General features: G+C 66.2%; 84 protein-coding genes (1 of these 84 running past the window's edge). 57 read left to right on the forward strand and 27 right to left on the reverse strand.

The features are described 5' to 3' along the window. From fabG to recO, 13 genes are all read left to right on the forward strand, one after another. Positions 1 to 100: the final stretch of a 3-oxoacyl-ACP reductase FabG gene (gene fabG / locus CEK29_RS06125; RefSeq protein ID WP_094798809.1), read on the forward strand. Its footprint begins 653 nt before the window's first position; only the last 100 of its 753 coding nucleotides appear in the window; its start codon lies off the left edge, out of view; the stop codon is at positions 98 to 100. Positions 101 to 372: 272 nt separating this feature from the next. Then, entirely contained in the window at positions 373 to 612 is a 240-nt protein-coding gene (gene acpP / locus CEK29_RS06130; protein WP_003813816.1) for an acyl carrier protein, read from the forward strand. A 194-nt stretch (positions 613 to 806) separates the two neighbouring features. Further along, positions 807 to 2,036 (forward strand): beta-ketoacyl-ACP synthase II, encoded by a 1,230-nt coding sequence (fabF, locus tag CEK29_RS06135; RefSeq protein WP_094798810.1) that lies wholly within the window; start codon positions 807 to 809, stop codon positions 2,034 to 2,036. Position 2,037: 1 nt separating this feature from the next. After that, positions 2,038 to 2,538, forward strand: a complete 501-nt coding sequence (locus CEK29_RS06140) for a hypothetical protein (RefSeq protein WP_094857612.1) — start codon at positions 2,038 to 2,040, stop codon at positions 2,536 to 2,538. Then, a complete protein-coding gene (rpoE, locus tag CEK29_RS06145; protein ID WP_094798812.1) occupies positions 2,535 to 3,134 on the forward strand; it encodes an RNA polymerase sigma factor RpoE in 600 nt (199 codons plus the stop codon). Before CEK29_RS06140 ends, rpoE begins: the two co-directional genes overlap by 4 nt. Positions 3,135 to 3,146: 12 nt before the next feature. Continuing rightward, complete coding sequence (locus CEK29_RS06150; RefSeq protein ID WP_094857613.1) at positions 3,147 to 3,683, forward strand: sigma-E factor negative regulatory protein; 537 nt, start codon at positions 3,147 to 3,149, stop codon at positions 3,681 to 3,683. Next, positions 3,683 to 4,729 carry a MucB/RseB C-terminal domain-containing protein gene (locus tag CEK29_RS06155; protein WP_094798814.1) on the forward strand — a complete coding sequence of 349 codons (1,047 nt, stop codon included), beginning with the start codon at positions 3,683 to 3,685 and terminating at the stop codon, positions 4,727 to 4,729. The genes CEK29_RS06150 and CEK29_RS06155 overlap by 1 nt, the downstream gene beginning before the upstream one ends. A 46-nt stretch (positions 4,730 to 4,775) precedes the next feature. Next, positions 4,776 to 6,269: a DegQ family serine endoprotease gene (locus CEK29_RS06160; protein ID WP_094798815.1), complete on the forward strand. Its 1,494-nt coding sequence runs from the start codon at positions 4,776 to 4,778 to the stop codon at positions 6,267 to 6,269. Positions 6,270 to 6,552: 283 nt separating this feature from the next. Beyond that, positions 6,553 to 8,346 carry a translation elongation factor 4 gene (gene lepA / locus CEK29_RS06165; protein ID WP_094798816.1) on the forward strand — a complete coding sequence of 598 codons (1,794 nt, stop codon included), beginning with the start codon at positions 6,553 to 6,555 and terminating at the stop codon, positions 8,344 to 8,346. 21 nt (positions 8,347 to 8,367) lie between these two features. Then, entirely contained in the window at positions 8,368 to 9,252 is an 885-nt protein-coding gene (gene lepB / locus CEK29_RS06170) for a signal peptidase I (RefSeq protein ID WP_094798817.1), read from the forward strand. A 6-nt stretch (positions 9,253 to 9,258) separates the two neighbouring features. Continuing rightward, positions 9,259 to 10,020, forward strand: coding sequence for a ribonuclease III (gene rnc / locus CEK29_RS06175; protein ID WP_094798818.1), 762 nt, complete (start codon positions 9,259 to 9,261; stop codon positions 10,018 to 10,020). Beyond that, complete coding sequence (era, locus tag CEK29_RS06180; RefSeq protein ID WP_094798819.1) at positions 10,017 to 10,907, forward strand: GTPase Era; 891 nt, start codon at positions 10,017 to 10,019, stop codon at positions 10,905 to 10,907. The genes rnc and era overlap by 4 nt, the downstream gene beginning before the upstream one ends. After that, the gene (gene recO / locus CEK29_RS06185; RefSeq protein WP_094798820.1) at positions 10,900 to 11,487 is read left to right on the forward strand and encodes a DNA repair protein RecO; all 588 of its coding nucleotides are present in this window, start codon (positions 10,900 to 10,902) and stop codon (positions 11,485 to 11,487) included. The genes era and recO overlap by 8 nt, the downstream gene beginning before the upstream one ends. Before the next feature lie 10 nt (positions 11,488 to 11,497). On the opposite strand, the gene CEK29_RS06190 is transcribed toward recO, so the two are convergent. Beyond that, positions 11,498 to 12,412, reverse strand: a complete 915-nt coding sequence (locus CEK29_RS06190) for a LysR family transcriptional regulator (RefSeq protein ID WP_094857614.1) — start codon at positions 12,410 to 12,412, stop codon at positions 11,498 to 11,500. A 136-nt stretch (positions 12,413 to 12,548) separates the two neighbouring features. On the opposite strand from CEK29_RS06190, the gene CEK29_RS06195 reads away from it, so the two are divergent. The 4 genes from CEK29_RS06195 (at position 12,549) to CEK29_RS06210 (ending at position 16,996) form a co-directional block, all read left to right on the forward strand. Further along, positions 12,549 to 14,117 (forward strand): ATP-dependent acyl-CoA ligase, encoded by a 1,569-nt coding sequence (locus tag CEK29_RS06195; RefSeq protein WP_094857615.1) that lies wholly within the window; start codon positions 12,549 to 12,551, stop codon positions 14,115 to 14,117. Between the two features lie 67 nt (positions 14,118 to 14,184). Further along, a complete protein-coding gene (locus CEK29_RS06200) occupies positions 14,185 to 15,510 on the forward strand; it encodes an MFS transporter (RefSeq protein ID WP_094798823.1) in 1,326 nt (441 codons plus the stop codon). Continuing rightward, positions 15,510 to 16,655, forward strand: a complete 1,146-nt coding sequence (locus CEK29_RS06205) for a thiolase family protein (RefSeq protein WP_094857616.1) — start codon at positions 15,510 to 15,512, stop codon at positions 16,653 to 16,655. Before CEK29_RS06200 ends, CEK29_RS06205 begins: the two co-directional genes overlap by 1 nt. Further along, positions 16,652 to 16,996 (forward strand): Zn-ribbon domain-containing OB-fold protein, encoded by a 345-nt coding sequence (locus CEK29_RS06210; protein ID WP_094857617.1) that lies wholly within the window; start codon positions 16,652 to 16,654, stop codon positions 16,994 to 16,996. Before CEK29_RS06205 ends, CEK29_RS06210 begins: the two co-directional genes overlap by 4 nt. A 51-nt stretch (positions 16,997 to 17,047) precedes the next feature. Here CEK29_RS06210 and CEK29_RS06215 read toward each other — a convergent pair whose 3' ends face one another. The 4 genes from CEK29_RS06215 to CEK29_RS06230 all read right to left on the reverse strand — a co-directional run bounded on the left by CEK29_RS06215 (position 17,048) and on the right by CEK29_RS06230 (position 20,562). Then, entirely contained in the window at positions 17,048 to 17,755 is a 708-nt protein-coding gene (locus CEK29_RS06215; RefSeq protein ID WP_094798826.1) for a Bax inhibitor-1/YccA family protein, read from the reverse strand. A 194-nt stretch (positions 17,756 to 17,949) separates the two neighbouring features. Further along, positions 17,950 to 18,561: a hypothetical protein gene (locus tag CEK29_RS06220; RefSeq protein WP_094798827.1), complete on the reverse strand. Its 612-nt coding sequence runs from the start codon at positions 18,559 to 18,561 to the stop codon at positions 17,950 to 17,952. A gap of 38 nt (positions 18,562 to 18,599) precedes the next feature. Then, entirely contained in the window at positions 18,600 to 19,040 is a 441-nt protein-coding gene (locus CEK29_RS06225; RefSeq protein WP_094857618.1) for a DNA polymerase III subunit chi, read from the reverse strand. A gap of 13 nt (positions 19,041 to 19,053) precedes the next feature. Next, the gene (locus CEK29_RS06230; protein ID WP_094798829.1) at positions 19,054 to 20,562 is read right to left on the reverse strand and encodes a leucyl aminopeptidase; all 1,509 of its coding nucleotides are present in this window, start codon (positions 20,560 to 20,562) and stop codon (positions 19,054 to 19,056) included. A 54-nt stretch (positions 20,563 to 20,616) separates the two neighbouring features. On the opposite strand from CEK29_RS06230, the gene lptF reads away from it, so the two are divergent. After that, on the forward strand, positions 20,617 to 21,735 hold the full coding sequence (lptF, locus tag CEK29_RS06235) for an LPS export ABC transporter permease LptF (RefSeq protein WP_094798830.1): 1,119 nt from the start codon (positions 20,617 to 20,619) through the stop codon (positions 21,733 to 21,735). A gap of 108 nt (positions 21,736 to 21,843) precedes the next feature. Here lptF and CEK29_RS06240 read toward each other — a convergent pair whose 3' ends face one another. After that, complete coding sequence (locus tag CEK29_RS06240; protein WP_094857619.1) at positions 21,844 to 22,764, reverse strand: LysR family transcriptional regulator; 921 nt, start codon at positions 22,762 to 22,764, stop codon at positions 21,844 to 21,846. A gap of 270 nt (positions 22,765 to 23,034) precedes the next feature. Between CEK29_RS06240 and CEK29_RS06245 the strand changes: the two genes are divergently transcribed. From CEK29_RS06245 to CEK29_RS06260, 4 genes are all read left to right on the forward strand, one after another. Then, positions 23,035 to 24,177, forward strand: coding sequence for an ABC transporter substrate-binding protein (locus CEK29_RS06245; protein WP_440588308.1), 1,143 nt, complete (start codon positions 23,035 to 23,037; stop codon positions 24,175 to 24,177). Between the two features lie 93 nt (positions 24,178 to 24,270). Further along, positions 24,271 to 25,764 carry a CoA-acylating methylmalonate-semialdehyde dehydrogenase gene (locus CEK29_RS06250; RefSeq protein ID WP_094798833.1) on the forward strand — a complete coding sequence of 498 codons (1,494 nt, stop codon included), beginning with the start codon at positions 24,271 to 24,273 and terminating at the stop codon, positions 25,762 to 25,764. Between the two features lie 247 nt (positions 25,765 to 26,011). Continuing rightward, the gene (locus CEK29_RS06255) at positions 26,012 to 26,956 is read left to right on the forward strand and encodes a CysB family HTH-type transcriptional regulator (protein ID WP_094798834.1); all 945 of its coding nucleotides are present in this window, start codon (positions 26,012 to 26,014) and stop codon (positions 26,954 to 26,956) included. Positions 26,957 to 27,160: 204 nt separating this feature from the next. Then, positions 27,161 to 27,502 (forward strand): DUF2325 domain-containing protein, encoded by a 342-nt coding sequence (locus CEK29_RS06260; RefSeq protein WP_094798835.1) that lies wholly within the window; start codon positions 27,161 to 27,163, stop codon positions 27,500 to 27,502. Between the two features lie 464 nt (positions 27,503 to 27,966). Here CEK29_RS06260 and CEK29_RS06265 read toward each other — a convergent pair whose 3' ends face one another. Continuing rightward, positions 27,967 to 28,641: a C40 family peptidase gene (locus CEK29_RS06265; RefSeq protein ID WP_094798836.1), complete on the reverse strand. Its 675-nt coding sequence runs from the start codon at positions 28,639 to 28,641 to the stop codon at positions 27,967 to 27,969. A 253-nt stretch (positions 28,642 to 28,894) separates the two neighbouring features. Here CEK29_RS06265 and CEK29_RS06270 point away from each other — a divergent pair, with 253 nt between their 5' ends. The 6 genes from CEK29_RS06270 to ltaE all read left to right on the forward strand — a co-directional run bounded on the left by CEK29_RS06270 (position 28,895) and on the right by ltaE (position 36,767). Further along, complete coding sequence (locus CEK29_RS06270; protein WP_094798837.1) at positions 28,895 to 30,784, forward strand: propionate--CoA ligase; 1,890 nt, start codon at positions 28,895 to 28,897, stop codon at positions 30,782 to 30,784. Further along, positions 30,781 to 31,188 (forward strand): GlcG/HbpS family heme-binding protein, encoded by a 408-nt coding sequence (locus CEK29_RS06275; RefSeq protein WP_094798838.1) that lies wholly within the window; start codon positions 30,781 to 30,783, stop codon positions 31,186 to 31,188. The genes CEK29_RS06270 and CEK29_RS06275 overlap by 4 nt, the downstream gene beginning before the upstream one ends. A gap of 89 nt (positions 31,189 to 31,277) precedes the next feature. Continuing rightward, complete coding sequence (locus CEK29_RS06280) at positions 31,278 to 32,510, forward strand: MFS transporter (protein WP_170948391.1); 1,233 nt, start codon at positions 31,278 to 31,280, stop codon at positions 32,508 to 32,510. Positions 32,511 to 32,727: 217 nt separating this feature from the next. Further along, entirely contained in the window at positions 32,728 to 34,707 is a 1,980-nt protein-coding gene (acs, locus tag CEK29_RS06285) for an acetate--CoA ligase (RefSeq protein WP_094857620.1), read from the forward strand. Between the two features lie 120 nt (positions 34,708 to 34,827). After that, positions 34,828 to 35,703, forward strand: a complete 876-nt coding sequence (locus CEK29_RS06290; protein ID WP_094798841.1) for a DMT family transporter — start codon at positions 34,828 to 34,830, stop codon at positions 35,701 to 35,703. Positions 35,704 to 35,744: 41 nt separating this feature from the next. Next, the gene (ltaE, locus tag CEK29_RS06295) at positions 35,745 to 36,767 is read left to right on the forward strand and encodes a low-specificity L-threonine aldolase (RefSeq protein WP_094857621.1); all 1,023 of its coding nucleotides are present in this window, start codon (positions 35,745 to 35,747) and stop codon (positions 36,765 to 36,767) included. A 15-nt stretch (positions 36,768 to 36,782) separates the two neighbouring features. On the opposite strand, the gene CEK29_RS06300 is transcribed toward ltaE, so the two are convergent. The 3 genes from CEK29_RS06300 to CEK29_RS06310 all read right to left on the reverse strand — a co-directional run bounded on the left by CEK29_RS06300 (position 36,783) and on the right by CEK29_RS06310 (position 39,909). Next, positions 36,783 to 37,127, reverse strand: a complete 345-nt coding sequence (locus CEK29_RS06300) for an antibiotic biosynthesis monooxygenase family protein (protein ID WP_094857622.1) — start codon at positions 37,125 to 37,127, stop codon at positions 36,783 to 36,785. Between the two features lie 178 nt (positions 37,128 to 37,305). After that, positions 37,306 to 38,145 (reverse strand): NAD-dependent epimerase/dehydratase family protein, encoded by an 840-nt coding sequence (locus CEK29_RS06305; protein ID WP_094857623.1) that lies wholly within the window; start codon positions 38,143 to 38,145, stop codon positions 37,306 to 37,308. Positions 38,146 to 38,262: 117 nt separating this feature from the next. Further along, positions 38,263 to 39,909: an electron transfer flavoprotein-ubiquinone oxidoreductase gene (locus CEK29_RS06310; RefSeq protein WP_170948387.1), complete on the reverse strand. Its 1,647-nt coding sequence runs from the start codon at positions 39,907 to 39,909 to the stop codon at positions 38,263 to 38,265. 138 nt (positions 39,910 to 40,047) lie between these two features. Between CEK29_RS06310 and CEK29_RS06315 the strand changes: the two genes are divergently transcribed. The 12 genes from CEK29_RS06315 (at position 40,048) to CEK29_RS06370 (ending at position 53,610) form a co-directional block, all read left to right on the forward strand. After that, positions 40,048 to 40,557: an acyl-CoA thioesterase gene (locus tag CEK29_RS06315; protein WP_094798846.1), complete on the forward strand. Its 510-nt coding sequence runs from the start codon at positions 40,048 to 40,050 to the stop codon at positions 40,555 to 40,557. Between the two features lie 105 nt (positions 40,558 to 40,662). Beyond that, a complete protein-coding gene (locus CEK29_RS06320) occupies positions 40,663 to 41,361 on the forward strand; it encodes a CoA transferase subunit A (protein WP_094798847.1) in 699 nt (232 codons plus the stop codon). Between the two features lie 12 nt (positions 41,362 to 41,373). After that, positions 41,374 to 42,027, forward strand: coding sequence for a CoA transferase subunit B (locus CEK29_RS06325; protein WP_094798848.1), 654 nt, complete (start codon positions 41,374 to 41,376; stop codon positions 42,025 to 42,027). A 382-nt stretch (positions 42,028 to 42,409) separates the two neighbouring features. Further along, positions 42,410 to 43,294 (forward strand): MurR/RpiR family transcriptional regulator, encoded by an 885-nt coding sequence (locus CEK29_RS06330; protein WP_094857624.1) that lies wholly within the window; start codon positions 42,410 to 42,412, stop codon positions 43,292 to 43,294. Further along, complete coding sequence (locus tag CEK29_RS06335; RefSeq protein WP_094798850.1) at positions 43,291 to 44,271, forward strand: isoaspartyl peptidase/L-asparaginase family protein; 981 nt, start codon at positions 43,291 to 43,293, stop codon at positions 44,269 to 44,271. The genes CEK29_RS06330 and CEK29_RS06335 overlap by 4 nt, the downstream gene beginning before the upstream one ends. A gap of 46 nt (positions 44,272 to 44,317) precedes the next feature. Further along, a complete protein-coding gene (locus CEK29_RS06340) occupies positions 44,318 to 46,204 on the forward strand; it encodes a dipeptide ABC transporter ATP-binding protein (protein WP_094798851.1) in 1,887 nt (628 codons plus the stop codon). A gap of 99 nt (positions 46,205 to 46,303) precedes the next feature. After that, a complete protein-coding gene (gene gsiB / locus CEK29_RS06345; protein WP_094798852.1) occupies positions 46,304 to 47,857 on the forward strand; it encodes a glutathione ABC transporter substrate-binding protein GsiB in 1,554 nt (517 codons plus the stop codon). A gap of 59 nt (positions 47,858 to 47,916) precedes the next feature. Beyond that, positions 47,917 to 48,837 (forward strand): glutathione ABC transporter permease GsiC, encoded by a 921-nt coding sequence (gsiC, locus tag CEK29_RS06350; protein ID WP_094798853.1) that lies wholly within the window; start codon positions 47,917 to 47,919, stop codon positions 48,835 to 48,837. A 7-nt stretch (positions 48,838 to 48,844) separates the two neighbouring features. Beyond that, positions 48,845 to 49,744, forward strand: a complete 900-nt coding sequence (gene gsiD, locus CEK29_RS06355; protein WP_094798854.1) for a glutathione ABC transporter permease GsiD — start codon at positions 48,845 to 48,847, stop codon at positions 49,742 to 49,744. Between the two features lie 105 nt (positions 49,745 to 49,849). Beyond that, positions 49,850 to 50,920 (forward strand): P1 family peptidase, encoded by a 1,071-nt coding sequence (locus CEK29_RS06360; protein WP_432759226.1) that lies wholly within the window; start codon positions 49,850 to 49,852, stop codon positions 50,918 to 50,920. A 47-nt stretch (positions 50,921 to 50,967) separates the two neighbouring features. After that, a complete protein-coding gene (locus tag CEK29_RS06365; protein ID WP_094857625.1) occupies positions 50,968 to 51,786 on the forward strand; it encodes a M55 family metallopeptidase in 819 nt (272 codons plus the stop codon). Positions 51,787 to 51,813: 27 nt separating this feature from the next. Beyond that, positions 51,814 to 53,610, forward strand: a complete 1,797-nt coding sequence (locus tag CEK29_RS06370) for an aminopeptidase P family protein (protein ID WP_094857626.1) — start codon at positions 51,814 to 51,816, stop codon at positions 53,608 to 53,610. Positions 53,611 to 53,629: 19 nt separating this feature from the next. Here the strand turns inward: CEK29_RS06370 and CEK29_RS06375 are convergent, their stop codons facing one another. Next, a complete protein-coding gene (locus tag CEK29_RS06375; protein ID WP_141218311.1) occupies positions 53,630 to 54,631 on the reverse strand; it encodes a hypothetical protein in 1,002 nt (333 codons plus the stop codon). Between the two features lie 196 nt (positions 54,632 to 54,827). On the opposite strand from CEK29_RS06375, the gene CEK29_RS06380 reads away from it, so the two are divergent. The 4 genes from CEK29_RS06380 (at position 54,828) to ftsB (ending at position 58,697) form a co-directional block, all read left to right on the forward strand. Further along, positions 54,828 to 56,480, forward strand: coding sequence for a CTP synthase (locus CEK29_RS06380; RefSeq protein ID WP_094798859.1), 1,653 nt, complete (start codon positions 54,828 to 54,830; stop codon positions 56,478 to 56,480). 162 nt (positions 56,481 to 56,642) lie between these two features. Then, entirely contained in the window at positions 56,643 to 56,927 is a 285-nt protein-coding gene (locus CEK29_RS06385) for a DUF1330 domain-containing protein (RefSeq protein ID WP_094798860.1), read from the forward strand. A 5-nt stretch (positions 56,928 to 56,932) separates the two neighbouring features. Beyond that, on the forward strand, positions 56,933 to 58,219 hold the full coding sequence (gene eno / locus CEK29_RS06390; protein WP_094798861.1) for a phosphopyruvate hydratase: 1,287 nt from the start codon (positions 56,933 to 56,935) through the stop codon (positions 58,217 to 58,219). A 70-nt stretch (positions 58,220 to 58,289) separates the two neighbouring features. Continuing rightward, positions 58,290 to 58,697, forward strand: coding sequence for a cell division protein FtsB (ftsB, locus tag CEK29_RS06395; protein ID WP_094857628.1), 408 nt, complete (start codon positions 58,290 to 58,292; stop codon positions 58,695 to 58,697). A 106-nt stretch (positions 58,698 to 58,803) separates the two neighbouring features. Here the strand turns inward: ftsB and CEK29_RS06400 are convergent, their stop codons facing one another. Both CEK29_RS06400 and hslO read right to left on the reverse strand, forming a co-directional pair. Continuing rightward, positions 58,804 to 59,472: a hypothetical protein gene (locus CEK29_RS06400; RefSeq protein WP_094857629.1), complete on the reverse strand. Its 669-nt coding sequence runs from the start codon at positions 59,470 to 59,472 to the stop codon at positions 58,804 to 58,806. Positions 59,473 to 59,599: 127 nt separating this feature from the next. Beyond that, positions 59,600 to 60,529 carry an Hsp33 family molecular chaperone HslO gene (hslO, locus tag CEK29_RS06405; protein ID WP_094798864.1) on the reverse strand — a complete coding sequence of 310 codons (930 nt, stop codon included), beginning with the start codon at positions 60,527 to 60,529 and terminating at the stop codon, positions 59,600 to 59,602. Positions 60,530 to 60,847: 318 nt separating this feature from the next. Between hslO and CEK29_RS06410 the strand changes: the two genes are divergently transcribed. Then, positions 60,848 to 61,747, forward strand: coding sequence for a PhzF family phenazine biosynthesis protein (locus CEK29_RS06410; RefSeq protein WP_094798865.1), 900 nt, complete (start codon positions 60,848 to 60,850; stop codon positions 61,745 to 61,747). 7 nt (positions 61,748 to 61,754) lie between these two features. Here the strand turns inward: CEK29_RS06410 and CEK29_RS06415 are convergent, their stop codons facing one another. The 3 genes from CEK29_RS06415 to CEK29_RS06425 all read right to left on the reverse strand — a co-directional run bounded on the left by CEK29_RS06415 (position 61,755) and on the right by CEK29_RS06425 (position 64,989). Then, positions 61,755 to 62,276 carry a gamma carbonic anhydrase family protein gene (locus tag CEK29_RS06415; protein WP_094798866.1) on the reverse strand — a complete coding sequence of 174 codons (522 nt, stop codon included), beginning with the start codon at positions 62,274 to 62,276 and terminating at the stop codon, positions 61,755 to 61,757. Positions 62,277 to 62,297: 21 nt separating this feature from the next. Further along, complete coding sequence (locus tag CEK29_RS06420; protein WP_094857630.1) at positions 62,298 to 63,971, reverse strand: acyl-CoA synthetase; 1,674 nt, start codon at positions 63,969 to 63,971, stop codon at positions 62,298 to 62,300. A gap of 139 nt (positions 63,972 to 64,110) precedes the next feature. Beyond that, positions 64,111 to 64,989 (reverse strand): UDP-2,3-diacylglucosamine diphosphatase, encoded by an 879-nt coding sequence (locus CEK29_RS06425; protein ID WP_094798868.1) that lies wholly within the window; start codon positions 64,987 to 64,989, stop codon positions 64,111 to 64,113. Between the two features lie 209 nt (positions 64,990 to 65,198). On the opposite strand from CEK29_RS06425, the gene CEK29_RS06430 reads away from it, so the two are divergent. Continuing rightward, positions 65,199 to 66,494, forward strand: a complete 1,296-nt coding sequence (locus tag CEK29_RS06430) for a TIGR03862 family flavoprotein (RefSeq protein ID WP_094857631.1) — start codon at positions 65,199 to 65,201, stop codon at positions 66,492 to 66,494. On the opposite strand, the gene CEK29_RS06435 is transcribed toward CEK29_RS06430, so the two are convergent. The 8 genes from CEK29_RS06435 to CEK29_RS06470 form a co-directional block, all read right to left on the reverse strand. Continuing rightward, positions 66,473 to 67,018 (reverse strand): RDD family protein, encoded by a 546-nt coding sequence (locus tag CEK29_RS06435; RefSeq protein WP_094857632.1) that lies wholly within the window; start codon positions 67,016 to 67,018, stop codon positions 66,473 to 66,475. The two genes, CEK29_RS06430 and CEK29_RS06435, sit on opposite strands and share 22 nt — an antisense overlap. Before the next feature lie 254 nt (positions 67,019 to 67,272). Then, positions 67,273 to 67,458 (reverse strand): hypothetical protein, encoded by a 186-nt coding sequence (locus CEK29_RS06440; protein ID WP_094798871.1) that lies wholly within the window; start codon positions 67,456 to 67,458, stop codon positions 67,273 to 67,275. Positions 67,459 to 67,701: 243 nt separating this feature from the next. After that, positions 67,702 to 69,345 carry a THUMP domain-containing class I SAM-dependent RNA methyltransferase gene (locus CEK29_RS06445; protein WP_094857633.1) on the reverse strand — a complete coding sequence of 548 codons (1,644 nt, stop codon included), beginning with the start codon at positions 69,343 to 69,345 and terminating at the stop codon, positions 67,702 to 67,704. A 42-nt stretch (positions 69,346 to 69,387) separates the two neighbouring features. Beyond that, a complete protein-coding gene (locus CEK29_RS06450) occupies positions 69,388 to 69,810 on the reverse strand; it encodes a CopD family protein (RefSeq protein ID WP_094798894.1) in 423 nt (140 codons plus the stop codon). Between the two features lie 69 nt (positions 69,811 to 69,879). After that, complete coding sequence (locus CEK29_RS06455) at positions 69,880 to 71,331, reverse strand: bifunctional 2-methylcitrate dehydratase/aconitate hydratase (RefSeq protein WP_094857634.1); 1,452 nt, start codon at positions 71,329 to 71,331, stop codon at positions 69,880 to 69,882. A gap of 73 nt (positions 71,332 to 71,404) precedes the next feature. Further along, positions 71,405 to 72,586, reverse strand: a complete 1,182-nt coding sequence (gene prpC, locus CEK29_RS06460) for a bifunctional 2-methylcitrate synthase/citrate synthase (protein WP_094798874.1) — start codon at positions 72,584 to 72,586, stop codon at positions 71,405 to 71,407. 81 nt (positions 72,587 to 72,667) lie between these two features. Further along, entirely contained in the window at positions 72,668 to 73,561 is an 894-nt protein-coding gene (gene prpB / locus CEK29_RS06465) for a methylisocitrate lyase (RefSeq protein WP_094798875.1), read from the reverse strand. A 299-nt stretch (positions 73,562 to 73,860) separates the two neighbouring features. After that, on the reverse strand, positions 73,861 to 74,850 hold the full coding sequence (locus CEK29_RS06470; RefSeq protein WP_094798876.1) for a malate dehydrogenase: 990 nt from the start codon (positions 74,848 to 74,850) through the stop codon (positions 73,861 to 73,863). Between the two features lie 302 nt (positions 74,851 to 75,152). Here CEK29_RS06470 and CEK29_RS06475 point away from each other — a divergent pair, with 302 nt between their 5' ends. From CEK29_RS06475 to CEK29_RS23825, 10 genes are all read left to right on the forward strand, one after another. Beyond that, positions 75,153 to 75,932 carry a GntR family transcriptional regulator gene (locus tag CEK29_RS06475; RefSeq protein ID WP_094798877.1) on the forward strand — a complete coding sequence of 260 codons (780 nt, stop codon included), beginning with the start codon at positions 75,153 to 75,155 and terminating at the stop codon, positions 75,930 to 75,932. Between the two features lie 121 nt (positions 75,933 to 76,053). Continuing rightward, a complete protein-coding gene (gene sdhC / locus CEK29_RS06480; RefSeq protein ID WP_094798878.1) occupies positions 76,054 to 76,467 on the forward strand; it encodes a succinate dehydrogenase, cytochrome b556 subunit in 414 nt (137 codons plus the stop codon). Beyond that, positions 76,467 to 76,850 carry a succinate dehydrogenase, hydrophobic membrane anchor protein gene (gene sdhD / locus CEK29_RS06485; RefSeq protein WP_094798879.1) on the forward strand — a complete coding sequence of 128 codons (384 nt, stop codon included), beginning with the start codon at positions 76,467 to 76,469 and terminating at the stop codon, positions 76,848 to 76,850. The genes sdhC and sdhD overlap by 1 nt, the downstream gene beginning before the upstream one ends. A 3-nt stretch (positions 76,851 to 76,853) precedes the next feature. Then, entirely contained in the window at positions 76,854 to 78,632 is a 1,779-nt protein-coding gene (gene sdhA / locus CEK29_RS06490) for a succinate dehydrogenase flavoprotein subunit (RefSeq protein WP_094798880.1), read from the forward strand. 12 nt (positions 78,633 to 78,644) lie between these two features. After that, on the forward strand, positions 78,645 to 79,361 hold the full coding sequence (locus tag CEK29_RS06495; protein WP_094798881.1) for a succinate dehydrogenase iron-sulfur subunit: 717 nt from the start codon (positions 78,645 to 78,647) through the stop codon (positions 79,359 to 79,361). Positions 79,362 to 79,386: 25 nt separating this feature from the next. Continuing rightward, entirely contained in the window at positions 79,387 to 79,647 is a 261-nt protein-coding gene (locus CEK29_RS06500; RefSeq protein ID WP_094798882.1) for an FAD assembly factor SdhE, read from the forward strand. Positions 79,648 to 79,667: 20 nt separating this feature from the next. Continuing rightward, positions 79,668 to 80,972 carry a citrate synthase gene (locus CEK29_RS06505; RefSeq protein WP_094798883.1) on the forward strand — a complete coding sequence of 435 codons (1,305 nt, stop codon included), beginning with the start codon at positions 79,668 to 79,670 and terminating at the stop codon, positions 80,970 to 80,972. Between the two features lie 275 nt (positions 80,973 to 81,247). Further along, positions 81,248 to 82,171 carry a LysR substrate-binding domain-containing protein gene (locus CEK29_RS06510; protein WP_094857635.1) on the forward strand — a complete coding sequence of 308 codons (924 nt, stop codon included), beginning with the start codon at positions 81,248 to 81,250 and terminating at the stop codon, positions 82,169 to 82,171. A gap of 84 nt (positions 82,172 to 82,255) precedes the next feature. Further along, a complete protein-coding gene (locus tag CEK29_RS23820; RefSeq protein ID WP_176456843.1) occupies positions 82,256 to 83,137 on the forward strand; it encodes an SDR family NAD(P)-dependent oxidoreductase in 882 nt (293 codons plus the stop codon). Next, a complete protein-coding gene (locus CEK29_RS23825) occupies positions 83,130 to 84,008 on the forward strand; it encodes an SMP-30/gluconolactonase/LRE family protein (RefSeq protein ID WP_176456844.1) in 879 nt (292 codons plus the stop codon). The genes CEK29_RS23820 and CEK29_RS23825 overlap by 8 nt, the downstream gene beginning before the upstream one ends. Positions 84,009 to 84,503: 495 nt before the next feature. Here the strand turns inward: CEK29_RS23825 and CEK29_RS06520 are convergent, their stop codons facing one another. The 3 genes from CEK29_RS06520 to CEK29_RS06530 all read right to left on the reverse strand — a co-directional run bounded on the left by CEK29_RS06520 (position 84,504) and on the right by CEK29_RS06530 (position 87,306). Beyond that, a complete protein-coding gene (locus CEK29_RS06520; protein ID WP_094798886.1) occupies positions 84,504 to 85,496 on the reverse strand; it encodes a Bug family tripartite tricarboxylate transporter substrate binding protein in 993 nt (330 codons plus the stop codon). Between the two features lie 494 nt (positions 85,497 to 85,990). Beyond that, complete coding sequence (locus CEK29_RS06525; RefSeq protein WP_094857636.1) at positions 85,991 to 86,854, reverse strand: EcsC family protein; 864 nt, start codon at positions 86,852 to 86,854, stop codon at positions 85,991 to 85,993. After that, entirely contained in the window at positions 86,854 to 87,306 is a 453-nt protein-coding gene (locus CEK29_RS06530; protein WP_094857637.1) for a DUF2214 family protein, read from the reverse strand. The genes CEK29_RS06525 and CEK29_RS06530 overlap by 1 nt, the downstream gene beginning before the upstream one ends. Positions 87,307 to 87,776: 470 nt before the next feature. Between CEK29_RS06530 and CEK29_RS06535 the strand changes: the two genes are divergently transcribed. Beyond that, a partial coding sequence (locus tag CEK29_RS06535; RefSeq protein WP_176456845.1) for an AIDA repeat-containing protein occupies positions 87,777 to 93,643 on the forward strand: 5,867 nt, incomplete at its 3' end.

The raw sequence follows: 93,643 nt of genomic DNA on the forward strand, positions 1-93,643 counted from the left end.
GGCCGATATCGCCCACGCGGTGGCCTTCCTGGCCGGTCCGCAGGCGGGTTACATTACGGGTACGACCCTCCACGTCAACGGCGGGATGTACATGCAATGAGTTCCGGTACGACGGCTCGGCCTTGGCCGCGCCGTCGTACCATCGCAGCACCCGCCCGGGTGCCCCAGCGAGCAAGCCCCGTCTTTATCGGGCGGCCGCAACGGGGCCTCGGCAAGGCATGTGAAGGGTATGTGTGGCGGCCTCCGTGGTCGTCATTCCCAGGGGCTGAAAACAGTCTTTCGCATGCTGGTGTTATTTTTGTCATGGCCTGGCGTTTGCATTCCTCTGCGCTTGGCTATAATTCGCGGGATTTTTCCCAATTGGAGATCTGCATGGAAAGCATCGAACAGCGCGTCAAGAAGATCGTCGCTGAACAACTTGGCGTGAACGAAGCCGAGATCAAGAACGAGTCCTCCTTCCTTGACGACCTCGGTGCCGATTCGCTCGACATGGTCGAGCTGGTCATGGCCCTCGAAGATGAATTCGAGACCGAGATCCCCGACGAAGAGGCCGAAAAGATCACGACCGTGCAACAAGCGATTGACTACATCAATTCGCACGGTAAGCAGTAAGCTGGCCTGTATCCTCCCGCGCGCGCCCTTTTCGGGTACAGCGCCGGGAACTGGGCGGTTTCTGGAAGCTGCCGCGCAATTGCCGCGACACATGATCCGGCCGGGCACGTCCCCGGCGGTCAGGTCGGCCGGCGAGGGCCGCGCGCAGTACCTCCCGAAAACCGCCTTTATTTTGTCTGTTTGAGGAGTCATCCGTGAAGCGACGAGTCGTCATCACCGGCCTGGGTATCGTGTCCCCCGTGGGCAATGACCTAGCCACCGCTTGGGACAATATCGTCAACGGACGTTCTGGCATTGGCCGCATCACCCGTTTCGATCCGTCCAGCCTGACCACGCACATCGCGGGTGAGGTCAAGGACTTCGACGTCACCCAGTTCGTGCCGGCAAAAGAAGCCCGCCAAATGGATACCTTCATCCATTACGGCCTGGCTGCCGGCATGCAAGCCTGGCGCGACTGTGGTCTGGAAGTGACCGAAGAGAATGCCGAGCGCATCGGCGTGATCATCGGCTCGGGCATCGGTGGCCTGCCGCGTATCGAAGAAACCCAGACCGACCTGCTGGCCAAGGGCCCGCGTCGGATCTCGCCGTTCTTCGTGCCGGGTTCGTTGATCAACCTCATCTCGGGTCAGCTCTCGATTGTCTATGGCATGAAGGGCCCGAGCTATGCCGTCGTGTCGGCGTGCACCACCGGTCTGCACAGCATCGGCGATGCCGCGCGTCTGATCGAGTACGGTGATGCCGACGTGATGGTCGCCGGCGGTGCCGAGTCGACCGTGTCGATGCTGGGCATCGGTGGCTTTGCCGCCATGCGCGCACTGTCCACGCGCAACGACGATCCGACCACCGCATCGCGTCCCTGGGACCGCGACCGCGACGGCTTCGTGCTGGGCGAGGGCGCTGGCGTGCTGGTGCTCGAAGAATACGAACACGCCAAGAAGCGCGGTGCGCGCATTTACGGCGAGTTCGTCGGCTACGGCATGAGCTCCGACGCGCATCACATCACGGCCCCCGACAAGGACGGTCCGCGTCGCGGCATCGTCAATGCGCTGCGCAACGGCTCGATCAATCTCGATGAGGTCGATTACGTCAACGCGCACGGCACCTCCACGCCGCTGGGTGACAAGAACGAAACCGAGGCACTGAAGCTCGCGTTCGGCGATCGCGCCCACAAGCTGGTGGTGAACTCCACCAAGTCGATGACCGGGCACTTGCTCGGCGCGGCCGGGGGTATCGAAGCCGTGTTCACGACGCTGGCCGTCTACAACCAGATCTCGCCGCCCACGATCAATATCTTCAACCAGGATCCCGAGTGCGACCTGGATTACTGCGCCAACCAGGCGCGTGATATGAAGATCGACGTGGCGCTGTCCAACTCCTTCGGGTTTGGCGGCACCAACGGCTCGATGGCTGTGCGTCGGGTCTGAGTTGAGCGTCGACGCCCGTCGCATCCCCGGCGTTCTGCGGATTCCGGTACACCAACCCGTCCTTGCCCGCGCGCTGCGCAGCCTTGCGGCTGCGTTGGGTGCGGGCATGGCGGCGGTGGCCGGAACGCTGGCGGCCGGGATGGCCGACGGGCTCGTCTGGCTTGCCGGCATCGCGCTGGCAGGGCTGGGCGGTGGCCTGGGTTGGGCGGGTGTGCCCAAGCGCAGCGCCTCGCCGCGCGCCCTGAGCGCCGGGCCAGCGGCCGACGGCTGGCGAGTGCGCCGCCAGCGGCACTGGCACCGCGCCACGCTGCGCCGGGCGCGTCTAGCGCCGGCTCACGTCCGGCTCGATCTCGAGCTTGACGCCACGGCCTTCTGTGTTACAAATAGCAAGATCACCTGCACCGTCTGGCGTTCAGGCCTGCCGCCTGAGCAATGGCGGCGTCTGCGCGTCCTGGCGCGGGCAGCCGACCGCAGCGCGGTGCCGCGCAGAGGGGCGTCATGAGCGAACGCGATGTCGACGCCGAACTTGTCGCGCGCGTGCAACGCGGCGACAAGAAAGCTTTCGACCTGCTGGTACTGAAGTATCAGCGCAAGATACTGCGCCTGCTGGCGCGGATGATCCGCGACCCATCCGAGATCGAGGATGTGGCGCAGGAGGCATTCATCAAGGCCTACCGGGCCCTGCCGCAGTTTCGCGGAGAAAGCGCCTTCTATACGTGGTTGTATCGTATTGCGATCAATACGGCACGAAATTGGCTGGCTTCCCAGGGGCGGCGCCCGAGCGCGCCCAATGCGATAGAAACGGAAGACGGTGAAACTTTTAACGAAACCGACAACCTAACCGATATAAGCACGCCAGAAGCGATGTTCGCCAGCCGCGAGATCGCCGAGACGGTCAACGCCGCGATCGAGGAATTGCCCGAGGAGCTGCGGACCGCTATCGTCCTGCGTGAAATCGAAGGTATGAGTTACGAAGACATCGCCCAAAGCATGGACTGTCCCATTGGTACGGTTCGCTCGCGCATTTTCCGCGCCCGCGAAGCCATTTCCAATCGGTTGCGGCCTCTGCTTGACACCGATGCCGAGCGTCGCTGGTAAGGAGTGGCAGTCATGCAAACAGTAGCCAAGTCCGAGATCGCCGATTCTTCATGGGAGGAATCGGTTTCCGCCTGGATGGATGGCGAAGGATCCGAGGACTTTTTCGAAAACCTGACGAGCCCGCAGGCCCGTCAGGCCTGGAGCACGTATCACCTCATCGGTGACGCGTTGCGCAACCCCGGGCCGGTGATCACGCCGAGCGCCGACTTCCAGGCGCGCCTGTCGCGCGCCCTCGAAGCCGAGCTGCCCATCGTGGCCGCCCCGCGCCGCAGCCGCCGGTCGCACCTGCGCATGGGCCTGTCCGGCCTGGCCGTGGCCGCCGCGGTCGCCACCGTGGCCTGGGTCGCTCAGCCCTACGTGGCGGGCGGCATCAACCCCGCGCCCACCCAGGTGCTGGCCGACGCGGCCGTGCCGGGCGCCGGTGCGCCGGGTGCCGCTGCGTCGGGCGCCGATGACGGCCCCCTGCGCGATTACCTCGAGGCCCATCGCCAGATGGCCGGCCCGAGTGCGGTACGCCAGGTCTCCTTCGAGGCCGGAGCGGGGCGTTGATGGCACAGTCGCAGGACGTGCGCGCAGTGACGTTCACGCGCATGGCAGTGCGGCAACGCCGTTTCGCGGCGCAGGCCGCGTGTGCGCTGATGGCGCTCATGGCGTTGCACGGCGCCGCGCTGGCCCAAAGCGCGCCGCCGTCCGCCGATCCGGTTCAGTTGCTCGCCGATATCCAGCAGGCCGCGCGCAAGCAGGACTACGCCGGCGTGTTCATGTATCAACAGGGCGAAGTCATCCAGTCGTCGCGTCTGGTGCACGTGGTCGATGGCACCGGTGAGCGCGAGCGCCTCGAGATCCTCGACGGCCAGCCGCGCGAGTACCTGCGTCACAACGACGACGTCCAATGCCTCGTGCCCGAGCACAAGACCGTGTTGCTGGAGCGCCGTCGTGGCGATCGCTTCCCGGGTCTGCTGCTGGGCGATCCCGCCGACCTCACCAAGCATTACACGATTCGTGCCGAAGAAAAGCTGCACCGCGTCGCTGACCGCGAGTGCCGGCTGATCACCGTCGAGCCGCGCGATGGGCTGCGCTACGGCTATCGTCTCTGTGCCGACGTGAAGACCAATCTCTTGCTGAAGGCGCAGACCTTCGACCCGGGCCGGGGCGTGATCGAGCAGGTCTCGTTCTCGTCGATCCGTCTGGGCAGCGATGTCGATCCCGCGCAGCTGTCCTCGCGCTGGAACATCCGCGACTGGAAGGTGGTCGAGATGACCATGAAACCGGTCGATCTCGTCGCGCAAGGCTGGCGCATTCCTGCGCCGCAAGGCTTTCTGGCCGTGATGCAGGTCGCGCGGCACATGGGCAAGGGAACCGTTAGCCAGGTCGTGCTGTCGGATGGATTGGCGGCGATTTCGGTCTTCATCGAACCCTACGATCCTGATCGCCACCAGCATCCTCCCGCTGGTCTGATCCAGCGCGGTGCCATCAACATTTACGGAACGCGTATTGCAGATTTCTGGTTGACGGCGTTGGGTGAGGTACCGGTGACGACGCTCGAACAACTCGCGCAAGGCACCGAATACGTGCCCACTCCAGCCGCCAAATAAGAACAAGCCTGCAAAAGGTGTTGGGGTCTTTACGGAGCTCAAGGTAATGAACGCAACTACAGTGTCGAACTCTTTTTTCCGGCGCTTTTTCCTGGCCATGATGGTCGGGACCATGCTGGTTTCCGCCCAGCCTCAACTGGCACATGCCCAGACGCCCGTCGCGGGCGGGGTGCTGCCCGATTTCACATCGATCGTCGAGAAGGCCGAGCCGGCCGTGGTCAACATCCGCACCACGGCCACCGTGCCCGTGCGCGGAGGCCCCGGTGGCCCTGGCGGCGGCAACGGCGATCCGTACGAGCTGTTCCGCTGGTTCTTCGGGCCGGACTTCCAGCCCCCCGGCCCGACGCCGGGTCCGCGTCGTCAGCCGCCGCAGGCGCAGCCTGAAGAGCGCACCGTGCCGCGCGGCGTGGGTTCCGGCTTCTTCATCTCCGAAGACGGCTACATCCTCACCAACAACCACGTCATCAGCGACGCGACGGATATCTACGTCACGCTGACCGACGGCCGTGAATTCAAGGCCAAGGTCATCGGCACCGACGAGCGCACCGACGTCGCGCTGATCAAGGTCGAAGCCAAGGGCATGACGCCGCTGCCGGTCGGCAACACCAAGCTGCTCAAGAAGGGCCAGTGGGTGCTCGCGATCGGTTCGCCGTTCGGCCTGGACTCCACCGTGACCTCCGGCATCGTCAGCGCGATCGGCCGCGACACCGGCGAGTATCTGCCGTTCATCCAGACCGACGTGGCCGTGAACCCCGGCAACTCGGGCGGCCCGCTGCTGAACATGCAGGGTGAGGTGGTCGGCATCAATTCGCAGATCATCTCGCGCAGCGGCGGCTTCATGGGCATCTCGCTCGCGATCCCGATCGACGAAGCCATGCGCGTGGTCGATCAGCTGCGCGCCACCGGCAAGGTCACGCGCGGCCGTATCGGCGTGCAGATCGGCGAAGTCAGCAAGGATGTCGCCGATGCCATCGGTCTGCCGCGTGCCGAGGGCGCGCTGGTGAACAGCGTCGAGCCGGACGGCCCCGCCGAGAAGGGCGGTGTGCAGCCGGGCGACGTGATCCTCAAGTTCAATGGCGAGACCATCAAGCGCTGGTCGGATCTGCCGCGCATCGTCGGCGAAACCAAGCCGGAGAGCGAAGGCAAGATCGAAGTCTGGCGCAAGGGTCGCAGCGTCACGCTGACCGTCAAGGTCGCCGAACTGCAGGCCGAGCAGACCGCTCAGGCCAAAGGCAAGGCCGAGCGTGAAGCCAAGCCCGAAGTGACCAACCATCTGGGTCTGGGCGTGGCCGATGTGCCCGCCGACATGCAGAAGAAGCTCAAGATCAAGGGTGGCGTGCAGGTGCGCCTGGCCCAGGGTCCGGCGGCTGCCGCGGGTCTTCAGGAAGGCGACATTCTGCTTGCCGTGAACGACACCGACGTCATCAACGCCGAGCAATTCAACAAGGTCGTGTCCAAGCTGGATAAGTCCAAGGTGGTGGGTCTGTTGTACCGCCGCGGCGGTCAGGCGCAGTGGGTTGCGGTGCAGCCGTCCAAATAAGCGCCAAGACCGGCTAAAATGGCTGGTTGCCACTAAACGAGGGGGCGCTGGGCGCCCCTTCGTTTTTGGTCTCCCCTGGTCCGATCCGCCGCCGGCACCCACGCCGGCACCTCGTGCGGACACTGTTTTGCGTCGCCTTGCCCTTGCCGGCCGCCCTTGCCGGCAGCTGGCGCCAGGCACCGGCGCCGCGCCCAGGGGCTCTGCCCCGTTTGACGCGCCCGGCGCCCTGCGCCTCGGGCTGACATCGGATTTCCCGGTTTGCTCTGTCCCTAAATAACTCTTTATGCAGCATATCCGCAACTTCTCCATCATTGCCCACATCGATCACGGTAAATCGACCCTGGCCGATCGCCTGATCCATCGCTGCGGCGGGTTGGCGGATCGCGAAATGTCGGCGCAAGTGCTGGACTCGATGGATATCGAGCGCGAGCGCGGCATCACCATCAAGGCCCAGACCGCGGCCCTGCACTACAAGGCGCAGGACGGCAAGGTCTACAACCTCAACCTCATCGACACCCCGGGGCACGTCGACTTCTCGTATGAAGTCAGCCGTTCGCTGTCCGCGTGCGAAGGGGCGCTGCTCGTGGTCGACGCCTCGCAGGGTGTCGAGGCCCAGACCGTCGCCAACTGCTACACCGCGATCGAGCTCGGCGTCGAAGTGCTGCCCGTGCTGAACAAGATGGATCTGCCGCAGGCCGATCCCGAGGGCGCGCGCCAGGAAGTCGAAGACGTGATCGGCATCGACGCCAGCGGCGCGGTCCTGGCGAGCGCCAAGACCGGCGTGGGCATCGACGAAATTCTCGAGATGATCGTCGCGCGCGTCCCGGCGCCCAAGGGCGACCCGACGGCGCCGCTGCAGGCGCTCATCATCGATTCGTGGTTCGACAACTACGTCGGCGTCGTCATGCTGGTGCGCATCGTCAATGGCACGCTGCGCCCGAAAGACAAGATCCTGTTCATGGCCAACGGTGCCACCCACCTGTGCGAGCAGACGGGTGTGTTCACGCCCAAGTCCGAGCAGCGCGCCCAGCTGTCGGCGGGCGAGGTCGGCTTCATCATCGCCGGCATCAAAGAGCTGGCGCACGCCAAGGTGGGCGACACCATCACGCTGGCCGGCAAGGCCGCGCCCGAACCGCTGCCCGGCTTCAAGGAAGTGAAGCCGCAGGTGTTCGCGGGCCTGTATCCGGTCGAGAGCTCCGAATACGATCAACTTCGCGACTCGCTCGAGAAGCTCAAGCTCAACGATGCGGCGCTGATGTTCGAGCCCGAAGTGTCCCAGGCACTGGGCTTCGGCTTCCGTTGCGGCTTCCTCGGCCTGCTCCACATGGAGATCGTGCAGGAACGTCTGGAGCGCGAGTTCGACATGGACATCATCACCACGGCGCCGTCCGTGGTGTACGAAGTCGAACAGCGCGACGGCACGGTGCTGACCATCGAGAGCCCGTCGCGCATGCCCGAAGTCGGCAAGATCAACGACATTCGCGAGCCCATCGTGACGGTCACGCTGTTCATGCCGCAGGAGTACGTGGGCCCTGTGATGACGCTGTGCAACAACAAGCGCGGCGTGCAGATCAACATGACCTACCACGGCCGCCAGGTCCATCTCACCTACGAGATCCCGCTGGCCGAGATCGTGCTCGACTTCTTCGACCGCCTTAAATCGGTGTCGCGCGGCTATGCCTCGATGGACTATGAGTTCCTCGAGTACCGCTCGGCCGACGTGGTCAAGGTCGACCTGCTCATCAACAGCGACCGCGTCGACGCGCTCGCCATGATCGTGCACCGTTCCAACGCGCGCTATCGGGCGCGTGACGTGGTGTCGCGCATGCGTGAGCTGATTCCGCGCCAGATGTACGACGTCGCGATCCAGGCCGCCATCGGCGCCGAAGTGATCGCGCGCGAAAACGTCAAGGCGTTGCGCAAGAACGTGCTGGCCAAGTGCTATGGCGGCGACATCAGCCGCAAGAAGAAGCTCCTCGAAAAGCAGAAGGCCGGCAAGAAGCGCATGAAGCAGGTGGGCAGCGTCGAAATCCCTCAAGAGGCATTCCTCGCCATCCTGCAGGTGGAAGACAAGTAAACCCCCAAGAGGCGGTAATAAATGAGCTGGAACTTTGCACTGATTCTTTTTGTGCTGCTGGTCGTGACCGGCGTCGTCTGGGCTTTGGATCTGTTGGTGCTGCGTCGCGGCCGGCAACGCCGTGCCAAGGCGGCGGCCGATCAGGTGGCCGCCGCGCAGATCGGCGACGCGCAGGAAGCCGAGCGCCAGCGCCGCGTCGCCGTCGACGACGCGATGCGCTCGCCGTGGTGGGTGGAGTACGCGGTCAGTTTCTTCCCGGTGATCCTGTTCGTGTTCGTGCTGCGTTCGTTCGTCGTCGAGCCGTTTCGCATTCCGTCGGGTTCGATGCTGCCCACGCTGCAATCGGGCGATCTCATCCTGGTGAACAAGTTCAGCTATGGCATTCGCCTGCCCGTGCTCGATCGCAAGGTGATCGAGGTCGGGCAACCGGCGCGTGGCGACGTCGTCGTGTTCCGCTACCCCGTGGATCCCGATGTCGACTACATCAAGCGCATCGTCGGCCTGCCGGGCGACGAGGTGGCCTATCTGGACAAGAAGCTCTACGTCAACGGTCAATTGGTGCCGCATACCCGTGACGGCGACTATTTCGAGCCCGATCGCGTCTCCTACATCGCGCAGTACCGAGAGAAATTGGGCGACGTTGAGCACAAAATCCTGCTCGATGAGCAACGATCGCAGGATTTTGGGCCGATCTGGAAGTTTCCCAGCGCCGACCAATGCCAGTACCTGCGCAATGGAGTACGCTGCAAAGTACCGCCGGGCAATTACTTCGCAATGGGTGACAACCGTGACAATAGTGCCGACAGTCGTTACTGGGGATTCGTTCCTGACAGTAATATCGTGGGCAAGGCCTTCTTTGTCTGGATGAACTTTGGCGATCTCAGCCGTATCGGCCGCTTTCACTGATAGATCATGTCTTTAGCCACGCTGGAAACCCGCCTCGGTCACCGCTTCGGTGATCAGGCCCTGCTCGAACAGGCGCTGACGCACCGTAGTCACGGTGCGCGTCATAACGAGCGGCTGGAGTTTCTGGGCGACTCTGTGCTGAACTTCGTCGTGGCGGCGATGCTCTATCAACGCTACCCCAAGCTCGACGAAGGCGATCTGTCGCGCGTGCGCGCCAATCTCGTCAAGCAGGCGTCGCTCGCCGATATCGCCCAGCGTCTCGACCTCTCCCAGTTTCTGCGCCTCGGCGAAGGCGAGCTCAAGAGCGGCGGTTTCCGTCGCCCGTCGATTCTGGCCGACACGGTCGAAGCGCTGTTCGGCGGCGTGTTCCTCGACGCCGGCTTCGAGGCCGCGCGCAAGGTGATCGAAGGCCAGTACGAGCCCGTGCTCGCGAGCGTCGATCTCCAGACCCTCGGCAAAGACGCCAAGACCCTGCTGCAGGAATTTTTGCAGGGCCGCAAGATGGCCCTGCCGGTGTACACCGTGGTTGCCACGCATGGCGCGGCCCACAGTCAACAGTTCGAAGTCGAGTGCGCTGTCGCCGGCTTCGACATCAAGGTGGTGGCCGCGGGCGCGAGCCGGCGTGCCGCCGAGCAATCCGCCGCCAAGCTGGCCCTGGAAGCGGCGCAGGCCGTCAGCCCGCCGCCCAAGGCCGCCAAGAAATCCGGCCGTGCGCGCAAGACCGCGCAATTGTCGCTGCCCGTGGCAGTGGCCCAAGAGGTTAAATGAACACCCCCGTTTCCCGTACCGGTTTTGTCGCCATCGTGGGTCGCCCCAACGTCGGCAAGTCCACCTTGACCAACGCCCTCATCGGCTCGAAGATCTCGATCGTCTCGCGCAAGGCGCAGACCACCCGGCATCGCATCCATGGCGTGCTCACGCGTGAGCACGAGCAGTTCGTGTTCGTCGACACGCCGGGCTTCCAGACCCGCCACGGCGGCGCGATGAACCGCATGATGAACCGCGTGGTCACGCAGGCCCTGAACGACGTGGATGTCGTCGTGCACGTGGTCGAGGCCGGCAAATGGACCGACGGCGACGCCAAGCTGCTGCCCTTGCTGCCCGCGCCCGAGCGCACCATTCTGGCCATCAGCAAGATCGACGCGCTCAAGAGCCGCGACGAGCTGTTTCCGTTCGTGGCCAAGCTGATGGCGCAGCATCCCTATGGCGCCGTGGTGCCCGTGAGCGCCACCAAGAATCACCAGCTCGACCAGCTCCTCGACGAGATCGCGACACGCCTGCCCGAAGGCGAGCCGATGTTCGAGGAAGACACGCTCACCGACCGCCCGATGCGCTTCATCGCCGCGGAGCTCGTGCGCGAAAAGATTTTCCGTCTGGTGGGCGATGAGCTGCCCTACGGCTGTACCGTCGTGATCGAGCAATGGGAAGAAAACGACGCCGGCGCGCGCATCGCCGCCTGCGTGGTGGTCGAACGCGACAGCCATAAGCCCATCCTGCTCGGCGCCGGCGGCCAGCACATGAAGCGCATCGCCACCGAAGCCCGCCAGGACATCGCGAAGCTGCTCGACAAGCCCGTGCACCTCGAGGTCTACATCAAGGTGCGCAAGGGCTGGTCGGATCGCGAGAGCGCGTTGCGCGATCTGGGCTATGAGTAAACGGGCGCATCGCGTCCACGATTGCCGTGCCTACATGCTCCACGCGACCGCGTGGCGCGAAACCTCCCTGATCGTCCAGACCTTCTCGCGTGACCATGGCTGTGTCGCCATGGTCGCGAAGGGGGCCAAGCGCCCCTATTCGGTGCTGCGGCCGGTCTTGAGCGCCTTCCAGCCCCTGATGCTGTCCTGGTCGGGCGCCAGCGAAGTCAAAACCCTCACCAAGGCCGAAGTCGATGGCATCCACCCGCTCGGGGGCGCCGCGCTGATGTCCGCCTGGTACATGAACGAGCTCCTGCTGCGCCTGCTGCCGCGCGAGGACGCCCATCCGGTGCTGTTCGATGCCTACGAAACCGCGTTGACCCAGCTCGCGCAGGGCAGCCGGGCCGCGGGGGCGCTGCGACGCTTCGAATGGATTCTGCTGCGCGAAATCGGCTACGGCGTCGACGAAGGGGAGCCCGATTTCAACGACGCGCAGCTCGAGCCCACCTTGCGCCGCGAGCTGCGCGAGCGGCTCGACATCAACCTCGCCGGGCGGCCGCTCTCGACGCGCCGCGTGTTGATGGAGCTGCAACGGGTGTAGCGGCGCGGCGCTACGCGCGCGCGGCGTCGGGCGCGTCGGCCAACGCGTCGATCACCAGGTCGCGCAGCCACACGGTGCCGGGATCGCGCTCGAAGCGCGGGTGCCAGTGCACCGTGACCGACAAGGGCGCCAGCGTGAAAGGCAGCGCGCAAACCTCGAATTCCTCCCCCTTGTTGAACCATTGCGCCGCGCGGTACGGCAGCGTGACGGTGAGGTCCGTGCGCTTCACGATCTCGGCGGCCGCCGAGAAGTGGGGCAGGGTGAGGTAGGGCCGCCGGTGCAGGCCGGCCTCGCCCAGCACCTCTTCGAGCTGTCGGTGCGCACTGGCGCGCGCGGCCACCATGATGTGATCGAGCCGGCGGAATTGCGCCCGGGTCAGGCCCTGTGCCAGCACGGGATGGCCGCGTCGGCCCATGCAGACATAGCGTTCGGCGAACAGGTCGGCATGACGGGTGCGGCGCCCCAGGCCGGCCAGATTGCCGATGGCCAGATCGACCTCGCCGCGCTTGAGCGCATCGTGCACCGACTCGAGCGGCACCTCCTGCACTTCGACCCGCAGCTTGGGCGCGCGCGCATGCACCCGCTCCATCAGGCTGGGCAGAAAAACCATCTCGCCGATATCCGACATCGATAGACGGAAGTGCCGTTCGCTGCGGGTGGGATCGAAGGTCTGGCGCAGGGCCAGGGCCTCGGCGAACTCGCTCATGCCGCGTTCGATGGGCTCGGCCAGCGCGTAGGCCACCGGCGTCGGCGCCATGCCGGCGGGCGTGCGGACGAACAGCGGGTCGTCGAACTGCTCGCGCAAACGGGTGAGGGCATAGCTCACCGCGGGCTGGGTCAGGTTGAGGCGGCGCGCGGCGCGCGTCACGCTGCGCTCTTCCAGCACGGTCAGGAAAACCCGCATCAAGTTCAGATCGAACGCCATGCATGCCCCTTATATCAGCCAGGTTTATAAGAAAAATAATACCTATAAATTTGACATATAAATAGTTGATTCCTAGACTGATTTCGCTCCCTGCAGGCTGGCCTCGGGGTGGCGCAAAACAAGGGGAATCACGGCTATGCGGCGTGTCACTTTGCCTTCGTTATTGATGCAGCAGGCCGAACGCTGGCCCGCACGCGCGTGGATGCATGCGCCGGGCGGCACGCTTAGTTACGCCGAAGCCCCAGCGGCGGCGGCACGGTGGGCGGCGCTGCTTGCGGCGCACGGCGTGCGGCGGGGCGACCGCGTCGCGCTGATGGCCGGCAACCGCATCGAGTTCCTGATGCTGGTGCTCGGCTGCGCCTGGCTGGGCGCGGTGGTCGTGCCGCTGAACACGGCCACGCGCGGCATGCAGCTGCGCCATATGCTGGCCAACAGCGCCTGTACGCTGCTCGTCGCGGACGAGGCCGCCTGCGACGCCTTGTCGGGGCTGGACGCGCAGGGCCTGCCGTTGCGCGAGGTGTGGCTGCTGGATGCGCCCGCGCATCCCCCCGCCATGCCGGTGCCCTGGCGGGTGCGCCCGGCGCTGCCCGACGAGGGCGCGCCCGCGGCCGATCTGGCGCCGGGCGATACGCTGGCCATCCTCTACACCTCGGGCACATCGGGCATGTCCAAGGGCGTGTGCTGTCCGCACGCGCAGTTCTATTGGTGGGGCGTGCTGACGGCGCGCAATCTGGAGATCGGCGCGGACGATCACCTCTACACCACTCTGCCGTTGTTCCACACGAACGCGCTCAACGCCTGTTTCCAAGCCTTGCTGGCGGGCGCGACGCTCACCTGCGATGCGCGCTTTTCGGTCAGCCGCTACTACCAGCGTCTGGCTCAGACCGGCGCGACCGTCACGTATCTGCTCGGCGCCATGGTGCCGATGCTGCTGTCGCGCGCGGCCGATGCCGGCGAGCGTGCGCATCGCTGCCGTATCGCGCTGGCGCCCGGCGTGCCCGAACGGTTTCACGCGCAGTTTCTGGCGCGCACCGGCATCGGCCTGCTCGAAGGCTATGGCTCGACCGAAACCAATTTCGCCATTGGCGGCACCCTGGCCGATCAGCGCGCCGGCACGATGGGCCGCGTGGCGCCGGAGTTCGACGCCTGCGTCGCGGATGACCATGACCAGCCGGCGGCCGACGGCGAGCCGGGCGAATTGCTGCTGCGGCCGCGCGTGCCCAACGCCATCGCCACCGGCTACTTCGCCATGGACGCGCAAACGGTCCAGGCCTGGCGCAATCTGTGGTTCCACACGGGCGATCGCGTCGTGCGCGATGGCGATGGCTACTTCCGATTTCTGGATCGCATGAAGGACGCGATCCGGCGCCGGGGCGAGAACATCTCTTCCTACGAGGTCGAGCAGGTACTGCTCGCCCATCCCGCGATCGCGGCGGCGGCGGTGTATGCGGTGCGTTCGGAGCTGGCCGAGGATGAAGTGATGGCCGCCGTGTGCTGCCGGCCCGGCGAGCCGATCGAGCCGGCGGAACTGCTGGATTTCTGCCAGCCCCGCATGCCGTACTTCGCGGTCCCGCGCTACGTGCGGCTGATGCCTGATCTGCCGCGCACCGAGAACGGCAAGGTGCGCAAGTTCACTTTGCGAGAAGAGGGCGTCACGGTCGACGCCTGGGACCGCGAGGCGGCGGGCTATCGCGTCATGCGCTGATCCGCCACGAGGGCGGTGGTCGCGCCCACATGCTGTAGACAAACAACCAACACGACAAGGGGCAGCAATGACGATCAGCCATATCGAGGCGGCACCCGCCCAGGAGGACGCGCAGCGGCAGCGCACGCGGCGGGTGGTGGTGGCGTCCATCGCGGGCAATGCGATGGAGTGGTACGACTTCTTTATCTACGGCACGGCGGCGGCGCTGGTGTTCGGGGAGCTGTTTTTCCCCAAGGGCACCGACCCCATGCTCGGCACGATGGGCGCGTTCGCGGGCTTCGCCGTCGGCTTCTTCGCGCGGCCCCTGGGCGGTGTGATTTTTGGCCACGTGGGCGACCGCTATGGCCGCAAGCTCGCGCTCGAATGGACGCTGGGCCTGATGGGCGTGGCGACCTTCCTGATCGGTCTGTTGCCGACCTATGAGCAGATCGGATTCTGGGCGCCCATCGCCATGGTCGTGCTGCGCCTGCTGCAGGGCGCGGCCGCGGGCGGTGAGTGGGGCGGCGGCGTGCTGCTCATCAGCGAAGCCGTCGATGGCCGCCGGCGGGGCTTCTTCTCGGCGTGGAGCCAGCTTGGCGTGGCGGGCGGTTTCGTGTTGTCGTCGGGCGTGTTCATGCTGGCGCAGCAACTGCCGCACGAAGACTTCATGAGCTGGGGCTGGCGTCTGCCGTTCCTGCTCAGCTTCATCATCTTTGGCGTCGGGCTGTATATCCGCAAGCGCATCCCCGAGAGCGAGGAGTTCGTGCGCGCGCGCAAAAAAAGCGACACGCGCATGCCCGCGCTCGAGGTGTTCCGCAAGTATCCGCGCCAGGTCTTCACGGCGATGGGCCTGCGCATCGCCGAAAACGGGGGTTCGTACATCTTCCTCGCGTTCGCGCTCGCCTACGGCAAGTTTCTCGGCATCTCGAACGACGTGATGCTCGGGGGCGTGCTGTTCTCGATGTTCATCGAGCTCGGCACGCTGGTGTGGTTCGGCCATCTGTCGGACCGCATCGGGCGTCGCACGGTCTACCTGATCGGCGCGGCCGGACTGATGCTGGTGGCGTTTCCGTTCTTCTGGCTGGTGCAGACGCAGCAGACCGTCTGGATTTTCCTGGCTTTCTTCCTCGGCAATACCGTGTGCCACGCCGCCATGATCGGCACGCAACCGGCGTACTTCGCGGAGCTGTTTCCGGCGGAGGTGCGTTATACCGGGCTGGCGCTGGGTCACGAGCTCGCTTCTGTTTTCGCAGGCGGCCTGTCGCCGTTGATCGCGATGGCGCTGTTGCGCCACTACGAGTCGGCCACGCCGGTGGCCTGGTTTCTGATGGGCATGGCGGCCATCACGGTGGTCACCTTGCTGCTCACGCGCGAGCCCGAGCGGGACACGGGCGGCCGCGGCGCGGGCGCCTGATGGCGACGGCCATCGGCATTACCGGCGTCGCGGAAACGCCGCTCATGCGGCATCCGCCGCAGGGCGTTTCCACGGCCGGCCTGCTGGCGCAGGCCCTGCGCGAGGCGCTGGACGATGCGGGCCTGCGGCTGCGCGACGTCGATGGCCTGGGGCTGGCATCCTTCACGCTCAAGCCGGACCGTGCCATCGACTTCGCCTGGCGCATGGGGCTGCGCCTGCGCTGGTGCCTGCAGGACGAGCTCGGCGGCGCGAGCGCGGTCAACCTCCTGCGGCAGGCCTGGCTGGCGCTGCAGGCCGGTCAGGCGCGCACCGTGGTCCTGCTGGCTGGCGACCACTTCGGCGGCGCCGATTTCACCGCGCTGGTCCGAGACTACAACGGCACCGCCCGGGATCTGCTCAGTCCGCTGGGCTGCGTCGGGCCGAATCCCTTGTTTGCGATGGTGACGCAGCGACAGATGAACGAGCGCGGCGTGGGCCGGGCCGACTACGGGGCGCTGTGCGTCGCGCAGCGTGCCCATGCGGCGGACTACGCGCAGGCCGCGTTTCGCACGCCCATCACGCTCGACGACTATCTCGCCGCGCCCATGGTGTGCGAACCCTTGTCGCGTCTGGATTGCGTGCCGGTGGTGAGCGGGGCGGCCGCCGTGGTGCTGCAGGCCGGGCCGGCCGGCGTGCACGTGACGCTGCGCGCCGCCACGGCCGACTACAACGGCGATCAGCAGGAAGGCGATGGCCTGCGGACGGGACTGCGTGCCTGCGCGCCGGCGCTGTGGGCCGACGCGGACGCGGGGCCCGCCGACATGGAGGTGGTCAGCGTGTACGACGACTATCCCGCCATCGCGCTGGCGCAGCTCGACGACCTGGGCTTCGCGGCCGACGGCGACCTGCCACGTCTCGTGCAGACCCGCATCGCCACCGGTTCGCTGGCGCTGAACACGGCGGGCGGGCAGCTGTCGGCCGGGCAGGCCGGAACCGCCGGTGGCATGCATGGTTTGGTCGAGGTGGCGCGGCAACTACTGGGGCGGGCTGGCACGCGTCAACGCCCCGGGGCCCGGCTCGGTCTGTGCACGGGTTACGGCATGGTTCAGTACCGCTATGGCATGTGCGCGAACGCAGCGGTACTCGAACGGCGGGAGGCGCGATGAGCGGTGCGGTACTGATCTGGCAATGCCGGGGCTGCGGCCACGTGATGTTCCCTGCGCGCCTAGGCTGTCCAGCGTGCGGCGCGGAGACCTTCGATCCCGTGCCGGTGCGCGAGGGCACGATCACGGCGCATACGCGGCAACGCGATGGGTCCCTCATCGTCAGCGTGGCGGTGGCGGGCGGCGTGACGCTGGTGGCGCGGCATGCCGGCGCCGACGCCGCGTCTGGGCAGCGCGTGCGGCTGGAAGACCGTGGCGGCGAGCATCCCGCGCCCTGGGCGCTGCCGCTGGGCGTCGCCGCAACGTCCGCGGCGCGAGACGAAAAAAAACCCGCAGGCCAGTAGGCTTGCGGGTGGGGGTAACGCGCAGGACAGTGCAGCTAGCCTGCCCGCGCCTTATTCGCGATTGCCGCCGAAGATGCCGAGCAGCATCAGCAGGTTCGAGAAGACGTTGTAGACGTCGAGGTAGATGGCCAGCGTGGCGGAAACGTAGTTGGTTTCGCCGCCGTTGACCACGCGCTGCAGGTCGACCAGCATGAAGGCCGAGAAGATCACGATGGCGAGCACCGAGACCGTCAGCATCAGCGCCGGGATCTGCAGGAAGATGTTGGCCAGTGCCGCGACCAGGATCACGACCGCGCCGACGAACAGCCACTTCTGCATCGACGAGAGGTCGCGCTTGATCGTGGTGGCCAGCGTGGCCATGGTGGCGAACACCGCAGCCGTGCCGCCGAAGGCGAGCATCACCAGCTGTGCGCCGTTGCCCATGCCGAGCACGAAGCCCAGCAGACGCGACAGCATCACGCCCATGAAGAACGTGAACGCGAGCAGCAGGGTCACGCCCAGCGAGTTGTTCTTGTTCTTCTCGATGGCGAACATCAGGCCGAATGCGCCGACCAGAAACACGATGGCCGACAGGCCCGGGCTACCGGCCATGACGCGGTTGATGCCGGTGTACATGCCCACGGCCGCGCCCAGCACCGTCGGGATCAGCGACAGCGCCAGCAGCCAGTAGGTGTTGCGCAGCACTTTGTTCCGGACGACTTCGCCCGGCGCGCCGGCATAACCGGAACGGTTAAAAGGGGACGGACGGTATTCGTTCATGACGACTCCTTGTGCGGCAAAGTGATCTTGCCTAGATAGCTTAGACGGGAAGTCTACCTGACAGTTCCCTTAATGATCCAGCATTTTGGAACATATGGGGCCAGTTGGCAGACAATCAAGACGGATAAGCCGCGCGTGCCTCCGCGCGTTCAAGCTACCCCTATCCGACCGCAACGCCGGCGTCGGGGTTCCTGTCAGCCCCGGCGCAGGCGGGCCAGCGCGCGATCGATCAGCGCCGGCAGGTCGGCCTCGAGGCGGGCGCGCATGTCGGCGGCGGCCTGCTCGGCGGCCTCTTGCACGGCGGTTTCGAGCTCGGCCTGCAGCAGCGCACGCAGGACGGGTTCGGCGCCGGGCGGCACGGGGTCGGCGGCGGCGGGTGCGGCAGCGGCAGCTGGCGCGACGGGCACGGCGGCGGCCACGGCGGGAGCCGGCGTGCGCGCGCCCGCATGCTCCGTCAGGCTGGCGGCCGCCAGCGAGGCGGCCTGCGAGCCGGTGAGCGCGTCGGCCGACCACGGCGTGGCGGCGGCGGGCTCAGGGGAGGTGGCGGCCGGCGGGGCGATCATCGGCTCCGCCAGCGGATCGGCGGGCGCCAGCGCCGCCGAGGGCTCCCAGACCTGATCCAGCACGGGCACATCGAACGGCAGCGACTCGTCGGCGGCGGGCGTCTCGGCCGGGTCCGCGGCGAGCGCGGGCGCGGCGTGCGACGAAGGCGCGCGCGCGTCGTCAGCCTCGCTGGCGGAGGGCAGCGTGGGCTCGACCCGCTGGGTCAGCGTGGGAATGCCGGGATCGGTATGGGGGCGGGGCATGGCAATGCGAAACAAAAGAGGGCTGGCGCGCGGCGCGCTCAGGCGCCGCGGCTCAGGTCGTGGCTGTGCAGGCTGTGGCCGGCGGCCTGGTAGTCGCGCCAGCGCAGGCGGGCCGACTGGCGGTCGGCCGCCTCGTCGGAGACGATCTCGAGCACGCGCTCGAAACCATCGTAGCGAGGCGGGCAGGCATCGTCCAGGTTGAGCAGCCAGGCGCCCGCATCCGGCATGCCGGGGGCATCCTGCGGATCCGCGGCCGTGAGCACGATCGGCGTGCGGTCGGCGAGCGGATCCTTGGCCAGCACGTGCGGTACGAACGCGGTGTCGTCGAAGGCCCACAACATGCGGTCGAAGGCCGACAGACGTGTGCCGTCACTGCAGTACACCACCAGGCGCTGGCCCGCCAGATAGCGCTTGCGCGCGGTCTGGCAGGCTGCGCGCAGGCGGTCGGGCGCGCCGAAGGCGAAGTCGACGCGGGTCATGCCGTGCGCCGCATCAGGCGGCCTGGTCGAGCAGGTACTGCATCAGCAGCGGAACCGGACGGCCGGTGGCGCCCTTGTCCTTGCCACCCTTCCAGGCGGTGCCGGCGATGTCCAGATGCGCCCAGGGATACGCCTTGGCGAAACGCGACAGGAAGCACGCCGCCGTGACGGCGCCGGCCTGCGGGCCTCCGATGTTGGCGATGTCGGCGAAGTTGGACTTCAGCTGATCCTGATAGGCGTCGTCCATCGGCATGCGCCATGCCGTGTCCATGGCTTCGCGGCCGGCGGTCAGAAGCGCGTCGGCCAGATCGTCGTTCTTCGAGAACAGGCCGGTGTTGACGCTGCCGAGCGCCACGACGCATGCGCCGGTCAGGGTGGCGATGTCGATCACGGCCGAAGGCTTGAAGCGTTCGGCGTAGGTGAGCGCGTCGCACAGCACCAGGCGGCCTTCGGCGTCGGTGTTGAGGATTTCGATGGTCTGGCCGGACATGCTGGTGACGACATCGCCCGGTTTGTTGGCCGTGCCGCTGGGCATGTTTTCGCAGGCGGCGATCAGGCCGACCACGTCGAGCGGCAGCTCGAGCTCGGCGAGGGCACGGAAGGTGCCCAGCACGCTCGCCGCGCCGCACATGTCGTACTTCATTTCGTCCATCGTGGCGGCGGGCTTGATCGAGATGCCGCCCGAGTCGAACGTGATGCCTTTGCCGACCAGCACCACCGGACCGGCCGCCGTCTTGCTCTTCTTGGCGGCCTTGCCGCTGTAGCGCAGCACGATGAAGCGCAGCGGTTCGGCCGAACCGCGGGCCACCGATGCGAAGGAGCCCATGCCCAGCGCTTCGACCTTGGCCTGATCCAGCACTTCGACCTTCAGCGAGCCCTTGAACTCGCGCGCCAGCTTGCGCGCGGTGTCGGCGAGATAGGTGGGGGTGCAGATGTTGCCCGGCAGGTTGCCCAGCGTGCGGGTGAGCGTCATGCCATTGGCGATGGCGCCGCCCTCGCGCAGGCCGAGCTGCGCCTGCGCGGTATCGGTGCGCTCGACGACCTGCGTGATCTTCTTGAGCTTGGGCTGCGCGTCGCGGTCGGGTTTGCCGAACGTGGCGTCGTAGTGATAGGTGGCGGCGCCGGCCGAGATCGCGGCGGCGCGGGTGCGGGCGCGGATCGAGACGTCGTCGATCACATTGGCGGCCAGCGTCGAGACGCCTTCCGTGAGCTGAGCGGCCACGCATGCCGAGGCGAAGGCCTGTTCGGCGCTGGCGTGGGTGCGCGCGTTGTAATCCTCGCGCTTGCCCAGGCCCACCAGAATCACGCGCTGCGCGCTCACGCCTTGCAGACTGCGCAGCACCAGCGTGGCGCCGGCGCGGCCGCGGAATTCGGTTTTGACCACGGCGCGCACGGCGCCGTTGGCCGCGCGGTCGATCAATTCGGCCGCCGGGCTCAGGATGCCATCGGCAAACACGCCCACGGCGAGGGCCGAGGTCTTGATTTGATGCAGGGAAGCGGTGGTCTGTGTGCTAAATTCCATGGGGATTTCCCGAGTGCGTCGTATGTTGCGGACGATTATCCCGCAAATTCTTCCATGTCTCTATTCAAACGGTCAGTCGTCAGCGAGATTACCAGTCACGCTGGCGTTGTGTTTTCAACGCTCGTCGTCGTGTGGCTAAGCGTTCTGCTCGTACGCCTGTTGGGCGAAGCGGCAGGTGGCAGCATTGGTGCCGACGTGGTGATGGGCCTGGCCGCATTCTCCACGATCACGGCCCTGCCCACGGTGCTGGCGGTGTCGCTGTTCATCGCGGTGCTCACTACGGTCACGCGCAATTATCGCGAATCCGAAATGGTGGTCTGGTTCGCCAGCGGCCTGTCGCTGGCCGACTGGCTGCGCCCCGTGCTGCGCGTCGCGGTGCCGGTGGCGGCGCTGATCGCCGTGCTGACGCTGATGGCCTCGCCCTGGGCCTATCGTCAGATCGGCGAGTATCGCGAACGCTTCGAGCAGCGCTCGGATCTGTCCAAGGTGGCGGCGGGGCAATTCGCCGAGTCGGGCCGCGGCGACCGGGTGTTCTTCGCCGAAGACCCCACCCGCCCGGGTGACGAGCTCGGCGCCGTGTTCGCGCGCGCCATCGATCCCGAATGGTTCAGCGTCCTGACCGCGCGCAGCGCGCACAGCGAAACGCTCGCCAACGGCGATCGCTTTCTGGTGCTGTCCGAAGGCAATCGCTACGACCTCAAGCCCGGCACGCCCGAAATGCGGCTGAGCGAGTTCGCGACCTACGGTTTGCGCCTCGAGAGCAAAGGCGGAGAAGACCCGCTCGCCGAGGCGCGCGCCGCGGCAGAGCGCTCGAGCAAGGCGCGTCCGACCATGCAGCTCATCGCCGACAACACCGACAGCGCGTGGTCGCAGATCATGTGGCGTATCGCGATGCCGCTGGCCGCCCTCAATCTCGCGTTGCTCGCGATTCCGCTCGGCGCGGTGAATCCGCGCCTGGGCCGCTCGGGCGACCTGCTGATCGCGGGCCTGGTGGGGCTGCTCTACATGAACATGATCAACCTGTCGCGCGCCTGGATCGGCAGCGGCAAGATCAGCTTCGGTATCGGCGTGTGGGCCATTCATGCCGTCGTGGCGGGACTGTTCGCATTCCTGCTGATGCGCCGGCTGCGCGTGAAAGCGCCGCGTGATCACAAGAAGAACACCGCTTCCTGATCGATCGCATTCCGCACAGGGCGCCGCAACGGCGCCCTTTTGCATTCCAGGCGAGATTTAAGACCGTGGCGCGGTCGCGCGCCCGCTGGGCGGACAGGGCGCGGGCGTTCAGGCCAGGTAGCGCATCCTGCCGCGCTGCCCCTGCAGCAGGCCGGTGTTGTGTTCGACCGAGCGCCGCATGAAATCCCACAAGAGGCTCACCCGCTTGAGCTTGTACAGGTCTTCGTGGCAATACATCCAGAAGCTGCGCGTGATCGCGACGTCCGCGTCCAGCACCGGTACGAGCCGGGGATCCTGGGCGGCGATGAAGCAGGGCAGGATTGCGAGCGACTGGCCCTGCAAGGCCGCGTGGTACTGCGCGACCACGCTGGTGCTGCGTAGCATGACGCGGCTGTTGGGCAGCAGGTCTTCGAGGTAACGCAGCCGCTCACTGAAAAGCAGCTCGTCGACATAGCCGATGAAGTTGTGCTCGGCCAGGTCTTCGCGGCGGCGGATCGGGGCATGGCGCGCCAGATACTGCGGCGTGCCGTAAAGCATCAGGGTGTAGTCGCACAGCTTGCTGCAGATGTAGGGCCCGCGTTGCGGCCGCTCGATCGTGATCGCCAGATCCGCCTCGCGCTTTGACAGGCTGACGAAGCGCGGCACCGGCAGGATATCGAGCGTGATGTGGGGATAGCGCCGCTGGAAGTCCGCGGCCAGCGGCGTCACGACGTAGCTGCCGAAGCCTTCGGTCGCCCCGATGCGAACGTGGCCGGACAGCGCCTGGCCGATGCCCGAGAGGCTTTCGCGTGCCGTCTGCACGGTGCTTTCGAGTTGTTCGGCGTGAACGAACAGCCGTTGGCCGTCTTCGGTGAGCACGAACCCGGCGCTGCGGGATTTCTCGAACAGCAGGCTGCCGAGCTCGGCTTCGAGCCCGCGGATGCGCCGCGACACCGTGGTGTGCTCCACGCCCAGCCGGCGTGCCGCCGCGCTGACGCGCTGGGTGCGCGCGACCTCGAGAAAGTAGCGGAGGCTGTCCCAATCGAGCATGGTGACCCTTGGATTTGGTTGTGCATGAATGCACAACCAATGTGCATTCCTGGCGTTGCTGGTGGATTTTCACACATCTACACTAGGCCGGCCACCCCGGTTCCGCGTCCCGCGCAGCAGGGAGTGAGCCCACGAAAAATGCCCTGGCCGCGCAGGTGGCCGGAGGCAGAAAACACCGGAGACAAGGTCATGAAATTGCATGTGAGCGCTATCGCTGCAGGGTTGGGCCTGGGCGTCGTTTTGGGAGCGGGACCCGTCGCGGCGGCCGACATGCCGCCGGTCAAGATCGGGGTGCTGACGGATATGTCCGGCACCTATGCCGGCATGGGCGGGCCGGGTTCCGTGGCCGCGGCGCAATTGGCGATCGACGATTGCCTGGCCGCCGAATGCAAGGGGATGAAGATCGAGCTGGTGTCGGCCGACAATCAGAACAAGGCCGACGTCGGCGCGGCCCGTGCGCGCGAATGGTTCGACCGCGACGGCGTCTCGGCCATCGCGGACCTCACCAACTCGGCGGTGGCGCTGGCCGTGCAGGGCATCGCCCGCGAGAAAAACAAAGTGGTGATGTTCTCCGGTCCGGCCACCACGGCCCTGACCAACAAGGAATGCTCACCCGTCGGCTTCCACTGGATGTTCGACACCTACTCGCAATCGGCGGGCGGCGCGAAGGCGACCGTGCGCTCGGGCGGCAAGTCCTGGTTCTTCGTGACCGTGGACTACGCTTTCGGCCACTCGCTCGAAGCCGATACGGTGAAGGCGGTGAAGTCGTTGGGCGGGACGGTGGCGGGCAGTGTGCGCCATCCGCTGAACGCACCCGATTTCGCCTCGTATCTGCTGCAGGCGCAAAGCTCCAAGGCCCAGGTCGTGGCCCTCGCCAACGGCGGGCAGGACACCGTCAATGCCGTCAAGCAGGCGCGCGAGTTCGGCATCGTGGCCGGTGGCCAGCGTCTTGTCTCGCTGCTGATTTTCCTGTCCGACCTGCGCGCGCTCGGGCTGGATAACGCGCAGGGCCTGTCGTATGTCGATGGCTTCTACTGGGACTACGACGACGCGACGCGCGGCTGGTCCGCCCGTTTCGAAAAAGCCTTCCGCGGCCTCAAGCCCACCATGACCCAGGCCGGCGTGTACTCGAGCGTGCTGCACTACCTGCGCGCCGTGGCCGCCACGCGCAGCACCGACGGCAAGGTCGTGGCCGACAAGATGCGCGAGCTGCCGATCAAGGATCCGATCATGCGCAATGCCTCGATCCGTCCCGACGGCCGCGTGATCCACGACATGTATCTCTACGAGGTCAAGAAGCCCGCCGACTCGAAGGGCGGCTGGGATTACTCCAAGCTCGTCGCCACCATTCCCGCGGCCGAGGCTTTCCAGCCGCTCGCCGATTCGACCTGCCCGCTGGTCAAGCAGAACTGAGCGTCATTCGATTCGTTATCCGGCGGCCCGCGTGGCGGGCCGTCCTCCCATCGCGGCGCGTGCCGCAACACCCTGCAGTCTGAGGAGCAAGCCATGAGTGAAGTCCCCCGCGTACCGCTCTTGATCGGCGGCAAACTGGTGCAGTCCAAGACCACCGAATGGCGCGACGTGATCAATCCCGCCACGCAGGAAGTCGTGGCGCAAGTGCCGTTCGCCACGCGCGAAGAGCTGGATCTCGCCGTGGCCAATGCCAAGGAAGCCTTCCAGACCTGGCGCAACAGCGGGCAGGGCGCGCGCATGCGCGTGATGCTCAAGCTGCAGCAACTGCTGCGCGACAACACGACCAAGCTCGCCGAAATGATCACGCGCGAGCACGGCAAGACGCTGCCCGACGCCGAGGGCGAGGTCGGCCGCGGGCTCGAAGTGGTCGAGCACGCGTGCTCGATCGCGAACCTGCAGCTGGGCGAATACGCCGAGAACGCGGCCGGCGGCATCGACGTCTACACGCTGATCCAGCCGCTGGGCGTGTGCGCCGGCATCACGGCGTTCAATTTCCCGGTGATGCTGCCGTGCTTCATGTTCCCGATCGCGGTGGCCTGCGGCAACACCTTCGTGCTCAAGCCCTCCGAGCAGGATCCCACGGCCTCGCTGTTCCTGGCACAGCTCGCGCTCGAGGCGGGCCTGCCGCCGGGCGTGCTCAACGTGGTGCACGGCGGGCCCGATATCGCCAATGGCCTGTGCGAGCATCCGGACATCAAGGCGGTGTCCTTCATCGGCTCGACGCGCGTGGGCACCGAGATCTACAACCGCGCCTCCAATGCGGGCAAGCGCTGCCAATCGATGATGGGTGCGAAGAACCACTGCGTGGTGTTGCCGGATGCCGATCCCGAAGTCGCGCTCAACCAGCTGGTCGGCGCCGCCTTCGGTGCGGCCGGTCAGCGCTGCATGGCCACCTCGGTGGCGGTGCTGGTGGGCGAGGCACGCAACTGGCTGCCCGATTTCGTGGAGCGCTCGCGCAAGCTCAAGGTCAACAATGGCACCGATCGCCAGGCCGATCTCGGCCCGCTCGTGTCGCCGAACGCCAAGAAGCGTGTCGAGGGCCTGATCCAGCAGGGCGTGGACGAAGGCGCCAAGCTGCTGCTCGACGGCCGCAACATCCAGGTGTCGGGCTTCGAGTCGGGCAACTTCGTCGGCCCCACGATCTTCGACGGCGTGACCGACGAAATGACGATCTACCGCGAAGAGATTTTCGGGCCGGTGCTGTGCGTGGTGGGCGTCGAAACGCTCGAAGACGCGGTCGCGTTCATCAATCGCAATCCCAATGGCAACGGCGTCGCGCTGTTCACCCAGGACGGGGGCGCCGCCCGCTACTTCCAGAACAACATCGACGTGGGCCAGGTCGGCATCAACATCCCGATCCCGGTGCCGGTGGCCTGGTTCAGCTTCACCGGCTCGCGCGGCTCCAAGCTGGGCGATCTGGGCCCCAACGGCAAGCAGGCGGTGCAGTTCTGGACCCAGACCAAGACGGTCACCGCGCGCTGGTCCGCCCACGGCCGCTCCGTCAACACCACGATTTCCATGCGCTGATCCCGTCCGTCGCGTGAGGGAATGATGCGCGGGGCCGGACCGGAGGCGGTCCGGCCCCGCGCTTTTGTACTGGCGTCGGCGCCACGCTCGAGCGCGGCATGGCCGCGGCGGGCACGGCGCCGCGGCTGCCCGATACACGGAGGGTCCGTCCCGCAATCCTAAGCGTCCCTGCTAAGTAAATGCTTATAAGTTATATAGACTGCGTTCTATATTACCTATAATCAGCTCCTGTCATCAGGGGCCTCACATGAACCTTCAACAATTCCGCTTTGTGCGGGAGACCATCCGCCGGGACTTCAATCTGACCGAAGCCGCGCGCATGCTCTACACGTCGCAGCCCGGCGTTTCGAAGGCCATCATCGAGTTCGAAGACGAACTTGGCATCAAGATCTTCGAACGGCACGGCAAGCGGATCAAGGGTCTGACCAAACCCGGTCTGGCCGTGTCGCAGGTGATCGACCGCATCATGCGCGAAGTCGATAACCTCAAAAAAGTCAGCGATGAATTCGCCCGCCGCGACGAAGGCGGGCTGGTGATCGCGTGCACGCACACGCAGGCGCGCTACCTGCTGCCGCGCGTGATCCCCGCGTTCCGCAAGCAATTCCCCAAGGTGCACCTGTCGCTCGCCGAAGGCAGCCCGTCGCAGCTGGCCGAAATGGTGCTGCACGAACAGGCCGACCTGGCGCTGGCGACCGAGTCGCTCGCGCTGACGCCGGGTCTGGCGACCTTGCCGGTGTACGCGTGGGAACACACCGTGGTGGTGCGGCCGGATCATCCGCTCGCGGAGCTGACCTCGAGCGCCGCCAAGCGCATCACGCTGTCGCAGTTGGCCGAATACCCCATCGTGACCTACGACCGCGCCTTCACCGGGCGGACCACGATCGACGAGGTATTCGCCAGCCAGGGAGTGCACCCCGACATCGTGCTCGAGGCGATCGACGCCGACGTGATCAAGACCTACGTCGACGTGGGACTGGGCATCGGCATCATCGCCGGGGTCGCCTACGATCCCCGCCGCGACAGCAACCTGGTGGGCCTGCCGGTCGGCCATCTGTTCGGCACCCACACCACGCGGGTCGGCGTGAAGGCCGGCGTGTTCCTGCGCGACTACGTGTACACCTTCCTGGAGATGCTGGCGCCCGCGCTCACCCGCCAGGTCGTGACCGACGCCGTCCAGGGCGTGCCGCGCTGATCGCGGATCCGACGACGAAAGCCGCCCTCAGGGGCGGTTTTTTTTTGCTTTATGTCGACATGGGGAGAGGGCGGGGCGCGGGCGTTCCTATGCGTATCGAGGGGGCGATTGAAAGAATTAAATAAGAATAAGTGTTATTTCGGTTGAAGGCATCAATGGGAATCATTATCATTAATTCCAATTCAACGACGGACGAGGTTCATCATGGTCGCAGGGCTCAGCGCAGTAGTGGTGGGTGCCGACAGGCTAGGCAACATCCCGGATTTGCTCCGGGGGCACAACATTTCGATCACGCATCACATCAGCGGCCGCGACCCGTCGCACCAGAAGAAGACCCTGCAGCTGCCTTCGGGCACGCAACTGGTCATTCTGCTGACCGATTTCCTCGGCCATAACGTCATGAAGACCTTCCGCAATGCGGCCCAGCGCGGCGGCATTCGCGTCGTCGCTTGTCGACGCTCGGTCTGCAGCATGCAGCAGGCGCTGCAGCAATGCGGACTGTGCGCCAACAGCGCGAACTGCCCCAACAAGGGCAAGCCGAACTGATCGCCGGGGCGCAGCCCCATCGGGGGAGCGCGCGCACCGCGCCGCATCCACCGCCTCGTCGTCTTATCCTCTTTTGCCGCCGGAAGGCCAGTACGTCGCTCAGTGCGCGCCCCTTGCCGGGCCGCACGCGGCGCCCGCCCTCGCGGCGGACGCCGTGAGCTGAAGCGGCGGCTGAGTCAGCCGTCTTTTTGGGGCATCGCCGGAAGATTCCGGCGATGCCTTTTTTGTTGTGGGATGCCGTTTTGTCTTGGGACGGCCCAGCGACAGCAGAACGCCCCCACGCGGCGCCTTCGGCTTGCTGCCCCCCGAGGGGGCCGTTTTGTCTTGGGACGGCCCAGCGACAGCAGAACGCCCCCATGCGGCGCCTTCGGCTTGCTGCCCCCCGAGGGGGCCGTTTTTGTCTTGGGACGGCCCAGCGACAAAAAAGCGCCTCGAGGGCGCTTTTTTGTGGGGCGTGCTGTGCCTCAGTTGCGCGAGGCGCGGGCGGAGGCGAGCAGGGCGCCGTCGATCCGGCGGGCGCCGTTGTAGCGCTTGGACCAGTAGGCCATGGTCATGTTTTCGACGCGGACCACGCCGCCGGCGCTGGGCGAGTGCACGAAGCGGTCGTCGCCCATGTAGATGCCCACGTGCGAGTAGCGACGGCCGAGTGTGTTGAAGAACACCAGGTCGCCCGGGCGCAGCTCTTTTTTGTCGATGCTGGTCGACGTGCGGGCCATCTCGGCGGAGTTGCGCGGCAGCTTCACGCCCAGCGAGCGCTCGACCGACCAGACCACGAAGCCGCTGCAATCGAAGCCGGTGTCGGGCGTGTTGCCGCCGAAGCGATAGCGCACACCCAGCTGATTGAGGGCTTCGGCCACGAGCACGCTGTCGGTGCCGAACGGCGCCTGGACTTCGCGTTGGCGTTCGCGCTTGAGCTTGTGCGTGACGAGCAGGCCGATCGGATCGTCGGCCGTGGCCACCCAGTCGGTTTCGTAGGGATCGATCTCGGAGCTGTACGCGAACGAGTTCGTTTTATTCGATGCGGTGCCGGCACAACCCACGAGCCCGGCTACACAACATGCGGCCGCCAGCAGACGCAAGCTACGCTGCGCGTGGCGGGAGAGGATGTCAGGTAGCGCGAGGGTGGAGTGTCGATGCATGCTCGCCGTAACCAGGGATGTCGGGGACAGTTCCCTGGAGTGAAAGAAAAATTTTCAAGGAGTTTACCAAACCTATCGTGACGATAGGATGGCAAAAAGCACCCTTTCGGTGCGCTTTTTAGCGGAATCGTCAGACGGACCTCGGGGAATCCCCGGGGTCCCGGGGCAAGCCTCATGCAAGCTTTTGCGCTGAGAATCCCCAGAGGTAAAACCGAGTTGCCCGAGAGCTAACGGACCATACCAGGAGACTGCAATGAAGAGAACCCGGGATTTCCATTACCGTTCTATTCAGGATAGTAACAATTTTTGGCGCGAGGAAGCGGAACGGATTCACTGGGAGAAACCTTTCGACGAGGTTCTGGACTTTTCCCGGCCGCCCTTCGCCAAGTGGTTCGTTGGGGGACGTACCAATCTCTGCTACAACGCGGTCGATCGCTGGTTGCCCCAGCAGGCCGACCGCCCGGCACTCATCTGGGAGTCGACGGAGGTCGACCAGCAGCGGACCTACACGCGCCAGCAGCTGTTCGAGGAGGTCAACGCGGTCGCGGCGATGCTGCAGTCGCTGGGGGTGGGCGAGGGCGATCGCGTGCTGCTGTACATGCCGATGGTGCCGCAGGCCGTCTTCACGATGCTGGCGTGTGCGCGCATCGGCGCCGTGCATTCCGTGGTGTTCGGGGGCTTCGCGTCGGTCAATCTGGCGCAGCGCATCGACGACGCGGCGCCCAAGGTGGTGGTGTGCACCGACGGCGGCTCGCGCGGCGGCAAGGTGGTGGCCTACAAACCGCTGCTGGACCGGGCGCTCGCACTGGCCAAGAGCCCGCCCGCGCATGTGGTGATGTTCGACCGGGGGCTGGTGGAGGTCGAGCGGCAGCCCGAGCGCGACCTCGATTACGCGACGCTGCGTGCGCGCCACGAGGGGGCGCGCGTGCCCGTCACCTGGCTCGAATCGTCCGCGCCGAGCTATATCCTGTACACCTCCGGCACCACCGGCCGGCCCAAAGGCGTGCAACGCGACACGGGCGGCTATGCCGTGGCGCTGGCCGCCTCGATGGAATACCTGTTCGACGGCGCGCCGGGCGACACCTACTTCTGCACCAGCGACATCGGCTGGGTGGTCGGTCACTCGTACATCGTCTACGGCCCGCTGATCGGCGGGCAGGCCACCTTGCTCTATGAAGGCACGCCGGTGCGTCCGGATGGCGGCATTCTGTGGCGGCTGGTCGAGCGCTATCGCGTCAATACGCTTTTTTCGGCCCCGACCGCGGTGCGGGTGCTCAAGCGCCAGGACCCCGCGCTACTCAAGCAGTACGACCTGTCCTCGCTGCGCGCCGTGTATCTGGCCGGCGAGCCGCTCGACGAGCCGACCGCCGAGTGGATCTCGCAGGGCCTGGGCAAGCCCATCATCGACAACTACTGGCAGACCGAGTCGGGCTGGCCGATCCTGTCCGCGCAACCCGGCGTGGAGCGCGTGCCCACGCGCTTCGGCAGTCCGTCGTTCCCGGTGTACGGCTTCGATGTGCGCATCGTGAGCGAGACGGACGGTCGCGACCTGGGGCCCGACGAGAAAGGGGTGGTGGCCATCGTGCCGCCGCTGCCGCCGGGCGCGATGAGCACGATCTGGGGCGACGACGAGCGTTTCGTGCAGACCTACTTCACGTCGGTGCCGGGCCGCCAGCTGTATTCCACCTTCGATTGGGGGCGGGTCGACGCCGACGGGTACTGGTTCATTCTCGGACGCACCGACGACGTGATCAACGTGGCCGGGCACCGCCTCGGAACGCGCGAGATCGAGGAGTCGATCAACAGCCATACGGGCGTGGCGGAATGCGCCGTCGTGGGTGTGTCCGATAGTTTGAAAGGGCAGGTCGCGATGGCATTCGTGGTGCTAAAGTCGCCCGAGCAGGCGGAGGGCCAGGACCGTGCCACCGCGCTGGAAGGCGATATCATGCGGCTGGTGGAAGATCAGCTCGGCGCGGTGGCGCGGCCGGCCCGGATCCGGTTCGTGGGGGCCTTGCCCAAGACACGTTCCGGCAAGGTGCTGCGGCGCGCGATCGTGGCGGTCTGCGAAGGCCGCGATCCCGGCGATCTCACCACCATCGAAGATCCTGTCGCCCTCGAACACATCAAGGAATCGCTGCAATGAAAACCAAACCCGTGCTGGTCGCGGAAGACGTCAAGAAGATCCTCGCGGCCGCCGAAGCGCATGCGCTGGCCAACAAATGGGCGGTCTCCATCGCCGTGGTCGACGATGGCGGCCACCTGCTGGGCATGCTGCGCGGTGATGGCGCGGCGCCGATTTCCTCGCACATCGCACCGGCCAAGGCCCGCACCGCGGCACTCGGCCGCCGCGAGTCGCGCATCTACGAAGAAATCATCAACAACGGCCGTTACTCGTTCCTGTCCGCCCCGTCGATCGAAGGCATGCTCGAAGGCGGCGTGCCGATTCAGGCCAATGGCGAGACCCTCGGCGCGGTCGGTGTGTCGGGCGTCAAGTCCACCGAAGACGCTGAAATCGCCCGTGCGGGCATCGCGGCGATCGGTTTGTGAGCCCAACCACCGGCGCGAGTGAGGCGCTGCCCCGCGCGGGCAGCGCGCTCAACCCCGGCGTAACGCGCCGCGAGGTCTGGGCCTGGGCGATGTACGACTTCGCCAATTCCGGCTACACCACCGTCATTCTCACGACGGTGTTCAGCACCTATTTCGTCAGCGTGGTGGGGGGCCGGGCGCCCTGGGCCACGCTGGCCTGGACCGCGGCGCTGTCCGTCTCCTATCTGGCCATCATGCTGACCATGCCCACGCTGGGCGCCCGCGCCGATGCGCGCGCGTCCAAGCGCAGGCTGCTCTACACCAGCACGCTGGGCTGCGTCCTGGCCACGCTGGTCCTGACCCAGGCCGGGCCGGGCGACGTGTGGCTGGCGCTGGCCGCGATCGCCATCTCCAATTACTGCTACTGCGTCGGCGAATCGGTGATAGCCGCGTTCCTGCCCGAGCTGGCGCGTCCCCATGCGCTGGGCCGGGTGTCCGGCTGGGGCTGGAGCTTCGGCTATTGCGGCGGCATGCTCACGCTCGGCCTGTCGCTGGCGCTGGTCATGTGGGGCGAAGCGCGCGGTCTGGGCGCCACCGATTACGTGCCGTGGGTGATCGTGATCACCGCGGTGATGTTCGGCCTGTCGGCATTGCCCTCTTTCTTCTTCCTGCGGGAGCGGGCCGTGCCCCACGCGGCCACGCTGCAGGCGCCCAATATGCTGGGCCGTCTGGCGCGCTCGTGGCGCGAAACCGGCGAACACTATCCCGAGTTTCGCGGCCTGTTGTTGTGCGGCGCCTGCTATCAGGCGGGTATTGCCGTGGTCGTGACGCTGGCCGCCGTGTATGCGGAGCAGGTCATGGGCTTCACGATGCCGCAGATCATGATGCTGGTGTTCACCGTCAACATCGGCGCGGCGCTCGGTGCCTTCAGCTTCGGTTATGTGCAGGATCGCATCGGCCACAAGCGGGCGCTGGCGATCACGCTTGTCGGCTGGATCGTGATGGTGATCGTCGCGTATCTCGCCGTCACCGTTGCCGTGTTCTGGGTGGCCGCCGTGCTTGCGGGCTTGTGCATGGGCACGAGCCAGAGCGCCGGGCGCGCCATGACCGGCGCGCTGGCGCCCGAAGGCCGCCTCGCCGAGTTCTTCGCGCTCTGGACCTTCGCCATTCAGCTGGCCGCTGTCGTGGGGCCGCTCACCTATGGCCTGGTCACCTGGGTCACCGTGGGCAATCATCGTCTGGCCATCCTGATCACCGGGCTCTTCTTCGTGGGCGGCCTGTTGCTGCTGTCGCGCGTGGATGTCGCTCGCGGTCTCGCGCGGCGTCACGCGTCGGCGACCTGAAACGCGTATCGCGTTCGCGGCCCGGTGTGCAACGCGCCGGGCCGTTCAAGCAGCGGTGAGGCACGGCTGCTATCCTAGTGACTTGGCCCACCATGCGGCACTTGTTTTTTGCTGCGCTGCGTCGCGGCGAGAGCGTAAGGTGCCAGTAAGAGCATGGCGATACGGTTGCGTGTCGGCAAAAACGGCAGCACCAAAATCACTATTCGGAGACAAAACCATGTCGAATGCCATCCAATCCGTGCTGGTCGAAACCCGCGTGTTTCCGCCGCCCGAGCAGGCCGTCAAAGGCGCTGCGATTTCCGGCATGGAGGCCTACCGCGCCCTCTGCCAGGAAGCCGAACAAGATTTCGACGGGTTCTGGTCGCGCCATGCGCGCGAGAACCTGCAATGGACCAAGCCGTTCACCCAGGTGCTCGATGAGAGCAACGCGCCGTTCTACCGCTGGTTCGGCGACGGCGAGCTCAACGTCTCGGCCAACTGCCTCGACGTGCACCTGACCAACGGCAACGCCGAGAAGACCGCCATCATCTTCGAGTCCGACGATGGCAAGAGCGTCAAGGTCAGCTACCGCGAATTGCTGGCGCGGGTGTGCCGCTTCGCCAATGGGCTGAAGTCGCTCGGCTACAAGAAGGGCGACCGCGCCATCATCTACATGCCGATGTCCATCGAGGCGGTCGTCGCGATGCAGGCATGTGCCCGCCTGGGCGTGACGCACTCGGTCGTGTTCGGCGGCTTCTCGGCCAAGAGCCTGCAGGAGCGCATCGTCGACGTGGGCGCCTCGCTCGTCATCACCGCCGATGAGCAGGTGCGCGGCGGCAAGACGATCCCGCTCAAGCCCGCCGTCGAGGATGCCTTCGCGATGGGCGGCTGCGAGGCCGTGAAGCAGGTCGTGGTCTACCGCCGCACCGGTGGCAAGGTCGCCTGGACCGAGGGCCGCGACCTGTGGATGCACGACGTCGAATCCGGCCAGGCCGATACCTGCGAACCGGTGCCGGTCGAAGCCGAGCATCCGCTCTTCATCCTCTACACGTCGGGTTCCACCGGCAAGCCCAAGGGCGTGCAGCACGCCTCCGCCGGCTATCTGCTGTGGTCGCTGCTCACGGTCAAATGGACCTTCGATGCGCGCGCCGACGACGTGTACTGGTGCACGGCCGACGTGGGCTGGATCACGGGCCACACCTACATCACCTATGGTCCGCTGGCCGCCGGCCTGACCCAGGTCGTGTTCGAAGGCGTGCCCACCTATCCGGACGCCGGTCGCTTCTGGGACATGATCGCGCGCCACAAGGTGTCGGTGTTCTACACCGCGCCCACGGCCATCCGGTCGCTCATCAAGGCTGCCGAAGCCACGCCGGCCACCCATCCGAAGAACTACGCGCTCGATTCGCTGCGCATCATCGGCACGGTCGGCGAACCGATCAATCCCGAAGCCTGGATCTGGTATCACAAGAACGTCGGCCGCGAACGCTGCCCGATCGTGGATACCTGGTGGCAGACCGAGACCGGCGGCCACATGATCACGCCGCTGCCGGGCGCCACGCCGCTCAAGCCGGGTTCGTGCACGCTGCCACTGCCGGGGATCACCGCGGCGATTGTCGACGAGACCGGCGGCGACGTCGAGCAGGGCAATGGCGGCTTCCTGGTGATCAAGCGGCCCTGGCCCGCCATGATCCGCACCATCTGGGGCGATCCGGAGCGCTTCAAGAAGAGCTACTTCCCGCCCGAGCTGCGCGGTTATTACCTCGCGGGCGATGGCGCGCAGCGCGACGCCGACGGCTACTTCTGGATCATGGGCCGCATCGACGACGTCCTCAACGTCTCGGGCCATCGCCTGGGCACGATGGAGGTGGAGTCGGCGCTGGTGGCGCACGAGCTGGTGGCCGAGGCGGCCGTGGTGGGCCGCCCCGACGACACCACCGGCGAGGCGGTGGTCGCCTTCGTGGTGCTCAAGCGCGCGCGTCCCGAGGGCGAAGAGGCGCAGCAGATCGCCAAGCTGCTGCGCGATCACGTGGCCAAGGAGATCGGCCCGATCGCCAAGCCCAAGGACATCCGCTTCGGCGACAACCTGCCCAAGACCCGGTCGGGCAAGATCATGCGCCGCCTGCTGCGCGTGGTCGCCAAGGGCGAAGAGGTCACCCAGGACGTGTCCACGCTCGAAAACCCCGCGATCCTCGAACAGCTCGCCAAATCGTTGTAAACGCAACCTGTCGCGCCCGCCCCTGTTCGGCTGGCGCACCGCGACAGGCGCATAATGCAAAACCTGCACGGAATCTCCGTGCAGGTTTTTTTTTGCGATATTTTTTGTGGGGGGCAGGGTGTGAATCGCGGGGGATTTGACCGTACGGGGCTGGCTCTGATGTTGAGCACCGTCCTGGTGTGGGCGGGCAGCTGGATCGCCATGAAGCTCGTCGTGCCGTATATCGGCCCCTACGATTTCGTGGTGGTGAGATATCTCAGCGGCGCGGCCGTGCTGTTCGTGGTGCTGGTGTGCACCGGCCGCCCGCTCGCCATGCCACCCTGGAAGCTCACGCTCGCGGTCGGCCTGAGCCAGACCGCGGCCTTTCAGGGCTTCGTCCAGACGGCGCTGGTAACGGGCGGCGTCGGCAAGGTCTCGCTCATGGCCTACACGATGCCGTTCTGGGTGGTGCTGCTGGCCTGGGCCATTCTGGGCGAGCGCCCCGGCTGGCGTCATTGGGCGGGCATCGCGCTGGCCGGCGCCGGCCTGGTGCTGTTCGTGCAGCCCTGGGCGGGCATGGGCGACCTCGGCACCGTGCTGCTGGGCGTGGCCAGCGGTTTCTGCTGGGGCCTGGGTACGGTATTGTCCAAGCGCATGTTCGAGACGCATCGGCCCGATATCATCACGTTCACCGCATGGCAGATGCTGATCGGCGGTCTGGCGATCACGCCGGTGGCCTGGCTCGTGCCGCAGATCGAAGCGCAGTGGGGCTGGCAGCTCTGGACCGGCATGAGCTATATCGTGCTCGTGGCCTCGGCGCTGGCGTGGCTGCTGTGGCTGGCGGTCGTGCGGCGGCTGCCGGCGTCGGTGGCGGGCCTGTCCAGCCTGGGCGTGCCTGTCGTGGCGATGCTGCTCGCCTGGCTGATCCTGCATGAACAACCCCATGGCGCCGAGTTGGGCGGCATGGCACTCATCCTGACCGGTATTCTGGTCGTGAGCCGAGCGGCTCGCGCCTGACGCCGGCTTTTGACTGGCAACAGATTCGACAAGGAACGACGATGATCGACTTACGCAGTGACACCGTGACCCGCCCGACCGCCGCCATGCGCGAGGCCATGCTGAACGCGCCGGTGGGCGATGACGTGATGGGCGATGATCCGAGTGTGCGCGATCTCGAGGCGGCGGTCGCCGAGCGCGCCGGCAAAGAGGCCGGCCTGTACTGCCCGTCCGGCACCCAGAGCAACCTGGTGGGCCTCATGGCGCATTGCGGCCGCGGCGACGAATACCTGGTGGGCCAGCTCGCGCACACCTACAAATACGAAGGCGGCGGCGCCGCCGTGCTGGGTAGCATTCAGCCGCAGCCCATCGAGCACGCCGCCGACGGCACGCTGCCGCTCGAGAAGCTGGCCGCCGCCATCAAGCCGGTGGGCGATCCGCACTACGCGCGCACCCGCCTGCTGGCGCTGGAGAATACCTTTCACGGCAAGGTGATCCCGCAGGACTACATTGTGCGTGCGGCCGCGTTCGCGCGCGAACATGGTCTGGGCGTGCACCTCGACGGCGCGCGCGTGTTGAACGCCTCGGTGGCCACCGGCCTGGACCTGCGCACCCTGTGCGAACCCTTCGACAGCGTCTCGATCTGCTTTTCCAAGGGGCTGGGCGCGCCGGTCGGGTCGGTACTTGTAGGCAGCCGCGAGCTGATCGCGCAGGCGCGCCGTTGGCGCAAGGTCGTGGGTGGCGGGATGCGGCAGGCCGGCATGCTGGCCGCCGCGTGCCATTACGCCTTGGACCATCACGTGGCGCGTCTGGCCGACGATCATGCCAATGCCGCGGCCCTGGCCGAAGGCCTGGGTGCGATAGACGGCGTGCGCGTGGTCTCGCAGCAGACCAACATGGTGTTCGTCGAGTTCGAGCCTGCACGTTGCGAGGGCCTGCAGGCGGCGCTGGACGGGCAGGGGATCAAAATGCGGGCGGTCTACGGCGGCCCGACCCGGCTCGTCACGCACCTGGACGTGAGCGCGGACGACATCCGCCGCGTGGTGCGCGCCGTGGCCGATTATTGCTCGACCGCCGGGCGCTGACCGGCAAGAGCAGGTTCAGGCGTGAGCGGCGCGGCTGTCGGCCGGCGCCTGCTCACGCGCCTCCATCCCGTAGTCGCGGATCACGCTCGCAATGCGCAGCCGGTAGTCGGCAAATACACCGGACCGCCCCGCGGCCTGCGCCGCGCGATGTTCGGCGCGATTGCGCCAGGCCTGCACGGCGGCCTCGTCGCGCCAGAACGAGAGCGACAGGATCTTTCCCTGCGTGCTCAGGCTCTGAAAGCGCTCCACCGAAATGAAGCCGTCCATCTCACGCAGATGAGGCACCAGCCCGGCGGCGATGTCGAGGTAGGTGTCGCGCTGGCCCTCGGCGGGCACGACTTCGAAGATGACGGCAATCATGGGAACTCCAGGTCAGGCGGATGGCGCGGGCACGATCCGGCGCACGGGATCAGCGCAAGTATCGACGGCCGCCCCGGCGCACGCTTCGATGCGCCTCGAAGCGTGGATGCCGTGAGCCGTGCCCACACCCGGCGAGCCCGCCGGTGGGTGCCGCGGCGCCAGGCCAGGGCAGGGCGCGTCAGGCGCCCGCGTCGATCAGCGCGCGATAGCCTTCGCGCGAATCGGGCCACGCGAGCGTCAGGCCGGAGGCGCGCAGGCGCGCGTTGCTCATGCGTTTGCTTCCCACGCCGGCCGGCGGGGGGCCGTCGGGTGGAACGGGGGCGCCGAGCAGCTGGGCGAGATGGGCATAGAGCACGTCGAGTGGCAGCGGCGTGTCGTCCGCACCGAGGTAGCAGGGTTGCACCTGCGGCAGGTGCAGCAGATGCGCCACCGCGGCGGCCGCGTCGTCGATGTGAATCCGGTTGGCCCAGTGCGGCGGTGTGCGGGGCGCGGCCGCGCTGCCTGCTCGCAGGCGCTGCAGCAGCTGGACGCGGCCGGGACCGTACAGCCCGGAAAGGCGCAGCGATACGGTCTCGAACGGTTGCGCGTGCAACCACGTCTCGGCCTCGAGCAGGATGCGGCCGTTGAACCCCTGCGGCGCCTCGGGCGTGGTTTCGTCGATCCATTCGCCATCATGGCCGCCGTAGACGGCGCTCGACGACACGAACAGCACGCGCTCGAGCGCGGCGGCGTCGAGCGCCGCCAGCAGATTGGCCAGGCCATCGATGAACACCGCGCGATAACGCTCGGGTTCGCGGCCGCCCGGCGTGGGCAGGTAGGCCACGCGCGAGATGCCCTCCGGCAGCTGCGCGAGACTGGCCGGGTCGGCGAGGTCTGCGGCGATCCAGCGGATGCCGGCGGGTGCGTCGGCCGGCGGGTTGCGCCGCAGCGCCCAGACCTCGTCGCCGCGCGCGATCAGGCGCTGCGCCGCGCGCATGCCGAGATCGCCACAACCCGCCAGCAATATCCGTTCAGTCATTTCGTCACTCCAAATAAGGGCGAGGCCGCCCGCTGGGCAGGCTGCTGGCGCTGAAAACAAAACGCCTGCCGGATCGCTGACCCGGCAGGCGCTGATACGTGGGCGCGAGCGCCCGCGTCACATGCCGTTGTACACCGGACCTTCGCCGCCCTGCGGAGCGACCCAGACGATATTCTGCTTGGGATCCTTGATGTCGCAGGTCTTGCAGTGCACGCAGTTCTGCGCGTTGATCTGCAGACGATCGGCGCCGTGGTCATCCTTGATGAACTCGTACACGCCGGCCGGACAGTAGCGGGCCTCGGGGCCGCCATAGGTGGCCAGGTTGACCGCGACCGGGATGGTGGGGTCCTTGAGCGTCAGGTGGATCGGCTCGTTTTCTTCGTGGTTGGTATTCGAGATGAACACCGAACCCAGGCGATCGAAGGTGAGCTTGCCATCCGGCTTCGGGTAGTCGATGCGCGCGCATTGCGAGGCGGGCTGCAGACAGGCGTGGTCAGGCTTGTTGTTGCGCAGCGACCAGGGCATCTTGCCCTTGAACAGCAGCTGTTCGATGCCGGTCATGAGCACGCCCACGGTGCGGCCCTTCTTGAACCACTGCTTGAAGTTGCGCGCCTTGTTCAGTTCGGCGTGCAGCCACGAGCTTTCGAACGCGGCCGGGTAAGCGGCCAGTTCGTCCTGGCGGCGGTCGGCGACGATCGCGTCGAAGGCGGCTTCGGCGGCCAGCATGCCCGACTTGATCGCGGCGTGGCTGCCCTTGATGCGCGATGCATTCAGGAAGCCGGCCTCACAGCCGACCATCGCGCCGCCGGGGAAGGTGAGCTTGGGCAGCGCCAGCAGGCCGCCCGCCGTGATGGCGCGCGCGCCGTAGGCGATGCGCTTGCCGCCTTCGAACGTGCCGCGGATCGCGGGGTGGGTTTTGTAGCGCTGGAACTCTTCGAACGGCGACAGCCACGGGTTGGCGTAATCGAGGCCGACGATCAGGCCCACCGCCACGATGTTGTTGTCGAGGTGATAGAGGAACGAGCCGCCGTAGGTGTCGGCGTCGAGCGGCCAGCCGGCGGTATGCACCACCAGACCGGGACGCGCCTGCGCCGGATCGACTTCCCACATTTCTTTGATGCCGATGCCGTAGCTCTGGGCGTTGCGGCCTTCGTCGAGCTTGAAGCGTTCGATCAGCTGGCGGCCGAGCTGGCCGCGCGAGCCTTCGGCGAAGATGGTGTAGCGCGCCAGCAGTTCCATGCCGGGCTGGTAATGGTCGGTGTGCGAGCCATCGCGGGCCACGCCCATGTCACCGGTGGCCACGCCGCGGACAGCGCCGGCCTCGTCATAGAGAATCTCGGCGGCGGCAAAGCCCGGGAAGATGTCGACGCCCAGCGCTTCGGCCTGCTCGCCCATCCATTGGGCGACATCGCCCAGGCGCACGATGTAATTGCCCTTGTTGTGGAAGCACTCGGGCAGCATCCACTCGGGGGTGCTGCGCGCGCCGGTCGCGCTCAGGAACAAAAACTTGTCCTGGGTGACGGGCACGTTCAGCGGCGCGCCTTTTTCTTTCCAATCGGGGATCAGCTCGGTCAGGGCGCTCGGGTCCATGACCGCGCCGGACAGAATGTGCGCGCCGATGGCCGCGCCTTTTTCCAGGACGCAGACACCGATCTCTTGATTCTTCTCGGCGGCAAGCTGCTTCAGGCGGATGGCGGTGGAGAGACCGGCAGGACCTCCGCCGACAATCACCACGTCGTATTCCATCGACTCGCGTTCAGACATTACGAAATTCCCCTCTATGTATCCTGGTCTGGCTGGCGCTATTATCAATGATTGTATTGCAGCCTGCACACAGGCTGTTTTTTTGCATATGACGACGCCGCGGAGGTCGAATCCGCGACGACGAAAGGAGTCCGGTCGATGGACCGCGCAGATGTCAGTCTCAACCCTCAACCCGGCGTGGGCGCGTCGCCCGCGGCCGCCGCGCAGACCTCGGAGCACGCGCTGCCGGTCGGTGCGATCCACCAGATCGACCTGCCGTTGCGCTGGGGCGATTCCGACGCCCTCAATCATCTGAACAACACGCTCTACTTCCGTTTGATGGAAGAGGCGCGCATGCGCATTCTCTACGACTCGGGCCTGACGCTACCGGCCGAGCAGGGGCCGATTCTCGCGCATGCCTCGTGCGATTTTTTGCGTCCCCTCACGTACCCCGCCACCGTGCGTGTCACGCACACGCTGGCACGTCTGGGCCGCTCGAGCATGGAATTCGAACTCACGCTCGAGAAGGTCGGTGACGACGCCGGTCCGTACGCGCGCGGCCGCAATGTGCTGGTCTGGATGGACTACACCGCCAATCGGTCCGCGCCGTGGCCCGCGGAGGTGCTGGCGCAGCTCGGCGGCCAGCTGCGCTTGCAGCAATCGCGCTAGCCGGTAGAATTCGCTGCAAAGCACAAAAATATCGAGGGGGCGCGGCGCATCGCGTCGTCAGGCCTCCCGCCGATTGATTTCACACATCAACCAGGAGTTGGAGCGATGGACAAGGTATATGCAAGTGCCCAAGAGGCGCTCGCAGGCATCGTGAAAGATGGCCAGATGATCGCCGTGGGGGGCTTCGGCCTGTGCGGCATTCCCGAGGCATTGATCGCCGCGCTGCGCGACTCGGGCGTCAAAGACCTCACCTGCATCAGCAACAACGCAGGCGTCGACGGCTTCGGCCTGGGCCAGCTGCTCACCACGCGCCAGATCCGCAAGATGATCGCGTCGTACGTGGGCGAAAACAAAGAATTCGAACGCCAGTTCCTGTCAGGCGAGCTCGAGCTCGAGTTCACGCCGCAGGGCACCCTGGCCGAAAAGCTGCGCGCCGGCGGCGCGGGCATTCCCGCCTTCTTCACCCGCACCGGTGTGGGCACCATCGTGGCCGACGGCAAGGAAATCCGCGAGTTCGACGGCCAGCAATATGTGATGGAGCGCTCGCTCGCGCCCGACGTGTCGCTGGTCAAGGCGCACATCGCCGACCGCAGCGGCAATCTGGTGTTCCGCAAGACCGCCCGCAACTTCAATCCCAACGTCGCCATGGCCGGCAAGCTGACCGTGGTCGAGGTCGAGGAAATCGTTGAGACCGGCACGCTGGATCCCGATCAGGTCCATCTGCCCGGCATCTATGTGCATCGGATCGTGCTCAACACGAACCCCGAAAAGCGCATCGAGCAACGCACCACTCGCCCGGCCTAAAGGAGAACAGTCATGGCATGGACCCGCGATGAAATGGCCGCGCGTGCCGCGCGCGAGCTGCAAGACGGCTTTTACGTAAACCTGGGCATCGGACTGCCCACCCTGGTTGCCAACCACGTGCCCAAGGGCGTCGAAGTCTGGCTCCAATCCGAAAACGGCCTGCTGGGCATCGGCCCGTTTCCCACCGACGACGAGGTCGATCCCGACCTGATCAACGCGGGCAAGCAGACCGTCACCACGCTGCCGGGCTCGTCGATCTTCTCGTCGGCCGACTCGTTCGCGATGATTCGTGGCGGCAAGATCAACCTCGCCATCCTCGGCGCCATGCAGGTGTCCGAACGCGGCGACCTCGCCAACTGGATGATTCCGGGCAAGATGGTCAAGGGCATGGGCGGCGCCATGGATCTGGTGGCGGGCGTGGGCCGGGTCGTGGTGCTCATGGAGCACATCGCCAAGAAAAAAGACGGCACCGAAGACATCAAGCTGCTGCCCGAGTGCAATCTGCCGCTCACCGGCGTGGGCGTGGTCAATCTCATCATTACCGATCTCGGCGTGATGGAAGTCACCGACAACGGCCTCAAGCTGATCGAAGTGGCGCCCGGCGTCACGGTCGACGAGATCCAGGCCAAGACGGCGGCCAAGCTCGACGTCTCCGCCGTGCGCTGATCCGCACCAGGAGGCCGGCAATCCCGGTCTCCCGCGTTTTCAAAAACGCCCCGCGCGTTTTCATGAACCCCGCCAGGACGGCCGTCCGGCGGGGTTTTTGTTTGCTGCGCGCCACGGAAAAACCGGGGTCCGGCTGGTTTTGTCCACCAGGCGGACGTAATGCCGCGGTGCGAGCGCACCAAAACGGTGCGACTTCGCTGGGAGGCGCGTATGCACCAAAATGGGCGCAAGGGTAATCCCTAAATATTGAAAATTTATTTTCTTTCTTAAAATTCGCCGGTAAACAAATTTACATATTCGGTTTGCACCCATCGACGGCCCTGGCCGCCGTCCCGTCCACGCTTTAGCCCCCCGGCACGTTCCACCCCGCCTCCCTCGTCCCATGTCCCAGGCCGCTACTCCGATCGCCGAACGCATCGCGCGCGCCCAGCCGACTTTCAGCCGCATCCAGCATCGGATGGCCGAATACGTGCTGGCGCACCAGTTCCGCGCGGCGACCATGACGATCGACGAGTTCGCGACCGCGGTCGGGGTGTCGGTGGCGAGCGCCAATCGCTTCGCCCGGGCGCTGGATCTGCCCGGCTACCCGCAGTTTCGTGCCGAACTGGCGCGCGGCTTCGAGTCGGCGCTGGAACCCGTGGAGAAGCTGCGGGTCGAGCTGGCGCATTCGGCCAGCGCGGTGCAGATCTTCGCGGCCACGCTCGAAGAAGACATCCGCAACGCACAGCGCACGCTGCAGACGCTGGACGCCGGCGCGTGCGAGCGCGCGGTGCAGGCCGTCATGGACGCCGAGCGCGTGTTCATCATCGGTTTTGGCGCGAGCGGCTTCCTGGCCGGCCTGCTGCAACGCGGCCTGTGCATGCATCTGCACTCGGTCGAATCGTTGGCCGGCCCCGGCGGCGTGTCGCACGCCGCCCGGCAGATGTCGCGCATGACGGACCGCGATCTGGTGATCGCGATCGGCTTCCCCCGCTATCTGGCCGACACCGTGACGCTGGCGCGTGCCGCGCAGAGCGCCGGCGTGCCGGTGCTGGTGCTGACCGACAAACCCACTTCGCCGCTGGCGCCCTGTGCCACGGTGGCCCTCTACGCACATTCGAGCCGGCAGTTGCTGTCGAACTCGGAAACCGGCGCGCTCGGACTGATCGAAGGCCTGTCGGCCGCGGTCGCGCATCGCGCCAAAGACTCTATCGAAGCCGCCGCAGGCGTGACCCAGTCGGTCATGCCCTGGCTTATCCATGGTGTTGCAGGAGCAGGAAAACGATGATTACGCCCGTGATCGCAATTCACGGTGGTGCCGGCGCGATGGCTCGCGCCGCCATGTCGCCCGAGAAAGAACAGGAATACCTGGACGCGCTGCGTCGCATCGTGGCCGCCGGCCAGCAGGTGCTGGCCGATGGAGGCTCCGCGCTGGATGCGGTGACCGAGGCCGTGCGCCTGCTCGAGGATTGCCCGCTGTTCAACGCGGGCCATGGCGCCGTGTTCACCAGCGCCGCCACCCATGAGCTCGACGCCGCCATCATGGACGGCGCCACGCTGCGTTCGGGCGCCATCGCCAACGTCAGCAACGTGCGCAATCCCGTGCTGGCCGCGCGCAAAGTCATGGAGAACAGCAAGCACGTGTTCTTCGTCGGCGCCGGCGCCGAAAATTACGCGGCGGAGCAGGGCCTCGAGATCGTCGATCCGTCGTACTTCTCGACCGAAGCCCGGCGCGAGCAGCTGCTGCGCGTGCAACGCGAGAACCCCGACGCGGCCGTGCTGGATCACGACGGTCAGGCACTGGTCGCGCGCGGCCAGCCCGCGCCGGCCGATCCGCTGGACAGCGACAAGAAGTTCGGCACGGTGGGCGCCGTCGCGCTCGACGCGCAGGGCAACCTGGCCGCGGCCACCTCCACGGGCGGCATCACCAACAAGCAGGTCGGCCGGGTCGGCGACGCGCCGCTGATCGGCGCGGGCACCTACGCCAACAACCGCACCTGCGCCGTGTCGACCACGGGCACCGGCGAGATGTTCATCCGCATGGTCTCGGCCTACGACATCTCCGCCCTCATGGAGTACACCGGCGCCAGCCTCGAGCAGGCCGCGGACCGCGTCGTGATGGAAAAACTGCCCACGATCGAGGGCAAGGGCGGCCTGGTGGCCGTCGACGCGCAGGGCAACGTTGCGTTGCCCTTCAATACCGAAGGCATGTACCGGGGTTTTGGCCGAGTGGGCCAACAACCCGAGGTGGCCATTTACCGATGACACGGTGCGCGTTTTGCACCCAGCAAGTACTAGGAATGAATTGAATATGGTTGATCGCGCAAAGCCCCTGGCGCTGCCGGATAACCGCGTGGTCCAGGTCGATGACCTGACGGTGCGCTTCGTGACGTCGGAACGTACGGTGGAAGCGGTACGCAATCTGTCGTTTCACGTCGATCGGGGCGAGACCCTGGCCATCGTGGGCGAATCGGGTTCGGGCAAGTCCGTGACCTCGCTGGCCCTCATGCGTCTGGTCGAGCACGGCGGTGGCCGTCTGGCCCAGGGCTCGATGCACCTGCGCCGCCGCAATGGCCAGGTCATCGATCTCGTGAACTCGTCGCAGCGCACGATGCGCGATGTGCGCGGCGCCGACATGGCCATGATCTTCCAGGAGCCCATGACCTCGCTGAACCCGGTGTTCACCGCCGGGGACCAGATCGCTGAAACGATCCGCCTGCACCAGGGCAAGGATGCCGCCGCCGCGCGCGCCGAAGCCCTGCGCATGCTGGAGCAGGTGCGTATTCCCGAAGCGAAGTCGGTGCTCGATCGCTACCCGCACCAACTGTCGGGCGGCATGCGCCAGCGCGTCATGATCGCCATGGCGCTTGCCTGCAAGCCCGCGCTGCTGATCGCCGACGAGCCCACCACGGCGCTCGACGTGACCATCCAGGCGCAGATCCTGCAACTGATCCGTCAGCTGCAGGACGAAATGCACATGGGCGTGGTGTTCATCACCCACGACATGGGCGTGGTGGCCGAAGTGGCCGACCGGGTGCTGGTGATGTATCGCGGTGACAAGGTCGAAGAGGGCCCCTCGGACCAGGTGTTCGAAGCGCCCCAGCACACCTACACGAAGGCGCTGCTGTCGGCCGTGCCCCGTCTGGGTGCGATGACCGGCACCGATCTGCCGGCACGCTTCCCGCTGCTGCAGGTGGAAGGCAAGGTCCAGCCGGTGGCCGAAGCCGGCGCCGACAGCACCCAGGAAGTGCCGCGCGATCGCAAGGATCCGATCCTGAGCGTGCGTGACCTCGTCACGCGCTTCGACCTGCGCGGCGGCATTCTCGGTCGCGTCCAGCGCCGGGTCCACGCCGTCGAAAAGGTGAGCTTCGATCTTTACCCCGGCGAGACGCTTTCGCTGGTGGGCGAATCGGGTTGCGGCAAGTCGACCACGGGCCGCTCGCTGCTGCGTCTGGTCGACAGCCAGGGCGGCGAGATCCAGTTCGGCGGGCGCGACATCGTGCGTCTGAAGAACAGCGAGCTGCAATCGCTGCGCCGCGACATCCAGTTCGTGTTCCAGGATCCGTTCGCCTCGCTCGATCCGCGCGTGACCGTGGGCTTCTCCATCATGGAGCCGCTGCTGGTGCACGGCGTGGCGACGGGCAAGGCCGCCGAACAGCGCGTGGCCGAGCTGCTCGATCGCGTCGGTCTGGCGCCCGAAATGGCGCAGCGCTACCCGCACGAATTCTCGGGCGGCCAGCGTCAGCGCATCTGCATCGCGCGCGCGCTCGCCCTCAATCCGAAGGTCGTGATCGCGGACGAATCGGTGTCGGCGCTGGACGTGTCGATCCAGGCGCAGATCGTGAACCTGCTGATCGACCTGCAGCGCGACCTGGGCATTTCGTTCCTGTTCATCTCGCACGACATGGCCGTGGTCGAACGCATCAGCCACCGCGTGGCCGTGATGTATCTGGGCCAGATCGTCGAGATCGGCCCGCGCCGCGCGATCTTCGAGAACCCGCAGCACCCTTACACCAAGAAGCTGATGTCGGCGGTGCCGATCGCCGATCCGTCGCGCCGTCACCTCAAGCGCGCCTTGTTGTCCGATGAAATTCCGAGCCCGATCCGCAAGCTCGACGACGAACCGGTGGTGCAGCCGCTGGTGCAGGTCGGTCCGGATCATTTCGTGGCGCGCCACCCCGTGGGCGGCGCGTACTGATAAAGCAGTCCGCGTTCTTTGTCTCGTGAGCGTTGCGGCCCCGGCCGCGCCTCTTACGGTTTTTTCCACCGCCTCTCCTTTTCGAATCAGGAGTTCGCAATGATGAAAGTACTGCGCCCCACCAAGCTGGTGGCCGCCGCCGCGCTGGCCCTCGGCGTCCTCGCCTCGCCTCTCGCTCACGCCAGCAAGGACGTGACGTTTGCCGTGTCGATCGCGCTGGAAACGCTCGATCCGTACAACACCAACAGCACGCTGAACCAGGCGGTGGGCAAGTCCTACTACGAAGGCCTGTTCGAGTTCGACAAAGACCTGAAGATCCAGAAGGTTCTGGCCACCGACTACTCGGTGAGCGACAACGGCCTGGAGTACACCTTCAAGCTGCGCCCGAACGTGAAGTTCCAGGACGGCACCGACTTCAACGCCGAAGCCGTCAAGATCAACTTCGATCGCCCGGCCAACCCGGACAATCGTCTGTCGCGCTACATCCAGTTCAGCGTCATCGAGAAGATCGACGTGGTGGATCCGCTGACCGTCAAGATCACCCTGAAGAAGCCGTTCTCGGCCTTCATCAACGCGCTGGCCCACCCGGCCGCCATGATGATTTCGCCCACCGCGCTGAAGAAGTACGGCAAGGACATCGGCTTTCACCCGGTCGGCACCGGCCCGTTCGAATTCGTCGAATGGAAGCCCGCCGAGTACCTGAAGGTCAAGAAGTTCGCCGGCTACTGGAACCAGGGCAAGCCGAAGGTCGACACGATCACGTTCCGTACCGTGACCGACAACAACACCCGCGCCGCCGTGGTGCAGACCGGTGAAGCGCACTTCGCGTTCCCGGTGCCGTTCGAGCAAGCCGCCGTGCTGGCCAAGAACGATAAGCTGGACGTGGTCGACCACAAGAACTCGATCATGGCCCGCTACCTGTCGATGAACACGCAGGTCAAGCCGTTCAACGACGTGCGTGTGCGTCAGGCCATCAACTACGCCATCAACAAGCAGGCGCTGGCCAAGGTCGCGTTCAATGGCTACGCCACCGTCGTCGACGGCGTCGTGCCGCAAGGCGTGGACTTCGCGCACAAGACCGGCCCGTGGGAACACAACCCCGCCAAGGCTCGCGAGCTGCTGAAGGAAGCCGGTTACCCCAACGGTTTCGAAACCCAGCTCTGGTCCGCCTACAACGACGGCACCTCGGTCAAGGTCGTGCAGTTCCTGCAGCAGCAGCTGCAACAGGTCGGCATCAAGACCTCGGTCGAAGTGCTGGAATCGGGTCAGCGCGTGCAGCGCGTTCAACAGGTGCAGAAGCCTGAAGACGCGAAGGTCCGTCTGTACTACGCCGGCTGGTCGTCCTCGACCGGTGAAGCCGACTGGGGCCTGCGTCCGCTGCTGACGACCGGCGCTTTCCCGCCCGTGCTGAACAACGTGTCGTACTACTCGAACCAGAAGGTCGACGCGGGTGTCCAGGAAGCCCTGGCCACGACCGATCGCGCCAAGAAGGCCGAGATCTACAAGAACGTTCAGGAAACCATCTGGAACGACGCGCCGTGGGCGTTCCTGGTGACCCAGAACAACGTGTACGTGAAGTCGAAGAACCTGAGCGGTGTGTACGTCGAACCCGACACCTCGTTCTGGTTCGGTGATATCGACCTCAAGCAGTAAACCAAGAAGGCCACATTCGGCGGGGGCACGGTGCCCCTGCCGATGTCGCAGGAATTTCAATGCTGACCTATATCGTCAAACGTCTATTGGGCATGATCCCCACGCTGCTGCTGGTGGCCGTGGTCGTGTTTTTGTTCGTGCACATGCTTCCGGGCGACCCCGCGCGACTGGCCGCCGGCCAGGACGCCGATCAGGCGACCGTCGAACTCGTGCGCAAGGAACTGGGCCTGGATCTGCCCCTGCCGCAGCAGTTCGTGCGCTACTTCAGCCACATGCTGCAAGGTGACCTGGGCACCTCGCTGCGCACCAAGCGTCCCGTCTCGACCGAAATCGCCGACCGCTTCATGCCCACGCTCTGGCTCACGCTGGCCAGCATGGTCTGGTCCGTGATATTCGGCATGGTCATCGGGATCGTGTCCGCGGTCTGGCGCAATCGCTGGCCCGATCGCCTCGGCATGACGTTGGCGGTCTCGGGCATCTCGTTCCCCGCGTTCGCGCTGGGCATGATGCTCATGCAGGTGTTCTCGGTGAATCTGGGCTGGTTGCCCACCGTGGGCGCCTCGACCTGGCAACACTACATCCTGCCTTCGATCACGCTCGGCGCCGCCGTGGCCGCCGTGATGGCGCGCTTCACGCGAGCCTCGTTCGTCGAAGTGATCCAGGAAGATTTCGTCCGGACGGCCCGTGCCAAAGGCCTGTCCGAGCGCCGCGTCGTGATCAAGCACGCGCTGCGCAACGCGCTGATCCCCGTGGTCACCATGATGGGCCTGCAGTTCGGCTTCCTGCTGGGCGGCTCCATCGTGGTCGAGACGGTGTTCAACTGGCCCGGCCTCGGCCGTCTGCTGGTCGACGCCGTGACGCAGCGCGACTATCCGGTGATCCAGGGCCTGGTGCTGCTGTTCTCGCTGGAATTCATCCTGATCAACCTGATTGTCGACGTGCTGTATGGCGTCATCAATCCCAGCATCCGTTACAAGTGAGGGCGGCATGAGCAATTCGACTACCGCCACTACCGCGCAAGCGGCCGCCAAGAACGACGTACGCACGCCGCTCACCGAGTTCTGGCGCAAGTTCAAGAAGCAGAAACTCGCCGTCGGCGCCGGCGTGTTCGTCGTGCTGCTGGTCGTCCTGGCCGCGTTCGCGCCCTGGATCGTGCCGTTCGACGCCGAGAATTTCTTCGACTACGACGCCATCAATGCCGGCCCGTCGCTCACGCACTGGCTGGGCGTGGATTCGCTGGGCCGCGATATCTTCAGCCGCATCATGATGGGTGCGCGCATCTCGCTGGCCGCCGGCTTCCTGTCGGTGTTCATGGGCGCGATCGTGGGCACCTTCATGGGCCTCATGGCCGGCTACTACCAGGGCTGGTGGGAGCGCATCACGATGCGTATCTCCGACGTGCTGCTGGCCTTCCCGGGCATGCTGCTCGCGATCGGCGTGGTGGCCATTCTGGGCTCGAACATGATCAACGTGATCGTGGCCGTCGCCGTGTTCAGCGTGCCGGCGTTCGCCCGCCTGGTGCGCGGCAACACGCTCTCGATCAAGCAGATGACCTACGTCGAAGCGGTCAAGAGCGTGGGCGCGTCCGACTGGACCATCATCATGCGCCACATCCTGCCCGGCACGATCTCGCCGATCGTGGTGTACGGCACGATGCGTATCGGTACCTCGATCATCACCGCGGCCAGCCTGTCGTTCCTGGGCATGGGCGCACAGCCGCCCACGCCCGAGTGGGGCGCGATGCTCAACGAGGCGCGCGCCGACATGGTGATCGCACCGCACGTCGCGATCTTCCCCGCGCTGGCGATCTTCCTGACCGTGCTGGCTTTCAACCTGCTGGGCGATGGCCTGCGCGACGCGCTCGACCCCAAGATCGACCGCAAGTAATTGTCTTGCGCCGTCTGGACAGGACTGGACGCGGCCCCCGGGCCGCGCCGGTGCCGCCCAGGCGGCGTTTTTGCATTCTGGAGGCCGTGATTCACGGCAATGACCATGACTGACTCCGTACAGCCGCGCATCGGCGTGCTGCCCGCCGGCCCGCGCGACGCCATCACCGACGTCGCGGGCGTGACCGTTGGCCACCACACCCGCGCCGACGGCGCCTGCCAGACCGGCGTGACCGTGGTGCGCGCCCACGCGGGCGATCATTTCCGCGACAAGGTCCCGGCGGCCGCCACCGTGCTCAATGGCTTCGGCAAGAGCACCGGCCTCGTGCAGGTGGAAGAGCTCGGCGTGCTCGAAACGCCGATCGGGCTGACCAACACCTTCGGCGTGGGCACGGTCGCCAACGCGCAGATCCGCGCCGCCGTCGCGGCGAACCCCGCCATCGGGCGCGAGTGGGCGACGGTCAACCCGCTCGTGTTCGAGTGCAACGACGGCTACCTCAACGATATCCAGGCCCTGGCCGTGCAGGAGGCCGACTACGCGGCCGCGCATGCCGCCTGTGACGCCGCCTTCGAGCAGGGCAGCGTGGGGGCGGGCCGCGGCATGTCGTCGTTTTCGCTGAAGGGCGGCATCGGCAGCGCGTCGCGCGTGGCCGAGGTGGCGCCGGACGTGCGCCACACCGTCGGCGCGCTCGTGTTGTCGAACTTCGGCCGCCTGCCGTTGCTGACCGTGGCGGGGCGCCCGTTCGGCCGCCGCGTGGCCGAGCTGCTCGCGCGCGAGGCCGATCCCGCGGCGCCGGAGAAGGGCTCCATCATCCTGTTGCTGGCCACCGACGCGCCGCTGGATGCGCGCCAGTTGCGCCGCCTGTCGCTGCGTGCCGGCGCGGGTCTGGCCCGTACCGGCTCGGTGTTCGGTCATGGCAGCGGCGATATCGCGCTGGCGTTCTCCACGGCCTATACCGTTCCGCACGCCGCCGAGGCCGGCATGCCGGCGGTCGCCATGCTGCACGAGACGCGTATCGATCCCTTGTTCGAGGCGGCCGCCGAAGCGTGCGAGCAGGCCATCGTGTCGGCCCTGTGGCATGCCAGCGAAGTGACCGGCCGCGACGGCCACCGGCGCCGCGCGCTGCGCGACGTGGTGCCGCAATGGCGCGACTGGCTCGCCGACAGCGCATTCTGATTTTTCGTTTCCACGATTCACCAAGCCCGCAAGGACGGGGGTAGCGCATGAAGATCCTGATTTCCACCGATATCGAAGGCGTGGCTGGCGTGTTCCACCACGAGCAGGTCCGGGCCGGCAACGGCGAATACGAGCGCGCCCGCGCCTGGATGACCGCCGAGGCCAACGCGGCCGTGCAGGGCGCGATCGCCGGCGGCGCCGAGGAAGTGCTGGTCAACGATTCGCACGGCGGCTTTCGCAATCTGTTGCCCGACCTGATCGACGAGCGCGCCCGGCTGGTGCTGGGCAAGCCGCGTTATCTGGGCATGATGGGCGGGCTCGAAGAGCAGTGCGACGCCGTCTTCATGATCGGCTATCACAGCCGCTCGCAGGGCCGCGGCATTCTCGCCCACACCATCAACAGCTTCGCGTTCGCGCGGGTCTGGGTGAACGGCATGGAACTGGGCGAGGCGGGCCTCTACGGCGCGCTGGCCGGCGAGCTGGGCGTGCCGGTGATCCTGGCCAGCGGCGACGACGTGTTCATCGAAGAGACCCGCCCGATCTTCCCGCAGGCCCAGTGGGTGCAGACGAAGGTGGCCCATGGCCTGTCGGCCGGCGTCACGCTCTCGCCCGCCGCCTCGCGCCGCGCGATCGCGCAGGCCGCCGAAACCGCGGTGCGCAATATCGGCCAGGCGGTTCCTTTCGTGGTGCCCGGCCCGATAGAATGCCGTCTGCAGACGCAGACCGCCGCGCTGGCCGATCTGTTCTGCATGTGGCCCACGCTCACCCGCGTCGACGGCGTCACGCTGCAGTTCACGGTAGAGAACATGCAGGCGGCGATCCGCACGCTCAACAGCCTGGCGGCCATGTCGTTCATGCTGCGCTAGCGCGCCGTCACCCCGTACAGGAACCCCATGTCGACCACCGATCTCCGTATTGCCGATCTGCGCCAGGCCATGCGCCGTCACAAGCTCGATGCCTGCATCGTGCCGTCGGCCGATCCCCATCTCTCCGAGTACCTGCCGGCCCGCTGGCAGGGCCGGCGCTGGCTGAGCGGCTTCAACGGCTCGGTGGGCACGCTGGTGGTCACCGCCGATTTCGCCGGATTGTGGGTCGACAGCCGTTACTGGGTGCAGGCCGAGGCACAGCTGGCCGGCACCGGCGTGCAGCTCATGAAGATCGCGCTGGCCACCACGCCGGGTCATGTCGACTGGCTGGCCACGCAGCTCAAGACGGGTTCGCGCGTGGCCGTCGACGGCGCCGTGCTGGGCCTGGCCGCGTTCCGTGGCCTGTCGGCCGCGCTGGCGCCCGCCGGCATCGAGCTGTCGCTCGGCACCGATCTGCTCGACGAGGTCTGGGCCGATCGCCCCGGCCTGCCCGAGGCCTCGGTCTACGAGCATGCCGCTCCTTACGCCTGCGAATCGCGCGCCGAGCGGCTGGCCCGCGTGCGCGCCGCCATGCACGAGAAGGGTGCCGACGTGCACCTGATCTGCACGCTCGACGACATCGCGTGGCTCTTCAACCTGCGCGGCGCCGACGTCAACTACAACCCCGTCTTCGTCGCCCATGCGCTGATCGGCATGGATCACGCCACGCTGTTCGTGGCCGATGGCAAGATCGACGACACGCTGCGGGCCCGCCTGGCCGCCGACGGTGTCGATCTGGCCGCCTACACCGACATCGTTCCCGCTTTGGGATCGCTCCACACCGATCAGACCCTGCTGATCGATCCGGCCCGCGTGACCTGCGGCGTGTTCCAGGCCATGGATCCGGCGGTGCCGCGCGTGGAGGCGATCAACCCGTCCACGCTCTTCAAGTCGCGCAAGACCGAGGCGGAGCTGGCCCACGTGCGCGAAGCGATGGCGCAGGATGGCGCGGCGCTGGCCGAGTTCTTCGCCTGGTTCGAGGCGGCCTCGGGGCGTGAGCGCATCACCGAACTCACGATCGACGAGAAGATCACGGCGGCGCGTGCGCGCCGCCCCAACTACGTCTGCCCGAGCTTTGCCACCATCGCCGGCTTCAATGCCAACGGCGCGATGCCGCACTACCGCGCCACCGAGGCCGAGCATGCCGTGATCGAAGGGGATGGCCTGCTCCTGATCGACTCCGGCGGGCAATACCTGGGCGGCACGACCGACATCACGCGCGTGGTGGCGGTCGGCACGCCGAATGCCGACCAGAAGGTGGATTTCACGCTGGTGCTCAAGGGCATGATCGCGCTGTCGCGCGCGTCGTTCCCGCGCGGCACGCCGTCGCCCATGCTGGATGCGATCGCGCGTGCGCCGATCTGGGCCGGCGGCGCCGAATACGGCCACGGCACGGGTCACGGCGTGGGCTACTTCCTCAACGTGCACGAAGGCCCGCAGGTGATCTCGTACCGCGCGCAGCCCGGACCGCACACGGCCATGGAGCCCGGCATGATCACGTCCAACGAACCGGGCATTTACCGCCCCGGCCGCTGGGGCGTGCGCATCGAGAATCTGGTGGCCAACCGCAGCTGGCTCGAAGGCGAGCTCGGCGAGTTCCTGTGTTTCGAGACGCTCACGCTGTGCCCGATCGACACGCGCTGCATCGAGCGCTCGCTGCTGCGCGCCGACGAAATCGCCTGGCTCGACGACTACCACCGCACCGTGCGCGAGCGCGTCGCGCCGCTGGTGGACGGCGCGGCGCTCGACTGGCTGCTGTCGCGCACCGAACCGCTGGGCGCCTGACGCCAGGCGGCGCGAGGCCTCAGGCCTGCGAGGTCTCCGCCAGGGGGCCTTCGTAGGCCTTGAAGGCGCTGCGGGCCAGGCTCGACGCCAGAATGCCCAGCAGCAGCAGATAGGCCGCCAGCGCGCCCAGGCCGAAGCCGGGCGTGAGCACGAGCCGCGTCCAGGCGGCGGTGCTGAGCGTGGCCGCCAGCGGCGCGGCCAAGGCGGCCAGGGCGCCCTGGGCCACCCAGAAGGCCGTCGTGCCCACGCCCACGGCCCGGCTCACGCCGGTCGAGCGCGGCGTGGCGGGCAGGGTGTGCCGCACGGCCAGCGCCACCACCAGACCCGCGGCCAGCGGCAGCGCGAGCCACGAGAGCCACGGCAGCAGCCCTTCGGCGCGGGCCTGCAATGCTGCCACCCAGCCCGCGGCCAGGCGCAACATGGCCGTCTGCCACGCATAGGCGGCGCCCGCCGCCAGCCACACGATCCAGGTGCGGCGCAGCGGCGGCCGCGCCGGGTTCGGGTCGTGGCGCCAGCGCGCCAGCGCAATCACTGCGCGCAGGAGTTGCCAGCTCAGCAGCATGAGCACGAGCAGATTGATCAGGCTGCGCAGATTCATGAACAGGGCGAGCCGCGTGTGCGGCTGCTCGACCCCATGGCTGGCGAGCCAGGCCAGCGTGCCGTCGAGCAGGCCGTGCGCGCTGAGGTGCGCCATGCCGTGCAGATACGCGCCGTAGGCGAGCGCCAGGGTCAGTCCGTACACCGCGGCCCACGCGCGCGGCGCGACCGGGACACGACCGGGGCGGGCCTGCTGGGCGCGCAACAGCGTGCAGGCGCACACGAGCACGGCCAGGCAGGCGCTGGCCAGCGCGAACGACACCGTGCCCGCGAGCGAGGGCGTCACGGCGAGGGGATGCGTGCCCGATGTGGGCTGCCACACCGGCGCGCGTTCGCTCAGCGCGGCGGCGCACACGGCCAGGAATGCGGTGCTGCAACTCGATACGGCCCACCGGCTGGCGGGCAAGGGACGTACTGCGGACATGCGCGGCGGACTCCTCGGTAAGGCGCGCGGGCAGCGATGCCGCGCGGCGCTTCGGGTCTACGCCGGCCTCGGATCGGGGCCGGAGTCAGCCCGGTCTGTTACCGAACTGACGTAAGGGAAAACCCATATTTTGGCGCGGTCTTAGGTATAATCCAAATTTCCCGCATGCGCCCGCTCGTCCCGGGTGCTCACTACGATGACCAAATACGTATTTGTCACCGGCGGTGTGGTGTCATCCCTCGGTAAGGGTATCGCCGCCGCGTCTCTCGCCGCGATCCTCGAATCGCGCGGCCTGCAAGTCACGATGCTCAAGCTGGACCCCTACATCAACGTCGATCCCGGCACGATGAGCCCGTTCCAGCACGGTGAAGTGTTCGTGACCGAAGACGGCGCCGAGACCGATCTCGACCTGGGCCACTACGAGCGCTTCATCTCCACCAAGATGCGCAAGGTGAACAACTTCACCACCGGCCAGATCTACGAATCCGTGCTGCGCAAGGAGCGCCGTGGCGATTATCTGGGCAAGACCGTCCAGGTGATCCCGCACATCACCAACGAGATCCAGGATTTCATCGCCCGTGGCGCTGATTCGGCCTGGGCCGGCAATACCGACGTCGCGATCGTCGAGATCGGCGGCACCGTGGGTGACATCGAATCCCTGCCGTTCCTCGAGGCCGCGCGCCAGATGAGTCTGCGCATGGGCCGCAACAACGCGGCCTTCGTGCACCTGACCCTGGTGCCGTTCATCGCTTCGGCGGGCGAGCTCAAGACCAAGCCCACCCAGCACTCGGTGCAGAAGCTGCGCGAAATCGGGATCTATCCCAACGCGCTGCTGTGCCGTGCCGACCGCCGCATCCCCGATGACGAGCGCGCCAAGATCTCGATGTTCTCGAACGTCCCGCTGGACGCCGTGATCTCGGTCTGGGACGTCGATTCGATCTACAAGATTCCGGCCATGCTGCATCAGCAGGGCGTGGACAACATCGTCTGCGAAGCGCTCGGCCTGACGCCGCCGCCGGCCGATCTGTCCATGTGGGACCGCCTGGTCGACGCGCTCGAGCATCCGCAGCATCAGCTCACCATCGGTATGGTGGGCAAGTATGTCGACCTCACCGAATCGTACAAGTCGCTGAGCGAAGCCCTGGTGCACGCCGGCATCCATACGCATTCCAAGGTCAACATCGAGTACATCGATTCCGAGGACATCGAAACCCGCGGCACCGACCAGCTCAAGCATCTCGACGCGATTCTCGTGCCGGGCGGCTTCGGCAAGCGCGGCACCGAGGGCAAGATCGCCGCGATCCGTTATGCCCGCGAAAACGGCGTGCCGTACCTGGGCATCTGCCTGGGCATGCAGCTGGCCGTGATCGAGTTCGCCCGTCATGTGGCGGGTCTGGGCGGCGCCAACAGCACCGAGTTCGATCCCTCGGCCCCGCATCCGGTGGTCGCACTGATCACCGAGTGGATGGACCGCGAAGGCAAGGTCGAGCGCCGTGACAACGCCTCCGATCTCGGCGGCACGATGCGCAAGGGCGCGCAGCGCTGCCCGATCAAGGCCGGCACCCGCGCGCAGTCGATCTACGGCAACGAAGTGAACGAGCGTCACCGCCATCGCTACGAGGTCAACAACGTCTACGTGCCCCGCCTCGAAGAGGCCGGCCTGGTGATCAGCGCCCGCACGCCGACCGAAAACCTCCCCGAGATGATGGAGCTGCCGAATCATCCGTGGTTCGTGGGCGTGCAATTCCACCCGGAATTCACCTCCACGCCGCGCGACGGCCATCCGCTGTTCTCGAGCTACATCCAGGCCGCCATCGACCTGAAATCGCGCCGCGAACAAAAGGCGTGATCCCCTCCGCCCCGTGCGCCTTCCGCTGAAGGCGCACGGGGCGGGCTGCTTTCGGATACAACAACTTAGTGTCCGACATGCGCGCGCTGGCTATGATGCTCCGAGCCGGGCTCGGGCCGCGCGACGGTTTTCCCGACAACCTCTTTGCTTGAAAGGAATTTCATGAGTGCGTATCTGATCGCCGACGTCACCGTCACCAAGCCCGCGCAATACGAGGATTACAAGCGCTTGTCCACGCTGGCCATGCGTGCGTACGATGCCAAGATCCTGGTCCGCGGCGGCGAATCGAAGCGCCTTGAAGGCCGGGAGCCTGGTCGCACGGTCATCATGGAGTTTCCGTCCATGGCGGCAGCCCAGGCCTTCTATGATTCCTGGCAGTATCGCCGCGCCCGCACCGCCCGCGAAGGCGCCGCCATCATGAATATGTTTATCGTTCAGGGAATGTAATTACCATGAGTGCAATCGTCGACATCATCGGCCGCGAGATTCTGGATTCGCGCGGCAACCCCACCGTCGAGTGCGACGTGCTGCTGGAGTCGGGGGCCATGGGCCGCGCGGCCGTGCCCTCGGGCGCATCCACCGGCGCTCGCGAAGCCATCGAACTGCGTGACGGCGACAAGGGCCGTTATCTCGGCAAGGGCGTGCTGCGCGCCGTCGAAAACCTCAACACCGAAATCTCCGAAGCGCTGATGGGCCTCGATGCCCAGGAACAGACCTTCGTCGATCGCACGCTGATCGAGCTGGACGGCACCGAGAGCAAAGAGCGCCTGGGCGCCAACGCCATCCTGGCCGCCAGCATGGCCGTGGCTCGCGCCGCCGCCGATGAATCGGGTCTGTCGCTCTACCGTTACTTCGGTGGCAGCGGCCCGATGAGCATGCCCGTTCCGATGATGAACGTCATCAACGGTGGCGCTCACGCCAACAACACCCTCGACCTGCAGGAACTGATGATCCTGCCGATCGGCGCAACGAGCTTCCGCGAAGCCCTGCGCTGGGGCGCCGAGGTGTTCCACATGCTCAAGAAGCTGATCCACGCCGAAGGCATGTCGACCGCCGTGGGCGACGAAGGCGGTTTCGCGCCCAACGTGCCGAACCACGAAGCAGCCATTCAGCTGATCCTCAAGGCCATCTCCGAAGCCGGCTACGAAGCGGGCAGCCAGATCGCCCTGGGCCTGGATTGCGCCAGCTCCGAGTTCTTCCGTGACGGCAAGTACACCCTGGCCGGCGAAGGCGGCGTGTCGCTGTCCTCGCAGGAGTTCGCCAACCTGCTGGCGACCTGGTGCGACAAGTACCCGATCATCTCGATCGAAGACGGCATGGCTGAAAACGACTGGGACGGCTGGAAGCTCCTGACCGATCAGCTCGGCAAGAAGGTGCAGCTGGTGGGCGACGATCTGTTCGTCACCAACACCAAGATCCTGCGCGAGGGCATCCAGAAGGGCGTCGCCAACTCGATCCTGATCAAGATCAACCAGATCGGCACGCTGTCCGAAACCTTCGCCGCCATCGAGATGGCCAAGCGCGCCGGCTACACCGCCGTCGTGTCGCACCGCTCGGGCGAAACCGAAGACTCGACCATTGCCGACATCGCCGTCGCGACCAACGCAATGCAGATCAAGACCGGCTCGCTGTCGCGTTCGGATCGCATGGCCAAGTACAACCAGTTGCTGCGCATCGAGGAAGAGCTCGCCGAAGTGGCGTCCTACCCCGGCCGCGACGCGTTCTACAACCTGCGCTGATCGCCATCCCGTGCCCGGTCTGCACAGGCCGGGCACGTCTTGCCCATCCCATTTCTAGGGTGCCCGTCGTATGCGCCTGTTGTTCCTGGTGCTCTTCGCGCTGGTGGCTCTGATCCAGTACCCGCTGTGGCTGGGCAAAGGCGGCTGGCTCAAGGTCTGGGACCTGCAACGCCAGGTCGCCGAGCAGCGCGAAACCAATGAAGGCCTGCGGGCGCGCAATGCCGCGCTGCAGGCCGAGGTGCGCGACCTCGAAACCGGGACGGGCGCCATCGAGGAACGGGCGCGTGGCGAGCTCGGCATGATGCGCGACGGCGAAGTCTTCGTGCACATCCTGCCCGCCGGCGTTCCGCTGCCCTCGGCAAACTCCACGCCTCAGGCCACGGCTCCCAAGCCGGCCAACCCGACCAAGCCGCCCGCCGCATCGGCGAATCGCCCGGCAGCGTCGGGCGCCGCCCGGCCCGCCACCCCGCAGCGCTGACGGCGCTCGCCGTCCCGCTCCGCTTCTCCGCTTCTACGCATCGCTTCTCAGCATCGCTTCCCGGCATCGCTGTCGGCGTCGCCGCCCGGCGCTCGCCCTGGCCTTGTCATGCCGGGCATGCCGGCGTGCGCACCCACACCGGGGGCCGGTCGGCGTAGCGCACCGGGTGCGATTGCATGTCGATCTCCAACGTCAGTCGTAACGGCAACCGGCCGGCCGCGAGCGCGCCGCGCACGCAGCTGTCCCGCGCGGACGAGGCGATGGCGCGCAGCAGGGCGCCGGTCCAGGGAGCGAGCGGTCGCACCGGATAGGTGAGCCGCAGCTGCAGCTGATTGGCCTCGAAGATGTCCGGCCGGGCCGTGGGGCGGGCGGCATGCTGCTCGGCCTGGTAGTCGTTGCGGATGGCCGGCAGACCGGCGGCGGCGCGTGGCACGGGCAGGCCTTGCTCGGCATGCGTGGCGTAGGCGCGTGCGTCGGGCCGCTGGATGTCGATGCGCCAGCCCGGCACGCGGGGATCGCGGCCGGCACTGCCCTGGGCGGCCCGAACCCGACCGGGCAGGGCCGCCTCGAAGCTGCGGGCGATGGTGGCGGGGTCGGCATGTGCGGTGGCGCCGGCCCGCGCGGCCTGGGTGAGCGCGGCGTAGAGCGCATGCTGCAACTGCCGCCAATGAGTCGCCTCGATCAGCGCCGTGGCCAGCGCCGTGAGCGCGAGCACGGCCAGCGCGGATTCGATGAGGGCGGCGCCGCGTTGGCGCCCGGGCAGGCGGGCAGGCATCCGCGCAGTATGGTGGCGCACGCCGGACGGCGCGATTGTGGATTCTGCGCTGTGACGGATTTCCGTCGGCCTTAGGGGGCCAAAAAAAGACCGGCCTCGGGGCCGGTCCTGGGTGCTCGCGGCGCGATCAGTGCACCGTGGGCGGATCCTGCTCGGGCATGGGCGTGGCCGGGCTGAACAGGCCCGCGCAGTCGACCGGGTCGAACGCGTAGGGCTTGCCGCAGAAGTCGCACGTGACTTCGACCTCGCCGCGCTCGGCCAGGATGTCTTCGACTTCCGCCTGGCCCAGCGTGCGCAGCATGGCCGCCACGCGCTCGCGCGTGCAAGGACAGAACCAGCGCACGGGCTGAGGTTCGAACGCGATCAGCGTTTCTTCCCAGAACAACCGGTGGATCAGCGTGTCGGTGTCGGTGGCGAGGAGCTCGTCGGCCGCCAGCGTGCCGCCCAGGTGCAGCGCGCGGCTCCAGGCCTCGGCGGCCACCTCGGCGGTGACCTGCGGACGGTCTTCGCCGCCGTGGTCCGGCAGACGCTGCAGCAGCAGGCCGGCCGCCGACTTGTCGTCGGCCGCGAGCCACAGGCGCGTCTCGAGCTGCTCGGAGGCCTTCATGTAGTGTTGCAGGGCTTCGGCCACGCTCTCGCCTTCGAGCGGCACGATGCCCTGATAGGCCTGCTGGCCGGGCACCTTGCGATGCGGGTCGAGCACGACCATGAAGCGGCCGTTGCCATGGGCATTGAGCAGGTTCTGCATGGTGCCGTCTTCCGGCACCGTGTGGCCCTCGCGCACCTTGACGGTGGCGCGCACGCTCAGGTCCGAGCGGCATTCGACCACCAGCAGCGCGATCGGGCCGTCGCCCTGGATCTGCAGGATCAGCGAGCCGTCGAATTTGATGTTGGCCGCCAGCAGCGACGAGGCCGCGACCAGCTCACCGAGCAGGCGCTGGATCGCCTGCGGATAGGCGTGGTGAGCCTGCGCATCGCGCCAGGTATCGGTCAGACGCACGGCCTGGACCCGCACGGTGCGGGTCTCGAAGAGGTATTTCTTGAGAAGGTCGGTCATGGTGAAGATGTTAGCCGATCGTGCCGGTCCCGCCGGCGCGGGCCGGCATCGCGCGACGCGATGCTCCGGCAAGGCCGGGAGCGATTCTGGGGGCAAAGCAGGCGAGGGCGGCTCCCGTCGGGAAGGTCTGCGCCGTTGCGACCTATATGAGGGCGAAGACCGTCAATACAAGGCGTTAGGCGGGGTGGCGAATCCCGCCCCGCCCGAGGGCGAGCAGGCCGGATCTGTTACGCCCCCGATACGACCGCTCTGTGTCTGGCGCATCCCCGTCGGACTCGGGATACTCGGTGCTTCCCTTCCCGATTCCCAGGATCCCCCATGCCGAACTCCCATGACTATGCCGTCGTCGACGTGTTCACCGACACGGCCTATCGCGGCAACCCGCTGGCCGTCGTGTTTGATGCAGAGGGGCTGTCCACCGCGCAGATGCAGGCGATCGCGCGCGAATTCAACTACTCCGAATCGACCTTCGTGCTGCCGCCCGCCTCGGCCGGGCACCACGCGCAGGTGCGCATTTTCACACCGGATCGCGAGATCGGTTTCGCCGGGCACCCCAACGTCGGCACCGCGATCGCGCTGAAGGCGCGCCACGAGGCGGCGGGCAGGGCGGTGCCAGCGGCCTGGTTGTTCGAAGAAGGGGCGGGGCTGGTGCGCGTCGACCTCACGGCCCTGCCGGCGGGCGGCACCACCGCGCTGGTGGCGGCGCCCCAGCCGCTGTCGCGGGCCAGCGTCGTGGCAGCGGCCGCGGTCGCACGTGCGCTCTCGCTCGATACCGCCGACATCCTCACCGACGAGCACGAGCCCCAGGTGGTGTCGGTCGGCCTGCCTTTCGTCGTGGTCGCTTTGCGCAGTCGGGACGCGCTGCGTCGCGCGGCGCCCAACCGTGACGGCTATGCCGCCCTGTTGCCGCTGGACGGCGCGCATTCGATCTATGCCTATACGCGGGATGCCGACGACGGCACCGACATACAGGCGCGCATGTTCACCGGGCGCATGACCGAGGATCCCGCCACCGGCAGCGCCACGGCGGCCATGGCGGGCCTGCGCGCGACCTTGTCCGGCGACACGGTGTCGCTGCGCGTGGGGCAGGGGGTGGATATGGGACGCGCCAGCCTGCTGCTGGCGCAAGCCGGCCACGAGGCCGGGGGCGTGCGCGCGAGCGTGGGCGGTGAAGCGGTGCTGGTGATGAGCGGGACGCTCGGCGCACCGCCTCGCTGAGTGCCGTTCAGCCGATACGCTTGAGCGCGCCGCGGTAATGCTGGCCGCGCTCGACGTAGTGCTGCGTGTTGGCGTGCAGGTTGGCGATCTCTTCGGGCGTCAGCTCGCGCACGACCTTGCCGATGCCGATCACGAGGTGGTTGTCGGGGATCACGCGGCCCTCGGGGATGATGGCGCCCGCGCCGACGAGGCAGTTGCGCCCGATCACCGCCTTGTTGAGCACGATGGCCTGCATGCCGATCAACGCGCCTTCGTGGATCGTGCAGCCGTGCAGCATGGCCTGGTGGCCAATGGTGACGTTCGGGCCGATATGCATCGGACAGCCGGCATCCACGTGCAGCACGCTGCCTTCCTGGATGTTGGTGCCGGCGTGCACATGGATGGGCTCGTTATCGGCACGAATGGCCACGTGGGACCAGATGCTCACGCCGGACTCGAGGATCGCCTGGCCGATGATGTCGGCGCTCTCGGCGATATAGACATCGGGTGCGATCTGCGGGACGTGCTGGTCGAGTTGGTAAATCGGCATGATGGGACGGGCTCCTGCGGGTCAAGCCGGCGTGCCGGCCGGGGGCTGGGCCCGCTCCGCTTCACGCCGGCGCAGCACGGCGCGCTGAACCTTGCCCGTGGTGGTCATGGGCAACTCGGCGACGTACTCGATTTCTTTGGGATATTCGTAGGGCGCGAGGCGGTCGCGCACGTGTTCTTGCAGCGCCTGGGTGATCTCGCCAGGATCGCGGTCCTGGTGGTCCGGCGTCAGCACGACAAAGGCCTTCACGACGGCGCCGCGCTCGGCGTCGGGCTTGGGCACGACGGCGGCGTTGGCCACCGCGGGGTGGCTGAGCAGGCAATTCTCGATCTCGCCCGGCCCGATGCGGTAGCCCGAGGACTTGAAGACGTCGTCGGTGCGGCCCGCGTACCAGAGGTAGCCGTCGGCATCGATGCGCGCCAGGTCGCCCGTGCGGCACCAGTCGCCGGTGAATTTGTCGGCGGTGGCCTGCGGGTTGTTCCAGTAGCCCAGGAACAGCACCGGATCCGGAAAGCCGTGGATGTCGAGGCGGTTGACGGCGACCTCGCCGATCTCGCCGGCCGGCACGGGCGCACCGATGTCGTCGATCACGGCCACCTGGTGGCCGGGGTAGGGGCGTCCCATGCTGCCGGGCCGCGCGGGCCAGCGGCGCTGGCTGTTGCCGACCACGTAGTTCATTTCGGTCTGCCCGAACATCTCGTTGGGCGTGATGCCCAACGCCTGCTCACACCAGCCGAACACGGTCTCGCCGACGTTTTCGCCAGCGCTCATGATGCTGCGCAGGGCCAGCCGGTAGCGTTCGCGCGGCGCCGGCACGGCCTTCATCATCATCTTGAGGGCGGTCGGGAACAGGAAGGTGTTGGTGACCTGATAGCGCTCCATCAGTTCGAAGGCGCGCTCGGCGGAAAAGCGTCCGCGCGCGCCCACGATCGGATGGCCGAAATACAGCGTGGGCAGCAGGGCGTCCATCATGCCACCCGTCCAGGCCCAGTCGGCGGGCGACCAGAACACATCGGTGGGCTTGGGGAACCAGTCTTGCGAGGCGACGAAGCCGGGCAGGTTGCCGATCAGCACGCTGTGCGGCAGCAGCGCACCCTTGGGGGCGCCGGTCGTGCCGGAGGTGTAGAGCAGAATGGCCGGATCGGTGGCCTTGGTGAGCACCGGCTTGAACTCGCCGGGCTGGCGCGCCAGCAGGCTGCGCCACGGCAGTACGCGCTCGTCGGAGAAGCCGATGCCGATGATCTGATGCAAATGCGGGCAGCGCTCGGCCACGGAGAGCAGATTTTCGCTGGAGACGGTATCCACGATGGCGACGCGGGCCTGCGAATCGGCCAGCCGGGACTCTAATGCTTCCGGGCCAAACAGGGCCGAGAGCGGCAGCACCACGGCGCCGACGCTGAAGATGGCCATCTGGGCCACCACGGTTTCGGGACGCTGCCCCAGCACGACGGCGACGCGGTCACCCGGGGCCACCCCCATTTTGACCAGGCCGTGCGCCAGCTGATTGGCGGCTTCGGCCAGGCGAGCGTACGTCCAGACTTCGCGGGTGCCGGATTCGTCTTCGTAGAAGATCGCGATCCGCCGCGCGTCCGAACCGCTGGCCGCCCAACGATGGCAGCAAACATCAGCGATGTTGAATTGAGTCGGAACCAGCCAGCGGAAGGATTGATAGAGCGCCTGATATTGGTCGTTCATGGCCCTTTGGTGTGAGCTCGGTGGCAGCGAAGGAGGGCTGAGCCCGTGGACGTGGCGCCAGTCCCGCTACTGCAAGCATGAACGAGAGGGCCAGGAACTGCAACAGTCCCGACCCTCTAACGGGGACGTATAAGGGTATTCACGGGTGCCGGCTTTGGCGGCGCAGCGCCGACGGCAGCGCGGGCAGCGACAGCGGCCGCCGGACCCGCGTGCCTGTGGTATCCGTGCCACGTCCGGTCTGCGTCTGCGCCCAATCCACCAGCTGCAGCTGGCCGTCGTGCGTCTCGGCCAGCGCCGACAGGGACTCGACCCAGTCGCCGTCGTTGCAGTAAAGGATGCCGTCCACGTCGCGCAGTTCGGGCTGGTGGATATGGCCGCAGACCACGCCGTCCAGGCCGCGGCGCCGCGCCTCGCCCGCGAGCGCCTCTTCAAAGTGCGTGATGAACGAGACCGCGTTCTTCACTTTGTGCTTGAGATATTGCGACAGCGACCAGTAATGCAGGCCGAGCCGGTGACGCAGCCGGTTGAAATGGTGATTGAGCCACAGGGCCAGCTGATAGGCCGTGTCGCCCAGGTGCGCCAGCCACTTGCTGTGCTGGATCACGCCATCGAACTGGTCGCCGTGCAGCACCAGCAGGCGCAGCCCCTTGGCGGTGACGTGGATATCCTCGTCGAGCACTTCGATATCGCCGAACGCGAACCCCACGAACTCGCGCGCGAACTCGTCATGATTGCCGGGCACGAAGACCACGCGCGTGCCGTTGCGTGCCTTGCGCAGGATGCGCTGGATCACGTCGTTGTGCGCACGCGGCCAGTGCCAGTGTTTGCGCAACTGCCAGCCGTCGACGATGTCGCCCACCAGATAGAGCGTGTCGGATTCGTTATGCTCGAGAAAGTCGAGCAGGAACTCGGCCTTGCAGCCGGCCGTGCCGAGGTGAATGTCGGAAATCCAGAGCGTACGCCAGTGCGTGGGTTGGGTCTCGTTCAAGGCGATCTCCGTAGGGCTGTGTCGCCTCATGATGAAAACAGTTCCGCATGACGCGCGCGTGAACCGTTGATGACGCTGTTGTGACGACGCGTGTGGCCGGCCGGGTGATCACCAGGAACTGCATGCGACAATCGCGCGCAGCCTGTTTTTTCGTTCCCGTTCGCTTCCGGCGCCGGACGCCGCACGCCTATCCCGGCGGACCGGCATCATGGCGCCGAGCCGTCTCTCCGTTTTCGCTCATGTCCTCCGCCACTGACCCTGCCTCGTCCCTCGATGCCACCCGCGCCTCACCGCGCACGCGCCGCGTGGCCGTGATCGGCGGGGGGCCGGCGGGACTGATGGCCGCCGAGGCCATGGCCGAGCGCGGCGTTCAGGTGGACCTGTACGACGCCATGCCCTCGGTCGGGCGGAAGTTCCTGCTGGCCGGGCGGGGCGGGCTGAATCTCACGCATGCCGAGGCCCTGCCGGCCTTCACCGCCCGCTATGGCGCGCAGGCCCCGCGCGTGGCCGCCTGGCTCGAGGCGCTGCCGCCCGGCGCGCTGCGCGAGTGGGCGCACGACCTGGGCATCGAGACCTTCGTCGGCACCTCTGGACGCGTCTTTCCGCGCGAGATGAAGGCGGCGCCGCTCTTGCGCGCCTGGCTGGCCCGGCTGCGCGCGCAGGGCGTGCGCCTGCACATGCGGCATCGCTGGCTGCCCTGGCCGAAAGGCGAGGCCGCCAGCCCGGCCCGGCTGCGCTTTGCCACGCCGGAGGGTGAGGTGGAGCATGGCGCCGACGCCGTGGTGCTGGCGCTCGGCGGCGGCAGCTGGGCACGGCTCGGATCCGATGGCGCCTGGGTCGAGCCTCTGGCCGCGCACGACGTGCCGGTGCGCGCGCTGCGGCCGGCCAACTGTGGCTTTCTGGCATCGTGGAGCGAATGGTTTCGCGAGCGCCATGCCGGCGACCCGGTCAAGGCGCTAAGCATGATCTGCGGCCAGGAGGCCGCGCGTCAGAGCCGGCGAGGCGAATTCGTCATCAGCGCGGATGGCATCGAAGGCAGCCTGGTCTATGCGTTGTCGGCCCCCATCCGCGACGAGATCGAAGCGCGCGGCACGGCCACCATCTGGCTCGACCTCATGCCCGACTGGTCGCTCGAACGCGTCGAGACCGAAGTGGCCCATCCCCGCGGATCGCGTTCGATATCGAGCCATCTGCAGAGCCGCCTCAAGCTCACCGGCGTGCGGGCGGGCCTGCTGCGCGAACTCGCCAGCCGCGACGACTACGCCGACCCGCTACGACTGGCCGCGCGCATCAAGGCGCTGCCGCTGGTGCTGACCGCGCCGCGTCCGATCGACGAGGCTATCAGCACGGCGGGCGGCGTCGAGCTCGGCGCGCTCGATGGCGCGTCGATGTTGCCGCGCTGGCCGGGCGTGTTCTGCGCGGGCGAGATGCTGGATTGGGAGGCGCCGACCGGCGGCTATCTGCTGACCGCCTGCATGGCGAGCGGTCGCGTGGCCGGACGCGGTGTGCTGGACTATCTGGCGACGCTGGGCTGATCCGCGCGCGCTTTGCGCGGGCGCGGCGGCGCCTCGGCCAGCCGGGTGCCCGCCAGCCGGTCGTGCAGGAACTGGCCGCGCGGGTCGAACCAGCTCGGAATGAAGTTGGTGAACGGCGCGATCACGACGAACATCGATACCGCGGGCCAGCCGATGGCGTGCGAGCTCCACCAGACCAGCGCGGCGGTGGCGAGCGGCAGCGGCCACAGCAGCACATAACGCAGAACCAGCCGGGGCAGTGCCGGCACGGCGCCGTCGGGGCCGAGAAGCTGGATGTTCCAGGTCTTCATGGGAAGCGTCTGGCCACGCTTGCGCCAGCACAGCACGAAGTACAGCCCGATCACGACAAACAACCAGACCTGCCGCGCGGAGCGCAGCGCGAGGCCGTGGCGGCTCTGGGTCAGGGTGTCGAAAAGATAATCGGCCAGGAACACCACGCCGAACAGCAGCACGCCCTCGTACATCATGCAGGCGAAGCGGCGCAGGCGGCTGGGCGTGGCGGATGGGACGAGGGCGGCGGTCATGGCGACGTATTATCCACATAACCGCCGGCCTGGCGAGAGAGATTTCCCGCAAGCCGTGGATAGGGGCGCTTTCGTCCCGGTGCCAAGACAAAAAAAACCCGCCGGTTAGGGCGGGTCTCAAAAGGGGCTTTGCAGCCCCCAAGGGGAAAAGCGTTGCGATCGTTGCGCTTGCGGTCGGCTCGAGGGCGTGAAACTTGCCCGGGCCGCGGCCTGGCGCGGTGTTGTCGATCAGTCTTGCAAAAGCAGTGTCAGGCTCAGGCGGCCGAGTGGACGTTGGCGCCCATCTTGCCAGCCAGCAGCTTCAGGCCTTGAGCCACTTTGAGCAGGCCGTTGCCCAGGGCACGCATCGGGTGCGGGCGGAATTGCTCTTCCATGGCTTGCAGCATCAGCTGGCGTTCGAGTTCGTCGGTCAGGCGGGTGGTGTGGTTCAGGTCGATCACGGTAAGCCTCCGTAGGCTTGTGCTTGTGTTCACGATTAGGGTTAACCCGAATTTTAGGGTTAACCCTAGAAAAGTGCAAGCACTCCCGCAATTCTTTGGTGCATGACGCGCCGTCCTGGTGCTGATAATGCCCCAATTCGGCCCGTGTGTGGCGCTAGCCCTCACGATACGAGGGCGATGTTGCGGCGCTTTTACAACGCGATGCCCGGCTGGCAGGGGGTAACCGGCCTGCCGGGCATGAGCTTATGACGCATCGCGGTAGCTGCCGGCCGTCAGCTCGAAGCTGAACAGGCGGCAATCGAGCGCGCCGTTGTAAAGCGGGGTGCGGCGCAAAGCCTTGAGCCGCAGTTGCTGCGGCAGCTTCATGTCGCTCGAGATGGCGTGCAACTGCCAGCCGCCGAAATGCTGCTTCAGATTGCTGGCCCAGTCGCGCCACAGGGCTTCCTCGCCTTCGGTGGGCAGGCGTTCGCCGTAAGGCGGGTTGGTCACGATCCAGCCCGACTCGGCCGGCGCCGCGACCGTACGCGCGTCACCCACCTCGAAGCGGATCGTCTCGGCCGTCAGCCAGGCGCGCTCGGCGTTGGCCTGGGCGAATTCCACGGCTTGCGGGTCGAGGTCGTAGCCCACCAGCGGGGTTTCGAGCTGGGTCTGGATGCGGGCGCGTGCATCGTCCTTCAGGTCGCGCCAGCGCCGGGCGTCGAAGTCGCGCATGCGTTCGAAGCCGAAGGGCCGCGAGATGCCCGGCGGCACGCCGAGCGCGATCCAGGCCGCTTCGATGAGAATCGTGCCGCTGCCGCAGAACGGATCGAGCAGCGGTGCCGCGGGATCCCAGCCCGCCAGGGCCAGCATGCCGGCGGCGAGATTCTCGCGCAGCGGTGCTTCGCCCTTGTCCAGGCGCCAGCCGCGCTTGAACAGCGACTCGCCCGAGGTATCGAGATACAGCGTGGCGATGGTGCCCTGCATGAAGAGTTGCACGCGGGCGTCGGGACGCACGGTGTCCACGCTCGGGCGCGCGCCTTCGATCTCGCGCAGGCGATCGCAGATGCCGTCTTTCACGCGCAGATTGCAGTACTGCAGGCTCTGGACGGGGCTCTTGATGGCCGAGGTGTCGACCCGCAGGGTGTCCTCGGGCCCGAACCAGCGCTCCCAGGGCACACTGCGCGCGAGGTCGAGCAGGTCGTCTTCGTGGCTGATCTCTTCCTGGGCAACCTGCACCAGAATGCGGGTGGCCAGCCGCGAATAGAGGTTGGCGCGCTGCACGCCGGACCAGTCGGTCGAAAAGGCGCAGCCGGCGCGGCCCGGGCGGGCATCGTCGAAGCCCAGGGCCTGCATTTCGGCGGTCAGGGCCTCCTCGAGGCCCTGCGGGCAGGGGGCGTAGATGCGGAACGTCTCGGCCTGACGCGCGGCGCGCGGCCGGCGGACCTGCACCTCGGGTGCGTGGCGGTCGGGGGCGTCGGCACGTTCTTCGGCGAAGACGTCATCCCAATCCTGCGGTGCATCCGAGAGCACGTCGTCCCAGTCGGGCGCGGGAGTGGCCGGGGCCGGCGGGGCGGTGCGCTGCGGCCGGTCGTCGCGCGGGCCGCGCTCCGGATAGCCGCCGCGCTGGCTCGTGGCATCGCCGCGATAGGTGTTGCGCGGACCGCCACGCGGACCGCCACGCGGACCGCCTCGCGGGGCCTCGCGTGGGGCGCCGCGCTCGCGTTCGGCGGGCGCGTCCGGGTTGCGCAGGCGTTCGGTCTGTTCGCGCGCACGCTCTTGCTGGGCGACCAGACGCGCGCGCGCACCGGTGCGCGCACGGCGCGGGGTGTCGTCGGCAGGCGCGTCGGCGCGCGATTTGGGTTTGATCGTCAGCGTCTTGCGCGGACGATCCTGTTCATCAGAAGACATACGGATAAGGCCGGTTGGCGGCCAGGGGAGAAGCGCGGGAAATCAGAAGGGTTTCACGACGACCAGCGCCACCACCAGCACGAGCAGCAGGACGGGAACTTCGTTGAACCAGCGATAGAACTTGTGGGAGCGCGTATTGCGGCCCTGTTCGAACTTGCGCAGCATGACGCCGCAGGCATGATGGTAGCCGATGATGAGCAGCACGAAGAACAGCTTGGCATGCATCCAGCCGTTGCCCGGGCCCACGCCGATCCGGTAGCCCACATAGAGCCACAGCCCCAGCAGCACGGCCGGGATGGCCAAGATGGTCATGAAGCGGTAGAGGCGGCGCGCCATGCCGATCAGACAGGCTTGAATGGCCGGGTCCGACTGCTGCGCCAGATTCACGTAGATGCGCGGCAGATAGAACAGGCCGGCGAACCAGGAAGCGATGAAGACGATATGGAAGGTCTTGATCCAAAGCATGGCCATTGCGAGCGTCCCTTTTTTATTGAAGCGCCATTGTAAGGGCTGCGCTCGCGGTCTCCGGCGTGGTCAGATCACATATAGGTCCACGTAGTCGTTCACCGGCATGGCCTCCAGCCTGGCCTGGTCGAGCGACGCCTCGAGAATGCGCGCCTGCTGGCGCGCCGGCAGCATGCGGGCCAGATTGGTGCGGAACTTGGCCTCCAGCAGCGGAATGCCGTCGGCGCGGCGGCGTTTGTGGCCGATCGGATACTCGCACAGGATTTCGTCGAATCGGCTGCCATCCTCAAACACCACGCTGAGCGCGTTGGCGATCGAGCGCTTGTCGGGGTCGTGGTAGTCCGCGGTGAGGGCCGGATCTTCGACGCACACGATCCTGGCCCGCAGCGCATCGATGCGCGGATCGCGCGCGACGGCGTCTTCGTAGTCGGCGGCCGTGAGGCGCCCGAACAGGATCGGCACGGCCACCATGTACTGGATGCAGTGATCGCGATCGGCGGGGTTGTTCAGCGGACCGCGCTTGTCGATGATGCGGATGCAGGCTTCATGCGTGCGGATCGTGATCTGTGCGATGTCGGCGGCCGACTTGCCTTCGCGGGCGAGCCGCTCGTGAATCTGCATCGCGACCTCCACGGCGGTCTGCGAATGGAACTCGGCCGGAAACGAAATCTTGAACAGCACGTTTTCCATCACGTAGCTGCCGTAAGGACGCTGGAACCGGAACGGCTGGCCCTTGAACAGCACATCGTAAAAGCCCCAGGTCTTGGCCGACAGCACCGACGGATAGCCCATCTCGCCGGTGCGGGCGATCAGCGCCAGCCGCACCGCGCGGCTGGTGGCGTCACCGGCGGCCCAGCTCTTGCGGCTGCCCGTGTTGGGCGCGTGGCGATAGGTGCGCAGGCTCTGGCCGTCGACCCAGGCGAGCGACACTGCATTGATGATCTCGTCGCGCGAGAGCCCCAGCATGTGCGCGACCACGGCGGTGGACGCGACCTTGACCAGCACCACGTGATCGAGTCCCACCTTGTTGAACGAATTCTCGAGGGCGATGCAGCCCTGGATCTCATGGGCCTTGATCATGGCCGTGAGCACGTCGCGCATGGTGAGCGGGGCGCGCCCGGCGGCCACCGCATTGCGCGAGAGCCAGTCGGCGGTGGCGAGGATGCCGCCCAGGTTGTCGGACGGGTGGCCCCATTCGGCGGCCAGCCAGGTGTCGTTGAAATCGAGCCAGCGAATCATCGTGCCGATGTTGAACGCGGCCTGGACGGGATCGAGCTGGAACGGCGTGCCGGGGACCTTGGCGCCGTGCGGCACGAGGGTGCCGGGCACGAGCGGTCCGAGCAGCTTTTTGCAGGCGGGATATTCGAGGGCTTCGAGCCCGCAGCCCAAGGTGTCGATCAGGCAGTTGCGGGCGGTCTGGTAGGCGAGATCGCTCTGGATCTCGTAGTCGATGACGTAGTCGGCGATGTCCACCAGCACCTGATCGGGCTCGGGGCGGACATTGGAGATGGGGGCGGACATGGGCAGACGCTCCGGGAAGGCCGGGAGGGCACGAGGCCCGCCCGGCCCGCGGCCGGAGGGCCCGCGGGGAGGATTACTTGCGCTTGTCGAGCGGCACGTACTTCAGGTTTTCCGGCCCGGTGTAGTTGGCGGTCGGACGGATGATCTTGTTGTCGATGCGCTGCTCGATGATGTGCGCCGACCAGCCGGCCGTGCGCGCGATCACGAAGAGCGGCGTGAACATCGCCGTGGGCACGCCCATCATGTGATAGCTCACCGCCGAGAACCAATCCAGGTTCGGGAACATCTTCTTGATGTCGAGCATGACGGTCTCGAGACGCTCGGCGATGTCGAACATCTTGGTCGTGCCGGCCTTCTTGGACAGCTTGCGCGCGACTTCCTTGATGACTTCGTTGCGCGGATCCGAGATCGTGTAGACCGGATGGCCGAAGCCGATGATGACTTCCTTGTTTTCGACGCGGCGGCGGATGTCGGCCTCGGCCTCTTCGGGCGAGTCGTAGCGCTTCTGCACCTCGAACGCGACCTCGTTGGCGCCACCGTGCTTCGGGCCGCGCAGGGCGCCGATGCCACCGGTGATGGCCGAGTACATATCGGAGCCCGTGCCCGCGATCACCCGGCAGGTGAACGTGGAGGCGTTGAACTCGTGCTCGGCGTAGAGGATCAGCGAGGTGTGCATCGCGCGCACCCACTCGTCGGACGGCTTCACGCCGTGCAGCAGGTGCAGGAAGTGACCGCCGATGCTGTCATCGTCGGTCTGCACGTCGATCACACGGCCGTTGTGGCTGTAGTGGTACCAGTACAGCAGGGCCGAGCCGAGATTGGCCATCAGGCGATCGGCGATGTCGCGCGCGCCCGGCGTGTTGTGGTCGTCTTTCTCGGGCAGCACGCAGCCGAGCACCGACACCGCGGTGCGCATGACGTCCATGGGATGGCTCGCCGCCGGCAGCGACTCGAGTGCGTTCTGCAGCTGGGCCGGCAGGCCGCGCAGGTTGCGCAGCTTTTCTTTGTAGGCCTTGAGCTCGGCTTTGTTGGGCAGCTTGCCATGCACCAGCAGGTGGGCGATCTCTTCGAACTCGGCCGTGCCGGCGAAGTCGAGGATGTCGTAGCCGCGGTAGTGCAGGTCGTTGCCGGTGCGGCCGACCGTGCACAGCGCGGTATTGCCCGCCACCACGCCCGACAGGGCCACCGATTTCTTGGGTTTGAAACCTGCTTTTTCGTCGACGGGCGCGGCCGCCTTTTTCTGCGAGGTCGTCATGTCTCTCCTACTCCTTCCCATGGGGGGTGTACACAGGTTGCGACAAGCACGGCGGGCCATCCCTTCGGGGCCCGCCGTGTTTTATTGGGGCTTGTCCTTGGCGAACAGCTGATCGAGCTGGTCTTCGAAGGCATGGTATCCGATGCGATCGTAGAGCTCATCCCGAGTTTGCATCAGGTCGACCACGTTCTTCTGGTGGCCGTCGCGGCGGATCGCCTGGTACACGGTTTCGGCCGCCTTGTTCATGGCGCGGAAGGCCGACAGCGGATACAGCACCATGCCGACGCCGGCGCTCTTGAGCTCGTCGACGGAGAAGAGCGGCGTCTTGCCGAACTCGGTGATGTTGGCCAGCACCGGCACCTTCACTGCGTCGACAAAACGGCGGTAGGTGGGCAGGTCGTAGGCGGCTTCGGCGAAGATCGCGTCGGCACCGGCCTCGACGCACTTGAGCGAGCGTTCGATCGCCGCGTCGACGCCGTGCGAAGCGATGGCGTCGGTGCGCGCGATCAGGAAGAAGTCGCTGTCGGTGCGCGCATCGGCGGCCGCCTTGACGCGATCGGCCATTTCTTCGGTGCTGACGATCTCTTTGCCCGGACGATGGCCGCAGCGCTTGGCGCCGACCTGGTCTTCGATGTGGCAGGCCGCCGCGCCGAACTTGATGAGGCTCTTGACCGTGCGGGCGATGTTGAAGGCCGAGGGGCCGAAACCCGTGTCGATGTCGACGACCAGCGGCACGTCGCACACGTCGGTGATACGGCGCACATCGGTGAGCACGTCGTCGAGCGTGTTGATGCCGAGATCGGGCAGACCCAGCGAACCGGCGGCCACGCCGCCGCCCGACAGGTAGATGGCGCGGTAGCCGGCGCGTTTGGCCAGCAGGGCGTGGTTGGCGTTGATCGCGCCGATGATCTGCAGCGGCTGCTCTTCGCGCAACGCGCGGCGAAAGAGGGCGCCGGGGGATTCGGGTCTGGACATGATGGAGTCTCCGTCGTTATGGGCGGCGCCGCGCACGGCGGCCCGGCGGCAGGGTACGCGCGCACGGGGCGGGGCTCCGTACGGGCGATGCCAGCCTCTGGGGCCAGACCTTAACGCGGTTCCGAAACATGAATCTGTCCACTTGGCGACAATCCGCCGAGCGCACATATCGATGTGCCGGGAAGAACGATGCCGACGATGTGGCCCGCCCAGATCACGCACCCACGCAGGATGGGGGAGGCGGGCGCGCGCCAGGAAAAAACAGGCCCGCATGCGCGGGCCCGTTTCATCTCGCCGAATTACTTCAGCAGGTCTTTCACGCCATCGCGCTCTTCGAGCAGCTCTTTCAGCGTGAAATCCAGGCGCTCGCGCGAGAAGGCGTCGATCTCGAGGCCTTCGATGCGCTTGTATTCGCCGTTTTCGGTGGTGACCGGCACGCCGTAGATGATGCCTTCGGGGATGCCGTAGGAACCGTCGGAGGGCACGCCCATCGTCACCCACTTGCCGTTGCTGCCCAGGACCCAGTCACGCACGTGGTCGATGGCGGCGTTGGCGGCCGAGGCAGCCGAGGACAGGCCGCGCGCTTCGATGATGGCGGCGCCGCGCTTGCCCACGGTGGGGATGAACGTGTCGCGGTTCCAGGTGTCGTCGTTGATCAGCTTGGCCAGGCTTTGGCCGCCGACCGTGGCGAAGCGGATGTCCGGGTACATCGTGGGCGAGTGGTTGCCCCACACGACCAGCTTTTCGATCTCGGCAACGGCCTTGCCCGACTTGGCGGCCAGTTGCGACAGAGCACGGTTGTGGTCCAGGCGCAGCATGGCGGTGAAGTTCTTGGCGGGCAGATCCGGCGCCGACTTCATGGCGATGTAGGCGTTGGTGTTGGCGGGGTTGCCGACGACCAGCACCTTCACGTCGCGGCTGGCGACTTCGTTCAGGGCGCGGCCTTGCGCCGTGAAGATCTGGGCATTGACCTGCAGCAGGTCCTTGCGCTCCATGCCGGGGCCGCGGGGGCGGGCGCCCACGAGCAGGGCCACGTCGGCGTCCTTGAAGGCGGTGCGGGGATCGCTGTGGGCGGTGACTTCCTGCAGCAGCGGGAAGGCGCAATCGTCCAGCTCCATGATCACGCCCTTGAGGGCCTTCTGGGCCTTCTCGTCGGGGATCTCGAGCAACTGCAGAATGACCGGCTGGTCTTTACCCAGCATTTCGCCGGAGGCGATGCGGAACAGCAGGGCGTAACCAATCTGGCCGGCGGCGCCGGTGACGGCGACACGCATGGCGGGCTTAGACATTAACGTTCTCCGTAAGGATGTTGGGTGAGACCAAATCTCATCCATCAGTGTAATCGCTGGAGCCCGCGTGGCACGGCTGCGGACGCTGCTCCGACAGCCGGCAATCCTAGATTGAATTCACGTATGCGTCAAACGATCTTATATCTTATATAAGACATAAGACGTTGGACAGACCGGGCGAGCCTGTGCGAGAATGTTGTGTTTGTCCGAATCCGCGTCAGCCGCTATTTTTTGGCTCTCGCATGCTGCCGGTGCCATGGGCCCGCCTGATTCGGGCGAGCCCAAATAATTCCACAGACACCATGGCAGACCCCCGGTCCGAAACTCCCCTACGTACGCGTGCCGCAAAGCCGGCAGGCGAGGGTGCCGCTTTCAGTCCGTTGTACCGCCAGATCAAGGATCTGCTCGTGCAGAGCCTCGAGCGCGGTGAGTGGAAGCCGGGCGAGCTGATCCCGAGCGAGATCGACCTCGCCGCCCGTTTCCAGGTCAGCCAGGGCACGGTGCGCAAGGCGGTCGACGAGCTCGCCGCCGAACACATGCTGCTGCGCCGCCAGGGCAAGGGCACCTTCGTCGCCACGCATCACGAGGCCCGGGTGCGCTACCGCTTCCTGCGCCTCGCGCCCGACGAAGAGGGCGAGGGTGGCCGCGCCGAAAGCCGTATTCTCGAATGCCGCCGGGTGCGCGCGCCCGCCGAGATCGCGCGCGCCCTCGAGCTGCGCGCCGGCGAGACGGTCGTGATGATCCGCCGGCAGCTCTCCATGAACCAAACCCCCACCGTCATCGACGACATCTGGCTGCCGGGCACCGCCTTTCGCGGGCTCACGCTGGAGTTGCTGACGGCCAATCGCGCCCCGATGTACGGGCTTTTCGAATCCGAGTTCGGCGTGAGCATGGTCCGCGCCGACGAAAAGCTGCGTGCCGTGGCCGCCACCGACGAAGTGGCGCGCTTGCTCAATGTTTCCGCCGGTACCCCGCTGCTCCAGGTCGATCGCATCTCATACACGTATGGCGATCGGCCGATGGAAGTGCGGCGCGGTTTGTACCATACCGATCACTATCATTACCGCAATAGTTTGAATTGATGAACTTTTTTTCAACGATTTGATACGAACCCGATCTCTGGGCGAAAATAGCGTGTTTGCCTGCAAGGGCTTCCGCCTTTTCGCAGTCACGATTCCCTAGTTCCGAAACACCGAGGCCGTCATGTCCGACTCAGCTGCCAAGCCGCGTCCGCAGTTTCGCAATATCAGCATCCCGCAAATCCTCAGCTATCGCCTGCCTCTGGCCGGCAAGCTGTCCATTCTGCACCGCATAAGCGGCGCGTTGCTCTTCTTCTGTCTGCCCTTGGTCATCATCCCGCTGTTCGGCGCGAGCGTGACCTCGGCAGAGACCTACGCACAGGTCGCACAGTACGCAGGCAACCCGTTGGTCAAGCTGGTGTTCCTGGTCCTGATCTGGGGCTATCTGCACCACTTCTGTGCTGGCATCCGCTACCTGGCGCTGGATCTTCACATTGGCATCGACAAGCAGTCGTCCAAGAAGACCGCCGGCGTCGTGTTCGGCGTGAGCCTGGCACTGACCCTGGTCATCGCTCTCAAACTGTTCGGAGTCCTGTAATGGCTGACGTCAAAAACTACGGCCCCAAGCGCCTGGTCGTCGGCGCGCATTACGGCACCGTCGATTTCATCGCTCAGCGCATCACGGCGATCATCCTGGCCGTCTACACGCTGGTGCTGATCATCGGCCTGCTGGTGATGCCGTCCTTCACGTACGAAAACTGGAAGTCGCTGTTCAACTTCCACGTCTACGCTCTTCCGGTTGGCCAGCTGCTGGCTACCCTTGCCTTCTTTGCGCTGGCCTGGCATGCCTGGATCGGCGTGCGCGACATCTGGATGGACTACGTCCGCAACGTGGGCGTGCGCCTGCTGCTGCAAGTGCTGACCATCCTCTGGCTGGTGGGCTCGGTCGTCTACTTCGCGCAAATCCTCTGGAGAATCTAAGCCGTGACCGCTGTCTTGAATTCCTTGCCGCGCCGCCAGTTTGATGTGGTGGTGGTTGGCGCCGGCGGAGCCGGCATGCGCTGCTCGCTGCAACTGGCCCAGGCTGGCCTGTCGGTTGCGGTGCTGTCCAAAGTGTTCCCCACCCGCTCGCACACCGTGGCGGCGCAGGGCGGCGTGAGCGCGTCGCTGGGCAACATGAGCGAAGACAACTGGTACTGGCACATGTACGACACCGTGAAGGGGTCGGACTGGCTGGGCGACCAGGATGCCATCGAGTTCATGTGCCGCGAGGCACCCAATGCCGTGTACGAACTCGAACACTTCGGCATGCCGTTCGACCGCAACCCCGACGGCACGATCTATCAGCGTCCGTTCGGTGGACACACCGCGAATTTCGGCGAAAAACCCGTGCAACGCGCCTGTGCCGCGGCCGACCGTACCGGTCACGCCCTGCTGCACACGCTGTATCAGCGTAACGTCGCTGCCCGCACGCAGTTTTTCGTCGAGTGGATGGCCCTGGACCTCCTGCGCAACGACGCCGGCGACGTGCTCGGCGTGACCGCGCTCGAAATGGAAACGGGCGACATCTACATCCTCGAAGCCAAGACCACGGTGCTGGCCACCGGCGGTGCAGGCCGCATCTGGGCCGCCTCGACCAACGCCTTCATCAACACCGGTGACGGCCTGGGCATGGCTGCGCGCGCAGGCATCCCGCTGCAGGACATGGAGTTCTGGCAGTTCCACCCGACCGGCGTGGCCGGCGCGGGCGTGCTGATCACCGAAGGCGTGCGTGGCGAAGGCGGCATCCTGCTCAACAAGGATGGCGAACGCTTCATGGAGCGCTATGCGCCCACCCTGAAGGATCTGGCGCCGCGTGACTTCGTGTCGCGCTCGATGGACCAGGAAATCAAGGAAGGTCGTGGCTGCGGTCCCGACGGCAGCTACGTGGTGCTGAAGCTCGACCACCTCGGTGCCGACGTGATCAACAAGCGCCTGCCCTCGATCCGCGAAATCGCGATCAAGTTCGGCAACGTCGATCCCATCAAGGAACCGATCCCCGTCGTCCCGACCATCCACTACCAGATGGGCGGCATTCCGGCCAACTATCACGGCCAGGTGCTCGAGCGCGTCAACGGCGAAAACAAGGTCATCAATGGCCTGTACGCCATCGGCGAATGCGCGGCGGTGTCGGTGCACGGCGCCAACCGCCTCGGCACGAACTCGCTGCTCGACCTGATCGTGTTCGGTCGCGCCACCGGCAACCACATCGTCAATTCGCATCCCGAGCGCCAACGCGCCCACCAGGAAATGTCGAAGGAAGCGGTGGACTTCTCGCTGGCGCGTATCAACCAGCTCGAATCGCGCACCTCCGGCGAAAAGACGCAGGACGTCGCCAACGCCATCCGCATGTCGATGCAGCGTCACTGCGGCGTGTTCCGCACGCTCGAGCTGCTCAACGAAGGCGTGGGTCAGATCGAAGACCTGGGCAAGGTCGCTGAAAACATCTACTTCAAGGACAAGTCGAAGGTGTTCAACACGGCTCGTGTCGAAGCGCTCGAGCTGGCCAACATGACCGAAGTGGCCCGTGCCACGATCAAGTCGGCCGCCAACCGCACCGAAAGCCGTGGCGCGCATGCGCTCGACGATCACCCGACCCGCGACGACGAAAACTGGCTCAAGCACACGCTGTGGTACTCCGAAGGCAGCCGCCTCGAGTACAAGCCCGTGCAGATGAAGCCGCTGACGGTCGAGTCCTTCCCGCCCAAGGCCCGTACTTTCTAAGCAGGATCTGGCATGAGCACCAAACGTATCGTTAAGTTCGAAATCTACCGCTACGATCCTGACAAGGACGAGCGCCCCTACATGCAGAAGCTGGACGTCGAACTCCAGCCGACCGACAAGATGCTGCTCGATGCGCTCGTGCGCATCAAGAACGACGTCGACGACAGCCTGGCCCTGCGCCGGTCCTGCCGCGAAGGCGTGTGCGGTTCCGATGCCATGAACATCAATGGCAAAAACGGTCTCGCCTGCACGACCAACCTGCGCGAGCTGAAAGAGCCCATCGTTCTGAAGCCGCTGCCCGGTCTGCCGGTCATCCGCGATCTGATCGTGGACATGACGCACTTCTTCAATCAGTACCACTCGGTCAGCCCGTACCTCATCAACGACACGCCGCCGCCCGAGCGCGAGCGTCTGCAGTCGCCCGAGGCACGCGAAGAGCTCGACGGTCTGTACGAGTGCATTCTGTGCGCCTGCTGCTCGACCTCGTGCCCGTCGTTCTGGTGGAATCCGGACAAGTTCGTCGGCCCCGCCGGCCTGCTGCAAGCCTATCGCTTCATCGCCGACAGCCGCGACGAAGCCACCGGCCGCCGTCTGGACAACCTGGAAGATCCGTACCGTCTGTTCCGTTGCCACACCATCATGAACTGCGTCGACGTCTGTCCGAAGGGGCTGAACCCGACGAAGGCCATCGGCAAGATCAAGGAACTGATGGTCCGTCGTACGGTCTAGTGTTAGGACGTTTCAAGGCATCTCAATGAGCAGGCTTACCGAATTGGAACGGGCGCGGCTGCGCTGGCGCGCGCGCCGCGGCCTGCTCGAGAATGACCTCATCATCACCCGGTATCTGGATCGCTACGAGACCCAGTTGACCGACGAAGACGTAACGGCACTGACTCAGCTTTTCGAGCTCGGTGACAACGATCTGCTCGACGTGCTGCTGGCGCGCAAGGAGTTGGAGGCCCCTCTGGACACTCCCCGGCTTCAGGCGATCATCAGTCGCATGCGAGAGCTTTGATTTAATGTGAGGAAACAGCGATGAACCTGTCAGACAAAAAAGCCACTCTATCCCTCTCGGATGGCAGCGCACCTATTGAACTCCCGGTGTACAAGGGCACGGTCGGCCCGGATGTGATCGACATCCGCAAGCTGTATGGCCAGACTGGCATGTTCACGTATGACCCCGGCTTCATGTCGACCGCGGCGACTGCCTCCGGCATCACCTACATCGACGGCGACAAGGGCGAGCTGCTGTATCGCGGCTACCCCATCGAACAGCTGGCCGTGAACTGCGACTTCCTCGATATCTGCTATCTGATCCTGAACGGCGAGCTGCCCGACGGTACGCAGAAGTCGGACTTCGATTCGCAAGTCACGCACCACACGATGGTGAACGAACAGCTGCACTTTTTCCTGCGCGGCTTCCGTCGTGACGCTCACCCGATGGCCGTCCTGACGGGCCTGGTGGGCGCGCTGTCGGCGTTCTACCACGACTCGACCGACATCACGAATGCCCAGCACCGTCACGTCTCGGCGATCCGTCTGATCGCCAAGATGCCGACGCTGGTCGCGATGGCGTACAAGTACTCGCAAGGTCAGCCGTTCATCTATCCGCAGAACGACCTGTCGTACACCGGCAACTTCCTGCGCATGATGTTCGCGACGCCGTGCGAAGAGTACAAGGTCAACGAAGTGGTCGAGCGCGCGCTCGATCGCATCTTCATCCTGCACGCCGATCACGAACAAAACGCCTCCACCTCGACCGTGCGTCTGTGCGGCTCGTCGGGCACCAACCCGTTCGCCGCCATCGCCGCTGGCGTGGCGTGCCTGTGGGGCCCGGCTCACGGTGGCGCCAACGAAGCCTGCCTGCAGATGCTCGAAGAGCTGCAAGCCAACGGCGGCGTGGCCAAGGTCGGCGAGTTCATGGAGAAGGTCAAGGACAAGAACTCGGGCGTGCGCCTGATGGGCTTTGGCCACCGCGTCTACAAGAACTACGATCCGCGCGCCAAGCTGATGCAGGAAACCTGCAAGGAAGTCCTGCAGGCCCTGGGTCTCGAAAACGACCCGCTGTTCAAGCTGGCCATGGAACTCGAGCGCATCGCGCTGGAAGATCCGTACTTCGTGCAGCGCAAGCTCTACCCGAACGTGGACTTCTACTCGGGTATCGTGCAACGCGCCATCGGCATCCCGACCTCGCTGTTCACGGCCATCTTCGCGCTGGCCCGCACCGTGGGCTGGATCGCTCAATGGAACGAAATGCTGTCCGATCCCGAGTACAAGATCGGCCGCCCGCGCCAGCTCTACACGGGCTCGGTGTCGCGCGACGTGCCGACCAAGCGCTAAATACCGGCCGCGGCGCCTTCGTGGCGCCGCCCTGGCAGCGCAAGGTTCAACCCCCGATGTGGTTCGCCACTCGGGGGTTTTTCTTTGTAGTCCGCAGTTGCGGCGAGCACTCATGCCGAGGCCGTCGAACTGCGGGATGCCGTGATGCCCGGCGTCTCGTGCAGGATTACCCCGGCGGGCCGAAAGGGGGGGCGAAATACAGCCGGTCATAGCCATACCCTCTCGACAATATTTGGCTAGTATTGAAAGCAACATAACGATAGGTGCAGAGTCTTATGGTTGAAACCAGACTGCTTCATCAGTTCATCGCTGTTGCAGAAGAATTGCATTTCAATCGTGCTGCGGAACGGCTCCACATGGCGCAGCCCCCGTTGAGCCAGGCTATTCGTCGGCTTGAACAGGAGATCGGCACACCGCTATTCGAGCGCACCAATCGCAGCGTGTCGCTCACGCCTGCCGGCGCGGCCTTTCTGAAGTCGTCCAGAGACGTGTTGCGCCTGCTTGACGAGAGTGTCGAGCAAACCCGGCGTGTGGCGCAGGGCATCGAGGGACACCTCACCCTGACCTTCATCAACATCGCGCCTTACAGCGCATTGCTGCGTGCGCTGCGGCGCTTCCGCTCCGCATTCCCGGCGGTTTCCTTCACGATGCAGGAGGCCACGACTCAGGAGCAGGTGGAAGCCCTCGAACATGGCCGCGCTGACCTCGGCTTCATGAGGCCCCCCGGCAGGACGGCACCGGGCTTACGATTCGCGTCCATCCTGCGGGAGCCTGTCGTGGTGGCCCTGCCCGCCATGCACCGCTTCGCAGGCAGCAAGATCGTCCCACTGTCCGCACTTCAGGATGACGGCTTTGTTTCCTCGCCCCGACATTTGGGCCAGGGGTTTCATGACCAGCTGATCCAGCTTTGCGAGGCCGCGGGTTTCAAGCCGCGTATTGTCCAGCAGGCACGACAGCTACAGACGCTGGTGGCTTTGGTGGCGGGGGGATTTGGCGTTGCGCTGCTGCCGGCCTCGATGGCGCAGGATAGACTCAAGGACGTGGTGTTCCGGGAAATTCAAGTCGAGGCGCCGGACGCCTTGCTGCACGTAGAGCTGCTGATGGGATGGAGCGAACACGCCCAGTGCGTGATTCGCGACAGACTGATCGCCGAGGTCCGTGACACCATGGCATCAGCGCCGACAATTGAGACGATTTAAGTATTGTTTAGGTATAAATAATATATTTTACGGAGTCCTGTGCGTGTTCCATCATCGTGATATTCAGGTTCACGGAGGTGCACGATGGAACAGAAGCGTCATCAAGCAGATGGGCTTTTCAAAGGCAAGGTCGCTATCGTCACTGGCGCCGCTCAGGGACTCGGACGCGCCTATGTGCAAGCGCTGCTCGACCGGGGTGCGCGTGTTGTCGCCAGTGACCTGGGCACGGATCGGGCCGGTGAGGGCCTCGACGAGGATGTGATTGTCGAGGCGGCGCGCACTTTGCGGGCCGACGACGGGCAATTGATCGTGCATAGCGGCCGACTGGATCACGAGGCCGGCTGCAGGCAGCTGGTTGCACTGACCATCGCGCAGTTCGGCGCGCTGGACATTCTGATCCACAACGCCGGCTGGGTCGGCTATCAGCCCATCGAGGCGCAGGAGGACGATTTCCTCGAGCGCGCCATCGGCATCAACCTGCGTGCACCGATTTGGTTGTGCAAGCACGCCTGGCCGCATCTCAGGCAGTCTGCGGCGGCGCGAGTGGTGCTGAACACATCCGACCGTGCCATGTACCTACAGTATGCGCAGCCGGGCCTGGCGGCCTACGCAGCCGGCAAGATGGCCCAAGTGGGCATCATGAATGCCTTGAGCATGGAAGGCGAGCCGCACGGTATCCTGGTCAATGCGATCTCTCCTGTTGCCAAGACCCGCATGTGGGGGATCACGCAGCCGCCGGAGAACCTGAAGCCGGAGTGGGTGGCTCCCGGCGTGCTGTATCTGGCGAGTTCGTTGTGCCAAGACACAGGCATCATCCTGCGCGCCGCCAATGGCCAGTTCACCGCCACTCGCTTTTGCGAGAACCCCGGCGTCGTTTACCCCACGAACCTGGCGCGGGTCGAATGTGCCAGCGTGGAGGACATCGCCCGGAACTGGCGGCGCATCAAGGAGTTCGACGATGCGTGACCATCAAAGCCTGCGCAGGATCGCTCATGTCCGTGCCAGTCTTGGCGAAAGCCCAGTGTGGGATGCACGCAAGAAGCGGTTGTACTTCGTCGATATTTCAGGTGGAACGATCCACGTGCTGCGCCCACAAGGACAGTTGGAAACCGTCCATCGATCGGTGGCGCGTATTGGTGCCCTGGGGCTGACCGATAAAGGCAATCTGATCTTCACTGAAGACGCCAGCGTAGCCACGCTGGATATGGAGAGCGGCGAGGTGTGCAGGCGCACCGCCGCCGTTCACGATGGGGCGAGCTCTCGCTTCAACGATGGCGCCTGCGATCCGCAAGGGCGATTTGTCACCGGCCTCATGAATGAAGGTCCGAACCAGAGAGCCGGTGCGCTGTACCGCTACGACAGTGCACTGAATGCCCAAGTCATTCATCGGGGCATGGCGTTACCCAATGGCCTGGCTTGGTCTGACGATGGACGCAAGCTGTTCTTTGTCGATTCTGTTGCGCGCTTGATCTTTCAGGCGTCGTATTCAGCCCAGGGCGAACTCGGACCCGTGACGTCGTTCGCCCAGACCGCGGCCGAACTGGGGCGCCCCGATGGCATCGCCCTGGATCGCGCCGGAGGGTTGTGGGTCTGTCAGTTCAACGGCGGATGCCTGCTGCGCTACGACCGCGACGGGCACTTGAGCGAGCGCCTCGCCATGCCCGTGCCGCGCCCCACCAGTTGCTGCTTCGGCGGAGATGATCTCGACACGTTGTTCATCACTACCGCGCGCTTTGCCATGACGCCCTCGGAACTGAACGCCTGCCCGGATGCTGGCGATCTGTATGCCATTCGGCCGGACGTCGCTGGCATTCCACGTCACTTGTTCAAGGAATGATGCCGTGTCGCGGATCACACCGGGGCGTTTTGTCGCCGGGCCGCCCCAAGACAAAACGGCCCCCTCGGGGGCAGCAAGCCGAAGGCGCAGCGTGGGGGCATTTTTTGTCGCCGGGCCGCCCCAAGACAAAAACGGCCCCCCCGGGGGGCAGCAAGCCGAAGGCGCAGCGTGGGGGCATGTTTTGTCGCCGGGCCGCCCCAAGACAAAACGGCCCCCCCGGGGGGCAGCAAGCCGAAGGCGCAGCGTGGGGGCATTTTTTGTCGCCGGGCCGCCCCAAGACAAAACGGCCCCCTCGGGGGGCAGCAAGCCGAAGGCGCAGCGTGGGGGCATTTTTTGTCGCCGGGCCGTCCCAAGACAAAAACGGCCCCCTCGGGGGGCAGCAAGCCGAAGGCGTAAGGGCGGCGAGTGCTTTTCTGCGGCGCACCCTCATGTAAACAGGGGCGCGGCCCCATGGCGCCGCGCCCCGTACGGATAGAGCAGTTTGCGTTGACGCGATCAGTCGACCGTCGCGCCGGACAGCTTCACCACTTCGGCCCAACGCTTGATGTCGGCCTGATGCACGCGCTGGAAGGCGGCGATGCTGGGGTCGGCCGGCGGCAGGATGCCCTGCGTGTCGGTGAGCCAGGTCTTGAACTCGGGCGTGCTGATCACCTTGATCACGGCCTCCGACATGCGCTTCTGAATCTCGGGCGGCAGCTTGGCCGGCGCGAACAGGCCGTACCAGGTGCTGCTTTCGTAGCCCTTGATATTGCATGCTTCGGCGATCGTGGGCACGTCGGGCAGGGCCTTGATGCGTTCGGCCGTGGTCACGCCGAGCGCCACCACCTGGCCCGACTTCACGGCCGGCACCGACGGGGCGCTCTGGTTGAAGAAGAAGTCCACCTCGCCCGACAGCAGGGCGGTCATGGCCGGACCCTGGCCGCGATAGGGCACGTGCGTGACCTTGATCTTGGCGCCGTTGGTGAACTGCGCGCCGGCCAGGTGGCCCGATGCGCCGTTGCCGGTCGACGCGTAGTTCAGCGCGCTCGGCTTGGATTCGGCGAGCTTGATCAGATCGCCGCAGGTCTTGATGTCGGGGTGCTTTTTGGGATTGACCAGCAGCACGTTGGGCACGTCGCCGAGCAGCGCGATGTGAGTGAAGTCTTTCTGCACGTCGAACGACAGGCTCTTGTACAGCGCCGCGTTGATCGCATGCGTGCCGGCCGTGCCGAGCAGGAACGTATAGCCATCGGCCGGGGCGCGCGCGACGATGTCGGAGGCGACGTTGCCGCCGGCGCCGGTGCGGTTGTCGGCGATGATCGCCACGCCGAGCTCTTTGCTGAGCGCCTCGCCCATCTTGCGGGCATACAGGTCGGTGCCTGCGCCGCCGGGGAAACCCCCGACGATGGTGATGGCGCGGGTGGGCCATTTGGCCGGATCTTCCGCCTGCGCGGTCGCCCCGAAGGCGGTGGTCAGGATCAAGGCAGCGGTACTGAGCGAGCGCAACATGGTTTTTCCCCTTGTGTGTGGCGCTGGTAAACGATGCTCGCCGGGGGAGGCGGCACCACGAAAGCGATGTCTGTCTTGTGCTTCGGACCTGCTCGCCTCGCGCGGTGCGCGGGCGTGTGACGTGACGGTTTAGTGCTCCTGGCTTTGCTGGCGTGTGGATCCGGCGGTCTGTCCGCGCCCGCCGCCGCGAGCGGGCGGCAGGGCGATGACGACCCGGCAATCCGGGCGGCACGCTGTAGATAGCGCTGTATACAGGTCAGTATTATCACCATTTGCCGGCGCCAGGAGATTTGGGACTATCCCTAGGTGCAGAGCAGCAAAATGGAAATGCGTGTCGGCCAGCCGCGGATCGGCGGCTCGCTGTGCGGTTCGCGAGGGGGCGGGGCGCCCGGCATTCGGGCCAGAGACCTCCGGGCGCTGGGCCGCCGGACATCTGGCGGCCCGGCTCACCGTGCCGGGGCGCGTGGCCGGCGGGGGTGGGAGGCGGCGCGCGGTCAGCGCGGGGGATGGGCGGCCAGCAGCTCGCGGTAGGCCTGGCGCACGGCGTCTTCGCCGTACTTCAGCTCGAGCCGCTTGACCGTGAAATGGCCGCGCGCCATGTCCTGGTAGTGATTGATGAACAGCGCGTTGATTGCCGCGCCGCTGACGGCGCCGACCACCGGCGCGGCCTGCGCGGCGATTTTTTCGGTGATGTTGATACCGAAGCGCTGCGCCACCACCTCGATCGTCTTGGCGAGCCAGGTGCCGGCCTGCTTGGGCGACGCGAAGTGCGCCGACACCTTGCCCGCGGAATGCTTGGTCGCGACTTCGGCGAGCGCGCGCGCCGTCTCCTTGGCCACTTCGTTGAAGGCCGTGCGCAACGCGTAATAGGCCGACTCCGCCGCGTCATCGTCCTTGGACGTGCCACCCATCGCGAACACCTGCACGCATTCGCGCTGGATCTCGGGGTCGTCGAGCGCGAAGCCCTCGCTGCGGGCGATGTCCGCGACCGAACGCATCATGATGGTGGTGGAGAAGGGCAACTCGACGAGCGTGCCTGTGAGCCCGAAGAAGCCGCCCGCCGCACCGGTGAGCGCCGCTGCCGCGCCATGAGTGCGATTGCGCGGCGCGCCGCCCGTGGCCTTGTCCGGGAAGGTGCGCAGCGCCGCCGACACGGACTTGTGCAAGGCCAGGTGCACCGCATCCTGGATCTTGGACGACGCGGCGCGTGGCAGCTTGCTGATCGCCCATTCGATGGGCGAGCCGATCATATTGGACAGCCGGATCGTGAGCGACGGCGCCTCGAGCCGCGCCACGGCAGCCTTGAGAGCCGCCAGGTCGTCGGGATGATCGTGCAGGGAGGGAAGGGCGTTCGTCATCAGAAACCCACGCCTCGCGCCATCAGGGCCGCGCACAACGGCACCAGAATCAACAGGTGCGATTCGATCATGACCCAGCGGCGTGCCCGGCGGATCTCGGTGTCGGCCGGCACGAAGCCCGGCTCGCTGGCGGCCTGCCGCTTCCAGCGCAGAAAGGCGAGCGTCGGCGGAATCGAACAGAGACCAATCACGACGAACAGTGTGATCTTGGCGTGGAACCACGGATTGGGCATGAAGAAGTCCATGCCCTTGGCGCCCATCATCAGGCGCGCGAGGCCGGTGAGCAGCACGACGATGGCCGACACCAGATAGAGGCGGTCATAGAGCGCAAGACGCCTCACCGTCGCCGGCGCGAGGTTCGGGCGCAGCAGCACGGCCTGCGCGGTCAGCACCACGATGAGAAAGAAGATGGCCATGTAATGCAGCCAGGCCAGCAATGCGTCTTGCACCATGAGGCGAATTCCCGGAGCGGGCCGGCGCACCATGCGCAGGCTCCAACCCTGTTGTACCAATTCCTGCGTGCCCCTGGGTGTCAGCTGTCGTAACCGCGCCGTGCTGCGCGGACGGCAGGTTTTGCTGCGCCGAACATCACAAGAAGACATCGAGGTCTCGCCGCATGGCAGATCACCGCATCCCCTCGTTGCTGGGCAGCGGGGCTACGCGCGCACGAAGGCCGGGCTTGCTCAGTATTAAGGCAATAGCACTTTTGTGCGCGCTGATCTGATTCTTCGAATGTTTAGAGCATCTTCTAGAGCTCGGCTCGTCGGACAAACACACACTTCGGCCCATCGTTGGGCATGGGAGCGGCGCCTCGATCGACCCGGTCGCCATCCCACGGACTCCAACTATTTTTCGAAGCCGTCTGTACCTGACGTCCGTACTGACGTCCGGAAAAGCTGCCTCTCCTACCTGCGAAGAGAACATGGGCCTGAATCGAATCTACCGCGTCATCTGGAGTGTGGTGCGTGCCGCATGGGTGGTCACCAGTGAAATCGGCCCCCGGCGCGGCAAGGCGTCGAAGTCGGTACGCAAAACGGCCGCCGCGGCGGCCCTCGCGGGCGTGTTGGGAATGACCCTCGGGGCGGCCGCCGAGGCCGACGTCACGGTCCCCGCGTTCTCATCTGTTTCTGATTTGACCCTGGTGGACGACAATGCCGATATCTTCGGAGTGGCCTACAACTGGACCTTGTCCAACACGTCGAGTGGCAGCACCTTCAGAACTCGCGTGAATCGTCGTGGCTGGGCGATTTTCATGAACGTCGGGTCGAATGCCACCATGCTGATCAGTGCCGGGGGCAGCGCCAGCAACACGGTGGTCACCGGAGGGGGCACACTCGTTGTGCACAATGGCGGTCGGGCGACTTTTTCGCAGTTGACGGGTGGAACGGAGATCGTCTCGGCGGGCGGTTACGCCGACTCCAGTATTGTCGGAAGCAGCGGCAGGCAAATTGTGGAGAGCGGCGGAGACACCTTCCGCACGCAGGTGTCCTCGGGCGGCAGGCAAACGGTGTCGAGCGGGGGCGTGACCACCTCCACCACCATCAGCAACAACGGCATTCAGACCGTGCTGAGCGGCGCTCATGTCCGGGACACGCAAGTGATGTCCGGCGGCACGCAGACGCTGTCGGGCGGTACGGCGACCTCCACCACGATCAGCGCGGGCGGTACTCAAGGCGTCGACGGGGGCAAGGCCAGCAACACGCGGGTGTCGTCGGGCGGTCTGCAGACGGTCTCTTCTGGCGGTACGGCGACCTCCACCATCATCTACGATGGCGGCAGGCAGGGCGTCGAGAGCGGCGGTCAGGCGAGCAACACGCTCCTGTCCGGAGGCGGCGTGCAAACCGTGTCATCGGGCGGCACCGCTACGTCCACGTTCGTCGCCGATGGCGCCAGGCAGGCCGTGCAGAACGGCGGCCAGGCGAGCAACACGCAATTGTTGTCCGGTGGTTATCAAGTCGTCTCGTCTGGCGGCTCGGCCACGTCCACGATCATCGGCAACCGCGGTTACCAGGTCGTGCGGGAAGGCGGTCAAGCGATCCAGACGCACGTGTCCTCGGGCGGCGACCAACAGGTGTCTTCGGGTGGCACGGCGACGTCCACGATCGTCAGCGCTGGCGGTCGGCAAACGGTGTCCGGCCAGGCCGACTACACGCGGGTATCTTCAGGGGGCTCTCAATCGGTCCATGCCGACGGCAGGGCCACGTCCACGATCGTCGGCGACGGCGCCACACAAACAATCTATGACTCGGGCCGGGCCACGAGCACCCACGTATCGTCGGGCGGCTGGCAGCGTGTCTTGGAAGGCGGTCAGGCGAGCGACACGCAGGTGTCATCGGGCGGCATTCAAACGGTGACGTCGGGTGGCACGGCCACGTCGACGACGGTCAGTGATGGCGGCAGCCAGAGCGTGCAGACGGGCGGTCAGGCGAGCAACACGCAGGTGTCTTCGGGCGGTGTTCAGACGGTCTCGTCCGGCGGGACGGCCACGTCCACGACCCTTAGCAGCGGCGGTAGCCAGGGCGTGGAGAGCAGCGGTCAGGCGAGCAACACGCAGGTGTCTTCTGGCGGTGTTCAGACGGTCTCGTCCGGCGGGACGGCCACGTCCACGAGCCTCAGCAGTGGCGGTAGCCAGGGCGTGGAGGGCGGCGGTCAGGCGAGCAACACGCAGGTGTCCTCGGGCGGCGTTCAGACGGTCTCGTCCGGCGGGAGGACCACGTCCACGAGCCTTAACAGTGGCGGTAGCCAGGGCGTGGAGGCCGGCGGTCAGGCGAGCAATACGCAGGTGTCCTCGGGCGGTGTCCAGACGGTTTCGTCCGGCGGGACGGCCACGTCCACGAGCCTTAGCAGTGGCGGTAGCCAGGGCGTGGAGGGCGGCGGTCAGGCGAGCAACACGCAGGTGTCTTCGGGCGGTGTTCAGACGGTCTCGTCCGGCGGGACGGCCACGTCCGCGACCGTCAGCAATGGTGGTGAACAGGTCGTGCAGAGCGGTGGCCAGGCGAGCGATACGCATGTGTCCTCGCGGGGCGCGCAAATCGTATCTTCCGGTGGCACGGCGACATCCACGACCATCAGCAATGGCGGTAGCCAGGTGGTTTACGGTCGGGCCGACCATACGCAGGTGTCGTCGGGTGGCTCGCAGTCCGTCGACAGCAGTGGTCTGGCCACATCCACCATTGTGCGCAATGGCGGTGTCCAAAAGGTGGCTGGCTTTGCTCTGGCTTCCGACACGCACGTGTCGTCGGGCGGCACCCAGACGGTCCAGGCCAGCGCCCGGGTGAGCAACGCGCACGTGTCCACGGGTGGCGTGCAAATCGTGTCGTCCGGCGGCAGGGCCGTTTCCACGACGGTGAGCAGTGGCGGTAGCCAGGGAATACAGGGCAGGGGTGACGCCAGCGGCACGCAGGTGTCTTCCGGGGGGGGTCAGACGGTCTCGTCCGGCGGGACGGCCACCTCCACGACGCTTAGCGATGGCGGCAGCCAAGGTGTGCAGGGCGGCGGCGCTGCGAACGACACGCAAGTGTCTTCCGGCGGCAACCAGACGGTGTCGTCCGGCGGCAAGGCAACGTCCACGACGCTGAGCAATGGCGGTAGCCAGGGCGTCCTGATCGGCGGCGAAGCGACCAGCACGCAAGTCTCTTCCGGTGGTGTGCAGACGGTCTCGTCCGGCGGCACGGCCACGTCCACGACCCTCAGCACCGGAGGCAGCCAGGGCGTTCAGAGTGGTGGCCAGGCGAGTAACACCCAAATCTCGTCCGGCGGCAATCAAACGGTGTCGTCCGGTGGCACCGCCACGTCCACGATCGTGAGCGCCGGCGGTAGCCAGGGCGTTCAGAGCGGTGGTCAGGCGAGCAACACCCAAATCTCATCCGGCGGCAAACAAACGGTTTCGTCCGGCGGCACGGCTACGTCCACCCAGGTCTCGAGCGGCGGAGATCAGGTGGTGAGTGCAGGCGGCAGCGCACTCTATACCGTGGTCAGCTCGGGCGGTGCTCAATGGGTGAGTTCGGGGGGCTACACCAGCGGCACGAGCGTGCAGAGCGGGGGTCAGGAAAACGTGGCGTCTGGCGGCAGCGCCATCGGGGCCGCGGTCAGCAGTGGGGGCCAGCACAACGTCGGCAGTGGCGGCAATGCCTTCGGCGTTCAGGTGTTGGGCGGTGGCCAACAGAACGTCAGCTCGGGCGGCAAGACCAACTCGACGGTCGTCAGTAGCGGTGGTGCGCAGAACGTAAGCGGTGGCGGCACGACCAGCAACACGGTGGTCAGTGCGGGCGGTTCGCAGAACGTGAGTTCGGGTGGTAATGCATCCGGCACGCAGGTGTCGAGCGGCGGGCAACAGAACGTCAGCTCGGGTGGCTCGGCCACGAGCACGACGGTGAGTTCCGGCGGTACACAAACCGTGAGCTCGGGCGGTAACGCCAACTCCACTGTCGTCAGCAGCGGCGGTACGCAGAACGTCAACAGCGGCGGCACTGCCAACAACGGACAAGTCAGCGGTACACAGAACGTCAGCGGCAACGCCTCGAATACGCAGGTCGGCAACGGCGGTCAACAGAACGTGGGCTCTGGCGGCTCGGTCACGAGCACGGTCGTGAGCTCCGGTGGCAAACAGACCGTCAGCTCGGGCGGTAACGCCAACTCCACTGTCGTCAGCAGCGGTGGTACGCAGAACGTCAACAGCGGCGGCACTGCCAACAACGGACAAGTCAGCGGCACGCAGAACGTCAGCGGCAACGCCTCTAACACGCAAGTCGGCAACGGCGGTCAGCAGAACGTGGGCTCTGGTGGTTCGGCCACGAACACCGTTGTCAGCTCCGGCGGCAAGCAGACCGTCAGTTCGGGCGGCAACGCCAACTCCACGGTGGTCAGCAGCGGCGGCACGCAAACCGTCAGCTCGGGCGGTAATGCAACCTCCACCGCTGTCAGCAGTGGCGGCACGCAAAATGTCAGCGGCAATGCCTCCGGTACGCAGGTCGGCAATGGTGGCCAGCAGAACGTCGGAAGCGGCGGCTCGGTCACCAGCACGGTCGTCAGCTCTGGTGGTACGCAGACCGTCAGCTCGGGCGGCAACGCCAATTCCACGGTCGTAAGCTCCGGCGGCACCCAGAACGTCAGCAGCGGCGGTTCGGCCAACAGCGCGCAAGTTAGCGGCACGCAGAACGTCAGCGGCAATGCCTCCAACACGCAGGTCGGCAACGGCGGTCAGCAGAACGTGGGCTCTGGCGGTTCGGCCACCAGCACCGTTGTCAGCTCCGGCGGCAAGCAGACCGTCAGCTCGGGCGGTAACGTCAACTCCACCGTTGTCAGCTCAGGCGGTACACAGACTGTCAGCTCCGGTGGCAATGCGACTTCCACCGCAGTCAGCAGCGGCGGCACGCAGAACGTCAGCGGCAATGCCTCCAACACGCAGGTCGGCAATGGTGGCCAGCAGAACGTAGGCTCCGGTGGCTCGGCCACCAACACGGTCGTCAGCTCCGGCGGCTCGCAAACCGTCAGCTCCGGCGGCAACGCCAATTCGACGGTCGTAAGCAGCGGCGGCACCCAGAACGTCAACAGCGGTGGCTCGGCCAACAACGGACAAGTCAGCGGCACGCAGAACGTCAGCGGCAACGCCTCCAACACGCAGGTCGGCAACGGCGGTCAGCAGAACGTGGGCTCTGGCGGTTCGGTCACGAGCACGGTCGTGAGCTCCGGCGGCAAACAGACCGTCAACTCGGGCGGTAACGCCAACTCCACTGTCGTCAGCAGCGGCGGCACCCAGAACGTCAGCGGCAACGCCTCCAATACGCAGGTCGGTAACGGCGGCCAGCAGGACGTGGGCTCCGGCGGTTCGGTCATGAGCACGGTCGTGAGTTCCGGCGGTACCCAGACCGTCAGTTCGGGCGGCAATGCCAACTCCACCGTGGTCAGCAGCGGCGGTACGCAGAACGTCAACAGCGGTGGCTCTGCCAACAACGGACAAGTCAGCGGCACGCAGAACGTCAGCGGCAATGCCTCTAACACGCAAGTCGGCAACGGCGGTCAACAGAATGTGGGCTCTGGCGGCTCGGTCACGAGCACGGTCGTGAGCTCCGGTGGCAAACAGACCGTCAGCTCGGGCGGTAACGCCAACTCCACTGTCGTCAGCAGCGGCGGCACCCAGAACGTCAACAGCGGTGGCTCTGCCAACAACGGACAAGTCAGCGGTACGCAGAATGTCAGCGGCAATGCCTCCAATACGCAGGTCGGCAATGGCGGTCAGCAGAACGTGGGCTCCGGCGGCTCGGTCACGAGCACGGTCGTGAGTTCCGGCGGTACGCAGAACGTCAGTGGCAATGCGTCCAATACGCAGGTGGGCAATGGTGGCCAGCAGAACGTAGGCTCTGGTGGTTCGGCCATCAACACGGTCGTGAGCTCCGGCGGCGCGCAGACCGTCAGCTCGGGCGGTAACGCCAATTCCACCGTGGTCAGCAGCGGTGGTACCCAAACCGTCAACAGCGGCGGCTCTGCCAACAACGGACAAGTCAGCGGCACGCAGAACGTCAGTGGCAATGCGTCCAACACGCAGGTTGGAAACGGTGGTCAGCAGAACGTAGGCTCCGGTGGCTCCGCCACGAACACAGTCGTCAGCTCCGGCGGTTCGCAAACCGTCAGCTCAGGTGGTAACGCCAATTCCACCGTTGTCAGCTCGGGCGGCACGCAGAACGTCAGCAGCGGCGGCTCTGCCAACAACGCGCAAGTCAGCGGCACGCAGAATGTCAGCGGCAATGCGTCCAACACGCAAGTCGGCAACGGTGGCCAGCAGAACGTAGG

The sequence above is a fragment of the Bordetella genomosp. 5 genome (assembly GCF_002261475.1).
In the GTDB taxonomy this organism is placed as follows: Bacteria; Pseudomonadota; Gammaproteobacteria; order Burkholderiales; family Burkholderiaceae_B; genus Bordetella.

What these genes read in the sequence shown, in the direction of transcription:
- acpP (WP_003813816.1), top strand. Translation starts at nt 373, where the DNA reads ATGGAAAGCATCGAACAGCGCGTCAAGAAGATCGTCGCTGAACAACTT.
- rpoE (WP_094798812.1), top strand. Translation starts at nt 2,535, where the DNA reads ATGAGCGAACGCGATGTCGACGCCGAACTTGTCGCGCGCGTGCAACGC.
- CEK29_RS06150 (WP_094857613.1), top strand. Translation starts at nt 3,147, where the DNA reads ATGCAAACAGTAGCCAAGTCCGAGATCGCCGATTCTTCATGGGAGGAA.
- CEK29_RS06155 (WP_094798814.1), top strand. Translation starts at nt 3,683, where the DNA reads ATGGCACAGTCGCAGGACGTGCGCGCAGTGACGTTCACGCGCATGGCA.
- CEK29_RS06160 (WP_094798815.1), top strand. Translation starts at nt 4,776, where the DNA reads ATGAACGCAACTACAGTGTCGAACTCTTTTTTCCGGCGCTTTTTCCTG.
- lepA (WP_094798816.1), top strand. Translation starts at nt 6,553, where the DNA reads ATGCAGCATATCCGCAACTTCTCCATCATTGCCCACATCGATCACGGT.
- lepB (WP_094798817.1), top strand. Translation starts at nt 8,368, where the DNA reads ATGAGCTGGAACTTTGCACTGATTCTTTTTGTGCTGCTGGTCGTGACC.
- rnc (WP_094798818.1), top strand. Translation starts at nt 9,259, where the DNA reads ATGTCTTTAGCCACGCTGGAAACCCGCCTCGGTCACCGCTTCGGTGAT.
- era (WP_094798819.1), top strand. Translation starts at nt 10,017, where the DNA reads ATGAACACCCCCGTTTCCCGTACCGGTTTTGTCGCCATCGTGGGTCGC.
- recO (WP_094798820.1), top strand. Translation starts at nt 10,900, where the DNA reads ATGAGTAAACGGGCGCATCGCGTCCACGATTGCCGTGCCTACATGCTC.
- CEK29_RS06190 (WP_094857614.1), bottom strand. Translation starts at nt 12,412, where the DNA reads ATGGCGTTCGATCTGAACTTGATGCGGGTTTTCCTGACCGTGCTGGAA.
- CEK29_RS06195 (WP_094857615.1), top strand. Translation starts at nt 12,549, where the DNA reads ATGCGGCGTGTCACTTTGCCTTCGTTATTGATGCAGCAGGCCGAACGC.
- CEK29_RS06200 (WP_094798823.1), top strand. Translation starts at nt 14,185, where the DNA reads ATGACGATCAGCCATATCGAGGCGGCACCCGCCCAGGAGGACGCGCAG.
- CEK29_RS06205 (WP_094857616.1), top strand. Translation starts at nt 15,510, where the DNA reads ATGGCGACGGCCATCGGCATTACCGGCGTCGCGGAAACGCCGCTCATG.
- CEK29_RS06210 (WP_094857617.1), top strand. Translation starts at nt 16,652, where the DNA reads ATGAGCGGTGCGGTACTGATCTGGCAATGCCGGGGCTGCGGCCACGTG.
- CEK29_RS06215 (WP_094798826.1), bottom strand. Translation starts at nt 17,755, where the DNA reads ATGAACGAATACCGTCCGTCCCCTTTTAACCGTTCCGGTTATGCCGGC.
- CEK29_RS06220 (WP_094798827.1), bottom strand. Translation starts at nt 18,561, where the DNA reads ATGCCCCGCCCCCATACCGATCCCGGCATTCCCACGCTGACCCAGCGG.
- CEK29_RS06225 (WP_094857618.1), bottom strand. Translation starts at nt 19,040, where the DNA reads ATGACCCGCGTCGACTTCGCCTTCGGCGCGCCCGACCGCCTGCGCGCA.
- CEK29_RS06230 (WP_094798829.1), bottom strand. Translation starts at nt 20,562, where the DNA reads ATGGAATTTAGCACACAGACCACCGCTTCCCTGCATCAAATCAAGACC.
- lptF (WP_094798830.1), top strand. Translation starts at nt 20,617, where the DNA reads ATGTCTCTATTCAAACGGTCAGTCGTCAGCGAGATTACCAGTCACGCT.
- CEK29_RS06240 (WP_094857619.1), bottom strand. Translation starts at nt 22,764, where the DNA reads ATGCTCGATTGGGACAGCCTCCGCTACTTTCTCGAGGTCGCGCGCACC.
- CEK29_RS06245 (WP_440588308.1), top strand. Translation starts at nt 23,035, where the DNA reads ATGCCGCCGGTCAAGATCGGGGTGCTGACGGATATGTCCGGCACCTAT.
- CEK29_RS06250 (WP_094798833.1), top strand. Translation starts at nt 24,271, where the DNA reads ATGAGTGAAGTCCCCCGCGTACCGCTCTTGATCGGCGGCAAACTGGTG.
- CEK29_RS06255 (WP_094798834.1), top strand. Translation starts at nt 26,012, where the DNA reads ATGAACCTTCAACAATTCCGCTTTGTGCGGGAGACCATCCGCCGGGAC.
- CEK29_RS06260 (WP_094798835.1), top strand. Translation starts at nt 27,161, where the DNA reads ATGGTCGCAGGGCTCAGCGCAGTAGTGGTGGGTGCCGACAGGCTAGGC.
- CEK29_RS06265 (WP_094798836.1), bottom strand. Translation starts at nt 28,641, where the DNA reads ATGCATCGACACTCCACCCTCGCGCTACCTGACATCCTCTCCCGCCAC.
- CEK29_RS06270 (WP_094798837.1), top strand. Translation starts at nt 28,895, where the DNA reads ATGAAGAGAACCCGGGATTTCCATTACCGTTCTATTCAGGATAGTAAC.
- CEK29_RS06275 (WP_094798838.1), top strand. Translation starts at nt 30,781, where the DNA reads ATGAAAACCAAACCCGTGCTGGTCGCGGAAGACGTCAAGAAGATCCTC.
- CEK29_RS06280 (WP_170948391.1), top strand. Translation starts at nt 31,278, where the DNA reads ATGTACGACTTCGCCAATTCCGGCTACACCACCGTCATTCTCACGACG.
- acs (WP_094857620.1), top strand. Translation starts at nt 32,728, where the DNA reads ATGTCGAATGCCATCCAATCCGTGCTGGTCGAAACCCGCGTGTTTCCG.
- ltaE (WP_094857621.1), top strand. Translation starts at nt 35,745, where the DNA reads ATGATCGACTTACGCAGTGACACCGTGACCCGCCCGACCGCCGCCATG.
- CEK29_RS06300 (WP_094857622.1), bottom strand. Translation starts at nt 37,127, where the DNA reads ATGATTGCCGTCATCTTCGAAGTCGTGCCCGCCGAGGGCCAGCGCGAC.
- CEK29_RS06305 (WP_094857623.1), bottom strand. Translation starts at nt 38,145, where the DNA reads ATGACTGAACGGATATTGCTGGCGGGTTGTGGCGATCTCGGCATGCGC.
- CEK29_RS06310 (WP_170948387.1), bottom strand. Translation starts at nt 39,909, where the DNA reads ATGTCTGAACGCGAGTCGATGGAATACGACGTGGTGATTGTCGGCGGA.
- CEK29_RS06315 (WP_094798846.1), top strand. Translation starts at nt 40,048, where the DNA reads ATGGACCGCGCAGATGTCAGTCTCAACCCTCAACCCGGCGTGGGCGCG.
- CEK29_RS06320 (WP_094798847.1), top strand. Translation starts at nt 40,663, where the DNA reads ATGGACAAGGTATATGCAAGTGCCCAAGAGGCGCTCGCAGGCATCGTG.
- CEK29_RS06325 (WP_094798848.1), top strand. Translation starts at nt 41,374, where the DNA reads ATGGCATGGACCCGCGATGAAATGGCCGCGCGTGCCGCGCGCGAGCTG.
- CEK29_RS06330 (WP_094857624.1), top strand. Translation starts at nt 42,410, where the DNA reads ATGTCCCAGGCCGCTACTCCGATCGCCGAACGCATCGCGCGCGCCCAG.
- CEK29_RS06335 (WP_094798850.1), top strand. Translation starts at nt 43,291, where the DNA reads ATGATTACGCCCGTGATCGCAATTCACGGTGGTGCCGGCGCGATGGCT.
- CEK29_RS06340 (WP_094798851.1), top strand. Translation starts at nt 44,318, where the DNA reads ATGGTTGATCGCGCAAAGCCCCTGGCGCTGCCGGATAACCGCGTGGTC.
- gsiB (WP_094798852.1), top strand. Translation starts at nt 46,304, where the DNA reads ATGATGAAAGTACTGCGCCCCACCAAGCTGGTGGCCGCCGCCGCGCTG.
- gsiC (WP_094798853.1), top strand. Translation starts at nt 47,917, where the DNA reads ATGCTGACCTATATCGTCAAACGTCTATTGGGCATGATCCCCACGCTG.
- gsiD (WP_094798854.1), top strand. Translation starts at nt 48,845, where the DNA reads ATGAGCAATTCGACTACCGCCACTACCGCGCAAGCGGCCGCCAAGAAC.
- CEK29_RS06360 (WP_432759226.1), top strand. Translation starts at nt 49,850, where the DNA reads ATGACTGACTCCGTACAGCCGCGCATCGGCGTGCTGCCCGCCGGCCCG.
- CEK29_RS06365 (WP_094857625.1), top strand. Translation starts at nt 50,968, where the DNA reads ATGAAGATCCTGATTTCCACCGATATCGAAGGCGTGGCTGGCGTGTTC.
- CEK29_RS06370 (WP_094857626.1), top strand. Translation starts at nt 51,814, where the DNA reads ATGTCGACCACCGATCTCCGTATTGCCGATCTGCGCCAGGCCATGCGC.
- CEK29_RS06375 (WP_141218311.1), bottom strand. Translation starts at nt 54,631, where the DNA reads ATGTCCGCAGTACGTCCCTTGCCCGCCAGCCGGTGGGCCGTATCGAGT.
- CEK29_RS06380 (WP_094798859.1), top strand. Translation starts at nt 54,828, where the DNA reads ATGACCAAATACGTATTTGTCACCGGCGGTGTGGTGTCATCCCTCGGT.
- CEK29_RS06385 (WP_094798860.1), top strand. Translation starts at nt 56,643, where the DNA reads ATGAGTGCGTATCTGATCGCCGACGTCACCGTCACCAAGCCCGCGCAA.
- eno (WP_094798861.1), top strand. Translation starts at nt 56,933, where the DNA reads ATGAGTGCAATCGTCGACATCATCGGCCGCGAGATTCTGGATTCGCGC.
- ftsB (WP_094857628.1), top strand. Translation starts at nt 58,290, where the DNA reads ATGCGCCTGTTGTTCCTGGTGCTCTTCGCGCTGGTGGCTCTGATCCAG.
- CEK29_RS06400 (WP_094857629.1), bottom strand. Translation starts at nt 59,472, where the DNA reads ATGCCTGCCCGCCTGCCCGGGCGCCAACGCGGCGCCGCCCTCATCGAA.
- hslO (WP_094798864.1), bottom strand. Translation starts at nt 60,529, where the DNA reads ATGACCGACCTTCTCAAGAAATACCTCTTCGAGACCCGCACCGTGCGG.
- CEK29_RS06410 (WP_094798865.1), top strand. Translation starts at nt 60,848, where the DNA reads ATGCCGAACTCCCATGACTATGCCGTCGTCGACGTGTTCACCGACACG.
- CEK29_RS06415 (WP_094798866.1), bottom strand. Translation starts at nt 62,276, where the DNA reads ATGCCGATTTACCAACTCGACCAGCACGTCCCGCAGATCGCACCCGAT.
- CEK29_RS06420 (WP_094857630.1), bottom strand. Translation starts at nt 63,971, where the DNA reads ATGAACGACCAATATCAGGCGCTCTATCAATCCTTCCGCTGGCTGGTT.
- CEK29_RS06425 (WP_094798868.1), bottom strand. Translation starts at nt 64,989, where the DNA reads ATGAGGCGACACAGCCCTACGGAGATCGCCTTGAACGAGACCCAACCC.
- CEK29_RS06430 (WP_094857631.1), top strand. Translation starts at nt 65,199, where the DNA reads ATGTCCTCCGCCACTGACCCTGCCTCGTCCCTCGATGCCACCCGCGCC.
- CEK29_RS06435 (WP_094857632.1), bottom strand. Translation starts at nt 67,018, where the DNA reads ATGACCGCCGCCCTCGTCCCATCCGCCACGCCCAGCCGCCTGCGCCGC.
- CEK29_RS06445 (WP_094857633.1), bottom strand. Translation starts at nt 69,345, where the DNA reads ATGTCTTCTGATGAACAGGATCGTCCGCGCAAGACGCTGACGATCAAA.
- CEK29_RS06450 (WP_094798894.1), bottom strand. Translation starts at nt 69,810, where the DNA reads ATGCTTTGGATCAAGACCTTCCATATCGTCTTCATCGCTTCCTGGTTC.
- CEK29_RS06455 (WP_094857634.1), bottom strand. Translation starts at nt 71,331, where the DNA reads ATGTCCGCCCCCATCTCCAATGTCCGCCCCGAGCCCGATCAGGTGCTG.
- prpC (WP_094798874.1), bottom strand. Translation starts at nt 72,586, where the DNA reads ATGACGACCTCGCAGAAAAAGGCGGCCGCGCCCGTCGACGAAAAAGCA.
- prpB (WP_094798875.1), bottom strand. Translation starts at nt 73,561, where the DNA reads ATGTCCAGACCCGAATCCCCCGGCGCCCTCTTTCGCCGCGCGTTGCGC.
- CEK29_RS06470 (WP_094798876.1), bottom strand. Translation starts at nt 74,850, where the DNA reads ATGTCTAAGCCCGCCATGCGTGTCGCCGTCACCGGCGCCGCCGGCCAG.
- CEK29_RS06475 (WP_094798877.1), top strand. Translation starts at nt 75,153, where the DNA reads ATGGCAGACCCCCGGTCCGAAACTCCCCTACGTACGCGTGCCGCAAAG.
- sdhC (WP_094798878.1), top strand. Translation starts at nt 76,054, where the DNA reads ATGTCCGACTCAGCTGCCAAGCCGCGTCCGCAGTTTCGCAATATCAGC.
- sdhD (WP_094798879.1), top strand. Translation starts at nt 76,467, where the DNA reads ATGGCTGACGTCAAAAACTACGGCCCCAAGCGCCTGGTCGTCGGCGCG.
- CEK29_RS06495 (WP_094798881.1), top strand. Translation starts at nt 78,645, where the DNA reads ATGAGCACCAAACGTATCGTTAAGTTCGAAATCTACCGCTACGATCCT.
- CEK29_RS06500 (WP_094798882.1), top strand. Translation starts at nt 79,387, where the DNA reads ATGAGCAGGCTTACCGAATTGGAACGGGCGCGGCTGCGCTGGCGCGCG.
- CEK29_RS06505 (WP_094798883.1), top strand. Translation starts at nt 79,668, where the DNA reads ATGAACCTGTCAGACAAAAAAGCCACTCTATCCCTCTCGGATGGCAGC.
- CEK29_RS06510 (WP_094857635.1), top strand. Translation starts at nt 81,248, where the DNA reads ATGGTTGAAACCAGACTGCTTCATCAGTTCATCGCTGTTGCAGAAGAA.
- CEK29_RS23820 (WP_176456843.1), top strand. Translation starts at nt 82,256, where the DNA reads ATGGAACAGAAGCGTCATCAAGCAGATGGGCTTTTCAAAGGCAAGGTC.
- CEK29_RS23825 (WP_176456844.1), top strand. Translation starts at nt 83,130, where the DNA reads ATGCGTGACCATCAAAGCCTGCGCAGGATCGCTCATGTCCGTGCCAGT.
- CEK29_RS06520 (WP_094798886.1), bottom strand. Translation starts at nt 85,496, where the DNA reads ATGTTGCGCTCGCTCAGTACCGCTGCCTTGATCCTGACCACCGCCTTC.
- CEK29_RS06525 (WP_094857636.1), bottom strand. Translation starts at nt 86,854, where the DNA reads ATGACGAACGCCCTTCCCTCCCTGCACGATCATCCCGACGACCTGGCG.
- CEK29_RS06530 (WP_094857637.1), bottom strand. Translation starts at nt 87,306, where the DNA reads ATGGTGCAAGACGCATTGCTGGCCTGGCTGCATTACATGGCCATCTTC.